Genomic DNA, 109732 nt, shown 5'->3' on the forward strand with positions numbered 1-109732 from the left:
CAGCCGGGCGCGCGCCGCGAGACCGACCGTCGCGCGGTCGTGCTCGCGGCGACAGACCCGGCGAACCCCTACGGCGCCGCGCTGTCGTGGCCGGCCCGGTCCGAGGATCCCGACGGGCCCGGCCACCGGCCCGGTCGCAAGGCGGGGGCGCTGGTGGTGCTGGTCGACGGCGACCTGGTGCTGTACGTGGAGCGGGGAGGGAAGACCTTGCTGTCCTGGCCGGAGCCCGCGCGTGCCCTGCAACCCGCGGTCGACGCGCTGGCGTTGGCGGTGCGCGACGGCTGGCTCGGCCAGCTCGCCGTCGAGCGGGCGGACGGGCGGGCGATCACGGGCAGCGCGCTAGGCGACGCGCTGGTGCGCGCGGGCTTCCACCCGACGCCGCGCGGCGGCCTGCGGTTGCGGGGCTGAGCGCGTGACCGCTCTCGCGGACCGGCCGCGTACCGCGCCCCCGGCCCGGATCTGGGGACCCGAGCTGCGGATCCTCAGCATCGGGCTGGTCTCGACCATCACGCTCGTCGCGTTCGAGTCGTTGGCCGTGCTGACCGTCGCGCCCGCGATGTCGGCCGACCTACGGGGCCTGAACCTCTACGGCTGGGTCACCGGGGCCTTCTTCCTCACCACGGTCGTCGGTGCCGTGCTGGCCGGGGCGGCGACGGACCGGACGGGAGCGGCCCGGCCCCTGCTGGTTGGCCTGCTGGCGTTCGGCGTGGGCCTCGCGGTGGCGGCGACCGCTGTCAGCATGCCCGTGGTGATCGTCGGCCGCGGGTTACAGGGCCTGGGCGCGGGCGCGATGACCGCGATCAACATGGCGACGATCGGCCAGATGTACCCGGCCGAGATCCGGCCGAAGATGTTCGCCGTGATCTCCACGGCCTGGGTGGTACCGAGCCTCGGCGGTCCGGCGGTGGCCGCGTTGGTCACGGAGCAGGCTGGCTGGCGCTGGGTGTTCGGCGGCCTGATCCCGCTGGTCGTGCTCGCCGGCGGCGTCACGCTCTACGCGATGCGCGTCGCCGCCCGCCGGCTGGCCGCCGGGCCCGCCGACCTCGCCGACGGTCCGCCGGCCGACGAGCTGACCGGTTCCGGGCGGCCCGTCGCGATGACGGACATCTGGCCGGCGGAGGAGACGGGAAGAACTCCGCTGCTGCGGGCAGTGCTGGTCGCGGTGGGAGCCGGCCTGGTGCTCGCCGGGCTGACCAGCCGCTCCCTGTTCGGGATTCCGCTGGTCGCAGCCGGCCTGCTGGTCGGTCTGCGGCCGTTGCGCCGGCTGCTGCCCGCCGGGGCGTTGCGCGCGAGGCCGGGGGCGCCCGCGGCGGTGATCTCGCGCGGACTGATCGCGTTCGTCTACTTCGGCGCAGAGGCCTTCCTTCCGCTGACCATCACCTCGCATCGGCACTCGACGACCGGCGTCGCGGGCATCGGCGTCACCGCGGCCGCGATCATCTGGACCTGCGGGTCCTGGACCCAGGCCAGGCTCGCCGTCCGCCATTCCGCGCGGTTCCTGGTCACGGCCGGGATGGGCCTCATGGTCGTCGGTATCGCCGGGGCCGGTGTGACGCTGCTCGACTCGGCGGTCCCGCTGCCGGTCGGCCTCGCGTTCTGGTCGGTGGCCGCGTACGGAATCGGCCTCTCGTACTCGCCGTGCATGAACGTCGCACTGAACGAGGCGCCGCCGGGCCGGCAGGGCGCGGCGAGCAGCTCGGTCTCGCTCGCCGACAATCTGGGCACCGCGTTCGGGACCGGCCTGGGCGGGGTCGCGGTGGCCGCCGGCAGCTCGGCCGGTCAGGGCGGCCACGTCGACTCGGCCGTACAGGCGGCGTCGCCGACCGGCCTGGCCGCGGCCTTCACCATCTCCGTCGCCGTGGGCCTGGTGAGCATCGTCGTGGCACGGCGCCTGCCTGCCACGCGGCTGGCCGCCGGGCAGCCCACCGAACCGCCGGCCACCGTCGCCGGCTAGGTCCGGGGCGGCTTCCAGCCGGTCTGGGCCCCGGAACTCGGCCGTCCCCCGGCCAGCTCGCGCAGCCCGGCGGCATAACCGCGCAGGTTCTCGGCCTGGGCGGCCAGCCCCTCGAGGTCGACGGGCGACATCCCAAGCCCCGCGGCGCCGACCGGTCGCGGGCCGGCGACCCCTGCCAGCGGGAGGCCGCCCGCCGCAGCGCCGGCACCGACGACCTCCGCCGACGCCGCGACGAGCTCGTCGAGCGCGCGCATGGCGGCCTCCATCTCCGCGACGAGCGCCCGCGCCGCGGCGTTGACCTGGGCCCGCCCCGCCGGGTCGGTCACGGCTCTGGCCGCCTCCTCACAGGCGATCACCCGGCTCGCCCGCAGCCGCAGCCCGTCGACGACCTCGGCGGCCGACGCCATCGCGCCACGGACCACGTCCGCGGTCGGGCCCGGTGGCAGCGGCCGGGACAGCGCGAGGAAGGCCGTGATCGCTGCCTCGCCGCGCCGCAACGGACCGGCGGCCGCCGAGCCGGTCAGCGCCCGGACGCCTGGCGCGGGTGCCACCGGCAGCGGCGGCCCCGGGTTGCGCAGCCGATAGCGGGCCGCGTGCGCGACCCAGACGCCGCCGTTGACCAGCGCACCCGCTCCGATGGCCAGCCACAGCCACCCGGCCGACGGGTCGATCGCCTCGCCGATCCCGGCTGTGACGACGCCGAACCCGGCCCACCAGCCGGCCGTCCAGTGCGCCCGGCGGACATACCGGCCGGCCGCGCGGGTCTGCCGCCAGACGGCGCGCCGTTCCAGGTCCGCGCCGACGGCGTCCGGCACCCTGGGCCTGGTCCTGCGCCAGTCCCAGCCCTCCAGCCGCATCCAGGGCCGCCGCTGATCCGCGGCAGGTCCGCCGGGCTGGCCGGTGGGATGGGGAGGCCACTGCGGTCCGGCGGAGTACGGCGCGGACCACTGGGGTGTCGACCACGGCGGGTTGGGACCGGTCTTACCGAGCGGGTCGGGCCCGCTCGGCGGCCTTGGTGGGCCCGCGCCCGGTGTCGTCATCGTCCGTTCCCCCCGCGGCCCAACTCAGTGGCCGTTGGTCGCCGGGCCCGTGGCGCCCTGGTTCTCCGGGGTGCCGTGCGTGGTGGGGGTGCCCGGCGCGGGCTGCTCGCTCTTGCCGAGGGCCACCCGGTCGGCGCCGGCCGCCACCTGCTGCGCCGGGCCGCCGGCCTCGCCGTGGGCCGCGCCCGCCGCGGGAGGGAGGCTGGCCCGCAGCTCGGCGAGCCGGTTGGTGGCCCGCGCGTCGATGCTCGCCCGGCGGACCTCCAGCATCCTCGCCTCGACGCCGGAGGAGGCGAGCTCGTGGCGACCCAGGGCGACCGAGTACCGCTTCTCGACCTTCTCCCTGATCTCCGCCAGCGTCGGCGTGTCGCCGGGCGGAGTGAGCTCCGACATCGACTCCATCGCCTTGCTCATCTGCTCACGCATCGCGGCGTGCTCGATCTGGGTCAGCAGGCGGGCCCGCTCGGCGAGCTGCTGGCGCAGCCGCTCGGTGTTGTCGTCGACCGCCCGGCGGGCCAGTCCACTGGACTGCTCGGCCTGCTGGTGCAGGGTGCGCATGTCCTCCAGCGCCGCCTCGGCGGAGACCAGCTCGCTGGCGAAGGTCTGCGCGGTCTGCTCGTACTGGGCCGAGGTCGGCGCGTCACCGGCCGCCCGCGCGTCATCGGCGAAGGTCAGCGCGGTGCGCGCCGACTCGGTGAGGTTCGCGACGTTCTCGATCTGGCGAGCCATCCGCATCTCCAGCTGGCGCTGGTTACCGAGCACGAGGGCGGCCTGCTGGCGCAGCGCCTCATGCTGGCGACGGCTCTCGTCGATGGCCTGGTCGATCTGCACCCGCGGATCGGCCTTCTCATCGAACTTCCGGTTCGCCGACGCCGACAGATAGCGGAAGGCCCGGCGGACGACATTCGCCATGCTCCGATCGTCGCACGTCCAGGCGCCGGAGAAACCCCCGCGGCCCAGGTCGGCTGTGCGAGATATGTCCGAGATCAGACACGCACGCCGCTGACCAGGCAGAACTCTCGGCCAAAGAGACGGTTACCGCGTCGGGCAATTCGGGCGGAATGGGAACAAAGCGACTCCGCCAGCCGGCGAACAACTCGCCGGCCGGTGAAACGTCGGAGCGGTCAGGCGGCCCGGTCGACCATCGGTGCCGGCGGGCGGGCGGACACCACCATCGGCGCGCCGACCCGTGGCGGGCCGGTCGCGAACTCGGCCAGCTCCACGTCGTCACTGACCTCGCGGAGCAGATCGGCCAGCCGGACGCCGAGCGCGTCGCAGATCGACGCGAGCAGCTCGGAGCTGGCCTCCTTCTGCCCCCGCTCGACCTCGGACAGGTAACCGAGCGAGACCCGCGCCGCGGAAGACACCTCGCGCAGCGTGCGGTGTTGATCCTGGCGGCGGCGGCGGAGCGCCTCGCCGATCATTCGTCGGAGCAGGACCATCGCGCCTCCCCCTTCGTCCACGGGCTGAGCTTCACCGTATACCTACCGACGCGGCCGTCGGGCCGTCGTTAACGGGACCGTAGCCCTTCGTCGACCAACCCAGACCGAAGACCGAGGATTCCCTACACGCCATCCGACCAGCGCCGCGGCCGCCGCGGGCTTCGCCACCGACGGCCGGGACATCCCGCGGTCTTATGCCGATTTGGCGAAGGTTCCGGCCCGAGGGCGGCGGAACCATCTCAGCTCCCGCATTCCGCCCCGCCGCGGTCAGGCGGAAGCGAGAGCTTTCGCCCCCACTCAGCAAGTCCCCACCTTGGTGGGGCGCGGCATACGGGTTCATCTCGCGATCATAGTGGAGATCCATCATGACCGCGCCTCCTCGACCGTTACCTGTCCGGAAGCTCCACGGCTCCCGACGGACCGGTGCCCGCCACCGGCAGTCCCGAGAGCGTACGACGTAACACGTCCAGCGCCTGGACAACCGCGAAGGTCTGGATGCGCGGCCGGTCACCGGGCAGGCGCAGCGAGCGGGTCGTCGTGCCGTCCGGGCCGGCCAGGCCCAGGTGCAGCGTGCCGACGGGCTTGCCCTCCTGCTCGTCGGGCCCCGCGACGCCCGTCGTCGCCAGCCCCCACGTCGCACCGAACAGGTCTCGGACGCCGACCGCGAGGGCCGCCGCGGCGCGCGCCGACACTGCCCCGTCGGTCGCCAGGATCTCCTGGTCGACGCCGAGCACGGAGGCCTTCGAGTCGGTCGCGTAGACGATCGCGCCGCCGCGGAAATAGGCGGAGGCACCGGGCGTCTCGGTGAACGCCGCGGCCAGCCGGCCGCCGGTCAGCGACTCGGCGACGGCGATTGTGGCGGTTCGGGTGGTCAGCTGCCGGCCGACCACGCCGGCGAGCGTCTCGTCGTCGACGCCGTAGACGGCGGGGCCTAGCGCGGCGCGCGCCGCAGCCTCGACCGGCGCGATCAGCCGATCGGCCTCGGCCCGGTCGCCAGCCCGCGCGGTGATCCGCATCCGGGTCTGCCCGCCGCTGGCGAGGAAGGCGATGGTCGGGTTCCCCACGCCGCGCAGGCGCTCGACCTCGCCGGCCACCGCCTCGGCGACGGCCGACTCCCAGATCCCGGCCGTGCGCAGCACGCGGTGCACGACGACCGCGGGCTCGCCGGCTCGACGCAGCAGGTCCGGCAGCACGCTCGCGGTGAACATCGCGTACATCTCGTGTGGCACGCCGGGCAGCGCGTAGACCACGGCCTGGCCGATCTCGACGCGGACGCCCGGCGCGGTGCCTGGGACGTTCGGCAGCGGCTCGGCGCCCTCGGGTAGGTCGGCCTGCCGGTAGTTCATCTCGGGCACCTGGCGGCCCAGCTCGCGGAACCGGCGGCGCAGCTGGGCCTCGAGGAAGTCGTCGCGCCGCAGCCCCACCCCGGCGGCCGCGGCGAGGCCCTCGCGGGTGAGGTCGTCCTGCGTCGGGCCGAGGCCGCCGGTGACGACCACGACGTCCGCCCGGCCGGCGGCGGCCCGCAGCGCCTGCTCGATGACCGCGACGTCGTCGCCGACGACGACCGACCGCTCGACCCGCACACCGACGTCGGCGAGGTGTCGGCCCAGCCAGGCCGCGTTGCCGTTGATGATGTCGCCGTAGAGCAGCTCGTCACCGACCGCGACGACCTCAGCCAGCATCGACGTCCCGTCCAGCCCCATCCGGTGCCTCCTCGGGCCTGGCCTCGGCGGGCTGCCGCGCCGCCCTGGCGGTGTTCCGAAGCTTCAGGGCCCGGGCGACGTAGTCGACGCCGGTGGCGACGGCCACGACCAGCGCGACGGCGAGCACCGCCTTGCTGACGTCCGCCGCCAGCCCGGTGAGCGGCAGCACCGCCAAGCCCAGCGAGATGTTCAGCAGCAACGTCTTGATCTTCCCGCCGCGGCTGGCCGCGATCACCCCGTGCCGGATGACCCACAGCCGCAGCAGGGTGACGCCCAGCTCTCGCATCACGATGACCGCGGTGACCACCCACGGGATCTCGTTCAGGATCGACAGCGACACCAGCGCCGCGCCGGTCAGCGCCTTGTCCGCGACCGGGTCGACGAACGCCCCGAACTCCGTCACCAAGCCGTGCTTGCGGGCCACCGCGCCGTCGATCTGGTCGGTGACGGCGGCGACTGCGTAGGCGGCGAACGCGGCGAGCCGCCAGACGTCCTCATGCGGCCCGACGAACAGGAACACGACGAACACCGGCACCAGCACGAGCCGCATGATCGTCAGGATGTTCGCGATGTTGAGCAGCCGCGCCTCGGACGCGACCGGCTCGGTCTCGGCGGCGGCAGGCACGCGAGCGGCCGGAATGGCCCCGTCGACCGCGACCGGTACTGCGTCGGCGGGCGGGGCAGTGCCGACGGCCTCGTCATCCGGCGCCGCCGCGCCGTCGGCCGTGCCGGCCACCGTCACGGACGGGCCCCGGCCGCTACCGGCACCGACCCGCCGCGGGCCCGGTCCACCACCTCGACGAGCTCGGTCACCAGGTCCACGCCCTCGGTGCCGACGACCCGGGCCGCCACCAGGTCGCCGACGGCCACGGGCACGTCGCCGGCACCCGCCGAGAGCCGCACGGAGCAGGCACCGTCGGCGTCACGCTGCTGATGCGCCGCGCTGCCGTAGGCGAACCTGGCCGTCGCGGCGTCGAGCGTCGCGCCCCGCTCGAGCGTCGCGTCGGGGTCGATCTCCTCGACCAGGACCTCGACGGTCTCGCCGACCCTGCGCTCGGCGCGGGCGGCGGTGAGCTGCTCGACGAGGTCGGCGATCCGGGCACGGCGGTCCTCGATCTCGGCCTCGGGGAGCTTGCCGGGCAGGCCGACGGCCTCGGTGCCGTCCTCGTCCGAGTACCCGAAGATCCCGATCGCGTCCAGCTCGGCCTGTTCGAGGAAGTCGGCGAGAACGTCGAGGTCCTCGGGCGTCTCGCCGGGGAAGCCGACGATGAAGTTCGACCGGGCGCCCAGGGCCGGCGCGAAGGCTCGGCCTCGGCGCAGCAGGTCGAGGAAGTCGGCGGAGCCACCGAACCGGCGCATCCGGCGCAGCACCGTCGGGCTCGCGTGCTGGAACGACAGGTCCAGGTAGGGCGCGACCCCCGGCGTGGTCAGCAGCACCTCGAGCAGCGTCGGGCGCGTCTCCGCGGGCTGCAGGTAGACCGTGCGGACCCGGACGATGCCGGGCGTGGCGGCCAGCTGCGGCAACAGCTTCTCCAGCGCGCGCAGGTCGCCGAGGTCCTTGCCGTAGGAGGTCGAGTTCTCGCTGACGAGCACCAGCTCGCGGGCGCCCTGGCCGGCCAGCCACTCGGCCTCGGCCAGGATGTCCTGCGGTGGCCGGGAGACGTGCGAGCCGCGGAACGACGGGATCGCGCAGAAGCTGCACCGCCGGTCGCAGCCACTGGAGATCTTCAGCGCCGCCACCGGCCCGTCGTCCAGCCGCCGGCGAACCACCGCGGCGCCCACGCTCGTCGGCGCGTGCGTGCCGTGGCCGGGGACGACCACACCCGCGGCGGCCGCGCCACGGTCGACCGGACTGATCGGCAGCAGCGACCGGCGGTCGCGCGGCACGTGCGCGGCCGGCCGGTTGCCGGCCAGCACGGCGGACAGCCGGTCCGCGATGTCCGGGTAGGCGTCGAAGCCGAGGATGGCGTCGGCCTCGGGCAGGCTCTCGGCGAGCTCGGCACCGTACCGCTCGGCGAGGCAGCCGACCGCGACGACGGCCTGCGGACCGGAACCACTGCCGCCACCGCCGCGTAGCCCGTCCGCCGCGAGCAGGGCGTCGATCGAGTCCTTCTTGGCCACATCGACGAAGCCGCAGGTGTTCACGAGCACGGCATCGGCGTCGGCAGCGTCGTCGACCAGCGCGAAACCGCCCGCCGCGAGCCGGGCGGCGAGCTCTTCCGAGTCGACCTCGTTACGCGAACAACCCAGCGTGACCAGAGCGACGCGATGGGCTTGACCGGCGGGCACCAGGTCAGGCTACCGGGCGGGACCGGTCGGGCGCTGCCGCGCCCGTGCGTCGGACACCCGACGGACCATTCCCGGGCGCCGGGCTATCCCCTGGTGAACCCGCCCCTGGTGAACCCCGGCGGGTCAGCGCACCGGGTTCGCCGACGCCGGGTTGCCCTCGACCGTGCACGCACCGGCGTCGCCCAGCCCGACCTGCACCGTGATGACCTGCCCCGGGCCGCCGAGTGAGCCCAGGTCTCGACCGTTGCAGTTCAGGCTCATCGCGCCCGCGTTGCCGATCCGTACCCGCAGGGCCTTGGCCGTCAGGGTCTGGGAAGCACCCTTCGTGAGGATCTGCTGGTAGAGCACCTTGTTCGAGTCGTCGCTGACCTGCAGCCAGCTCGGCGCGTTCACGGCTTCCAGCCGCAGGTTGACCTGGGTCGGCGCCGGCGTCGTCGGGGCGGGCTCGGCCCTGGCCGGTGCCGCGGCGACGGGGGTGCGGGAGCTCGACGTCGCGCCGGGCTGCTGGCTGTGAGACGGGCCCGGCCGCAGCAGCGTGAACACGAGGACAACGCAGAACACGACCGCGGCCACGACCATCGCGGCCCCCCAACGTCGGCTACTCCCGCTGGTCGCGCCATGACGCAGCGGGTCGAACGAGTTGGTCGGGGTGCTGAACGACGGGGTCGGGCCGCCCGGCTGGGCGGCGTCGAAGGCGGCGACGATCGGCTGCGGATCGACGCCGAGCGCGCGGGCGATGCCGCGAAGGTGGCCGCGGGCGTACACGGCACCACCGACCGCAACGAAGTCGTCCTCCTCCATCTGGCGGATCAGCGTGGCCCGGATCCGGGTGCGGGCGCTGACCTCCTCGATCGACATGCCGGCGGCCACCCGGGCGGCGGCCAGGCGCGCGCCGCAGGAACCCGCCGGATCGGCGGACCCGGGGGTCGTAGGAGTCACGGGCTCGGCAGCCGGGCCGTCCGGCGACGGGCCGGGAATTTCGGCGCGTCGCTGGTCGCGCGGCTCGTCGATAGCCACCACGGGCGAACCTCCGCACGCGTCCGGCGCTGGTCCGCGCTGCCGCGACACCGATGACCCGACATCGGCGACCGGCGTGGGGACGACGGCCAGCCAATGACGATCAACGGAGCGCGGGGAGAGAGCGGCCAAGCGGCGATGAACAGACGTTGCCTGAGTTTACGATTCAACGCCGCCGGTCGAAACCCGCCACAGGACCCGAGAGGACCAACTGACTGACGTCAGCCACTCCGCAGCGTAACTAGAAGTCCTTCTAGCTCATCTGGCATCACCAGGACATCACGGGCCTTCGAACCCTCGGTGGGTCCGACGATCCCGCGGCTCTCCATCAGGTCCATCAACCGGCCGGCCTTCGCGAAACCCACCCGCAGCTTGCGCTGCAGCATCGAGGTCGACCCGAACTGGGAGCTCACGACGAGCTCGACGGCCTGCAGGAACAGCTGCATGTCGTCGCCGATCTCCTCGTCGATCTCCTTGCGGGGGCCGGCCTCCCCCTCGAACACGTCCTCGCGGAACGCCGGCACCGCCTGTTCCTTGGTGTGGTCGACGATCGCGGCGATCTCGTCCTCGGAGACGTAGGCGCCCTGGATACGGGCCGGCTTGCTGGCCCCCATCGGCAGGAACAGGGCGTCGCCGAGGCCGACCAGCTTCTCGGCGCCGGCCTGGTCGAGGATGGTCCGGCTGTCCGCCAGGGACGCCATGGCGAACGCCAGCCGGGACGGGACGTTGGCCTTGATCAGGCCGGTGACGACATCCACCGACGGCCGCTGGGTGGCGAGCACCAGGTGGATGCCGACGGCACGCGCCATCGCGGTGATCCGACAGATCGCGTCCTCAACGTCACGGGGAGCGACCATCATCAGGTCGGCGAGCTCGTCGACGATCGTCAGGATGTACGGGTAAGGGGTGTAGACGCGTTCCGAACCGGGCGGCGCGACGATCTCACCGTTTCGCACCTTGCGGTTGAAGTCGTCCACATGGCGAACACCGCAGGCCGCGAGATCCTCGTATCGGTTTTCCATCTCCTTCACGACCCACTGCAGCGCGTCGGCCGCTTTTTTGGGGTTCGTGATGATGGGTGTGATGAGGTGGGGAATTCCTTGGTAGCTCGTCAGTTCTACGCGTTTCGGGTCGACGAGCACCATCCGCACCTGGTCGGGGGTGGCGCGCGCCAACACGCTCGTGATGAGCGTGTTGATGCAGGTCGACTTGCCCGCGCCCGTGGCGCCCGCGATGAGGATGTGCGGCATCTTCGCGAGGTTCGCGAGGACGTAGCCACCCTCGATGTCCTTCCCGAGGCCGACCAGCAGCGGTGCCGGGTTGCCGGTCGCGTCCGAGCTGCGCAGCACGTCGCCGAGCGAGACCAGCTCCCGGTCGGTGTTCGGGATCTCGATGCCGACCGCGCTCTTGCCCGGGATCGGGCTGATGATCCGGACGTCGGGGCTCTTCACCGCGTAGGCGATGTTCTTCCCCAGCTGGGTGATCCGCTCGACCTTCACCGCCGAGCCCAGCTCGACCTCATAGCGGGTCACCGTCGGGCCACGGGTGAAGCCGGTGACCCGGGCGTCCACCTTGAACTGGGTGAGCACGTCGGTCAGCGAGGCGATCACCGCGTCCGTCGCGGCCGACCGCAGCTTCGGCGGCGTGCCGGACTTCAGCAGCGTCGGCGACGGGAGCACGTAGTCGCCCTCGACGGGCACCGGCACCAGGTGCTCGATCTCTTCGTCCGCGTCGGCGGCGGCCGGAGCCGACGCCGCGGCGCGCTGCCGTGGCGGGCGCCGGGTGGCGGCCGGCGGCGCCTCGTCGGCCTCCTCGGCCTCCAGGCCCGGGCCGAGGTCGAGGCCCAGGTCGAGATCGAGGATGTCGCCGGCCTCCACCGCGGGACCGTGGCCGCCCGGCGGTGCGACCCGCCCGCGACCGACGGCGGCGTCGATGTCGTACACGTCGTCGACCGACTTGCCGGCGCGGCCGCCCCGGGACCTGCCGCGGCCCCGACCGGTCGGGGAACCTGTCCCGCCCGTCCCGGAGCCTCTGGAGAGCAGCTCGTCCGCGAGCCCGGCTCCGTCGTCGAGATCGTCCAGGCCGGTACCGGCCCTGGCGCCTGCCGTTCCGCCACGGCCGGCGGCGTCCTCGCGCAGACCGGTGGCCAGCCGGTCGGCGAGACCGCGGAAGACCACCGGCACCTGGCGCAGCGGCGTCCGGGTGACCACGAGGACGCCGAACAGTGCCAGGAGGATCAGCAGCGGCGCGGCGACGTACGGGGTGACGGCGGCGGCCAGCGGCGAGGACGCGACGAAACCCGCGGTGCCCCCGGCGGCGCGCAGCCGACGGGTACCGCCGGAGTAGTCGGGAATGCCGCGCACGATGTGGTAGAAGCCGAGCGTTCCCAGCGTCGTCGCGGCCCAGCCGATGACGACGCGGCCACGGCTTTCCGGGTCCGCCGGGGCCCGCACCAGCCGCCAGGCGGCGACCAGCCCGATCAGCGGCAGCAGCATCGCGCCCGCGCCGAACAGCAGCCGCAGCACGAGGTTGAGCCCGGAGCCAGCCGGTCCGGCCGCGTGGAACCAGACCGCCGCCATCGTCAGGATGGCACCGCCGAGCGACGCGAGCCCCGCGCCGTCGCGCCGGTGCTCCGGCTCGATCCACAGCTCCTTGCCGCCGCGCCGGACGTGCCGCAGCGACGAGCCGAACATCGTCGCGATCGCCTGCCACAGCCGGACGACTCCGCGCAGCAGCCAGAACGTCACCGCTAGCGACCAGGGCGTCTTGGCGGGCTTGCCTCGGCCGCCGCCGGAGCCGCCCGAGGGACGGGTCGCACCCGCGCCGCGGGCCGCCGACCGGCTGCCGCCTCCGGAGGACCGGGACGCGGCTGATCCCTCCCGGGGTCGAGCGCTCGCCCCGGTCGTGCGTGTGGCCACGCCAGCACGTTACAAGGAGGCCCCCGCCACTCCACGCATCCCCGACCTTCCGGGCGCGCCGCAGATCATTGTGGGTCAGTTGAGACATGCGCCCTGTCGGTATATACCGGCCATCTGTATATGTAGAGCGCATGTCAGGGGACGAGATGCGCGAGCCCACCTTCCTGGTCCTGGCCGCGCTCGCCGACGGGCCACGCCACGGCTATGGCGTCATTCGCGAGGTCGAGGCGATCTCCCACGGCCGGGTCCGGCTGCGGGCGGGCACCCTCTACAGCGCGTTGGACCGCCTCGCGGCCGACGGCCTGGTCCGCCGCGGGCGCGAGGAGGCGGTGGACGGCCGCCTGCGCCGGTATTACGAGCTCACCGACCACGGCGCCGCCGCTCTCGGGGATCAGGTCGCGCGCCTGCGCGCCAACGCCGCCGAGGCGGACCGACGGCTGCGGGCCCGCAGGGCCGCTCTGACCGGCGGTCTCGACTCCGCCACCGGGCCGGCCTACCTCGGCGCTCCCGCGTGAGCGCCGAGTCCTCGGGCCCCGGCGGCATCCCGGCCGATGGCCCCGCCGGCGACCCGCACCGCGACGTCACCAGTCCGAGCACCCCGACCTCCCCGGTCCGCGACAACCGGCTGGAAGGCGCGTATGGCCGGCTGTTGCTCGCCTACCCGCGCCACTGGCGCGCCGAGCACGAAGCGGCGCTGCTGGCCACGCTGCTCGACGCCGCCGAGGCGGACGGGCGGGGGCGACCGACACTCGCCGAGGCCGCCGACCTGGTGGGAAACGGCCTCGCCACCCGCGCCCGCCCGGTGATCGGCTGGATTCCGGCCAGGGCGCGCCTCGCTGTCGCGACTGTCGCCCTCGCGGCCGGCGGTGTGCTTTCCGCCGTGATGCTCACCGTCGCCGAGCAGGGACCTGGCCCGGTCTGGCCGTTCGCCCCGCCGGATCAGCCACTGTCGGGCGCTCGGGCACCGGTCGGCCTGGGACCGCTGGAAACCGACGGGCTGGTGGTCTATCTGCCCTGGCTGGTCGCGTTCGGCGCCGCGGCCCTGGGGCTGCGGCGGGTGGCTCGGATCGCGGCCGTGGCGGTCCTACCGGCGACCGCGGCGGTGCTGACGCTCAGCTCGGTCAGTCGGGTACAGCGTCCGCCGCTGGCGCTGCTGGCCACGCTCTGTCTGCTCGCGCTGGTCGTCGCGGTGGTCTGGACGGCGCCCGCGGCCCCGGGCCGCGCCGAGTACCGCCGGCCGCTGGCTGTCACCACACTGCTGATCACCGGGTGGATTCCCGTCGTCGTGCTCTTCTACCGGGTCGCGAGGCTCGCGGGCGACCTGCCCACGCGGCAGATGGTGACAGGCGGCTACTTTCACGTGTACTCGCTGTACTACGACCTGTCCGAATCGTTGCCCTCGGCCTTCCTGGTGGCCGGGCTCGCCATGGTCGTTCTCAGCGTGTTCAGACCCGGCTGGCTGGCGGCGTTCAGCGTCACCGGGGTTGCCGTCTCGCCCCTCGGCTTCTCCCGCATCCGGGCGTATGACGATGCGGCGGCCGACCACGCGCTGATGCTCGGCCTGTTCGTCTTCATCCTCGTCCTGCTCGGCGTGTTTGATCTTCAACGCGCCGCCCGCCGCCAGGCGCACCACACCACGTCGACGGCCGCGGACTAACGGGGCGCCGAACGCGGAACATCGGCTGACACTGATCGCCGTTTCGGCCCTCGGGTGGTCGCAAACCGGGCGCTCTCGCAACCACTGGAGGGCCGAAACGGCGATCAACCCGCCGGACCGGGGCAGGCGCCGCAGGGCTGATGCTCAGGCGGACAGCCGGGACCCGCGAGACGCGGACCCGGCTGGCTCCTGGTCAGACCTCGACGACCACCGGGAGGATCATCGGGCGGCGGCGGTAGTTGTCGCTCACCCAGCGGCCGACGATGCGGCGCACCAGCTGTTGGAGCGCGTTGACGTCGGTCATGCCGTTGCGCATGCCGTCGGCCAGGCCGTCGTTGACCAGCTTGCGCACCTTGTCGAAGGCGACCTTGTCGTCGGAGAAGCCCCGCGCCATCAGCTCCGGACCGGCGACGACCTTCCCCGCGGCGGCGTCCACCACGGCGGTGATCGTGATGAAACCCTCCTCGCCGAGGATGCGCCGGTCCTTCAGGCTCGACTCGCGGACGTCGCCCACGGCGAGACCGTCGACGTAGACGTAGCCGCACGGCACCGCGCCCGTGATCGTCGCCTGCCCCTCGACCAGGTCGACGACCATGCCGTCCTCCGCGAGCACGATCCGCTCCGGCGGGAGGCCGGTCAGCTCGGCGAGCACGCCGTGCGCCCGCAGGTGCCGCCACTCGCCGTGCACCGGCATCATGTTCGACGGCCGGGTCGCGTTCAGCACGTAGAGCAGCTCGCCGGCCGGCGCATGGCCGGAGGTGTGCACCTTCGCGACGCCCTTGTGGACGACCTTGGCGCCCCACCGGGTCAGCCCGTTGATCACCCGGAAGACCGACTCCTCGTTGCCCGGGATCAGGCTGGAGGCGAGCACGACGGTGTCACCGGCCTCGATCCGGATCGCGTGGTCGCGGTTGGCCATCCGGGACAGCGCCGAGAGCGGCTCGCCCTGGGATCCGGTGGAGATCAGGCAGATGTTGCGGTCCGGCAGCGACTCGACGTCGCGGGCGTCGATGATCAGGCCCGGCGGCACGCGGAGCAGGCCGAGATCGCGGGCCACCCCCATGTTGCGGACCATCGAGCGGCCGATGAACGCGACCGAGCGGCCGTGCGCCTCGGCGGCGTCGAGGACCTGCTGGACCCGGTGGACGTGGCTGGCGAAGCAGGCCACGATGATCCGCTTGCCGGCCTCGCGGAAGACGCCGTCGAGCACCGGCGCGATCTCGCGCTCGGAGGTGACGAAGCCGGGAACCTCGGCGTTCGTCGAGTCCGACATGAGCAGGTCGACACCCTCGGCACCGAGCCGAGCGAAGCCACCGAGGTCGGTCAGCCGGCCGTCGAGCGGCAGCTGGTCCATCTTGAAGTCGCCGGTGTGCAGCACCAGGCCCGCGGCGGTGCGGATCGCGACCGCGACCGCGTCCGGGATCGAGTGGTTGACGGCGAAGAACTCGAGGTCGAACGGCCCGAAGCTGTGCCGCTCCTCCTCGGTGATCTGGAGGGTGACCGGCTTGATCCGGTGCTCCTGCAGCTTCGCGACCATCAGCGCCAGGGTCAGCCGGGTCCCGACCAGCGGGATGTCGGCCCGCTCGCGCAGCAGGTAGGGCACCGCGCCGATGTGGTCCTCGTGCGCGTGGGTGAGGATCACGGCCTCGATGTCGTCGAGGCGGTCCCGGATGGCGGTGAAGTCCGGCAGGATCAGGTCGACGCCGGGCTGGTCGGTCTCCGGGAACAGCACGCCACAGTCGACGATGAGCAGCCGGCCCGCGTGTTCGAAGACGGTCATGTTCCGGCCGATCTCACCGAGACCGCCGAGAGCGATGATCCGCAGGCCCTCGACGGGCAGCGGGGGCGGGGCACCGAGCCCCGGATGCGGGTGGCTCATGACGCGGCTGCCCCCCGGCCCGCCAAGGTCGGCTGCGCCGGGCGGGTCGTGACCCCGGCCATCGCGAGGGACAGGTCTGCCGGCGGCGTGAGCGTCGACGCGGCGAGGTCGAGAGTCAGCTGAGCGATCTCGTCCTCCGTGGCGTCGACCAGTGGTGAACGGACCGGCCCGCCGGGCAGGCCGGCGAGGGTCAAAGCGGCCTTCGTTGTGATCACTCCCTGCGTACTGAAAATTCCCTTGAAGATCGGTAGTAGGCCCTGGTGCAGCTCGCGCGCCGTCACCGGGTCGCCCGCGTCGAACGCGGCGATCATGGCGCGCAGGGCCGGCGCCCCGACATGCGCGACCACACTGACCAGGCCGACGGCGCCGATCGCCAGCAGCGGCAGCGTGAGCGCGTCGTCGCCCGAGTAGTAGGCCAGGTCGGTGTTCGCGATGACCCGCGAGGACGCCTCGAGGTCGGCCTTCGCGTCCTTCACGGCGACGATGTTCGGATGCTCGGCGAGGGCCAGCATCGTCTCGGTCGCCACCGGGACGCCGGAGCGGCCCGGAATGTCATAGATCATCACCGGCAGCCCGGTGGCGTCGGCGACCGACCGGAAGTGCCGGGCGAGCCCGGCCTGCGGCGGCTTGCTGTAGTAGGGCGTGACGACGAGCACGCCATGGGCGCCGGCCCGCTCGGCGGCCTTCGCAAGCTCGATCGTGTGGTGGGTGTCGTAGGTGCCCACGCCGGCGATGACGCTCGCCCGGTCGCCGACCGCGCCGAGCACGGTCCGCAGCAGCTGGTCCTTCTCCGCGTCGGAGGTGGTCGGCGACTCACCGGTGGTCCCACTGATCACCAGGCCGTCGCTGCCCGCGTCCACCAGGTGCGTGGCCAGTGCCGCCACGCCATCGAGGTCGAGGCCGCCGTCGGCGTCGAACGGCGTCACCATCGCGGTGAGCAGGCGCCCGAAAGGCGCCGGGGGCAACACTGACATACCGGCCACGCTAGCTGGCACCTCCGACATTCCACTCGGCTTCATTCCAGGCGACGATGCGCCGCCCGCGCGGGCCCGTCGACCCATCGGGCCAGGTCCGCGCACAGCCGCACCCCCGCCCGGGCCGCCGGCCTCCACCCTGGGGCCGCGGCGCAGGCGTCATTCTCCCGCCACCGGCGATGACGCGCCCACGGTCCCGACCGCCGCCGGTCAACGCTGGACGAGGCCGCGGACACATTGACGATACGGCGCCCGATCTCGCCGCACCGGCCGAGCACCGGACCGTTCCCCACAGTTCAGCGCGGCCACCGCCCCTGGACGGCGCCATTGCCCGGCGCCGCCGCGGCGACCGCCCGCACCCGGCCGGTCAGCGAACCTGCTGGTCGCGGCCCGACTCGGCCCGGGCGCCGCGCGCCCTGGAGATCATGCTTCGGTCGAGCCGCTGCCACAGGTCGCGGCGGGCCAGGCGAACCAGCGCGTGACCGCCGGCCCGCGGCGCGCGCACCGTGACGCCGAGGCCAAAGTTTTTGGGCATGATCACCGGTCCATCCGTCGGATGCCGGGGTTCCTGCCCGATCAACGACGTTGAATGCTCAGCAACGTCGATCCGGCAGGTCCGGGATGGGACTTCCGAACAGGCTACCGTGCCGCATCCGCTCCGTCACCGATACCGGCTCGGCGGCACAACGCCGGGGGCGCCGCCACCGCCGCGGGTGCCGGCTTCGCGCCTTACAGAAAGAGATGTCCTAGTCTGCGACGGTGACAACCGGTCGGTGGCGGCGGCTTGACGACGCGGCGGCGGCACCGATCCTCGACCTGACCGACGTCGACGAGGTGACGACGACGCTGCTCGCGCCGCCAGGAGAGTTCTTCGGTGTGCGGCGCCGGGTCGTCGACCAGTTCACCCTGCTGTCGGCGAACCGCGCCCAGCTCGCCCGCTCGGTCAACTGGGGCCCGCTCGACGGCCTGCTGACCTCCGTGGTGCCGCCGACCGGCCGGATCGACACGACGGGCCACCTCCCGCCCGAAGTCTCGGTGCTGCTGCCGATCTCGACGCTGCCCAAGCGCGCCCTGGTCGGCTTCAACCTCTCCGGGCCCGGAGACACCGCGGCCCACCTGATGCCCTACTCGACCTCGGTGGCGATCCAGGGCAACGTGGTGGCGCTGCTGGCCGCCGCGATCGGCCTGCCTCCGTCGGCGCCGGTCCGCCGGGTCATCGACGCGATCTCCCGGTTCCGTCCCGGGAAGTTCTCCGGCAACTACCCGCGGCTGGCGCCCTCGAAGGGCCGCCGCCCGCTGTCGCTGGGGACGCTGCACACCTACCTGGGCCAGGCGGCCGAGCTGTGGGTGCCGGAGGCGGCCTTGCGCCAGTGGTCCGTGCTGGTCAAGCCGGCGCAGGAGATGCTCATGACGGCGCTCGACGAGCCGTTCGACGCGCTGTGCAGCGCGGGCACGCTGCTGCTGGCCACCGGCGAGCTGTGGCGCGACCCCGACGGCCCCGACAACCCGACCGCCGACGAGGTCGAGGGCCACCTGGCGGCGTTCGTCAGCTGGGTGGCCGAGCTGCGGGCGGCGGGCCCGGACGCCGAGCCGGTGCTCTCGACGGTCGCCGAGTACGGACGGCGCTGGGAGGCGCTCGCCGCCGTCCGGCTCGACCCGTACCAGCCGAGCCTGATCAAGATGACCGAGGAGCGCCGGGCGATCCTCTGCCGCCGCCCGCCACCCCCGCCCCGCGCCACCCCCGGCGGGGGGGGGCGCCGGCCCACCCGGGCACTGACGCTGACGAACCCGGTCGCGCTCGTCGACCTCGACCCCGGCGGCCCGGGCAGCTACCACGTCAGCATCGGCACCGACGACTCCAGCATCGAGATCAGCCACCCGGCCGTGCTCGACCTCTACGACCGGGAGATCGAACGGATCTACGTCGAGGACGTCCAGCACAACCGCGAGGTCTACGCCTACTACACCACCGACGTCCGGCGCCCCAGCCGGGCCCGGCTCTCGGTCGGCCTGTCGCTGTCCCCCGACGTCTCCCGCGTGACGGTCGCCCTGCTGGTCCTGATGGCCCTGGCCGTCGGCCTGGCGGCCCTGCCGGTGCGGCTCGGTCCGGACGCGGTCGCCGTCATCACGATCCCGTCCTCGTTCGCGGCGACGATCCTGCTGACCCGCGAACGCAGCAGCCTCGCCGCCTGGGTCCTCGGCCCAGCCAAGACCGCCCTGCTGGCCCTCCTGGTGACCCTGGCCGTCCTGTCCGGCCTACGCGCCGTCGGCTGGCACCGCCCAGTCGACACGACGGTTCCCGCTCCCCCCTCGCCCACCGCTTCACCCACGCCGTAGTCCGACGCCCTTCAGCGGCGCAGGCCCGGGTCCAGACCTGTCGGACCCGACAGGCATCATCGCGACATGCCCACGACGCCTCCGACGGCGGAAACGATGCTGAGTCCCACCGAGACCGCCGAGATACTCGGCTGTTCACGGCTCTTCATCCAACGACTCCTGGACGGAGGAGAGATACCCTCCGAAAGGCTTCCAGGCAGCCGTCACCGCAGGATTCGCTTGTCTGACATCCTCGCTTTCCGGCAGAGGCGCGACCTCAAGCGCGAGGGTCGGCAGGCCATCGTCACGGCGTACGAGGAAGCCGGAATACCTTACTGATCAGAAGGCCACCGCGCCTACGTCCCTGCCTCGGCTGCGATGACCGAGCGGACGCCGCGGGCTATTTCTAGGTCTTCGCGGGCTGCGAGCACGTAGGACCGGACGGGGGCGCCGTTGGCGGTGAGGTCGGTGTCGGGGTCGGTGGTTGGGTCATGGTTGGCGTTGCGGGCCGGGTCCAGGGCTATCCCCAGGAAGGACAGGCCGTCGGCGGTCGCGGCCCGGATCTGGGGTGAGTGCTCGCCGACGCCGCCGGTGAAGACGAGCGCGTCGAGGCCGCCCAACGATGCGGCCATGGCGGCGATGCCGGCGCGCAGCCGGCGCAGGTACACCGCGAGGGCCAGCAGCGCCGTTTCCTCACGTTGGTCGGCGCGCTCCACCAGGGCCCGCATGTCGGCCGTCCCGCCGAGGGCGACCAGGCCGGAGGCGTGGAAGAGCTGGTCGGTGAGCTCGTCGGCAGTCAGCCCGGCCGACGTCTGCAGCCACAGCAGCAGGCCGGGGTCGACGTCGCCGGAACGGGTAGCCATCACGAGCCCTTCCAGCGGGGTGAAGCCCATCGTCGTGTCCACGCTGATCCCGTCCCGCACGGCCGCGAGTGACGCTCCTGAGCCCAGATGGCAGGTGACGATCCGGCGGGCGGGCGACCCGGTCAGGGCTTCGGTCAGCGCGCGGGCCCGGCCGGCGGCGTAGGAGTGCGAGAGGCCGTGGAAGCCATAGCGGCGTAGGCCGTATCGCTCACGCCAGGCCGCCGGCAGCGCGTAGGTCGTCGCGGCGGGCGGCAGCGTGGCGTGGAAGGACGTGTCGAAACAGGCGACCTGGACGGCGTCCGGCAGCAGCGCCCGCGCCTCATCGAGCGCCGCGAGCGCGGCCGGCTGGTGCAGCGGCGCGAGCGCGGTCAGCTCGGCGAGCCGCGCGGCGACCCGCGGGTCGATCAGGACCGGCGCGGTGAAATCCGTGCCGCCGTGCACGATCCGATGCCCGACGGCCACCCGCCCGGAGCTGGCCCGGTCGAGGCCGTCGGCGCCGAGCAGCTCGTCGATCGCGGCTCGGGCCTCGGCGAGGTCGGCGTGCCCGCCAGGCGCGGCGAGCTCCCGCGCCCCGATCAGGTCATCGTCCGGCGCGACGAGGGCCAGCTTCAGCGTCGAGGAACCCGCGTTGACCACCAGCACGTCCACGGCTGACGACGACCGCCCACTCACGTGTGATCAGCTCCAGCCGGTGGTGAGGCCGCGGTCAGTAGGGCCAGACCCAGTCACTGATCTCGGGCGGGTCCTCGCCGTGCTCGCGGGTGTAGGAGCGAACCCGGAGGCGCTCGTCCATCATCAGCTGGCGAACGTGGGCCGCCCGGGCGCCGAGCGACGGAACCCGGTCGATCACGTCGGCGACCAGGTGGAACCGGTCGAGGCCGTTCATCATCACCATGTCGAACGGCGTGGTCGTCGTGCCTTCCTCGATGTAGCCGCGGACGTGGATGTTGTGGTGGTTGGCGCGCCGGTAGGTCAGCCGGTGGATCAGCCAGGGATAGCCGTGGTAGGCGAAGATGACCGGGCGGTCCGCCGTGAACAGCGCGTCGAACCGGGCGTCGGAGATGCCGTGCGGGTGCTCGGACTCGCTCTGCAGCGCCATCAGGTCGACGACGTTCACCACCCGGATCCGCAGCCGCGGGAGGTGCTGGCGCAGCAGGTCGACCGCGGCGAGCGTCTCCAGGGTCGGCACGTCGCCGGCGCAGGCCAGCACGACGTCAGGCAGGCCGTCCGCCCCCGGGGCCGCGTCGTCATGGTCGTTGCTGGCGAAATCCCAGATACCCAGGCCGCGGGTGCAGTGGGCGATCGCCTGGTCCATGGTCAGGTAGTTCAGCGCGGGCTGCTTGCCGGCGACAATCACGTTGATGTAGTCCCGGCTGCGCAGGCAGTGGTCGGCGACCGAGAGCAGCGTGTTGGTGTCCGGCGGCAGGTAGACCCGGACGACCTCGGCCTTCTTGTTCACGACATGGTCGATGAAGCCGGGATCCTGATGGGAGAACCCGTTGTGGTCCTGGCGCCAGACATGGCTGGTCAACAGGTAGTTCAGCGAGGCGATCGGCCGACGCCACGGGATCTCGCGGGTGGTCTTCAGCCATTTCGCGTGCTGGTTGACCATCGAGTCGACGATGTGGATGAACGCCTCGTAGCAGGAGAACAGCCCGTGCCGCCCGGTCAGCAGGTAGCCCTCCAGCCAGCCCTGGCACAGGTGCTCGGACAGCACCTCCATCACCCGGCCGGCGCGAGCGAGGTGCTCGTCGGTCGGCAGCAGCGAGCCTTCCCAGACCCGGTCGGTGACCTCGAAGACCGCGCCCAGCCGGTTCGACGCCGTCTCGTCCGGCCCCACCAGGCGGAAGTTCGCCGGGTTGGCCCGGATCAGGTCGCGCAGCAGGGTGCCGAGCACGGTGGTGGCGGACGTCGCCGTGGTGCCGGGCGCGCTGACGTCGACGGCGTAGTCGCGGAAGTCGGGCAGGGCGAGCTCGCGCAGCAGCTCACCACCGTTGGCGTGCGGGCTGGCACTCATCCGCGACCGGCCAGCCGGAGCGAGCGCGGCCAGCTCGGGACGCAGCCGGCCGGTCGCGTCGAACAGCTCCTCGGGCCGGTAGCTCGCCATCCACGCGGCAAGCTCGGCGATCCGGTCGGGATGCCCGCGCACGTCGGTGATCGGGACCTGGTGCGCACGCCAGGTGCCCTCGACCGGATTGCCGTCGACGGTCCGCGGCCCGGTCCAGCCCTTCGGGGTCCGCATGATGATCATCGGCCACGCGGGGCGGTCGAAGTCCTCGCCGGCCGCGGCGCTCGCCCTGGCCGCCCGCTGGATTCGGGCGATCTCGTCGAGCGCGTGGTCCAGCACGGCGGCGAACTGGCGGTGTACCTCGGCGGGGTCGTCGTCCAGATCGGCGGTGACGTGCAGCGGGTCATAGCCGTAGCCGCGCATGAGCGCGTCCAGCTCGCCCTCGGGAATGCGGGCGAGCAGGGTCGCCTGGGCGATCTTGTAGCCGTTGAGATGCAGGATCGGCAGGACGGCGCCGTCGCGGGCCGGGTCGAGGAACTTGTTCGAGTGCCAGCTGGCGGCCAGCGGCCCGGTCTCGGCCTCGCCGTCACCCACGACGGCCGCGACGACCAGCTCCGGGTTGTCGAAGGCCGCGCCGTAGGCGTGCGCCAGCGCGTAGCCCAGCTCGCCGCCCTCATGGATCGACCCGGGGGTCTCCGGCGCGACATGGCTCGGGATGCCGCCCGGGAACGAGAACTGGCGGAACAGCCGACGCAGCCCGGCCTCGTCCCCACTGATCGTCGGGTAGACCTCGGAGTAGGTGCCCTCCAGGTAGGCGTTGGCGACGATGCCGGGCCCACCGTGCCCCGGCCCGATCACGTACATCATCTCGAGGTCCCGGGCCTTGATGACCCGGTTGAGGTGGGCATAGATCAGGTTGAGGCCCGGGGTCGTCCCCCAGTGGCCGAGCAGGCGTGGCTTGATGTGCTCGGCCGCCAGCGGCTCGCGCAGCAGCGGGTTGTCCAGCAGATAGATCTGCCCGACCGACAGGTAGTTGGCCGCCCGCCAGTAGGCGTCCAGCAGCGCGGCCTCGGCGTCGGTGAGGCTCGCGGCCCCGGGTTCGGCGCGGTCGGTAGCTGCGACGTCGATGGCACCGGGCATCGGTGGGCTCCTCGGTCATCTGGGCCAAACCCGGGCCTGGTCATCTGGGCCAAACCCGGGCCTGGTCATCTGGGCCAAACCCGGGCCCGGTCATCTGGGCCAAACCCGGGCCCGGTCATCTGGGCCAAACCCGGGCCCGGTCATCTAGGTCAGGCGCCAGGCGCGGGCCATTCGACGGTCGAGCGGACATCGCCGCTCCTGCCCCGCGGCTCCATTCGACAACGCCCGCCGGCCCGTTCCGACCTGCCTTGCCGACCCTCGGCCTGTGACTTCCGGCCCGCCCGGCCCAGTACGGTCAGCCGGTGGGCGCCGAGTCGACGACCTCGCTGCTCACCGCCGTGTAGGAGATCGCGGTACCCACCGGGACCCCGGGGATGTAGTCCGCGTTGAGGACGACCTCCCGCTCCCCGATGAACTGGCCAGTGGCCGGGTCGAAAATCATCTCCTGGCGGGTGTCTCCGCCCTCGTCGCGGCCGACGGCGACTCCGGTTCGGCCGGCCAGGTTCGCCGCGTGGTCCGTGACCGTCACGCCCGGGATGCCGGTCGCGGCGCGGAAGAACGCGGCCCGCAGATCCGCGGGCACGAATCCGCACCGCATGACGTCGGCGATGAAGACCAGCGCCTCGCCGTCCTTCGACCGGCCCTCTCCCTCGGAATCGTGGTAGATCCGGGCCAGCAGCTTGTCCGGGTCGCGCGGCAGGCGGGACAGAAAGCCGGGAGTCGGGGCCTGCCAGGCCTGAATGTCCAAGATCGGGCCGTTGAACTCGCCGCCTACGGCACGAGTCAGATACGGCACGGAACTCTGCCCACCCAGTCCGTTGGCCTTCGCCCAGGTCTCGTCCGCTGGGTTGAACCAGTGGATCGCCGTCGGGCCGCCCTGCTGCATGATCCACGGCTTCGTCGGGTCGCCGGGGATCCAGAGCCGGGTCACGGACTCCACCAACCAGGTGACCTCCCTGCCGTCGGTCCCCGTGGTGCTCGAGCCGTAGGAGGCCCGAGTGGTGATCTCCCGGTACTGCGTCGGGCCGACCGGCGGATCCGGCTTCGCCGCCACGACGGACGCGGCCTGCCGCAGCAGGGTCGACGCCTCGGCCGTCGCGTCCGCCCTGCCCCCCACCGTCACCGTGTCGAGGGTGAACAGCCCAGCCGCCACGACGACGGCCGCGACCGCCACCGCGATCACGCGGCGGGTCGTCACCCGCGGCCGTAGCCGCCGCCGGTGCCGGGCCGCACGGCCCGGCCCCGCGTCTGGCCCCGTGGTCGGCGCCGCGACCGCACCGTCGGCCAGCACACCGTCGGCACGAACACGGTCGGCAGGAACACGGTCGGCAGGAACACGGTCAGTGGGCACCGCAGCAGCAGGCGCGCCCGTGGCGCTGACCTGCGCCGCGCGGTTCAGCAGCCTGTCGCGGGCCGCCGCGAGCACGGTGGCCCGCGGCTCGGGAAGACCGAGGCGCAGCCCGGCCAACGGCGCGAGCTCGGCCCGGATCACGGCCTCCTCGACGACCAGCTGGCCGGCGGTGAGCCCGCCGGACGCCTCGTCCAACGGGACCGCCGTCCGCGCGCCGTTGAGGGCGGCAGCCGGGTTCGGCCGGGCGTCTGGTGCGGGGCCGGCCCCGGAAACCGGGAGGTGGTCAGCCATGGTCGCTCTCCTCGGTCACGATCGGGCGCCCGGAGTCGGCGTCGAGGACGGCCCGGACCCGGCGCCGGGCCCGGTGCAGGCGTGAGCGCACGGTGCCGAGCGGGATCGCGAGGGCCTGGGCGATCTCCGCGTAGCTCAGCGAGGCCCAGGCGAACAGCAGCAGCACGTCCCGGTCCTCGGGCGGCAGCTCGGCGACGGCGGCCGCGACGGCCGGCCCCGAGGCCTGGGCGTCGGCCCGTTCCAGGGCTCGCTCCGTCCCGTCCTCGGCCGCGGGGTCGACGCCACTGCGGGCGTACGCCCGCAGCATGCGTGCCTCGTCGCGGTGGTGGCGCCCGACCAGGTTCGACGCGATGCCGTACAGCCAGGGCCGCACGTCGGCACGGTCCAGGTCATAGGCGCCACGCCGCTCGAACGCGACCAGGAACGTGGAGGCGACCAGGTCGTCCGCGGCCTGTGGGCCGACCCGGCGAGCCAGGTACCGGTAGATCGCCACCGCGTGCCGGTCGAACAGCTCCGCGAAGGCCGCCGGCGAGTCGACCGACCGAGCGACGATCCGCGCGTCCGTCCGGTCAGGCGGCTCATCCCGAGCCGGGACGACGGGACTGCCCGCCGCGCGTGACCGATGGTCACGCCTGAGCGGGACGTCCGCCGGCTCCGCGACGGCTGGGACGCTGGTGTCTGCGCTCACACCTGTATTTGCCCGAAACGGCGCATCGGGTTCACGGGGGTTGTCGCCGCCCGGTCAGCCCGCCCCGACGCGAAGGCGGGCGGGCAGGCTGACGTCCGGGATGACCTACCCCTCGCTGACGAGCGGGCTGGAGGCGACCTCGGTGCCGTCGTCGAGGGTGGAGACGCGGAAGTCCGCGAAGACGTTCGGAGCGACGTCCTGGAGCGCGCGCAGGGCCAGGATGGCCAGGCCCCGGATCTCGACGTCGGCGGACTCGGAGGCCCGCATCGCGATGAAGTGCCGCCAGGCGCGGTAGTTGCCGGTGACCACGATGCGCGTCTCGGTGGCGTTCGGCAGCACGGACCGGGCCGCCTGGCGGGCCTGCTTGCGCCGCGACGTCGGCGCGGCCACCTCGGCGAAGTGCTTCTCCAGGCCCTCCAGCAGTTTCGAGTACGCCTCCAGCGACGCGGCGGCGGCCTCCTGGAACAGGGCGTGCAGCTCCGGGTCCGCCGCGACGACCTCGGGCTCGACCATCTCGGCGTCGCGCTCCGGGACGTAGCGCTGCGAGAGCTGGCTGTAGGAGAAGTGCCGGTGGCGGACGAGCTCGTGGGTGAGGCTTCGCGACACCCCGGTGATGTAGACGGTCACGGTGCCGTGCTCCAGCACGGACAGGTGGCCGACGTCGAGGATGTGGCGCAGGTAGCCCGCGTTGGTGGCGGTGGCCGGGTTCGGCTTGCTCCAGCTCTGGTAGCAGGCCCGGCCCGCGAACTCGGCCAGCGCCTGGCCGCCGTCGGCGTCGGTCTCCCACGGCACGTCGGCCGGCGGAAGGAACTCCGTCCGCGCGATCACCTGAACCCGCACTGCCACCTCCGCGATCGAGCCGCCCCGCTGGAGGCGGCCGATCCACCGTACCGGCGGCCTGGATGTCCTGGTTCCCGGTGGCCGGGATCCGGCCGAAGACCACGCCGACGCGACTGGAGTCCTCACCGTCCGAGGGCCCGGTTCGGCCGTCCCCGGAGCGTCGGCGCTGTGGGTGAGCCGAGCCCGACGACCTGGTACGCACCCGGACTCGCCGGGAAGAGGCCCCGAGTGTGGCGGTGTCAGCACCCACATACCCGTCCGGTCACCCGTCCGGAGCAAGGTCTGGGTCGGCGCGCGTGGCCGTGGTACACCGGAACCGGCAACCGCTCACGGGCGGTCGCCACCGCCACGGTGACTGTGTACCCGCCGCCGGCCCAGCCGACGGACAGCCACCACGGCGACGGCCGGGGTCTTCGCCCCCGTCACCCCCGGCTAGCGGCCCACCGAGCAGGCTGACCCCCGGGTCAGCTTCCCGGTGGGCCGTTATGGGCGGACCCCGTCCCCGACGAGCCCGACAACCACCTCGGTGCGAGTGATCGCTGTTTTGGCCCTCGGGTGGTCGTAGAAAGGCCCCAGACACAACCACGCGAGGGCCAAAACGGCGATCAACCGGGCGTCAGGGGCTCAAGGGGGTCCAGGTGTCCGGGTCGGCCTCGGTCTGGTCGCCGGTGGTCAGGTTCTTGACCTCGTGGGGCTTGCCGTCCTCGAAGGGCGGGAACCAGAGGGCGCCGATGCCCTTGCGGTTGGCGTAGCGGAGCTGCTTGGCCAGCTTGTCGGCCTGGTGGTAGGTCTCGACCTTCAGGCCGCGGGCGCGCAGCCTCCCGGCCGTGGCGACCGCGACCCGGCGCCGCTCGTCACTTGGGATCACGACGAGGACGTCGGCCGGGCTCGCCGGTCCCGGCGTGATCATCCCCTCGGCGACCAGCTTGGCGAAGATCCGGGTCAGGCCGATGGAGATGCCGACGCCCGGCAGGTTGCGCCGGATGAACGAGCCGGCCAGGTCGTCGTACCGCCCGCCCGAGCAGATGCTGCCGAAGCCGGGCCAGTCGACGAACTTCGCCTCGTAGACCGTGCCGGTGTAGTAGTCCAGCCCCCGGGCGATCGACAGGTCGGCGACCACGCTGCCGACGGGCAGGTCCGCGAGCTCGTCGAGGACGAACGTCAGCTCGTCGAGCCCGGTGGTGAGCAGGTCGGACTTCACGCCGAGCCGGCCGACGGCCTCGACGACGGCTGCCGAGCCACTCGCCTTGACGGCGGCCAGGTCCAGCACCGACTTCGCCTGCGCGGCCGTGAGCCCGACCTGGTCGACGAGCACCTTCGCGACCCCGTCAGGGCCGATCTTGTCGAGCTTGTCCGCGGCCCGGATGACGGCCACCGGGTCGTCGATGCCGAGGCCCTCGTAGAAGCCCTGCAGCAGCTTCCGGTTGTTGACGTTCAACGTCCAGGCCGGGACGTTCAGCTCGGTGAGCACCTCGTGCACGATCCGCGGGAGTTCCGCGTCGAAGTACAGCGGCACCGAGTCGACGTTGATGACGTCGATGTCGCACTGGGTGAACTCGCGGTACCGGCCCTCCTGCGGCCGCTCACCCCGCCAGACCCGCTGGATCTGATAGCGCCGGAACGGGAAGGCCAGCTCGTTGAAGTGCGCGGCGACGTATCGCGCGAACGGCACCGTCAGGTCGAAGTGCAGCCCGAGTCGGCCGGAGTCGTCGCCCGGCTCGGCCTGCAGCCGGCGCAGCGCGTAGACCTCCTGGGAGGTCTCCCCCTTGGCGGCGAGCACGTCGAGCGACTCCACCGACGGTGTTTCGACGGAGCAGAAGCCATACCGCTCGAAGGTGGCGCGAATCCGGTCGAGCCAGTCCAGCTCGACGGCTCTGACCCCGGGTAGCCATTCGGGGAATCCACTGATCGCGACCGGCTTGACGATCGGGGCATCACTCATCGCGGAAAAACCTGACCTCTCACAGCGGCTTTGGAGAACGGCAACAGCACGGCGCGCGAACGAACGCGGGCCGGCTACCGATGTCGCGCGGAGAGGTCGGTGTGCACGGGCCGTCACTCTACCTGTCCCGTCGGAACGACCGATCGGGCATCCGGAGCCCGCCGAAGTCCGCGACCGGATAGGTTTTTGCCTGTGCGCGCACCACGGGGTGGTTCATCCGGGCTGTCCGGAGACGGGACTGTCTTCGGCATCGACCTCGGCACCACCTTCAGCTGCCTGGCTCGCGTCTCCCCGGCCGGCGAGGCCGAGATCGTGCCCCTGCTGGACGGCTCCGCGACGCTGCCCAGCGTCGTGCTCTTCGTCGGCTCGGACGACTACATCACCGGCGAGACGGCCCGCCAGCTCGCCCGGTCCAGGCCGGACGACGTGTGCGCGCTGGTCAAGCGGCGGATGGGCGACGGCGAGTGGCGGTTCGTGCCGGCCGGGGCGCCGCCGGGCACGGCCTGGTCGGCCCCGGCCGTCAGCGGGCTGATCCTCTCGGCACTGATCTCGGACGCGGAGCTGACCGGCGGCGAGCCGGTCCGCGACGTCGTGATCACCGTGCCGGCCTACTTCGGCGACGAGGAACGCCGGGCGACCGTGCTCGCCGGCGAGTACGCGGGCCTCAACGTCGTCGACGTCATCAACGAGCCGACCGCGGCCGCCCTCTCCTACGGCTTCGCCCGCTTCGAGGTGGGCTCCCGGCGCACTCTCGCCGGGCCGAGCGCCGCGGACGAGGAGGTCGCGCTGGTCTACGACCTGGGCGGCGGCACCTTCGACGTCACCATCGTCGAGCTCGCCGACCGCCGGGTCTCGGTGGTGGCGATCGACGGCGACCACCAGCTCGGCGGGGCCGACTGGGACGAGAAGCTGGTGCTCCACCTGGCGGACGCCTTCACCGCGAAGTTCCCGACGCTGCCCGACCTGCTCGACGACGGCGCCGCCGCGCAGACGCTGTCCCTGGCGGCCGAGCAGGCCCGGCGCGAGCTGACCGACCGGACCGTGACCGTCGTGCGGGTCGAGCACGCGGGCGGCGCACTCGACGTCGAGGTCACCAGGGCCGAGCTGGAACGGCTGACCAGTGGCCTGCTGGACCGCACGATCACGCTGACCAGGGCGGCCGTCACGGCGGCCACCGAGCGCGGCGCCCGCGGCGTCGACCGGGTGCTGCTGGTGGGCGGTGCCTCCCGGATGCCGGCCGTCGCGCGGCGGCTGTCCGAGGAGTTCGGCGTCCCGGTCGAGCTCAGTGACCCGGATCTGGCCGTCGCGAAGGGCGCGGCGATCTACGGCGAGAAGAAGGCGCTGGAGCGGCTCGTCGTCAGCGACCTGGTGACCCGCGGCCAGCTGGCCGACGGCGCTGGCGTCGACGCCGCAGACCCGGCTGACCTGGACGCGGCCTGCCGGCGGCTCGCCGACGCGCTCGGCCTGCCCGCGGCCCGGGTTCGCCGCACCGTCGAGGTGCAGGTGATCAACGTCATCTCCCGAGGCTTCGGGGTGCTCGCGCTCGACCGGTTCGGTGAGCACGGCGCCGTCTTCCTGGTGCACCGCAACGACCGGCTGCCGGTCGTTGTTCGCCGCCCGTTCGGGACGGTGCGCGACGACCAGGACGCCGTGACGGTCTACGTCGTCGAGCAGGCCGGCGGCACCGAGTCCCGCCGTCTCGATGACAACAAGATCATCGCCGAGGCCGAGATCGCCGACATCCCGTCCGGCTACCCGGCCGGCACCGAGATCGAGATCACCTTCCGGATGGGCTTCGACGGCATCCTGGAGGTGACCGCCCGGCACGAGGGGCTGGCGGACCGACCACTGACCGTCCGGGTGGAGACGTCCGCCGCGCTCAGCCAGGCCGACGTGGCCCGGGAGCGCGACCAGGTCGCCCGCGCCCGCCGAGCCAGAGACGCCAGCCGCGCCCGCCGGCCCAACGACGGTCGCCCCGGCGGCGGCCCACCACCTGGCCCCGGCTTCCGCGGCGGCCTCGGCGGGCCGCCGATCGGCTGGACCTGAGCCCCGGTCGCCCTGGGTGACGCAGCGGAAGGATGACGAGGGCAGGATCTGATGGGGCCGTTCGACGCCAACGACTACCGAAGCCGGGTGTTGGGGCCGATCCATGCGCGCGGCGGGGTCGAGCACAGCGACCCCTTCGAGATCTACGACATTCCGCTCGCCGAGGCGACGACGCTCGACGACGCCGCGGTCTCGGCCCAGATCGACGCGGTCTGGGCGTTCTGGCAGCGCAGCCGCGACCATCCCCGCTACCGCGGCGTGATCGACGCGCTGTTGCGCCAGCACCCCGAGCTCGCGGCGGCGCTGCGCGGCCGGCGGGCCCGCGTCGAGCTGGCCCAGGTGGTGGCCCAGGCCCGCGCGGAACGCGAGGACGAGCGGTTCGCGACGGTGGCGGCTGCCGCCGACCGCCTCGTCGAGCGGTTCGGCGGCCTGCCGGAGGACAAGATCCCCGGCCTGCGCCTGATCGCGACGGGAGCCGGTGTCGACGCCGCCGAGTTCGACCGGCGAATCGCCGGCTACCCGCGCGTACCGGCCGGCACGCCGGAACGGACCACGCGCCGCTCGGTGCCCCGCCAGGTGCTGCGCCAGGTCCGCGCCGACCTCGACGAGCTCGGCCGGATCGTCGGCGAGGACGCGCCGCGCAGCCTGTTCGACCTGCTCGGCGTACCACCGGGCAGCGACCTGGCGACGGTCCGCTCGGCCCGCGACGGCGCCGCGACCCGCAACCGGGCCCGCCGGCCGGACCGGCGCCGCGCGCTGATCGACGACCTGCTCGCCGCGGTCACGACGCTGCTCCTAGACGGCGACCCGGAGGCCTACCTGGACGCGCTGGCGGCCGCCGCGGCCGACCTGCTGCGCCCGAGGCTCGCGGCGGTGTTACTGGTGGAGGACCGGCTGCTGCCGGCCGACGCGGCCCTGCTCGTCACGGCGGCGCGCGGCGAGGGCCTCGACCGGGCGCGCGCCGAGGCCGTGGTCCGCGCCCTCGCCCGCGAGGCCGGCGTGGACGAGGCGGTCATCACCCAGGTTCCCGAACAGGAGCAGGCGCAGGGCTCAGCACCGGAGCGGCGGACCAGGCCGACGCCGGCTCGGGGGACCACCCGCGAGCCCGTGGCGACGTCCGGGCACGCGGCGTCGGCCGCCGCCACGGCCGGACGGTCGAGGCACGGCAGCGACCAGGACTGGCGGGAGATCCTCGAACAGGCAAGGGTTCTGCTCGACGCCGGCGCTCCGATAGCGGCCCATGAGCGGCTCGCGCACGCCCTGGAGATCGCCGGCACCGCCACCCAGCCGATCCGCGCTCTCGGGGAGGCGATCGAGTCGGTGATCCGCCGGGCCCACGACGGCTGGGCCAGGCTCACCCAGGCCGTCGCCGCCCACCGGCTGGAGCAGGCCAGGCAGCTGGCCGCCGAGCTGAGCCGGATCGCCAGGGACGTGCCCGGCCCGGACGGCGCAGACCTGGCCACCGTCACCGTCGAGGTGGAGGAACGCCACCAGCGAGCCGGCGAACTGCTGGCCGCCGCGGCCGCCGCCGCGCCGGCCGAACGCGCCGCGCTCGCGATGGCCGCCCTCGAGCTGGCGGCGGACTCGGACGAGGCGCGCGCCCTGCTCCTGGAGAGCCTGCTGCCACCGGGCGCGCTCGCGGTCCGCCGCGCCGCCGGGGCCGTCGAGGTCAGCTGGGTGCCATCCCCCACGCCCGGCGTCCACTACCGGGTGCTGCGGATCGGCACGGACGGCTCCAGCCGGGCGGTCGGCGTCACCGCGACGACCCGGATCGACGACGGCGGCGTACCCGCCGAGGCGACGCTGCCTGGCTACGAGGTGCGGGCCGGCATCGCCGGAGTGTGGTCACAACCCGCCGTCTGGCAGGGGCCGGCGGCGGAGGAGCTGGCCGCGGAGACGATCACCGAGCCGGCTGGCGGCCCGACGGCCCAGGCGGCGGACGCGATCGACCCGGAGGACGAGAGCACCCGGCTGCTCACCCGGACGCCGGCCGACAGCCTGGAGCCGGCCCGTGACCTCGCGGTCGTGGCCGGCCGGCTTCAGTGGACCTGGCCCGACGGCTGCACCGAGGTGATCGTCACCTGGCGGCCGGACATGCCGCCGATCGCCGCCAACGACCCGGTCGCGGGATTCCGAAAGGTCACCAACGCCCGCTACGAGCTCGACGACGGCCTGCCACTCCCGGCCACCCGCCCGCTGTACATCGCGATCTTCGGCTGCGTCCGCGACCGCGCCGGCCAGCTGATCGTCGCCTCGATCGCCGCCCCACCAGCCCGCCGCCTACTACCCACCCGCGACCGCCTCGCATAACCCCCCGCACCGCGGAACGCGAAGATCAACCGGCGGCTCGCCTACAGGTCGAGCAGGGGGTCCAGGCCGACGGTGAGGCCTGGGCGGGAGGCGATCTGCCGGACGGCGAGCAGTACGCCGGGCATGAAGGACGTCCGGTCGAGCGAGTCGTGGCGAATCGTCAGGGTCTCCCCGGAGCCACCGAGCAGGACCTCCTGGTGGGCGACCAGGCCGCCCAGGCGGACCGCGTGCACCGGGACGCCGTCGACGGTCGCGCCGCGGGCGCCGTCCAGGGCGGTGGTGGTCGCGTCCGGGCCGGCCGGGTTCAGGCCGGCCTCGCGGCGGGCGGCGGCGACGAGCTCGGCGGTGCGCCGAGCGGTGCCGCTGGGAGCGTCGACCTTGTTCGGGTGGTGCAGCTCGACGATCTCGACCGACTCGAAGAACGGGGCCGCCTGGGCTGCGAACCGCATCATCAGGACCGCGGCGATGCCGAAGTTGGGCGCGACCAGCACGCCGACCTCGGGAGAAGCCGCGAGCCAGCCGCGTACCTGGGCCAGCCGCGCGTCGTCGAACCCGGTCGTGCCGACGACGGCGTGCAGGCCGTTCTCGACGCACCAGCGCACGTTGTCCATGACGGCGGACGGGCTGGTGAAGTCGACGACCACCTCGGCCTTGCTGAGCGCCGACCGGTCGTCACCCGCGTCGATGGCCGCCACCAGCGCCAGGTCGTCGGCCGCCTCCACGGCCGCGCAGACCGTCGCGCCCATCCGGCCCCTGGACCCGAGCACAGCCACGTTGATCATGAAGAGAACCACCCATCGGCTCGGCGGACACGCCTGCGGACCCGCTACGCCCTGCCAGGTTAGTGCCGCGCGAGGTCAGTGCGGCCCGAGACCGACGCCGCGCCCGGTCAGTGCCGACGACCCGGTCCGCGGCCGAAACCGACCGAGGCCCTCCCCCGTCGGGGAAGGGCCTCGGTCGGCGGACCGGTCAGGAGACCAGGGCCGCGAAGTCGCTGTCGTTCTTGAAGGGCCCGATGACGCCGAGGCCCCAGGGCTGCGCGACGAGCTCGCCGGCGATCGCCTGAACCTCGGCGAGGGTCACGGCGTCGACCCTGGCGAGCACCTCGTCGACAGAGAGCAGCTCGCCGTGGACCAGCTCGCCCTTGCCGAGGCGGCTCATCCGCGAGCCGGTGTCCTCCAGCCCGAGGACGAGCGAGCCACGGGTCTGGCCGCGCGCCCGGTCGAGCTCCTCCTGGGTGATCCCCCGTTCGGCGATCTGGCGGACCTCGGCGCGGCAGATCTCCAGCACCTCACGGGCACGCTTGGGCGCACAGCCGGCGTACAGCCCGAACAGGCCCGCGTCGGCGAAGTGGGTCGCGAACGAGTAGACCGAGTACGCGAGCCCGCGCTTCTCCCGGATTTCCTGGAACAGCCGCGAGCTCATGCCGCCGCCGAGCGCCGTCGAGAGCAGGCCCAGCGCGAACCGGCGCGGGTCACGCCGGGACATCCCTGCGGTGCCGAGCACGACGTTGGCCTGCTCGGTCGGCCGGCGCGAGACCAGCAGCCCGGGCTTGCCCGGGTAGCCGTACGCACCGCCGCGCGGCCCGGCGGAGTCGGCCGGGCCGGCCAGCCGGTCGGCGAAGGCCTCCGCGACCATCGCCAGGGTCCGGTCGTGGTCGATGTTCCCCGCGACCGCGACCACCAGCGCCGGCGCGGTGTAGCGCCCCCGGTAGTACTCGGCGATCGTGTCCCGGTTGAGCGCCTCGATCGAGTCGATCGTGCCGAGGACCGGGCGCCCGAGCGACGACGAGCCGAGGACGGCCTCGGCGAAGACGTCGTGCACGACGTCGCCGGGGTCGTCCTCGTGCATGGCGATCTCCTCGAGGATCACGCCCCGCTCGGCCTCGACGTCGGCCGCGGTGATGATCGAGTTCGCCACCATGTCGCAGACGACGTCGATCGCCATCGGCAGGTCCTCGTCGAGGACCCGCGCGTAGTAGCAGGTGTACTCCTTCGCGGTGAACGCGTTGAGATCACCGCCGACGGCCTCGACGGACGCGCTGATGGTCAGCGCGTCGCGGCTCGGCGTCCCCTTGAACAGCAGGTGTTCCAGGAAGTGCGAGCAGCCCGCCGTCGCCGGGTCCTCGTCCCGCGAGCCGACGCCGACCCAGACGCCGATGGCGGCCGACCGTACGCCGGGCACCTGCTCGGTCAGCACCCGCAGGCCGCCGGGCAGGACCGTGCGCCGCGCGCTCCCGCCCAGCAGTTCCATGGTCGGCCGCCCCGCGAGCAGCGCGGCGGCCCGAGCCGACGGCGTCTGGGTCTCGTCGAGTTGTGTCATGTGCGTGTCAGGCCCCCGCGACGGCGGCGGCTTCCTCCGCCGGCGAGAGACTGATCTTGCCGCGGCTGTCGATCTCGGTGATCTCGACCTGCAGCTTCTGGCCGACGTTGAGCACGTCCTCGACCTTCTCCACCCGCTTGCCGCCCGAGAGCTGCTTGAGCTTGCTGACGTGCAGCAGGCCGTCCTTGCCCGGGGTGAGGGAGACGAAGGCGCCGAAGTTCGTGATCTTCACGATCGTGCCGAGGTAGCGCTCCCCGACCTCCGGCATCTGCGGGTTGGCGATCGCGTTGATCGCCGAGCGCGCCGTCTCGGCGGAGACGCCGTCGGCCGCGCCGATGTAGATCGTGCCGTCGTCCTCGACGGTGATCTCGGCGCCGCTGTCGGCCTGGATCTGGTTGATCATCTTGCCCTTCGGGCCGATGACCTCGCCGATCTTGTCCACCGGGATCTTGACCGAGATGACCCGAGGCGCGTGCTGCGACATCTCGTCCGGGCCCTCGATGGCCTCGGCCATGACGTCGAGGATCGCGAGCCGGGCCGCGCGGGCCTGCTGCAGCGCGCCCGCGAGCACGTTCGCCGGGATGCCGTCGAGCTTGGTGTCCAGCTGCAGCGCGGTGACGAAGTCACGGGTGCCGGCGACCTTGAAGTCCATGTCGCCGTACGCGTCCTCGGCACCCAGGATGTCCGTCAGCGTGACGAACGCGTCGCCCTCACGGATCAGGCCCATCGCGATGCCTGCGACCGGCGCCCGCAGCGGCACACCGGCGTTCAGCAGCGACAGCGTGCTCGCACACACCGAGCCCATCGAGGTCGACCCGTTGGAGCTGAGCGCCTCGGAGACCTGCCGGATCGCGTAGGGGAACTCCTCGCGGCTCGGCAGCACCGGCAGCAGCGCCCGCTCGGCGAGCGCGCCGTGGCCGATCTCGCGGCGCTTCGGCGAGCCGACCCGGCCGGTCTCACCGGTCGAGTAGGGCGGGAAGTTGTAGTTGTGCATGTAGCGCTTGGTGCGGTCCGGGTTGAGCGTGTCGATGGTCTGCTCCAGCCGGAGCATCGCCAGCGTCGTGACACCCAGGATCTGGGTCTCGCCACGCTCGAACAGCGCGGAGCCGTGCACCCGCGGCACGTAGTCCACCTCGGCGGACAGCGCGCGGATCTCGGTGGTGGCGCGGCCGTCGATGCGCAGGCCGTCCTCGACGACCCGCTTGCGGACCAGCTTCTTGGTCAGCGCCCGGTAGGCGGCGCCGATCTCCTTCTCGCGGCCGTCGAACTGCGAACCGACCTTCTCGACCGCCAGGGCCTTGACCCGGTCCAGCTCGCTCTCGCGCTCCTGCTTGCCGGCGATCCGCAGCGCGGCGGCCAGCTCGTCACCGACCGCGTTGGTCAGCACGTCGAGCACGTCGTCGGTGTAGTCCAGGAACACGGGGTACTCGCGGACCGGCTTGGCCGCGGCGGCGGCCAGCTCCCGCTGGGCCCGGCACAGCTCGCGGATCGCGGGCTTCGCGGCCTCCAGGCCGGCGGCGACGACGTCCTCGGTCGGCGCCGGGGCGCCGTCGGCGAGCAGCGCCACGGTGCCCGGGGTCGCCTCGGCCTCGACCATCATGATCGCGACGTCGGAGTCGTCCTCCAGCACTCGGCCGGCGACGACCATGTCGAAGGTCGCGCGGGCGAGCTCGGCGTGGGTCGGGAACGCCACCCACTGGCCGTCGACGTAGCCGACCCGGGTCGCGCCGACCGGGCCGGTGAACGGCAGGCCGGCGAGCAGCGTCGACGCGCTGGCCGCGTTGATCGCGACGACGTCGTAGAGCGTCTCCGGGTCGAGCGCGAGCACGGTCGCGACGACCTGGATCTCGTTGCGCAGGCCCTTGGTGAACGACGGGCGCAGCGGCCGGTCGATCAGCCGGCAGGTCAGGATCGCGTCCTCGCTGGGCCGGCCCTCGCGGCGGAAGAACGAGCCGGGGATGCGCCCGGCCGCGTACATCCGCTCCTCGACGTCGACCGTCAGCGGGAAGAAGTCCAGGTTTTCCTTGGGGTTCTTGCTGGCTGTCGTCGCGGACAGCACCATCGTGTCGCCCAGGTAGGCGACCACGGAGCCGGCGGCCTGCTTGGCCAGCCGACCGGTCTCGAACCGGATCGTCCGGGTGCCGAGCGGGGTGGTGACGACCGCCTCGGTCGCCGTTGTCGAGTCATCCACTTCTTTGGTCCTCCATCCTCTTCGCCTGGCCGGGGCCGTCTGGCGAAGGGGTGCCGGTGCTCAGTCGTGGCTCCCGGCCCGGTCCGCGGACGCGGACTGTCCGGAAGTCACGACCGAGGACCGGCGGCTCACGCCACCACGGACCCGGCCAGGTCCTCCACAACGCCGAGGGCCCCTCCCCCGGCGCTGTTCACTTCTCACATCCGTACGAGCCGGGCTCCGGAGGTCATCCCCCCGGGCCGGCCTGGCGAGCCCCGCAGCCGCCCCGAATGGCGGCGAGCCGGACTTGCCCGCATCGACCCGATATGCGGCAGAGGGAGCGGCCCCATGGGACCGCTCCCTCTGGTCACTATCGGCGGAGGCCGAGTCTTTCGATCAAGGCTCGGTACCGGCTGATGTCGGTGTTCTGCAGGTAGTTCAGCAGCCGACGGCGCCGGCCGACCAGCAGCAGCAGGCCACGGCGGCTGTGGTGGTCGTGCTTGTGCACCTTCAGGTGCTCGGTCAGGTCACTGATCCGCCGGGTCAGCATGGCCACCTGCACCTCGGGGGAGCCGGTGTCACGCTCGACCGTTGCGTAGTCGGACATGATCTTCTGCTTCACGTCGCTGGAAAGCGGCACGATCCACCTCTTCTTCTCGTGCACGGGGGGTGCGCCCGGGGTCTTCGTCACCCAGGCATTCCGACTGTCCACGCCGTGCCCTTGATCAGCACTAGCCTTGATCAAGGCTGGCGGCCTGTGAACACACCTCACCCGTCTTGACTTCGCAGCCTATCAACTCCAGGGAACCGAGCAGCCAACGCACCCATCCGGCGGGCCCGAGGGGCACCTTCTCGGCCAGTTCGCCACCGATGTCCCGTCGCCCAGAACGTCAGGTCGCGGTGGTGGCCGTGCGGGTCGCCTCGACGTCGAGGGTCATCTGACTGACCAGCTCTTCAACTGAGTTGAATTTCAGGGTTGGGCGCAGCAGGGCGACGAACTCGAAGGCCATGTACTCGCCGTACAGGTCGCCGTCGAAATCGAGCAGGAACGCCTCGACTCGGCGCTCCCGACCGGCGAAGGTCGGGTTCGTCCCGATCGAGATCGCGGCCGGCTGACGACGGCCCGACCAGCAGGCGTACCCCGCGTAGACGCCGTCCGCCGGGATCGCCGCCCATGGGGTGACCTGCAGGTTCGCCGTGGGGAAGCCGATCGTGCGGCCACGGGCGTCCCCGTGCACCACGACCCCCTCGACCCGATGCAGCCGGCCCAGACCCTGCGCCGCGCCGACGACGTCACCCTCGGCGACCTGCGCGCGGATGTGGGTCGAGCTGACGACCGGGGTCGCGTCTGGGCCGGCCTGGTGGTCGTCCCGCAGCAGCTGGATGTCGTCGACCTCGAACCCGTGCTGAGCGCCGGAACGGACCAAAGTGTCGATCCTGCCGAGCGCCCGGTGCCCGTAGCTGAAGTTCTGCCCGACGACGACCACCCGGGCCCGCAGCGTCTCGACCAGGATCTTGGCGACGAACTCGTCCGCCGGGACCTCGCTGAACTCCAGCGTGAACGGCTGTACGCAGAGGGCGTCGACGCCGATCGCGGCGAGCAGCTCGGTCTTGAACTGCAGCGTCGTCAGCAGCGCCGGATGGCTGCCCGGGCGCAGCACCTCGCCCGGGTGTGGGTCGAAGGTGAGCACCAGCAACGGCAGGCCGAGCGCGGTCGCCCGCTCGACGGCCCGGCCGATGATCTTCCGATGGCCCACATGGACGCCGTCGAAAAAACCGATCGTGACGACGCCACCACGCCAGTCGACTGGCGTGTTGTCCAGCCCTCGCCACCAACGCACGTGCCGAGCCTAGGGCATGGCGGGCGCGTACCTTCGCGGGTGCGGCCAACTGCATGATCGACTGCCGGATCCGCCACAGGCGTCGGCGACGGTCACGGCGTCGGTACCACCATGAGCCTCGAAGCGATCTTCAACCCGCGGGGGCGAAGACCACCAGATAGCGGGACTCCCGGCCGTGGTCCTCGGCGAGGGCGAGCGCGGTTCCGTCTGCGGCCACGACGCCGTAGGGGCCTTGTAGACCGGCTGCCGGAAGACGGCGGCCGTGGGCGACGGCGTCCGCCTCGTCAGCGTCCACCCGGCGGATTGGGAAGGCACTGGCGACGGCGGCCGCCAACGGCGTGACCGCCTCTGCCGCCCGTTCGGCGAAGGCGTCCAGGTCCAGCGCGTCAACGACCTGGAACGGACCGACGCGGGTGCGGCGCAGGTAGGTCAGATGGCCACCGCAGCCGAGGTCCGCGCCGAGATCGCGGGCGAGGGCCCGGATGTATGTGCCGCTGGAGCAGGCGACCCGAACGGCGAGATCCGCGCCCGCGGTGTCCGGGGCGCCGGTGCCCCGGTCCCGGCGCTCGCCCAGCTCGAAGGCGCTGACCGTGACGCGACGAGGGGCCAGCTTGACCTCCTCGCCGGACCGGACCCGCGCGTAGGCACGCTTACCGTCGATCTTCACCGCGCTGACGCTGGACGGGACCTGGTCGATCTGCCCGGTGAGCCGGCCGATCGCGGCGGCGAGCGCGTCCGCCGCGGCGTCCACCGGCCGCTCCTCGACGACCTCGCCCTCCGCGTCGTCCGTGACCGTCGTGACGCCGAGCCGGATGACCGCCTCGTACTCCTTGTCGGTGAGCGCGAGGTGGCCGAGCAGCTTGGTCGCCCGGCCAACCCCGAGCACCAGCACACCGGTCGCCATCGGGTCGAGGGTGCCGGCGTGGCCGATCTTGCGGGTGCGCAGGATCCGCCGTGCCTTCGCGACGACGTCGTGCGACGTCCAGCCGGCCGGCTTGTCGACGATCACCAGACCATCGGGAGCCGGCGGGGGGCCGGCAGGTGCCGGCGACGGCTCGGTCGGGAACGTCGTTGGCAAGGTCACAAGCTCTCCGTTCAGGGCCGGCGGCGCCCTCAGGACGGGCGCGGCGCGGCGGCCAGGTGGGCGACGCGGATCGTGGTCGTGCCCATCGGGCCGTCGCCACTGGACCCGGAGGCACTGGACCCGGAGGAACTGTGCCCGGAGGCGTGGCGGCGCACCTGGTTCAGGATCGCCGCCACGATCTGCCCGACGCGCGTCTCGTCGTCAGGCCGCCCGCCGCCGGGCCCCGCCTGGCCCGCCTGGCCCGCGGCGGCCTGGTTCACGCCTGGGCTGACCGTGAAGCCGGCCTTCTCCCGATGCCCGCCGCCTCCGAGGCCCATCGCCACGGCGCCGACGTCGATCGGCCCGCGCGAGCGCAGCGAGACGGTCCAGCCCCGGTCGGGCAGCTCCTTGGCGACCGCGGCGAGGTCCGCCTCCAGCACCCCCCACAGCACGTCCACGACGCCTTCGACGTGCTCCAGGCGCAGTCCGTGCCGGGCTAGGTCCGCGTCGGTGATGTAGGTCCAGGCCAGCCGGTGGCCTTCGGCGCCGGAGCATTCGGACAGGCCCGCCCGGCCCAGCACCTCGGCGAGCAGGCCCACGTAGCCGAACCGGTGGATCCCCCAGACCGACCAGCCGATGACGGTCGGGTCGGCGCCGGCGTCGACCAGCCGGGCCGCCGCGCGGTGCGCCGCGGCCGAGGTCGTCGCCTGCCGGAACGAGCCGGTGTCGGTCGCGAGCCCGGCGTAGAGCGCGGTCGCGACGTCGGCGGTCAACGCGAGGCCCATCCGGTCGAGCAGCTGAAGCACCACGGTCGAGGTGGACGGCGCGTCGGGGTCGACCATCCGGACCTGGCCGAAGTCGGCGCCGGAACGGTGGTGGTCCACGACCAGGGTGTGGGGCGCGCCCGCCATCCGGTCGGCGAGGACGCCGAGCATGTGCGGCGCCGCGGCGTCGAGCGTGACCACCAGGTCGAGCCGCGCCGGCAGCCGCGCGGGCGCGACCAGCAGATCGTGGCCCGGCAGGAACGCGAGCCCGTCCGGCACCTGGAACGGCTCGGCGTCGAACGAGACGACCACCGTTGCGCCGGCGTCGCGCAGCGCGAGGCCGAGGGCGAGGGCCGAGCCCAGCGTGTCCGAGTCCGGGTTGACGTGGGCGAACAGCCCGACCGTCCAGTCCTCGGCCAGTGCCGTACGCAGCAGCGTGACCGGGTCCGGCCCGGCCGACGGCCGGCCGGGCGCCGCCACGACCTTCCGGCTCGGCTCCGCCGGGCCGGAAGGAACCCCGGGGCTCATCGCCCGACGCCGCCCACCGACCGGCCTGGGCCGGCCGGGTCCGGCTCGTCGTCGCGCTCGTCATCGCCGAAGGCGTCGTACTCGGAATCGTCGACGTCGTCCAGGTCGTCGAGCTCGTCGTCGATCTCCCTGGGCTTGCGATACGGGTCGGGCTCGCCGGCGTGGCTCGCGCCCTCGCGCCGGGTCTCCAGCTCCGCGTCCCGCGCCCTGGCGACCGCGAGCAGGTCGTTGAGATGCTGCGCGTCGTCGGGCAACCGGTCGTGCACGAACGTCAGCGTCGGCGTCGATTTCACGCCCGTCGCCTTGCCCACCTGGGAACGCAGCAGGCCCTTGGCCGACTCCAGGGCGCGGGCCGAATCGGCCCGGGCCTCGTCGTCGCCGTAGACGGTGTAGAAGACGGTCGCCTCCATCAGATCCGGGGTCACCCGGGCGTCCGTGATCGTCACCATCCCCAGCCGGGGGTCCTTGACTCCGCGTTCGAGCGCGGCCGCGACCACTTCCCGAACACGCACCGCCAACCGGCGCGCGCGGGCGGGATCAGCCACCGTTCACACCTCCATGCACGCCATCCGAAGACCTAACCGGTCCACGTCGGTCATGCCCCTTGTAGGCCGCTCCAGCCACCGGAGAGGTCGGCCTGTTCGTCAATGTCGTCCTCGGCGAGCAGGCGGCGGCGCGTCTCGAGAACCTCAAGCTCCGGCCGCTCCTCGACCAGGCGCTCACAGCCGTCGAGGATGTCGACGCAGAAGCCCCGGTCGGCAGCGACGACCGCGATGCCGAACTTCACCCGCCGGTGCAGCTCGTGATGGTCGACCTCGGCCGCGCTCACCGGAAACCGCTTGCGCAGCTCGGCCACGACCGGCCGCACGAGCGACCGCTTCTCCTTCAGCGAATGAACGTCACCAAGCCGCACGTCCACGCTGAGCAGACCTATCCACATGTATGTAGTTCCCTGCCGGCGGCCCTGTCGGCTTAAACGCGCGGGATCTCGCGCTGCTCGAAGGTTTCGATGACGTCTTCCAGCTTGATGTCGTTGAACGAGCCGAGTCCGATACCGCACTCGTACCCGTCGCGGACCTCGACGGCGTCGTCCTTGAACCGCTTCAGCGACTCGACGGTGAGGTTGTCGGCGACCACCACGCCGTCCCGGATCAGGCGCGCCTTGCTGTTGCGCCGGATGATCCCGGTCCGGACGATGCAGCCGGCGACGTTGCCGATGCGCGGCACCCGGAAGACCTCGCGGACCTCCGCCGTGCCGAGCTGGGCTTCCTCGTAGACCGGCTTGAGCATGCCCTTGAGGGCGTTCTCGATGTCCTCGATCGCCTGGTAGATGACCGAGTAGTACCGGACCTCGACACCCTCGCGGTCGGCCAGCTCGGTCGCCTTGCCCTGCGGGCGGACGTTGAAGCCGATGATGAGCGCGTCCGACGCCGAGGCCAGCATGACGTTGGTCTCGGTGATCGCGCCGACACCGCGGTCGATGATGCGCAGCCCGACCTCGTCGCCGAGGTCGATCTTGAGCAGCGCGTCTTCGAGGGCCTCCACCGAACCGGAGACGTCTCCCTTGAGGATGAGGTTGAGCTGAGTCTTCTCGCCCTCCTTCATCCGCTCGAGGATGGTCTCCAGCGTCGGGCGGCCACGGCTCATCGCCAGCTCGGCGTTGCGCTCGCGGGCCTGACGCCGCTCGGCGATCTGCCGGGCGACCCGGTCCTCGGGCACGACCAGGAGGTTGTCGCCCGCGTCCGGCACGCTGGTGAAGCCCAGCACCTGCACCGGACGGGCCGGACCAGCCTCGGTCACGTTCGCGCCGTGCTCGTCGAGCATCGCGCGGACGCGGCCGAACGCCTCGCCGGCGACGATCGAGTCACCGATCTTCAGCGTGCCGCGCTGGACCAGAACCGTCGCCACGGGGCCACGGCCGCGGTCGAGCCGGCCTTCGATCGCCACACCCTGCGCGTCGACGCCGAACGCCGCCTGCAGGTCGAGCGACGCGTCAGCCGTCAGGATGATCGCCTCGAGCAGCCCGTCGATGTTGGTCCGGCTGCGCGCGGAGACGTCGACGAACATCGTGTCGCCGCCGTACTCCTCGGCGACCAGGCCGTACTCGGTGAGCTGGCCACGGACCTTCGCCGGGTCCGCGCCCTCCTTGTCGATCTTGTTCACCGCGACCACGATCGGCACGTTCGCCGCCTGGGCGTGGTTGAGCGCCTCGATGGTCTGCGGCATGACGCCGTCGTCGGCCGCGACGACCAGAACGACGATGTCGGTCACCTGGGCACCGCGGGCACGCATGGCCGTGAAGGTCTCGTGACCCGGGGTGTCGATGAAGGTGATCGGCCGCTCGTCGCCGTCGACCGTGGCGGTGATCTGGTAGGCGCCGATGTGCTGGGTGATGCCACCCGCCTCGCCGGCGACCACGTCAGCGGACCGGATCGCGTCGAGCAGCTTCGTCTTGCCGTGGTCGACGTGGCCCATGACCGTGACGACCGGCGGACGGGTGCCGAGCACGACGTCCTCGGCGTAGGCGCCACCGAACTCGAGGTCGAAGGTCTCCAGGAGCTCCTTGTCCTCGTCCTCGGGGCTGACGATCTGGACCTCGTAGCCCAGGGTGACGCCGAGCAGCTGCAGCGTCTCGTCGGTGCACGACTGGGTCGCCGTCACCATCTCGCCGAGCTGGGTGAACACCACCTGGACCAGAGCGCCCGGGTTCGCCTCGATCTTGTCGGCGAAGTCGGCGAGCGACGCGCCACGTGGGAGCCGGATGGCCTGCCCGTTACCGCGCGGGACCATCGCCCCCATGCGCGGCGCCTCGAGGCCGCTCTCCCATTCCTGCCGCTTCGCGCGCTTGGACTTGCGCTGACGACCCGGACGGCCACGGCCACCGGGGCCGAAGGCGCCCGCCGTCGTACCGCCACGGCCACGACCGCCGGCGGCCGGACGGCCACCGCCGCCCGCGCCACCGCCACCGGGACCACCGGGACGACCGGCGCCACCGGCACCACCCGGACCGCCGGGACGGCCAGGAGCGCCACCCGCGCGGCCGGCGAAGCCGCCACCGCCGCCGGGCCGCGGACCACCAGCGCCGCCGCCACCACCCGGACGCGCCCCAGGACCGCCGCCGGGGCGGCCAGGAGCGCCACCCGCCGGGCGAGGCTGGAACATGCCGGGGCCGGGACGCGGGCCGCCGGAGCCACCGGGCCGAGGCGGCATGCCGCCTGAGCCACCCGGCCTCGGGCCACCGCTGCCACCGGGCCGAGGCGGCATGCTGCCGGGGCTCGGCCGCGGGCCACCGGGACCGCTCGGGGCACCCGAGCGCGGCGCGCCGGGCGCGCCACCGGGACGCGGAGCACCAGTCCGGGGACCGCCGGGAGCGCCGCCGCCACCACTGGGGCGGGGCGCGGCGGAACTGGGCGTGGTGTACGGGTTGTTACCAGGTCCCTGCGGCCGTGGGCCGGGACGCGGACCAGGCCGCGGGCCACCGGTGCGAGGCGGCGCGGCCGCCGGACCACCGGCGGACGCCTGCGCGGCACCGGGAGCCGGACCACCGGCGGCGGCAGGCGGGGAGGCCTGACCACCAGGAGCGGCCGAGCCGCCGGGAGCAGCCTGATCGCCGGCAGGTGCCGGGCTGTCAGGAGCCGCTGCCGGGGCGCCGGGACGCGTCCGCGACCCGGGCGGCCCAGGCATCCCAGGCCGGGGGCCGGGACGAGGACCTGACTGCGTGGGGGACTGCGAGGCGGCCGCGGCGGGCGCAGCCGGCCGGTCCACCTGCGGGACCGGCTCGGGGCGCACGGGCTCGACCGGAGCGTTCACCGACGGACGGGTGGACACCGGTGCCGGAGCGGCGCCGCCACCGGGAGCCGCGGCGGGCCGAGGACCGGTCGCGGGACCGGGACGGCCGGGAGCCGGGGCTGGGCCGGGACGGGGACCCGGCCGGCCGGGCACACCAGCGCCGGGGCCGGGACGGGGACCCGCGCCATTGGCGGGACGACCGCCATTGCCGGCGGGACCGGGACGGCCCGGCTTGGAGCCGGCCTCCGCGGGACCGCCGAGCCGCTCCTTGAGCTTGCGGACGACGGGTGCTTCAACGGTGGAAGAGGCGGACTTGACGAACTCGCCCATGTCTTTCAGCGTGCCAAGGACGGTCTTGCTGTCGACGCCGAGCTCCTTGGCGAGCTCGTGTACGCGGGCCTTACCTGCCACGGTGCTCCTTCGTTCGGCCCGCGGTTCGGCGCCCGCGTGACCTCGTTACCTGCTGGTCGCGATCATGGCTGCGTGCTCATTGCGCGGTCATCGCTCTCGACCTGCTTCCGTGTCGGCGTCGGCCGGTTACCTCCGGCGAACGCCACCGTCCAGTGGGGCACTCCCCCACCCTGGCTCCTTGCCCGGTCAGCGCGCGTCACGCGCCACCCGGTCTTGCCCGGGCCTCACCAGCCCCAGTGGGGCCGCTGATTCCCGTCGGACCTCTCAACAACGTCCCGGCTCGTCCTCGTCCCGGTTGGGACGAGGAATCTGCTGGACGTGCGCCCGGACCCGCTCGGAACCGAGCGGCCCAGGCACCCGCAACGCACGGGGAAACGCCCTCCGGCGCTCCGCGAGGTCGAGGCATGTCAGGTCGGGGTGCAGATGCGCCCCCCGGCCGGGCAAGCGGCGGCGAACATCGGGCAGGAGTTCACCGTCCACCACGACGATACGCAGCAGGTCGGACCGCGCCGCCCGGGATCGACAACCAACACAGGTGCGAACAGCCGACTTTCCGACTGAAGTACCTTCACCTGTCGCAGTACGCCCACCTGAAGTACCGGCGAGTTCCTGCTCCCCACGGCGCGCCACGGCGAGTCTATCCCGTTGCGCCCCTAGGCTGCCCGCCCGCTGCCGGCGAGCGTCGGGCGCCCGGTCCGCCGGCGCCTGGTCCGGTGACGGCCGGGGCTGCGTCCGGGCGGCGGAGATCCGCCGGCCCGGCGCCGGCGCGGCGCGGCGAGTCGGCGGGGCGTCGCCCGGCGCCACCATTGTCACCTTCCGTGTCCGAATGGATGTCGATCCGCCAGCTGGTCAGCCGGGCGGCGAGCCGAGCGTTCTGGCCCTCCCGCCCGATCGCCAGTGAGAGCTGGTAGTCAGGCACCGTGACCCGGGCCGCCCGGCCGGCGAGGTCGGTGACCTCGACGCGGGACACCCGAGCGGGCGAGAGCGCGTTGCCGACGAACGTCGCCGGGTCGGCCGACCAGTCGACGATGTCGATCTTCTCGCCGTGCAGCTCGGCCATCACCGCGCGCACCCGGCTGCCCATCGGGCCGATGCACGCACCCTTCGGGTTCACCCCGGCGACCTTGGACCGGACCGCGATCTTGCTGCGGTGCCCGGCCTCCCGGGCGATCGCGGCGATCTCGACAGTACCGTCCGCGACCTCCGGGACCTCCAGCCGGAACAGGCCCTTCACCAGCTCGGGGTGGGTCCGCGACAGGGTCACGGCCGCGCCGTGCGGGCTGCGGGCGACGTGCACCACATAGCACTTGATCCGGTCGCCGTGCTCCAGCGTCTCGCCGGGCACCTGCTCGGCCGGCGGCAGCACGCCCTCGATCGCCCCCAGGTCGACGAGGACCACCCGGGAGCCGGCCCGCTGCTCGTGGTGCTGGACCACGCCGGAGACGATCTCGTGCTCGCGGTCCGCGTACTGGCCGTAGGTGACCTCCTGCTTGGCCTCCCGCAGCCGCTGCATGATGACCTGCTTGGCGGTCGCCTGGGCGATGCGGCCGAAGTCCGCCGGCGTGTCGTCCCATTCCCGGGCCGAGCCGTCCGGCTGGATCTCCTGGGCCAGGACGGTCACCTCACCGCTCTTGCGGTCGACGACCACCCGGGCGTCGGCGACCCGGGGCTCCTCCTCGTCGCCCGCGTCCTGCTGGACGCGGGTGTGCTGGTAGGCCTTGAGCAGCGCGGTCTCGATCGCCTCGACCAGCGTCTCGAACGCAAGATCATATTCACGCTCGATGCCGCGCAGCTCGGCGACGCTAATTTTCACCGGTCTGTCTCCTCACCCGGGCTCCCGCCGACATCCTTGCGGCGCCCGGCGGTCGGCGCGCGCCGGGCATCGCCCGGGTCGTCGGCGCCGTGCTGGTCATCGGCGACGTCCAGCTCGTCAAGGTCAGCGGCCCCGTCGTCATCGGCCCAGCCGTCATCCAGCTCGTCGCCGACCTCGGCCGCGTCCTCGAAGCCCGCGCCGTCGTCCTCGGCCAGGTCCACGTCGGCATCCGTCGCGGCCGGGCCGGCGTCCGCGGCGCCGGCGTCGGCCGACTCGCCGCCGGCCGGGCCGAACTCGATCTGGACCACGGCCCTGGCCACGTCGGCGAACCGTAGCCGTTCAAGCTTCGTCTTCACCGGGCGGCCCCGCCGCGCCGATCCGGCGGCGACCGCGAGGTCGACGCCCTCGTCATCCGCGCCGAGCACCCGGCCGAGGACGACGGCGCCGTCCACCCGCCGGGCCTCGACCAGCCGGCCGCGGGCCCGCCGCCAGTGCCGAGGCTCCGTCAGCGGCCGGTCGACACCGGGCGACGTCACCTCCAGCACGTACGCGCCGGCCAGACCGCGCTCGTCGACCTGATCGAGCAGCTCGGAGATCAGCCGGCTGGCGTCGGCGACCGCGTCCAGGTCGATGCCGTCGTCGCGGTCGACGGCCACCCGCAGCACGCTGCGGGAGCCGGCGCGCGACAGGCTCAGGTCGTCCAGGTCGAACCCGGCCTGCGCGAGCGCCTCGGCGAGCCGGTCGCGGATCTCGGCCGGCGGCGCCGAGCCGCTCGTCTGCGGCCGGTGGCCCGTGCGGCCACTCGCGTCCCGTGCCACGTCGCCCGATCCCTTCGTTCCTTCTGGTCCCGAGGCTCGTGCCTCGGTGGGTGTGTGCTGGTCTGGGGCGGACCCCCGGGAAGTGTTCCCCCGGTCTGTTCTCGCCCCGCGCCATGAACGCCGACCGCCTGGCGCCGCGTCACCGGGTGTTGTCGCCGGCCGGGGACGATCAGGACGCCCGACCGCCAGGACACCTGCCCGCGGTCTGGGTGGTCTTCGAGATCCATAGCCTACGTCCGTCGCGGTACGGCTCCAATCCAGCCTCCCGCCGGGCTGCCACCTCTGGCCGGCGGAGTCGAAAGCGGAGTCGAACTATGGCCGGGCTGTCCGGTCGGAACCGAGCGGGCCGGCACCTCGGCGGCGCACCCGGGCGGGGAGCCCAGACCACGTGGAGCGCACAGGAGTGTGATTGGCTGCGCAGCGTGCGAAGGGTCGCGGCCCCGTCCCGGCGGGCAGTGCTGGCGTTGCCGGCGACAGGCCTGGCCGCGACCGGCCTGGCCACGCTCGCCGCAGGCTGCTCCACGAAGCTGCCGACCAGCTCGGTGGAACCACCGGTCGATCTCGCGGCCGCCCAGGCCGCGGCCGGCACCGAGCGCGCCCTGCTGGCCCGCTACGACGCCGCCATCGCCAGCCACCCGGCGCTCACCGGCCTGCTGGCCGGCCTGCGCGCGCACCACGCCCAGCACCTCTCGGCGTTGGCCACGCTGGTGCCCGGGGTGTCGACCGCCGATCCGACCACGACGCCGTCGGCGGGCGGCTCCGGCACTCCTGCCGCCAGTCCGGCCGGCGCCGCCGCGACGCCCACCGGGCCCGCCACCGCGCCGGTGGACGACTCCACGGCGGCCCGGGCGAGCGCCCTGGCGGCGCTGGCGGCCGCCGAGCGCACCGCGGCCGGCGCCCACCGGGCCGGCTGCCTGTCGACGACCACCCGGCTCGCGCCGCTGCTCGCTAGCCTGTACGCGGCCGAGTCCTGCCACGCCGACCTGCTCGCGCTCGGCGCCACCGGCTGACCCGGCCCCGTCCCGCCCGGACGACCCGCGGCCGACCACCCGAACAACGCAAGGATGAAAGGCACGATGGTGGGGACCAGCCGGCCGACGACCACGCCGTCCTCGACCACGCCGTCCTCGATCGGGGCGCTGAGCCAGGCCGGAGTCACGGCGCTGTCGGCGCTGCTCGCCGTCGAGCATGGCGCGGTGTACGGGACGTCGGCGGCCGGCGGAGCACTCGCGCCGCTCGGCGCGCCGGCCGGAGACGCCCGGACGCTGGCGTTCGCGGCCTACGCCGCGCACCGCGAGCTCCGGGACCAGCTGACCGGGCTGCTGTTGGCCGCCGGCGCCCAACCGTCGGCCGCGCTGCCGGCCTACGCCCTGCCCGTCAGCCCCACGACCGTCCTGGCGGCGCTGACCCTGCTCGCGCAGCTCGACGACCGCACGGCCGCCGCCGCCTACGACGCGGTCGCGACGGTGGGCGGCCCCACCCGCGAGCTGGTCGTGGACGCGCTGACCCAGGCGGCCGTCCGCGCCCAGCGGGCCAGGCTTACCGCCGGCAAGAACCCCGCGAGCGCCATCCAGGCGTTCCCCGGCGGCTCCTGACCCGGGTACCGGGGCGGTCCGGGGTCAGCGGCGCGACCAGGCGCCCGGGGCCTGGCTGTGCTCGCGGATCAGCTCGGGCAGCTCCCCCGAGGCGATGTCGGCGAGGGTCACGGACTCCAGCACCTGGCGCAGGCTCACCCGGACCGCGATCCAGACGTCCTGGAGGTTCTTCGCCGCACCCTCGTAGGTGACCTCCTCCGGCCGCCGGCCGCGCACGCCGGCGAGCGGGCCGTCGGTCGCCCGGATGACGGTGGCCACGTCGATCTCGGCGGCCGGGCGGGCCAGCTGGTAGCCGCCCTCGGCGCCGCGCCTGCTGGCCACCAGGCCGCTGCGGCGCAGGTCGGTCAGGATGTTCTCGAGGAACCGCAACGGCAGGTCCTGCGCCGACGCGAGCGTCTCACCCTTGACCAGCCCGCCGTCGCTGGCGGCGAGGGTCAGCAGTGCGCGCAGGGCGTAGTCGGCACGCGCGGAGATCTGCATGCTTCCATCTTGCCGCGCCTGCCATGATCACGCCCACGGCGGGTACCGTGCCGCGCGTCCACGGCGCTGGCCACGCCCCGGTCATGGGTTCGCCGGTGGCCAGCCCGTGACGATCAGCGGGGAGCGCGGATCCACACGCGGTCGCCGGTGGCGAGACCGAGGGCCTCGGACTGCCCGCGGGTGAGCTGGGCCCAGGGCTGCTCCGCGCCGGCGTCCAGCGTGACCCGGACCTCGAAGCCGATCCGCTGCAGGCTGGCAACCGCCGCCGGCACGGCCTCGGGCGTCTCGGCCGTGAAGATCTCCAGGTCGTGCGGGCGGACCAGCCGGCCGGCGAGATGGGTGACCGGGCCGAGGAAGCTCATCACGAAGTCGTTCGCCGGCTTGTCGTAGACCTCGGCTGGGCTGCCGACCTGCTCGATCCGGCCGTGGTTGATGACCACCAGCTCGTCGGCGACCTCAAGGGCCTCCTCCTGGTCGTGCGTCACGAAGATGGTCGTCACGTGCACCTCGTCGTGCAGCCGGCGCAGCCAGTCGCGCAGCTCCTTGCGGACCTGGGCGTCCAGCGCCCCGAACGGCTCGTCGAGCAGGAGCACCGACGGCTTGACCGCCAGGGCGCGCGCGAGCGCCATCCGTTGGCGCTGGCCACCGGAGAGCTGCTCCGGCAGCCGGTCGGCGAACTGCTCCAGGTGGACGAGGGCCAGCAGCTCGTGCACCCGCTCGCGGATCTCGGCCTTCGGCCGCTTGCGGACCTCCAGGCCGAACGCGACGTTCCGGTACACCGACAGGTGCTTGAAGGCGGCGTAGTGCTGGAACACGAAGCCGACGTTGCGCCGCTGAGGCGGGACACCCGTGGCGTCCGTCCCGTTGATGTGGATGGTTCCGGTGTCCGGCTGCTCCAGCCCGCCGATGATCCGCAGCAGGGTGGACTTGCCGCCACCGCTGGGTCCCAGCAGTGCGGTCAGGCCGCCGTCCGCCACGGTCAGGTTGACGTCGTCCAGCGCGACGAAGCTGCCGAACCGCTTCCCGACCGACTTGACCTCGATGCTCACCTAGAGCCCACCCTCGTCCAGTACCGCGGCGTGCGGTTCGACATTGTTGGATCCGCTGTTGGATCCGCTGTTCGATTCGCTCCTGATCCGCCGGAGGTTGACGACGACGATCGTGAGAACGGTGACCACGATCAGCAGGAACGCGAGCTGGTAGGCGCCCGGCTCCAGCTGCTGGATTCGTTCGGAGACCAGCAGCGGCACGGTCTGGGTCTGGTTGACGCCGCTGACGTTCCCGGACACCACGAGTACCGCGCCGAACTCTCCGATCGAGCGGGCCAGGCTGAGCACGATGCCGTACAGCAGCGCGGGCCGGATGATCGGAATCGTGATCCGGACGAACCGCTGCCAGGCGTTGGCCCCGAGCACCCGGGCGGCCTGCTCCTGGTCGATCCCTGCCTCGTCGAGGACGGGAACCAGCTCGCGAAGGATCAACGGCATCGACACGAACGTGGTCGCGAGGATCATGCCGGGCACCGCAAAGATGATGTTGAATCCCGCGTCGTGCAGGCCGCGCCCGAACCAGCCGTCGACCGGGCCGTAGACCAGCACCAGCGCGAGGCCGACGACGATCGGCGACACCGAGATCGGCAGGTCCGCCAGCGAGTTGAGCAGCCGGCGTCCCGGGAAGCGATACCGGGTGATCAGCAGTGCCAGCCCGACCCCGAACACCGTGTTGAGCGCGACCGAGGCCAGCGAGATCTCCGCGGTCAGCCGGAAGGCGGTCACCGCCTGGTGGGAGCTGATCGCCGACCAGAACGCCGACGCGCCCGGGCTCACGGTCTTCCAGACGACGACCACCAGCGGAACCAGCACGAGGACCGCGACGTAGGCCAGCGCGACGAACCGCCGGACCAGCCGGCCGGCGCTGCGGCTACCCACGGCGGGCCGCCGCGCGCTGGAGCAGATCCAGGCCGATGATCACCAACAGGCTGACCGCCAGCAGGACGGTGGCGGTCGCCGCGGCGGCGGCGAAGTCGAAGTTCTCGATCTTCTGATACGCGAACATCGACGAGACCCGGGTCCGGCTCAGCCCGCCGGAGATCAACAGCACCGACCCGTACTCGCCCATCGCCCGGGCGAAGGCAAGGGCGGCGCCGGAGGCGATGGCCGGCAGGAGCAGCGGGAGCACCACCCGCCGGAAGGTCGTCCAGGGCGATGCACCCAGGCAGGCCGCGGCCTGCTCTGCGTCGGTGTCGAGCGCCATCAGCACCGGCTGGACCGACCGGACCACGAACGGGAGCGTCACGAAGAGCAGCCCGAGCACGATGGCCCGCTGCGTCCCGAGCAGGTGGATCCCGACCGGGCTGTTGGTGCCGTACACGGCCAGCAGCACCAGCCCGGCCACGATGGTCGGCAGCGCGAACGGAATATCGATGATCAGGTTCACCAGCCGCCGGCCCGGGAAGGGGTCGCGCACCAGCACCCAGGCCAGCAACGTCCCCATCACCGCGTTGATGACAGCCACCAGCAGGGAACTGGTCACCGTCAGCCGCAACGCCCGTACGGCGCTCGGATCGGTGATGTTGTTCCAGAAGCCGCTCCACCCGCCGGTGAACCCGCGCGCGACGACGGCCGCCAGCGGGATCAGCACCAGCAGGCTCAGCCACAGCACCACCAGCCCCAGCCCCAGCCCAGACCCGCGGCCGAGCCGGTGAAGCCGTTGGAGCTGGCTCCACCAGGGTGCTCATCCGGTGGCGTTCTCGATCTTCGTCACGATGCCGGTGTCGGCGCCGAAGAAGTCCTTGTTGACCTTGGTCCAGCCGCCGAGGTCCTTGATGGTCGTCAGCTTGGCGACGGTCGGGAACGGCTTGCTCGGGTCGTTCGCGCCCTGCACGGTGCCGACGGTGACGTTCTTGTCGACCGGCCGGAAGCCCTTGCTGGCGAAGATCGCCTGACCCGCGTCACTCCGGGCGAAGTCCAGGAACGCCTTGGCCGCCGAGTTGGCGGTGAGGGTCACCGCGACCGGGTTCTCGATCAGGAAGCTTTCCTTCGGGACGACGTAGTCGAGGCTCGTGCCCTTCTGCCGGGCGCCGATGGCCTCGTTCTCGTACGAGATCAGCACGTCGCCGGTGCCCGCGGTGAAGGTCGTGGTCGCCTCGGCGCCGCTGGACGGCTTGCTCACGACGTTCTTGAAGAAGGACGTCAGGTACGCCTGGGCATCCGCGTCCGTGCCACCCTCAGCGATGATGTGCTCGTAGGCCGCGAGGATGTTCCACTTGGCCGAGCCGGAGGACGCCGGGTCGGGCGTGACGATCTTCACGCCGGGCTTGATCAGGTCGTCCCAGCCGGTGATGTGCAGCGGGTTGCCCTTGCGGACCGCGATCACGACGACAGAGTCGGAGATCTGGCCCTTGTTGGCGTCCGAGTTCCAGCTCGCGTCCACGAACTTCGGCACCAGGCGCGTCACGTCCGGGTCGAGCGAGAAAGCGACGAAGTCGGCCTTCTGGCCAGCCGCCACGGCCTTGCTCTCGGTGCCACTCGCCCCGAAGGTCTCCGAGAACTTGACGCCCTTACCGGCGTCGGTCTTGAGGAACGCCACCTCCAGCGCGTCGTACGCGGGCTTGGGAACCGAATACCCGACGATCGCGACTGTCTGGCCCGCGTTCGGGCCCGGGGTGCTGCTCGCCGCCGCGCTGCCGCCGCCGCCCGAGCTGCCGCCGCACGCGGCCACCGCCAGCGCGACAGCCGCACCAGCAGCGATCAGGGGTACCCCGCGGCGCATGCGGCCCGCTGTTGGCCCCCATGTCCACGGACCCGCTCCCCGCCCAGATGACCCCAGCCTCGTGGGCTTCATATCTGTTCCTCCCAGGACACGCACACAGCGACGGTACACGCAAGTCAATCGGACTTGTCGGGAACGACAGCATGCCAGAGGGATCACGGGAGAACCAGTCGCTCGTTGCACCAATGACACGATCTTGTAACAATCGGCCATCAGCGTAGAACGAGCGGAATGACCAAGCTCAAAAACCCTGCCCGGCCGAGAGAATCGCTTTCTCTAGTTATCTCATCGGAATTATGAAGAATAGGCCGAGCAAGAGCACCGGGGTATCCCGACGATCTAGAACAAAACGGACGCGAACGTGCCAGCTCGCCGGAAGCCCACCCGTTCATAGGCGCGGCGGGCCGGGGTGTTGAAGTCGTTGACGTACAGGCTGACCACCGGCGCGTACATCGCCTGGGCCAGCGCGACGACGCTCGCCGTGCCCGCGGCGCCGTACCCGCGGCCACGCAGGGCCGGGTCCACCCAGACGCCCTGCACCTGGCTGACCCCACCGGCGATCGCGCCGATCTCGGCCTTGAACAGCACCCGGCCGTCCTCGATGTGCGCGAAGGAACGGCGCTGCCCGACGAACTCCGCCACCCGGGCCCGGTAGAGCGCCCCGCCGTCGGCCAGGATCGGCGAGACGCCGATCTCCTCGGTGAACATCGCGATGCTCGCCGGCATCAGGATGTCCAGCTCATCGGGCCGGACCAGGCGTACCGCTGGGTTCGGCCGGATCAACGGCGGGCCGTCGATGACCAGCAGCGGCTGCTCGCCGCGTACCTCCCGCGCCGGCCCCCAGGCCGGCTCCAGGTGGCGCCACAGCTCGGCGACAGAGCGCGCCTCACCGACGATCGACGAGCAGCGCCGGCCGGCGCGTCTGGCCCGCTCGGCGAACAGCTTCACCGACGCGGGCCCGGCACCGACCGGCCACAGGTTCGCGCCCGAATAGCACAGCGCGGCTATCCGGCCGTCGACGACGTGTCCCCAGACCTCGGCGCCGAGCCGCCACGGGTCCAGCCCACACGCCTCGACCCGGGACGCGACGAAGACGTCGGTCACCGGGTCGCGCGCGAGCAGCTGGCGTACCGAGGGCAGGTCACGGTCGTCCAGCAGTCTCACCGGGGCTGACCGAAGCGGCAGTCCCATCCGCTGCCGTGCCCGCCGCCGCTAGCCGACGGAGACGGACGGATCGCCGGAGGCGACGCCCTCGGCCTCCATCTCCTCGGCCAGTCGCATGGCCTCCTCGATCAGGGTCTCGACGATCTGCGCCTCGGGCACGGTCTTGATGACCTCGCCACGCACGAAGATCTGACCCTTGCCGTTGCCGGACGCGACGCCCAGGTCGGCCTCGCGGGCCTCACCGGGGCCGTTGACGACGCAGCCCATGACCGCGACCCGCAGCGGGATCGTCATGCCCTCCAGGCCGGCGGAGACCTGCTCGGCCAGCGTGTACACATCGACCTGGGCCCGGCCGCAGGACGGGCAGGAGACGATCTCGAGGCGCCGGTCGCGCAGGCCGAGCGATTCCAGGATCGCCATGCCGACCTTGACCTCCTCGACCGGAGGGGCGGACAGCGACACCCGCAGGGTGTCACCGATCCCCTCGGCGAGCAGGGCGCCGAACGCGACGGCGGACTTGATGGTGCCCTGGAACTGCGGGCCGGCCTCGGTGACACCAAGGTGCAACGGGTAGTCGCAGCGCTCGGCGAGCATCCGGTAGGCCTGGATCATCACGACCGGGTCGTGGTGCTTGACCGAGATCTTGATGTCGCGGAAGTCGTGCTCCTCGAACAGCGAGCACTCCCACAGCGCCGACTCGGTCAGCGCCTCCGGCGTGGCCTTGCCGTACTTGGCCAGCAGCCGCTTGTCCAGCGAGCCGGCGTTGACGCCGATCCGGATCGGGACGCCGGCGGCCTTGGCCCGCTTGGCGATCTCGCCGATCTTGTCGTCGAAGGTCTTGATGTTGCCGGGGTTCACCCGGACGGCGGCGCAGCCGGCGTCGATCGCGGCGAACACGTACTTCGGCTGGAAGTGAATGTCGGCGATCACCGGGATCGGGGACTTGCGGGCGATCTCGGCGAGCGCGTCGGCGTCGTCCTGGCTCGGCACGGCCACCCGGACGATCTGACAACCGGACGCGGTCAGCTGAGCGATCTGCTGCAGCGTCGCGTTGACGTCCGCGGTCAGCGTGGTGCACATCGACTGCACCGAGACGGGGGCGTCGCCACCGACCAGGACGCTGCCGACCTTGATCTGCCGGCTCACCCGGCGCTTGCCGAGCGGACGAGCCGGAGCCTGTGGCATGCCCAGAGTTACGGTCACTTTGTCCTCACTGGAATGTGATTACGGTGTGCGCGTGGCCCTGTGTTCGTCTCGACAGGACCGGCTGTACCCGCCTTGAACAGGATCGGGTGTGTCACCTGAACCAGGATCGGCTGTGTCACCTGGACCAGATTCGGCTGTGTCACCTGGACCAGGATCGGGTCAGCGATCACTGCAGGCGAATCGGGTTGACGATGTCGGCGGACAGGACGAGCAGACTGAACCCGAGCAGGATGACCACCGTCGCGTACGTGGCTGGTAACAGCTTCGCGAAGTCCACCCGCTTCACGGGACCACGGTAGCCACGCAGCCGGCGAAGCCCGTGCCTGGTCTGTTCGAAGCCCAGGACGGCGATGTGACCGCCGTCCAAGGGCAGCAGCGGCAGCAGGTTGAAGATCCCGACTGCCAGGTTGATGCCGGCCACCAGGACCAGGAAGCCGCGGATCCGGTCGGTCCACGACGTGTCCGGCGCCGCGACCACGTCGCCGCCGATCCGGGCGGCCCCCACCACGCTGACGAACCCGTTCGCGTCCCGGTGGTTGCTGAACAGGTCGCCCAGGCTGGAGAGCCGGTGCGTCAGCGTCTCGTACATCCCCTTGGCGCCGGTCCACATGAAGTCGCCGGTGCTGGAGATGGCGGAGATCGGCCCGTAGTGCTTGGTGTCGGTGCCCTGCCGCACCCCGAGGGCGCCGACCGGGTCGGTGCCGGCGAGGCCGGTCGTCCGGTTCCGCAGCACCTGCACCAGGTCCGGGGTCAGGGTGACCCGCTTGCCGTCCCGGTCGACGACGATCGTCGCCACGCCCTGGCCGTGGTTGCGCACGAGCTGGGTGAACTGCTTCCAGGTGGTGATCGGGGTGCCGTCGAAGCTGACCACCCGGTCGCCCACCCGTATGCCGGCGGCCGCGGCCGGCCCGGGGCCGGTGCACGCGCTGCTGGTCGAGACGCAGCTGGTGACACCGATCTTGTTCTGACTGTCGGTCGGCGTGCCCAGGGCCAGCAGCACGCCGTAGATCATGATGATCGCGATGATGAAGTGGACGACCGAGCCGGCCGACATCACGACCAGCCGGGCCTTCGCGGACTTGTTGTAGAACGCCCGCGGCTCGTCCGCCGGGTCGATCTCCTCGAGCGGGGTCATCCCCTCGATCTTGACGAACCCACCGGCCGGGATGAGCTTGACGCCGTACTCGGTCTCGCCGCGGACTCGTGACCACAGCGTCGGGCCGAAGCCGACGAAGAAGCGGGACGCCTTCATCCCGTAGTGCCGAGCCGTGATGAAGTGCCCGGCCTCGTGCAGGCAGACCGAAATCAGCAGCGCCGCCGCGAAGGCGACGATGCCGAGCGCCATCACCGTTACACCACCGCGCCTTCGACGGCCACCGCGCGTTCGATCAGGCGGCCCGCGGCGGCCCGCGCGTCCTTCTCGGTGGCGAACACCTCGTCGAGCGTCGGCTTGGCGATCACCTCGTGGGCGGCGAGCACCTCGGCGACGATGTCGACGATGCGGACGAACGGCAGCTTCCCGGCCAGGAACGCGCCGACGACCTCCTCGTTGGCCGCGTTGAACACCGCGGGCGCCGTCCCGCCGCGCTTGCCCGACTCGCGGGCGAGCGCGACCGACGGGAACGCCGTCGTGTCCAGCGGTTCGAAGGTGAGGTTCTGGGCGCGAGTCCAGTCCATCGGCGCCTGGGCCTCGGGAACCCGGTCCGGCCAGCCGAGCGCGAGGGCGATCGGCAGCCGCATGTCCGGCGGCGAGACCTGGGCGATCGTCGAGCCGTCATAGAACTCGACCATCGAGTGCACCAGCGACTGTGGGTGCACGACCACGGCGATGTCGTCGTACGGAACGCCGAAGAACAGATGGGCCTCGATGAGCTCGAGTCCCTTGTTCATCAGCGTCGCCGAGTTGATCGTGACGAACGGCCCCATGTCCCAGGTCGGGTGGGCCAGCGCCTGCTCCCGGGTGACCTCGGTCAGCTCCGCGCGGGTCCGGCCACGGAACGGGCCGCCGGACGCCGTCAGCACCAGCTTGCGGACCTCGTCGCGCCGGCCGCCCCGGAGGCACTGCGCGAGCGCCGAGTGCTCCGAGTCGACCGGGATCAGCCGGTCCGGGTCACCACCGAGCGCGTCGAGCACCAGCGGGCCACCGGCGACCAGCGACTCCTTGTTCGCCAGGGCCACGGTCCGGCCCGCGGCGAGCGCCGACAGCGTCGGCGCGAGGCCGACCGATCCGGTGATGCCGTTGAGCACGACATCCGACTGCCAGGCGGCGATCTCGATGGCCGCCTCCGGCCCGGCGAGGATCTTCGGGACCGCGAACTCGCCCTTGCGGTAGCCACGCTTGGCGGCCTCCGCGTAGAACGCGAGCTGCAGATCCTGCGCGGCCGAGGCGGCGGCGACGCCGACCACCTCGACGCCCAGGTCGAGCGCCTGCTGAGCCAGCAGGTCCACCCGGGAACCCCCGCCGAGCAGCCCGACCACCCGGAACTTGTCCGGATTGCGCTGGACTACGTCGATTGCCTGGGTTCCGATCGATCCCGTCGACCCGAGCAGAACGACCTCACGAACGGCGCGCGGTTTCGACACCAGACCATTGTCGCAGGCCCATCGGTCGACCGACGACGGCCTGTTCAGTTCATCCTGTTCTCTGCACGACACGTCCGGGCCCCAGCCCTAGTTGCCGGCGGCGCCCAGCGCGCCGCCGAGGGACTGGGCGAGGCTTGGGGAGGTCGGGGAGACGACCGAGCCGAGGACCGGGTGTGACTGGAAGTACAGCAGGCTGACGACGGTCGCGGAGAAGGTCGCCGCCGTCGGGCCCAGCTCGGGATGGGCCGGCGCCTGCGGCCAGGTGTGACCGCCCCCGCTGACCGACAGCGCGCCGACGTCGGGCTTGCCGTTGCAGGTCCACGACGTCAGGGCACCGAGCCCGGGCAGCTGCTCGGTCGCCGCCGCCGCGGCGCACCCGGTGGCCTGCGCGTACCGGCCGAGCCGTTCGGCCACCGGCTGCGTGGTGACGCCGGCGAACGGCGCCGTGCGCGCCGGGCCGCCGCCGTCCCAGGGGGCGATCGGGTCCGCCGCGCCGTGGATCTCGAAGAGGTTCGTGACCGGGCTCGGGCAGCTGGCGGGGACGAGGCTGCCGGCGACCGAGACGATCGCGGCGATCCGGCCCGGCATCGCGCAGCTCGCCGTGACGGCCATGTCGGCGCCGTCGCCGAGGCCGGCGGCGAAGACCTTGTTGTCCGCCATGCAGCCGCGGGTGCGCAGGTCGCCGACCAGCGCGGCGATGAAGGCCACGTCGTCGGGCCCGGCCGCCGTCGACCTGGTGACGTTCCACCGGTTGCTCACCCCGGCCGGGTACGCCACGACGTAGCCGCGCTTGGTGGCCGTGCCGGCGAGCCCGGTGTCCGCCTCGGCCTGCAGCGGGCTCTGGCCGGCGGCGTGGAAGTTCAGGATCAGCGGCAGCGGGCCGGTGTTCGGCAGGGGCTGCGGAACCGCGAGCAGGTAGGTCCGCTTCACCGAGCCGACCGTGACCGTCTGGCTCGTCACCCCTCCCGGCAGGGTCCTGCCCGTCTGGCAGCCACTCGGGCCGGTGGGCACCGCCACCACCGCGGGGGCGCTGGAGCCGCCGGCCTCGGACGATCCGCTCGCGGCCGCGTCGGGGAAACCCGCCTTCGCTGCGGCGGCGCCCAGGCTGCCGCCGCCAGCCGCCGGGTGGGACGGCTGATGGGCCAGGATGTACCAGAGCAGCAGGACGAGCACGCCCAGCGCGGCGACGATCGGTAGCCAGAAGGTGCTGCTTCGAGAGCCGGCTGCCAGGCCGGCGCGGCGGCGCGCGGCGGACGTCCGAGCGCCGGCGCGCGTCGACAGGCCGCGGCCCGCGTTACGCCGGCCGGCCGGGTCGTCCCGGCGGCCGCGCGACGCGGGGTTACCGACGGCCATGGTCCACCGCGGCGTTGTCGGCGGCGAGCTGGCCACACGCCGCGGCGATCTCCCGGCCGCGGGTGTCCCGGACCGTCGTGGTGATCCCGCGGGCGCGCAGCCGCGCGACGAACTCGCGCTCGTTGGCTGCCACGCTGGCGTGCCAGCTGGAGCCCCTGGTCGGGTTGAGCGGGATCAGGTTGACGTGCACCGGGCGGTCGCGCAGCAGCCGGCCGAGCAGGTCGGCCCGCTCGGGCTGGTCGTTGACGCCGTCGATGAGGGCGTACTCGATGCTGATCCGGCGGCCGGTCCGGGCCGCGTAGTCCCACGCGGCGTCGAGCACCTCGGCGACCTTCCACCGGGTGTTGATCGGCACCAACGTGTCGCGCAGCTCGTCGTCCGGGGCATGCAGCGAGACCGCCAGGCGCACCGGCAGCCCCTCCCCCGCCAGCCGGCCGATCGCCGGGACCAGCCCGACGGTGGAGACGGTGAGCGTCCTGGCCGAGATCCCCAGCCCGTCCGGAGCCGGGTCGCTGATCCGATGCAGCGCGGTGACCAGCGCCTTGTAGTTCGCCAGCGGCTCGCCCATGCCCATGAAGACGACGTTGGACAGCCGGGTGTCGCCGGCCTGCCCGGCCGGCAGCCCGCCGTTGGCTGGCAACCCACCGTGCCTCAGCACGCGGGCGGCATCCACGACCTGTTCGACGATCTCCGCGACGGTCAGGTTGCGGGTGAGGCCGCCCTGTCCGGTGGCGCAGAACGGGCAGCCCATGCCGCAGCCGGCCTGGCTGGAGACACACACGGTGGCCCGGTCCGGGTAGCGCATCAGCACCGACTCGATGGTCGCGCCGTCGACGGTGCGCCAGGCGGTCTTGCGGGTCGCGCCGTCGTCACAGGTCAGTGTCGTGGTCGCCGTGAGCAGCTGGGGCAGCAAAGCGTCGGCCAGCGGTGCGCGAACGGCCGCGGGCACGTCGGTCATCCCGGCGGTGTCACCGGGCGCGGCCAGCCGGGTGAAGTAGTGGCGGGCGAGCTGGTCGGCCCGGAACGCCGGCTGGCCCAGCTCGACGGCGACCGCGCGCCGTTCGTCGCGGGACAGGTCGGCCAGGTGACGCGGCGGCTTGGGCCGGGAGGCCCGGGGCGTGAGGGTGAGCGCCAGCGCCCGACCCGCGCCCGGTGCGTCGCCGGCGGGGTGGTCGTTGTGGGCGCTGGTGGCTGTCATGGCTCGTCCAGTGTGCCAAACCCGGCAGAGGCGGCACGCGGGCGCCGTGTCAGGACGGGGGCAGGAAGGCGGTGATCAGCAGCCAGGCCACGGGCGCCGTGCACAGCAGAGAGTCCAGCCGGTCCATGATCCCGCCGTGGCCGGGCAGCAGGTTGCCCATGTCCTTGATGCCGATGTCCCGCTTGAGCAGGGACTCGCCGAGGTCGCCGACGGTCGCGGTGCAGACGACCGCGAGCCCGAGCAGCACCCCCTGCCAGATGCTGCCCCCCAAGGCGAACCGCATGACGACGCTGGCGACCACCACGCAGGCGAGCGCCGAGCCGGCGAAACCCTCCCAGGACTTGCCCGGCGAGACCGTCGGCGCCAGCTTGTGCCGGCCGCCGGAGAGCACGCCGGCCGTGTAGCCGCCGATGTCGCTGGCGACGACGGTGCCGAGGAAGGCCACGAGCCGCCAGTCGCCGTCGTCCGGGGCCGTGAGCAGCGCCGCGAAGCCCGCGGTGAAGCCGACGTAGACCGCCGCGAAGATCGTCCCCGCGAGGTCCGCCAGGAGCCCGGCCGGGTCCCCGACGGCGCGGACCGCCAGCGCGACGAGCAGCGTGACGGCGAGCGTTCCGATCAGCGCGCCAGGCCCGTAGAAGTAGGCCACGACCGGCATCGCGACGGCTCCGGCCACCAGGGGGACCAACGGCGTCCGCAGCCCCGCGAGCCGCAGCGCCCGGACCACCTCGAAGGTGCCGATCGCCACGGCGACGCTGACGACGCCGACGAAGCCCGGCTTCAGGGTGAACAGCGGAACCAGGATGAGCGCGCCGAGGATGGCGCCTACCGCGATCGCGGCCGGCAGGTTGCGCCCGGCCCTGATCCGCCGTCGAGGCGGCCGGGGGGCGGCGGGTTCGTCCCCGTCTCCTGGCGCGCTCATGGTGCCGTCGACCGGTTGGGCCGCGAGGGCCGCAACCCCGGGCGCGGTGGCGCGCAGACCTTCGCTCACCTCGTCCCTTCGCTCACGTCGGATCGCCGGCCGTGGCTCCGGCCAGCCGTACGTCTCGCCACGTCGGGGGGATCCTCCCCCGGCGGCAGAGAGCGGGCCACCGGAGCCGCCACCGGGCAGGTCGAGGGGTCAGACCGAGAGGAGGTCGGACTCCTTGGCCTTCAGCAGCTCGTCGATCTGGGCGACGTAGCGGTGGGTGGACTCTTCCAGGTCCTTCTCCGCGCGGCGGCCCTCGTCCTCGCCGGCGTCGCCATCCTTGACGATCTTGTCCAGCGCCTCCTTGGCGTGCCGGCGCACGTTACGGATGCTGATCTTCGCGTCCTCGGCCTTGCCGCGGGCCACCTTCACCAGGTCGCGTCGACGCTGCTCGGAGAGCTCCGGGAAGACGACCCGGATGATCGTGCCGTCGTTGCTGGGGTTCACGCCGAGGTCCGAGTCACGGACGGCCTTCTCGATGGCGCCCAGTGAGGACTTGTCGAACGGCGTGATGATGACCATGCGCGGCTCGGGGATGTGGAACGACGCGAGCTGCTGCACGGGGGTCGGAGCGCCGTAGTAGTCGACGAGGATCTTCGAGAACACCGACGGCGTGATGCGGCCCGTCCGGATGTTGGCGAAGTCGTCCTTGGCGACCGTGACGGCCTTGTCCATCTTCTCCTCGGCCTCGAGGAGTGTGTCGTCGATCACCGCTGTCCTTCCGTTCCGTAGGCGTCGACACTGACCAGAGTCCCGATCTTCTCACCTCGGACGGCTCGCGAGATGTTTCCTTCGGTGAGCAGGTCAAAGACGACGATCGGCATCGCGTTGTCCATGCAGAGGCTGATCGCCGTGGCGTCCATGACCTTCAGCCCACGGGCGAGGACCTCGCCGTAGGTGAGGGTGTCGAACTTCACCGCTGTGGGGTTCGTGTTCGGGTCGGAGTCGTAGACGCCGTCCACCTTGGTCGCCTTCAGCACGGCCTGGGCCTTGACCTCGAGGGCGCGCTGCGCGGCGGTCGTGTCGGTGGAGAAGAACGGGGCACCGAGGCCGGCGCCGAAGATGACGACCCGGCCCTTCTCCAGATGCCGGATGGCCCGCAGCGGCAGGTAGGGCTCGGCGACCTGGCCCATCGCGATCGCGGTCTGGACCCGGGTGACGGCACCCTCGCGCTCCAGGAAGTCGGCCAGCGCCAGGCAGTTGATGACGGTCCCGAGCATGCCCATGTAGTCGGCCCTCGCCCGGTCCATGCCGCGCTCGGCGAGCGCGGGGCCGCGGAACATGTTGCCCCCGCCGACCACCACCGCGACCTCGATGCCGGACCGGGCGACCGCCGCGACCTGGCGCGCGATGGTCGCGACGGTGGTCGGGTCGATGCCCAGCGGATCCCCACCGGCGAACGCCTCGCCGGAAAGCTTGAGCAGGACGCGCGGCCACCTGGGCTCGATGTTCTCCAGCCCGGTGGCCACCTCGGCTTGATCGATCACGGGTGGCCCTCTCCCCACGGAGGCTTCCGGAAGCCCGCTCGGAGATGAGCGCGCCCCCATTGGCATCGCTGCGGCCGCCGGACTCGTCGGCCGGAGACATCGCTGTGTGCAGTCTGCCCCATCGCGGGTCACCTCCGGCGGCCCGTCCCCCGGCGGACCCGAGACCAGCTCCGACAAATGCCACGGGCCGGCGCCTGGCACGTCACCAGTGGCGACGCGCCGGCCCCGGCCCGCGGGTTCCGCTCAGGCCTGGCGGATGTTGAACCGGGCGAAGCGGCCGATCTCGATCTTCTCGCCGAGGGAGACGCCCGCGTCTTCGACGAGCGCCTTGATGGTGACCTTGTTGTCCTTCACCCAAGGCTGCTCGAGCAGGACCGAGCTCTTCTTGTAGCCGTTGAGCTTCCCCTCGATGATCTTGGAGAGCGCGGCTTCCGGCTTGCCCTCTTCGCGGGCCGCGGCCTCGTAGATCCGCTTCTCCTGCTCGAGGACCTCGTTCGGGATCGCGTCCGCGGTCACGTACAGCGGGTCAGCCGCCGCGACGTGCTGCGCGATGTCCCGGGCGAGCTGCTTGAACTGGTCGGTCTTGGCCACGAAGTCGGTCTCGCAGCGCAGCTCGACCAGAACGCCGATGGTCGGCGGCAGCTGCGGGTCGGTCCGGTGCAGGTAGGAGTCGACCAGGCCGTTCGCGGTGGACCGGCCAGCGCGCTTCTGGGCGCCGGCGAGGCCCTTCTCCCGCAGCCAGGCCTTGGCCTTCTCGAAGTCGCCGTCGTGGTCGACGAGCGCCTTCTTGACGTCGCTCATTCCGGCACCGGTCACCTCGCGGAGCTTGCGGATCTCCGCGGCAGAAATGTTTGCCATCGTTTCTTCGTCCCGTTCTGGGTGGCCTTGGCCGGCTGACCCACTTTGGTCTCGCGCCGCGACGCGCTAACCGGCCGATGATGTGACAGGTCGGTCCCACGTGGGCTGGCTGGATCTGGGGCGCGGAGCCCGTCCCGGCCCGCTCGCGCGGTCCACTCCGAGTCGCGCGGCGGCACGCCAGCCGGCAGATGATCGTCAAGGTGAGCCCACAACGAGCGGGCTCGGTTCGGGTCGACGGCCCGCCGTCACCCAGCAGGGTCGCGGCAGGCCGTCAGGGCATTGCTGGGCGTCGCCTCCGCGGCCGCGATGCGGCGGCCGAGGCGACGCCCAGGCCGAATCAGGCGGAGGTGCCGGCGGAGACCGTCTCGGCCGGGGCCTCGACCTCGACGGCCTCGGTGACCGCGGGGGTCTCGACGGCGGCCTCGGCGGGAGCAGCCTCGGCGTCGCGGCGCAGGACCTCCTGCTCCCACTCGGCCAGCGGCTCGGCGGCGGCGATCTGGTCGGGCTTGACGTCGGCGGCGCTGGCGCCCGCCCGGCTCATCAGGCCGGCGGCGACGGCGTCCGCGACCACCCGGGTGAGCAGCGCGGCGCTGCGGATCGCGTCGTCGTTGCCGGGAATCGGGTAGTCGACCTCATCTGGGTCGCAGTTGGTGTCGAGAATCGCGACGACCGGGATGTTCAGCTTGCGAGCCTCGCCGACGGCGATGTGCTCCTTCTTGGTGTCGACGACCCAGACCGCGCTGGGAACACGCGACATGTCCCGGATACCGCCGAGAGTGCGCTCCAGCTTCGTCTTCTCCCGGGAGAGGACGAGCTGCTCCTTCTTGGTGCGGACCTCGGTGCCACCGGTCAGCTCGATCTCCTCGAGCTCCTTGAGGCGCTGCAGACGCTTGTAGACCGTGGAGAAGTTGGTCAGCATGCCGCCGAGCCAACGCTCCTTGACGTAGGGCATCCCGACGCGCCGGGCCTGCTCCTCGACCGCCTCCTGCGCCTGCTTCTTGGTGCCGATGAACAGCACCGTGCCGCCGTGCCCGACGGTCTCCTTGACGAAGTCGTAGGCGCGGTCGATGTACGACAGCGTCTGCTGGAGGTCGATGATGTAGATGCCATTGCGCTCAGTGAGGATGTAGCGCTTCATCTTCGGGTTCCAGCGCTTGGTCTGGTGCCCGAAGTGCACGCCGCTCTCGAGCAGCTGCCTCATCGTGACGACGGCCATAACCGCCCTTCCTGTCCGGCGCGCGGCCGGAACGTCTCGGTTGTCGGCCGCGGCTGGCGCCGGCGGCCCCTGACGCCCGGGCGGCCCCAAAACCACCGCGAGGCGGTGGACCGAGGGAGCCTTCCTGGCTCCGCGCCGACTACGAGCCGGGCGGACGGGACGCGCGGGCAGTTGATGACCGATGGACGGCCGACCGGCAAACGCCTGACCGACAGACACATCGACGGGCACCGAGCCCTGCGCGCCCACCAGGAGCGGGCGTGCGAAGTGAGCTCCTCGCGAAGCTCCGAGTGTGATGATACTCGGCCTCATCGGGAGTCCGCCTGACCGGGCGCGGGGCGAACGGACGTTCTCCCAAACACCGGTTCGAGGACTTCTCCACAGGAGCCGGCCGATCCACAGATCGAGCCACCCACTTGGCCCGGCCGGCCGGGAGCCCGATCGTGAGCGGCGCCGGCCAACCGCCCCCGGGCCGGCACCCGGCGACGGGGGGCGGCCCGGTCCTCCACCCGTGCCAGCCGCCCCCGGTCGCTCTCATGTCTCCCAGAGCCCAGCCAGCGCCACAGCCGCAGGAGCCCCCGATGGCCTTGTCCCCGCGTCCTGACCCGCGCGTCCAGGCACTCGTCGTGACCACACTGCTGGCCGCCCTCCTGGTCGTGGGCTGGCCGCGCTCCGTCAGCGCCCTGGCCGCCTCGGTTGCTTCAGTGGCCTCAGTGGCCTCAGTGGCCTCGGAGGCACCGCAGCCGGCTCCCTCCGCGGCCGTGCGGGCCGCGGGTGACAGTCCCGTCTTGGCCGGCAGCGCCGTCCGCCCAGGCAGCGCCGTTCGCCCTGGCAGTACCGCCCGTCCCGGCAGCACCGCCGAGACCGGCAGCACCGCCGAGACCGGGACGGCGGCCGGTACGGCCGACGGCGCGGCCCGCGGCGGCGTGAGGCCCGCGCCGATCGCCGGGGCGGGCGGGTGGCGGGCGCCGCTGGACGGGCCCGTGACGGTGCTGCGGCCGTTCGAGCCGCCGGCCACGCCGTACGGTCCGGGCCATCGCGGCGTGGACCTCGCGGCGCCGGCGGGAACGACGGTGCGTGCCGCGGGACCAGGCGTCGTGAGCTTCGCCGGGGTACTTGCCGGGCGAGGCGTCGTGGCCGTCACCCACGGGGAGCTCCGCACGACGTATGAGCCGCTGACCGTGCTGGTCCAGGTCGGCCAGCCAGTCGCCGCGGGGACACCACTCGGCCTTCTCGACGCGGGTCATGCGGGCTGCCAGCCAGCGATCTGCCTGCACTGGGGCCTCATCCGTGGCCAGACCTACCTGAGCCCGCTCACGCTCCTGCTGCCCACCCCGCCCCGCCTGCTCCCGCTCCTCCGGGTTTCGCCCCAGGCGATCCCGGCAACGGCGACGCCGCGGGCGACGTCGAGCTGATCGCCGTTTCAGCCCTGAATCGGTCGTGAGCGAGACCCCATCGCGGCCTATTGGACTGCTGGCCAATTCGGACGCCGGATCCGTGAGAAGCCCACGTGGCTCGGCCCTCTCGCGTGAGCTTGATCGCGGTTTTAGCCCTGGGGTGGTCGTGACGAAGGCGCTTCTACGACCACCGCAGGGCCAAGACAGCGATCATGACCGGCGCGGCGTCCGTCAAACGGGACTGAACGCCGCGAGCCGACCTCCCGATCATCGAGTCGAGCCCCTCGGGCTGTAGCTGCATGCAATTCGCCAGCAGGGTCCCCATCGAGGGTGCAAACGGTGATCAAGCCGCCGCGGTGGCGCGGCCCGCCACGGAATCTGTGCCAGGAAATGGCCAGCCAAGGAGCCAGCCGCCAGGCCCCACCGTCTCGCCGGCAAGGCCTGGAGGCTGCGCCCTTTCGCCGCAGCTCAGGTCCCGTTGGCCCTCGCCCAGGTCCCGCTGGCCATAACACAGGTGGCCCTCGCCCCAGGTACCGCTGGCCGTAGCTCAGGGCTGGCTGGCCATAACTCAGGGCTCGCTGGCCGTGGCTCAGGGCTCGCTGGCCGTGGCTCAGGTCCCGCTCGGGGCGGCGAGCGGGCTCGACCCGGACTGCGCGAGCCGTCCGATCGGGGCTACGTGGTGGCCGGCGTCGTCGTCGCAACACCAGACGGCGTCGTCAGCACAGTCCTCGGGGCGCAACGCGGCGTCGTGGTCGGGGCAACGGGGCCAGCTGTGCCAGAGGATCTCGGCGAGGCATTCCTGCACCCGGATGGCGACGGCGACCACGGTGGCGGCGCCCTGCGTGCCACCGGGAAGTGGCCCGGCGCCGGCTGGCCAGAACTGCCCGTCGGGGAGGGCGACGAAGACCCCCTGCTCCGTGCCGACCAGCTGAAGTCGCGCCGCGCCCGGCACTCCGGCCGGCAGCTGCGCGTCATCTCCGTCCTCGGCAGGCTGGTCGCGGGTCTCGACGCGCGGATAGGCGTCCAGGTCGCGTTGGACCAGCCGGAGCGCCGCCCGCAGGCCGGATAGCTCGGAACTCGAAATCATGGACGAACCTCCCGGATTGAGAACAAACCGTCGTCTTCGCCGTCATCACGGCCAGGACGGGCCTGAATCGGACCGCGGCCGAGCGCGGTCAGCCGGTAGCCGTCCGGACGGGCCTCGACCAGGCCCTCGACGGCGAGCGGCCCGAGCATCGCCAGCACGTCGCGTGGCCGCTGACCGATCCGCGCGGCCAGCACGGCGACCCCGATGCAGCCGCGGGCCGGCATGGCCTCCAACAGCGCCCGCACGACGGCGGGCAGGCCGTCGCGCGACCCCGACGGCCCTCCGTCGCCCGCACTGGGGCCGTCGTCGGTTCGCAGACCGATCGGGCCGATCTCCTCCTCGACATCACGCGCGTCGGTCACCAGCGCGCACACCTCCCGGTGCTCGCGTAGCAGCCGGTGGCAGCCGACCGACATCGCGCTGGTGACCGGGCCGGGCACGACCATCAGCCCGCGGCCGAGCCGGCGAGCGTGCCGGGCCGTGCTCAGGGCTCCGCTGCGCGGACCGGCCTCGACGAGGACGGTGCCCCTGGCCAGCCCGGCGATCAGCCGGTTGCGGATCAGGAAGCGCCGCCGCAGCGGTGGGCTGCCCGGCGGCACCTCACTGACCAGCAGCCCGCGTTCCCGGATCTCGTCCAGCAGCCGCAGGTGCGCCGCCGGATAGGGGATGTCGACGCCGCAGGCGAGGACGGCGACCGTCACCCCGTCGCCGGCCAGCGCCCCACGGTGCGCGGCGGCGTCGATGCCGAACGCCGCGCCGGACACGACCGTCCAGCCTCGCTCGGCCAGCGAGCAGGCGAGCTCACCGGCGACGTGCTGGCCGTAGCCGGTCGCCGCCCGGCTCCCGACGACCGCGACGCCGTGCCGGTCGCAGTCGGTGAGTCCGGTCGGTTCGGTGGGTCCCGGCGGGGACAGGTCGGCGGCGCCGCGGCACCAGAGGGCCAACGGTGTCCCGTACTCCGGTTCAGCCCGGTCGGCCGCCCGGTCCAGACCCGCGAGCCCATCGGGCCAGCCGGGGTCGCCGGGGCACAGGAGCCAGCCGCCGACCTCGCGCAGCCGGTCCAGGTCCCGGCGCGGCTCGATGTCCGGATGCCGCGGACGTGCCTGCTCCCAGGCCTCGGCCGGCCCGAGCGCCCTGATCGCGGCCGTCAGTCCCGCGTTGCCGTAGCCGACGAGGTGCGACAGTGCGGCCCGCGCGAGCCGCTCCGGCGACTCATCGTCGACGGCCGGTCCGCCGCTCATCCGGGACGCCCGGGGATGCGCAGGTCGAGGGCGAGGCCCAGCTCGGCCGGACCTGGGCGGGCCAGACCCTCCAGGTCCGCGAGCGTCCAGGCGACCCGCAGCACCCGGTCGAGGCCTCGGGCCGTCAGGGCGCCCGTCTCGAAGGCGCGGTCGGCGGCGAAGGTGACCGACGCGGGCAGCGGCCAGCGGCGCCGCAGCACCGCGCCCGGCACCTCCGCGTTCGTGCGCCACTGGGTGCCACGCAGCCGGGTCGCCATCGCCGCCCGCGCGACGGCGACCCGCGCGGCCACGACGGCGCTCGACTCGGTGGCACCGACGTCGGCGCGCAGCTCGGCCCGGGTGGGTGCGCCGATCTCGACCTGCAGGTCGATCCGGTCCAGCAGCGGGCCGGACAGGCGCGCCTGATAGCGGCGGCGCACGGCGCTGGGGCATTCGCAGGCGTTCGGGCCGGCCGTGCCGGCGCGGGCGCAGGGGCACGGGTTCGCCGCCAGGACAAGCAGGAACCTGGCCGGAAACCGGGTCGTCGTACGCGCTCTGGCGATCTCGATCACGCCGCTCTCCAGCGGCTGGCGCAGCGCGTCCAGCGCGGTGCGCCCAAATTCGGGAGCCTCGTCCAGGAAGAGGATCCCTCGGTGGGCCTGGCAGGCGAGCCCGGGGCGGATCACGGTAGAGCCCGCGCCGACCAGGGCGGCCGGGGTCGCGGTGTGGTGCGGGCTGCGGTAGGGCGGGCGGCTGATCAGCGGCGTCTCGGACGGCAGGACGCCGGCGACCGAGTGCACGGCGGTCACCTCGATGGCCGCGGCCAGGTCCAGGTCGGGCAGCAGGCCGGGCAGCCGCTCGGCGAGCATCGTCTTCCCGCCGCCCGGTGGTCCCTGCAGGTACAGGTGGTGGCCGCCGGCTCCGGCGACCTCGACGGCGAGCCGGCCGCGGCTCTGGCCCGCCACGTCGGCGAGATCCAGCTCGGCCTCGGCGCCCCGTGCCGCGGGACCGGCGGGCGGCGCGGCGACCGCCTCCGGTTCGTACTCACCGCGCAGCAGGCCGATGGCACTGCGCAGATCCGGGACCGGCTCGACCTCGGCACCGGGGACGAGCGCGGCCTCGGCCGCGTTGCGGGCCGGGACGACGACCCGGGTCACCCCGGCATCGACGGCGGCCAACACGGCCGGCAGCACGCCCCGCACCGGGCGGACCCGCCCGTCGAGCGCCAGCTCGCCGACCAACACCCGGTGGCCGGGCGTGGGCTGCGGCACGACGCCGGCCGCCGCCATGATCGCCAACGCCATCGCCAGGTCGAATCCGCTGCCGGACTTGGGCAGCGTCGCTGGGAAGAGCCCGACAGTGATCCGCTCGTCCGGCCACTTCTGCCCGGAGTTCAGCACCGCCGCCCGGATCCGGTCGCGGGACTCGGCAAGCGCGGCGTCGGGCAGACCGATCAGCGCCAGCGCGGGCAGACCGCCGGCGAGATGTGCCTCCACCTCGATGAGATGACCCTCGACGCCGATCACCGCGACGGCGAGCGTGCGCGCCAGCGCCATCAGAACGCCCCGCGCCGGTGGTCGACCCGGACCGAGCCGGGCTGCCCCGGGGTCACCTCACGGGACACCGCGACCAGGTCGAACCGCACCGGGCCGGACACCCGGGGGTGCTCCGCCAGCCAGCGGGCGGCCAGCCGGCGGACCCGGGCCACCTTCCGGTCGTCCACGGCCTCGGCCGGCGTGCCGTGCCGGGTGCCGGTACGGGTCTTCACCTCGCAGAACACCACCGTGCCCGCGTCGAGCGCCACGATGTCGAGCTCGCCGTCGCGGCAGCGCCAGTTGCGGTCGAGAATCTGTGCCCCGCCCGCGACCAGCTGCCGGGCGGCGAGGTCCTCGCCGAACCGACCGAGCACGTCCTTGGCCCGCTGTCCCGCTCTCGGACTCGATGCCCGCTGTTTCGCTCCTGGACTCGATGCCCGCTGGCCCGCCCTTGGCCTGGATGTCACAGCCGGACCTCCGCCGCCCGCCGGTTCCCTGGAACCAGCTTCCTGACGGCTCGCGGACCTGGCTCAGTGGTCAGCGCGCCGCCCACGGCGGCTGCTGCCGCCGGCGGAGATCACAATGAAAGAGCCGAGGCCCAACGTCGAGGCCGAGAACCCCAGCTGTGGACGACCCCCAGCCATCCACAGAGGTACCAACCAGCCAACCAACCCCAGCCCGGCCACACCGCCGCACACGTCAGGCAGGCAGCAAGGCAGCCCGAAACTCGGCCGGCCTCACCAGGAGCCGGCCCATCAAGGGTCAGCGCCTTAGAGCTCGGCCTTCGTGAGTTCCTCGACGTTGACGTCCTTGAAGGTCACAACCCGGACGTTCTTCACGAAACGGGCGGGGCGGAACATGTCCCACACCCAGGCGTCCCGCAGCGACAGCTCGAAGAAGACCTCGCCGTCGGCGGTGTTACGCACCTCGATCTTGTACTCGTTCGCGAGGTAGAAGCGACGTTCGGTCTCGATGACGTACGAGAAGAGCCCGACGACGTCCCGGTACTCGCGATAGAGCTGCAGCTCCATCTCGGTCTCGTACTTCTCAAGGTCCTCGGCGCTCATGCGATCCCCGTCGCGCCCTGCCGGCCGGCCATTGTCACGGTCTCCTCCAGCCGCGCCGTTCGTTCGTCCCCGTCCCGGACTATCAGGGACTGGACGTTGGCATACGAGAGGCGGTGCTCCTCGCACGGCCCGTGTCTCGCCAGTGCCGCGGCATGCGCCGCGGTGACGTATCCCTTGTGCTGCGCGAAATCGTACTCGCCGTAGCGGGCGTCCAGTTGGCACATGATCCGGTCGCGGGTCACCTTGGCGACAACGGAGGCCGCGGCGACGCAGGCCGCGACCCGGTCCCCCTTGCGCACAGCCAGTGATGGCGTGTCGATCCCGGGCACCGGAAAGCCGTCGACAAGCACGTACCCCGGATGAATCGCGAGCCGGGCGACCGCGCGCCGCATGCCGGTGATGTTCATGACGTGCAGGCCGTGCCGGTCGATCTCGGCCGCCGGGATCACGACCACGGACCACGCCGAGGCCACGGCCAGCACGTCCTCGTACACCCGCTCCCGGATGCGTTCGGTCAGCAGCTTCGAGTCGGCCAGCTCGACCAGCCGGCCGGTGCGGCGTGGGTCCAGGATGACGGCGGCGACGACCAGCGGCCCGGCGCAGGCTCCACGCCCGGCCTCGTCGACGCCGGCCACCGGGCCGAGGCCGCGCCGCGCCAGCGCGCGCTCATAACCGAACAGGCCGCTGTCACGCCGGATGACAACGCCCGGAGGCCTCATCTGGAACGTTTCGACCACACCCGTCGACGGCCTGCCCGCGGCATGACGAGCCGACCGCGCCGGCCACGGGTGCCGACGGCGAGCGCCAGCGCGCCGACCAGCGGTACCGAGGCAGGCGTCCCCGCTGAGAGCGGATCCCCGCCATACCCGCCGACGCCCGGGGCGGGCCCGCTCGCGGACGGGATGCCGTGGAAGGTGCCCGGCGTGGTCAGGAAGCCGAACCGACTGAGGGGCCAGACCCGTACGAACGCCCGGCCGACGACCGCGCTCGTCGGGATGGTGCCGTTGGCACGGGAGTCGGAGGAGGCGCTGCGATGGTCGCCCATCACCCATAGCTGGCCCTTGGGGATTTTGACCGGGCCGAACGGCTGGGCGTCGTTCTCGAACAGGTAGCCCTCGTCGAGCGCCTTGCCGTTGACCATCACCCGGCCCTGGGCGTCACAGCAGGCGACCGTGTCACCGCCGACGCCGATCACCCGCTTGATGAAGTCCTTGTCGCTGGGCGCGCCGAGGCCGAGCAGGTCCTGGACGCCGCGGACGAACTTGCTGAAGCCGTTGGAGGGCGGGGCGATCACCGTCTCGTGGCTCTGGAACCCGGTGCCGTCGCCGTTGAACACGACGATGTCGCCGCGATGGACCGACCGGAAGTGATAGACGACCTTGTTCACCAGCACCCGGTCGTTGATCAGCAGCGTTCGTTCCATCGACTCGGACGGAATCCAGAACGCCTGGACCAACAGAGCCTTGATGAGCAGCGCGAGGACGAAGGCGATCAACACGAGCACGGGGAGCTCGCGAAGGAAGGACCCGCGCTGCTCACGGCCGTCGCCCCCGCCGGAGCGGCCGCGCCAGCCCCGCAGGCGCCGGCCGCCGGCGGGCGGGGTGTCATCGGAGGCGGGCTCGTCGGCGTCGACCTCATCCGCGGGACCGTCGCCCTCCCAGGCGCCACGGCCGGCCGATGGCGGGGCCACGTGCCGGGGCCCGGTGGCCGGTGACCAGCCACCGCCCCGGCCGGAGCCCGCGGGCAGCACGCCGCCGACGTCGGCCGGGTCTGGGGTGCCCTGCTCGGACGAGCTCACTACGCCACCTCACGTTGTGGTCCCCGCCGGTTCGCGAGGCTTCGGCGCCGCGCTAGCCGGCTCGACACCCACCGACGCACCCGTTGTGAGCGGCAGCCGTAGCCAGACCCGTCCCGGCGACGCTGGATCACAACCCGTCTATCTTCGCCCATCGACCCGACGCACGCAGGCAGGCACCCGCCCTCGCCGCGCCGCCAGTGTGCGGACGTTGTGCTCTCGCGTAGATCAGCAAAAGGCGCGGACACCACCTTGCGGTGATGCCCACGCCTCATGCGCCAGGCAGTGGGTCGGGGTGACCCGGTCGCCTACCGCTTTTCCTTGATCTTGGCGGCCTTGCCGCGCAGGTCACGCAGGTAGTACAGCTTGGCCCGGCGGACGTCGCCTCGGGTGACAACCTCGATCTTCTGAACGATCGGGCTGTGCACCGGGAACGTGCGCTCCACGCCGACGCCGAAGCTGACCTTGCGGACGGTGAACGTCTCCCGCAGGCCGTCGCCCTGGCGACGGATCACAGCGCCCTGAAAGACCTGGATGCGCTGGCGGTTGCCCTCGACCACGCGGACGTGGACCTTGAGGTTGTCGCCCGGACGGAACTCGGGCACGTCGGTCCTCAGCGACTCGGCGTCGAGGCTGTCCAGGGTTTGCATGGCAGTCGCTTCCTCAGTGTTGACAGGCACTCAGTGGTGACAGTTGGGGGGCCTTCGCGGCGGGCCGCGCCTACGGCGGCGAACCCGTCGGCGATCATGCAGGCCAAGGGGCTCAGCTGCGCGAGGCAACCCAGCCGCCTACCGGCCGGCGATCGTACTTAGATCGTCGAACACGGACCGCCGGTCACGGACCGACGGACACTGCATCCTACTGTGCCACACGACCGAGCGGTGCCACACGAACGGGCCGACGCATCGCGCCGGCCCATCCGGGTCAGGCCGAGGGCTCGGCCAGCGCCGCCGCGACGACCGTCTCGTCACGGCGGTCGAGGTCCATCGCCGCCAGCAGGTCGGGACGGCGCCGAGCGGTCCGCCGCAACGCCTCGTCCCGCCGCCAGCGGGCGATCGCGCCGTGGTCGCCGGACAGCAGCACCTCCGGGACGCGCCGCCCCGCCCAGTCCGGCGGCCGGGTGTACACCGGCCCCTCGAGCAGGCCGTGGGCGAACGAGTCGTCGGTGATCGACTCCGCGTTGCCGACGGCGCCCGGCAGCAGCCGCGCGATCGCCTCCAGCATGACGAGGGTCGCGACCTCGCCGCCAGAAAGCACGTAGTCGCCGATCGAGATCTCGTCGTCGGCCCAGGCGTCGATCACCCGGGCGTCGATTCCCTCGTACCGGCCACAGCAGAAGACGAGCCACGGCGCCGCCGCGAGCTCGGCCGCGTAGGCCTGCGTGAAGGGCCGCCCGGTGGGCGTCGGGACGATCACCCGTGGCCGGGGTGCCGGGCCGCCGGAGTCCGCGATCGCGCGCAGCGCCGCGTCCCACGGGTCCGGGCGCATCACCATGCCGGGCCCACCGCCGTAGGGGGTGTCGTCCACGGTGCGGTGCCGGTCGGTCGTCCAGTCCCGCAGGTCGTGGCCGTTGATCTCCAGCATGCCGCGGTCGCGGGCCTTGCCCAGCAGGGAAAGCCGAAGCGGCTCCAGGTAGGCCGGGAAGATCGTCACCACGTCGACCCGCATGCCGGAGCCAGTCCTTCCCGTGTCTGATCCGCTAGTCGAGGTCGAGCAGGCCGGGCGGAGCGTCGACGACGAGCAGGCCACCGGCCCGGTCGACCGTCGGGACGATGTCACGGACGAACGGCACCAGATGCTCGCCGCCGTCGGGAGTGCCGATCGCGAGCAGCTCACCTGCTGCGGTGTGCACCACGTCGGTCACCTCGCCGAGCGGGCTCCCGTCCGGGGTGACGGCCCGCAGGCCGACGAGGTCGCGGTCCCACCAGAACTCGCCGCCCTCGCCGGCTTCGTCCGGGTCGACAGCGTCGCCGGCCTGGTCCGCGTCGATGGTCAGCACGACACCGCGCAACGACTCGGCGCCGGTCCGGTCCGCCACGCCCTCGAAGCGGACGAGCAACCGGCCGGAATGCCAGCGAGAGTCCTCGATGACGAGGTCGGGACCGCCGCCGGAACGATCCAGCTTCGATCCCGGGGCGAACCGCCGGTCGGGCAGATCGGTCCGGACGTCGACGGTCACGTCGCCGCGCACGCCGTGCGGTTTCCCGATCCGGCCGACGACGATGGCGTCACCCATGGTCGGACCCAGGCTCCCCGGCCAGCGGTGCCACCGGGGAGCCGGCCGACGGGCGACGAGCCAAGGCTGCCGCCCGGGTCACCGATCGACGTCGACGACGTCGACGCGCAGGCCGCGGCCGCCCACTCCGGCCATGACGGTGCGCAGGGCGCGAGCAGTCCGGCCGCGACGGCCGATCACCTTACCGAGGTCCTCGGGGTGTACCCGGACCTCCAGGGTGCGGCCGCGGCGGTTGGACTGCAGGTCCACCCGGACATCGTCCGGGTGGTCCACGATGCCTCGAACGAGGTGTTCGAGCGCGGCCTCCAGCACCTACTACTCCGCGGCCGGGGTCTCGTCGGACTCGGCGGCAGCCTTGGCGCCCTTCTTCTTGGGCGTGGTCGCCGACTTGTCCTCAAGCCCGGCGGCCTCGCGCGCGGCGGCCTGGAAGAGCGCCTTGCGGTCGACCTTCGGGGCCGCGACCTTCATCGGCTCCGGAGCCGGCAGGCCCTTGAACTTCTGCCAGTCACCGGTGACCTTGAGGATCGCGAGCACCGGGTCGGTCGGCTGGGCGCCGACGGACAGCCAGTGGGCCGCCCGGTCCCCGTCCACGATGATCGTGCTCGGCTCGTCCTTGGGGTGGTACTGGCCAATGGCCTCGATGACCCGACCGTCCCGCTTGGTACGGGCGTCGGCGATGACGATGCGGTAGTGCGGCTCACGCATCTTGCCGAGGCGCTGCAGCTTGATCTTGGTAGCCACGGTTGTTCAAAAGCTCCATTGCTTGGGGGGCCACGGGACTCGCGGCGCCGGAACTCCGGGGGTCGTCCCCCGGCCAGACCTCACGACCTCCGGGAGCTGACCCAAGGTCAGCGGCAGGCCTCGTACGGAACTAGCTCGTAGGAGCTTAGTACGTGAGGCTTGCCGTTACAGTCTGCCAGATCGCTGGCGGGATCGGTCGAGGGCCGCCCCGCCAACGGAGATTCAGCGGCCGCCGGGGCCGCGCGGGTTGAAGGCACCGGGCTTGAGCAGGGCGCCCAGGTCGACGTCGCCCAGACCGCCAGGGGGCGGGCCACCGGGCAGGCCACCGAGGCCGGGACCCCCGCCGCCGGGCTGCTTGTTCTTGGCCTGGGCCGCCTGAGCGGCGCGCGCCGCCGGGTTGCCCTTCTTGCTGGCGCCCTTGCCCTTCTTCGGCTGTTTACGCGCTTGTGGGCCTTTGCCGCGGCCTAGGCCAGGGAAACCGGCACCCCCTGCCATCTGGCGCATCATCTTGCGCGCTTCGGTGAACCGGTCGAGCAGCTGGTTGACCTCGGTCACAGTCACGCCGGAACCGCGGGCAACCCGCTCCTTGCGAGTCTTCTGCAGGATGCCCGGGTCACGCCGCTCGCCCGGCGTCATCGACCGGATGATGGCGACCACCCGGTTGACGTCCCGGTCGTCGACCTGCGCCAGCTGCTCCTTCATCTGGCCCATGCCGGGCAGCATCCCGAGCAGGTTGCCGATCGGCCCGAGCTTCTGGACCTGCAGCATCTGGTTGAGGAAGTCCTCGAGGGTGAACTCCGACGCGGCCATCTTCCGCGCCATCTCTTCGGCTTCCGACTGATCGAAGGCCTGCTCGGCCTGCTCGATCAGGGTCAGCACGTCACCCATGCCGAGGATGCGCGACGCCATCCGCTCGGGGTGGAAGACGTCGAAGTCGCCGAGCCCCTCGCCGGTCGACGCATACATGATCGGTCGCCCGGTGACATGCGCGACCGACAGCGCGGCGCCACCGCGGGCGTCACCGTCGAGCTTGGTCAGCACCACGCCGCTGAAGCCGACGCCGTCGAGGAAGGCCAGCGCCGTGGAGACGGCATCCTGGCCGACCATCGCGTCGACGACGAAGAGGATCTCGTCCGGCTTGACGGCGTCCCGGATGTCGGCCGCCTGCTCCATCAGCTCCTGGTCGACACCGAGGCGCCCGGCGGTGTCGACGACCACCACGTCGAACACGTTGCGACGGGCGTGCGCGATCGCGTCGCGGGCGACGGCGACCGGGTCACCGATCCCGTTGCCCGGCTCCGGGGCGAACACCTCGACGCCGGCGCGCGCACCGACGACCTGCAGCTGGTTGACGGCGTTCGGGCGCTGAAGGTCGGCGGCGACCAGCATCGGGGTGTGGCCCTGCTTCTTCAGCCACATGCCGAGCTTGCCGGCGAGCGTCGTCTTGCCGGTGCCCTGGAGGCCCGCGAGCAGGATGACGGTCGGCGGGGTCTTGGCCAGCCTCAGGTTCGCCGTCTCGCCGCCGAGGATGCCGATGAGCTCCTCGTTGACGATCTTGATGACCTGCTGGGCCGGGTTCAGCGCCTGGCTGACCTCGACACCGCGGGCGCGTTCCTTGATCGCCGCGACGAACGCCCTGACGACCGGGAGCGCGACGTCGGCCTCAAGCAGCGCGACCCGGATCTCGCGGGCGGTCGCGTCGATGTCGGCCTCGGACAGCCGTCCCCGGCCGCGCAGCGACTTGAAGACCGTCTCGAGTCGGCTGGACAGGGTGTCGAACACGCGCACACTCCGGAATCACGGGCCCGCGCTGGAATGCGTCGGGTTGCCGAGGGTCGGCCTACCGAGGTTGGGATTGCCGCCGTCCACCCGTCGACCCCCGGCACCGCCGTACTCGCGCCCCGCGGGCAAGGCCCGGCCGGAACCTCGGGCAACATCGGAACGGACAGTCCTAGGGTACGCACCCAGACCGACGGCCGCGCCGACAGTCGACGCAACCAGCCACGCCAGCCACGCCAGCCACGCCAGCGAAACCCAACCACCACCCTGACCCTGGACCGGTCTCACGAAGATTTGAGCGTCCACCTCGGTCAAGGCTTGGCCGGGCGCGCAAGCGCCTGGCCGGCGAGGTATGCCGCACGGACCCGAGCCTGGCGGGTGATCGCCAGCCGGGTCCGCCCTCTTCGTTGAGGAGGGCGGGACACCTCGCCGGACGCTGGTGTCCCGTCGCGGGCAACGCCACGGGACGGGATCCTGGCGGCAGGGCGTGGCGCGGTCAGCGGGCCAAAGAAGACCGCCGGAAAATGCTAGATCGCACTCCCGGTCGATGGAAAGGGCTGCGGGCACGTCGGCGTGTCCCAGGACACATCCGCCGAATCGTCCGCACACCACCAGCGGCAGCCCGCAGGGAGCACCGTCCGGGCTAGCGGACGGGGTCGCCCAGCAACGCGTCGACGAAGCCCTCCGGCTCGAACGGCGCGAGGTCGTCCGGGCCCTCGCCGAGCCCGACCAGCTTGACCGGAACCCCCAGCTCACGCTGCACCGCGATCACGATGCCGCCCTTCGCGGTGCCGTCGAGCTTGGTGAGCGCGACACCGGTGATCTCGACGGCCTCGGTGAAGACCCGCGCCTGGACCAGAGCGTTCTGCCCGGTGGTCGCGTCGAGGACGAGGATCACCTCGTCAACCGGGCTCTGCTTGGTGACAACCCGCTTGATCTTCGACAGCTCGTCCATCAGGCCCACTTTGGTGTGCAGCCGGCCAGCGGTGTCGATGACGACGGCGTCGGCGCCGTCCGCGATCCCACGCTTGACCGCGTCGAAGGCGACCGACGCCGGGTCGCCGCCCTCGGGCCCGCGTACGGTCACCGCGCCGACCCGGCCGCCCCAGGTCTCCAGCTGGTCGGCCGCGGCGGCGCGGAACGTGTCGGCCGCGCCGAGCACGACTGACTTCCCGTCGGCGACCAGCAACCGGGCGATCTTGCCACAGGTGGTCGTCTTGCCGGTGCCGTTGACGCCGACAACCAGCAGGACGCCCGGCCGGCCGTCGGCGGCCGTGCGCAGCGACCGGTCGGCCGTCGTGCCGATCTGGGCGAGCAGCTCGTCGCGGAGCATGTCGCGCACGTCGGACCAGCTGCGCGCTCCCAGGACCGCGGTGCGTTCCTTGAGGGCGGCGACCAGCTCGCTCGTCGCGGCCACGCCGACGTCGGCGAGCAGCAGCGTCGACTCGACGTCCTCCCAGTCCTCGTCGGTCAGGTCGTCGCCCGACAGCAGCGCGAGCAGGCCACGGCCGAACGACGACTGCGAGCGGGCGAGCCGGGCCCGCAGCCGCACGAGCCGACCCGCGGCCGGAGCCGGCACCTCGTGTGCCGGCGGCGCGGCCACGACCTCCGCCTCGTCGGCCGCGGTGCGCGCCGCCGGAGCGGTCGGCCGTTCCAGCAGACCGACACCGCCCGCCGGCTCGCCGTCCGACTGTTCGACGGCGCTCTTCTCGCCGGCCGGCAGCGTCTCGGCACCGGTTCGGGCGCTCGGCAGCCGGCGGCGCCGACGCACGGTGTTCCCGACCAGCGCACCGGTCGTGGCGAACAGGACGACGGCGATCGCAATGATCAGGTAGACGTACTCCACAACCCGATCCTTCCAGTCCCGAGGAGCTGGAGCCCACCAGGGCACGCCCCAGTCCCTCGCCCGCCCCAACCAGCCAGCGCAACCAGTGCACGATCCCGACCACCACGCCCGCTCGACCACCGGTCTCCAGGCCAACCCCGAACCAGGTTGGGAGGGCGCTCAGCGCCCGACAGGCGGAGCGGCCGAAGGGCGCTCAGCGCCCGGTTCCGGCCGCTCGCCTCAGGCTGAGGCGCGCTCGCGGAGGCGCTGGCTGATCACCGTGGTCACGCCGTCGCCGCGCATCGACACGCCGTACAGCGCGTCCGCGATCTCCATGGTGCGCTTCTGGTGGGTGATGATGATCAGCTGGGACTTCGACCGCAGGCCCTCGACGGCGTTCAGCAGCCGGCCCAGGTTGCGGTCGTCGAGCGCCGCCTCGACCTCGTCGAGCACGTAGAAGGGCGACGGGCGGGCCCGGAAGATCGCCAGCAGCAGCGCGAGCGCCGTCAGCGAGCGCTCCCCGCCGGACAGCAGCGACAGCCGCTTGACCTTCTTGCCAGGCGGCCGGGCCTCGACCTCGATGCCCGTGGCCAGCATGTCGTCGGGATCGGTGAGTACCAGCTTGCCCTCGCCGCCGGGGAACAGCGTGTCGAAGACGATCTCGAACTCACGCGCGGTGTCGTGGAACGCGGCGGCGAACACCTCACGAACCCGCGAGTCCACCTCGTCGACGACGAGCAGCAGGTCACGCCGGGTGTTCTTGATGTCGTCCAGCTGGGCCGAGAGGAACGCGGCCCGCTCCTGGAGCGCCTCGAACTCCTCCAGCGCCAGCGGGTTGATCTTCCCGAGCCGGGTCAGCTGCTTCTCGGCCGTCGCGAGCCGCGCCGCCTGCTCGGTCCGGTCGAAGGGCCGCGTCGCGCCGCCCTCCTCGTCCGGCGGAACCGGCAGTTCGGGGCCGTACTCGGCGACCAGGTCGTCGGCGGCGATGCCGTGCTCCTCCAGCGACTTGGCCTCCAGCGCCTCGGAGCGCAGCCGCTTGGCCTCGCGGGCCAGCTCGTCGCGGTGCGCCTCGTCCCGCAGCGCCGCGAGCGCCGCCGCGTAGGCCCGGACCCGGTCGCGAACCCCGGAGAGCTCGGTGTCGGTGGACCGCCGGGCCGCGTCGGTCTGCTCGCGCTCGGCCGCGGCGGCGGCGAGCGAGGTCTCGCAGGCGGCAAGCGCGTCCTGGACGACGGCGGCGACCGCGGCGGCGATCTTCGCCTGCTGCTCGCGCAGCGCCCGGGTGCGGGCGGCGGCCGCGCGGGCGGTTCGTTCCTGCGTGGCCTGGCGGACCAGCGCGTCGGCCCGGCCTGCGAGGCCACGGGCCCGCTCCTCGGCGGTGCGCACGGCGAGCCGGGCCTCGACCTCCTCGCCGCGCACTGCGGAGGTGGCGGCGACCAGCCGGTCCCGCTCGTCCGCGGGAAGGTCCTCCTCGTCCGGCTCGTCGTCGCTCGCGGACAGCTGGGCCTCGAGCTCCCCCAGCGCGCCGTAGGCCTGGTCGCGGGTGGCCTCCGCGGCAAGCCGGTTGCGCTCCAACCGGCTGATCTCACCGGCGACGGAGCCCCGGCCCCGGTCGAGCTGGGCGAGCTGCTCGGTCAGCGCCCGGTGGCGCCCGTTCGCGGCCGAGCGCCCGGAGCTGGCCGCGTCGATCGCGGCGCGCGTCCTGGCGACCTCCTCGCGGGCCGGCTCCATCGCGACGCGGGCGGCGTCGGCCTTCGCCGCCGCCGTGTCCATCGCGCCGGCTGCCTCGTCGGCGGCGGCGGCGAGCTCCAGCAGCGACGGCGCGTGCGCGCTGCCGCCTATGGCGGCGGGCGGGCCCAGCACGTCACCGTCGCGGGTGACCATCGCGAGATCGGGACGCAGCCCGGCAAGCTTCGCGGCGTCGGACAGGTCGTCGACGACGACGACCGCGCCGAGGATCGCGGCGACGGCCGGGGCGAACCGCTCATCCACCACCCGGACCAGGTCGAGCGCGGCGACCGCGCCGGACGGCAGCTCCGTCGGCCTGGCCGGGGCGGGCGGCGCCGGGGACGCGGGGACGAAGGCGGCCCGGCCGGCCTCGGCGGACCGCAGCCACCGCAGCGCGGTGACGACGTCGTCGACGGAGCCGACGGCGAGCGCGTCGGCCGCCTGGCCCAGTGCGGCGGCGATCGCCACCTCCGCGCCGGGGGTGACCGCGAGGATGGTCGCGAGCCGGCCGACGACCTGGATCGGGGTGTCCGGCGGGTCCGGGAGCGGTGCCGGGGCCTTTCCCTTGGCCGACTTGCCACCGCCCGGCTTGCCGGACGTGGCCCGGTCGGACCCGGTCTGGTCGGCCGCGCCAGGCTCTCGCGGGCCGGCCGTGGCGGTGAGCAGCGCCGCCGCGCCGTCGGCCGGTGAGAGCGACAACGACAGGGCTTCCCGGCGGGCCGCGGCCGAGGCGCGGTCCCGGTCGGCGGCCCGCTCGGCCGAGCGCAGCGCCTCCAGCCGCTCGTTCGCGGCGGTGTGCAGGGCCACGGCGGACTCGTGCCGGTCGGCCAGCTCCTCCCGCTCGGCCTCGATCCGGGCGAGCTCGGTGTCCAGGGCGGAGCGGGAGCCGCTGGCCTCGGCGTCGCGGGCCTGGGCCGCGTCCAGGGCCTCGGTCAGCCGGACGATGTCCGCCTCGGCGGAGCCGGCCCTGGAACGGGCGGCCTCGACCTTGCCGGCGAGCCGCGCCAGGCCTTCGCGCCGGGCCGCGGCAGCGCGGGTGGCGGCCAGCAGCGCCTGCTCCTCGGCGGCGAGCGACCGTTCCAGGTCGGCCCGGCGGTCGACGACCTCGGCCAGCGTGTCCCGGTCGCGGTCGAGCCGGACGAGCAGCGCGGCCTCCCGTTCCCGGACGGCCGCGGCCTCCTGCTCCAACTCCTCCGGGTCACGCCCACCGCGGGCGGTCTGGGCGCCGGCGCGCAGCAGCCGGGCTCGCTCGGACGCGAGCTGGCCGGTGCCGCGCAGCCGTTCGCGGACCCCCGACAGCGCGTACCAGGTCTCCTGGGCGGCGGCGGCCCGCGGCACCAGCCGGGTCAGCTCCTGCTCCAGGGCGCCCTCCCGCTCGACGGCGGCGGCGTGGGCCCCCTCGGTCTCGGTGAGCTTGGCCCGGACGGTCTCCTCGTCGGCGATGTCGGCGGCCAGCTCCACCCGGGCGGTGACGAGATCGTCGGCGAGCAGCCGCAGGCGGGCGTCGCGCAGGGTGGCCTGGATGACGCCGGCCTTGCGCGCGATCTCGGCCTGCCGGCCGAGCGGGCCGAGCTGGCGGCGCAGCTCGGCCGACAGGTCGGTCAGCCGGGTCAGGTTGGCCGCCATCGCCTCCAGCTTGCGCAGCGCCTTCTCTTTGCGCTTGCGGTGCTTCAGGACGCCGGCGGCCTCCTCGATGAACGCCCGGCGCTCCTCGGGACTCGCGTGCAGCACCGCGTCGAGCTGGCCCTGGCCGACGATGACGTGCAGCTCGCGCCCGATACCGGAGTCGCTCATCAGCTCCTGGATGTCCAGCAGCCGGCACGACGTGCCGTTGATCGTGTATTCGCTCTGGCCGCTGCGGAACATCAGCCGGCCGACGGTGACCTCGCTGTACTCGATGGGCAGCGCGCCGTCGGAGTTATCGATCGTGAGCAGCACCTCAGCCCGTCCGAGGGCCGGGCGCGACGGGGTACCGGCGAAGATGACGTCCGACATGGTGCCGCCGCGCAGCGCCTTCGCGCCCTGCTCACCGAGCACCCACGCCATCGCGTCGACGACGTTGCTCTTGCCCGAGCCGTTCGGGCCCACCACACAGGTGATCCCAGGCTCGAGGCGCAGCGTGGTCGAACTCGCGAAGGACTTGAAGCCCCGCAATGTCAGGCTTTTGAGGTACACGGGTCTCCGCGGCGATGGCGACGGTCGTGACGGGCGGCGCGACCGGCGCGGAGCGCGACGTGGATCGCTTCCCCGCGGCGAACCCGGCAAGCCGGGCGGCGAGGCGACCGGTCAGGGATCAACCGGGCCAACGCCGCCGGTGGCGGATTTCGAGCCGCGGGCCCACGATAGCCGCGAACTCACTGTCACGAACGGGACACGCCGCTGCGCGTGAAGTGGTGACAGAACGCGATAGTGTGCGCGAGACCACCACTCGGACCTCGACGACCCAATGTTCACCGGGCCCGGCGCGGCGGTCCCCAACACGCCGGCGAAAAAAACGTGCCAAGGCCAACGGAACCCGGCATTATCAGCGAACGACCGGCGACCTGGCGTTGAACACGATCTGACCAGGCAGGGAAGAGTTGTGGGAGCCGTGGGCGTTGGCGGTCAGCGACAAAGGTATGACCCAGCAGAGGCGGGTACGCCGGGACGGACCACCGCTGGCGACGGGAGGCCAACGAGGAGACCACTCCCCAACCCGCTCCGGGCAGGCCAAGCTGAACGTCTGCGACCGGCCGCCCCGATCGACCTGATCAGTGGGCATGGCAAAGCGGCTCAACCGCCCGGCCGCCGGCCAAGGGTGGGGGACGCCGAGCGACACCTTCCACGCCGAAACCAGGCTCTCGCCGGGAGTCGGAGTGGAAGGCGCAGGCCGACGGCCATGGTCGTCCAAGGGCCCGTCGGCCGTCATGACCTGACGGTGCAGGCGGCTCGCCGCCTGATCGAGGATTTTCAGCCTCGGAACGCAGGGCCCTCGCGAGACAACTGAGTCGATGGTCCGCGAACCGGCCAAAGCCGGCGAGCGGGATCCGCCGCCCAGGTCAGGTCAGAACGGGCTCTGCTTCCAGTTCGCGGACGTCCTCCGGGACGTCGACGCCAACGAGCGCGTCGTTGACGGCACGCGTGCGGGCGAGCTCAGTCTCGAGCTCGGCTACGCGGGCACGCAGCCGACGTACCTCGTACGAGAGCCGGAGGTCGGAGCCGGAGCCGACGTGGCCGAAAAGGGCCTTCGCCATGGTGATGGTCCTCCACGATGAGTGACCTTGCGGGGTGTTGGGCGCGACAAAACCGGGACGAATCCCGGTGAGGCCGTCCCATCCAACCAACGATGCAACTCCACCGTTGGTCTGCTCCTCCGATGTGCGTCAACTCGCGCCGCACACGTGGGCGGAGTACGCCCCAAAGAATGACCTAAGCCTCTCACACCCCGTCACCGAAAGTCAAGAGCATGCCACAGCTCACGCCGACCGTCCCTGGAACACAGGAAACTTCGGCCTCGATCCGGGGTTGCCGTCAGGCCTATCTGTCCAGGTCATCGAGGTTCTAGGGGCTCAGCGGCGGACAAAGCCGGCCAGCCCGCCCACGGCGGGACCGACCGCGTGTTCCACCCGATCGGTCCGCCCCGGGGTGTGCCCGGTTACTAGGAGTTCCAGCAGCGCGTCGCAGGCCTCGGCCGGACCCTCGGCGATCACGTCGACGCCCCCGTCCGGGCGGTTGGTCGCGGAGCCGACGAGCCCGAGCCGCCGGCCCTTCGTGCGCACGTAGTCCCGGAAACCGACGCCCTGCACCAGGCCGAACACGGACGCGGTCAGCCGAACCGGTTCGACTGGACCGGCCGAGCTGCCGCCGACTGTGTCCGACGTCGCGCTTTGGCTCGGCGGCGTCGGCATCTGAGGAAGGTCATTCATCGGCACGGTAGGGTACTGAGCCATCGTGAACACGACATCCTTCCTCCCCAGCAGCCTGGTCCGGCGTGCCACGCGGCCCGCCCGGCTCGGCCGACGAGCCGCCGCCGCGGCCGTCACCGTCGGTGCCCTCAGCTCGGCGCTGTTGCTTGCCGGCTGCGGGCAGAACTTCTCCCAGGACGGCGGCGCCGTTCCGGTCCCGAAGGCGACCATCCAGAACGGGCCAGCGGCCACGCCGTACGGCAACCCGAACGCCGTACCCGCGCCGACCGATGGTTACGCGCCCCCGCACACCGCCGGCCCGACCCAGACCGGCGCCCCGAACCTTCCCGGCGGCAAGATCGACTAAGGCGGCCCCGCCTCGCGGGGTCAGCCGAGGGCTCGGGAGGCTGGGGTGGCGCTGACGCGGGACTGGGTGCCCAGGTCGGCCCGCTGGCCGGCGTCGAAACCGGCCCGGCCACCGGAGCCGGAGAGTTGGCGACCCCGGGCCGAACGCAGCCGCGGGTAGACGCTCGCCAGGTGCTCGTCGACCCGGGCTGACCGGTCCGCGAGCACCAGCGCGACCGACGTCCCCGTGTTCGCCGCCGGCTCGGCCGCCGACCGCGCCGCCTGCTCGGCCGCGGACAGCCGCTGACGCACGGCGACCGCGAACCCGGCCATCCAGGACCGCCGGAACGCCCGTGGGTCCTCCCACGGCGGCGGCACCGCCACGGCCAGCCCATGGGCCTGCTGGACCAGCAGCGAGGTGAACAGCAGCTGCGCCCTGGTCAGGTCGGCGTCCATGCCGAACAGGTGCGCGCAGTGCGCGGTGGCACCCGCGCGCCGCTCGGTGCGGTGCACCAGCCGGCAGCCGAGCGGCGCCACGATGCTGGCCAGCAGACTGATCTTGTCCCTGGCGTAGGGCGGGTGGACCTCCAGCACGAGATCCGCCGCAGCGACCCGGGTCGGCCCGGCCTCCTCGACCAGGGCCCGGTCGATCCCGTACTGGGCGATCAGCTCGGCGGCCTTCGCGTTGTATGTCTCGCGGGCCGCGTCGGTCAGCCCTTCCGCCTCGGCCATCGCGAGAAGCTTGCGCACCCGCCCGAGCAGGGCATCCGAGTTCATGGGGTGTCTCCTTCGTCGCCCGGGATGGCCCTCAGGCCAGCCGTGCCCCCAGTGTCAGCCTGCACGGGACTTGGGCGCGGTCGGGGGGTACACCCCCCGATTCGCGTGTCGCCGCCGCGCCCGCGCGTCAGTAGCGGGCGTTGCGGGGCGAGGGCTGGCAGGTCGGGCAGCTGAAGCTCGAACGGTTCATGAAGGAGTCGCGGCGGATCGGGCTGCCGCAGCGCGAGCACGGCAGGCCGGCCCGGCCGTAGGCGGTGAGCTCCCGCTCGAACAGCCCGCTCACGCCCTCGGTCGAGACGTAGAGCCGGTCGAAGGACGTGCCACCGGCCGCGAGCGCCGCCGTCAGCACGGTCCGCGCCTCGGCGAGCAGGCGACGGGCGTCGGCCCCGCGCAGGGTCTCGGTCGGCCGGGCGTAGTGCAGCCTCGCCGCCCACAGCGCCTCGTCGGCGTAGATGTTGCCGATCCCGCTGACGAGGCCCTGGTCCAGCAACGCCCGCTTGAGCCCGGTGCGCCGGGCGGCCAGGCCCGCGACGAAGGCCGTGTCGTCGAAGAGCGGATCCAGCGGGTCCCGGGCGATGTGGGCCATCGGAGCTGGCAGCGCCGCTCCCCCCTCGTCGACCAGCATGTGCCCGAACGTCCGCTGGTCGACGAAGCGCAGCTCGCGGCCGCCGTCGGTGAAGGTGAGCCGAATCCGCAGGTGCGTCTGATCCGGGGCGCTGGGTGGCACGACGAGCAGTTGCCCGCTCATGCCGAGGTGCCCGAGCAGCGCGTCCCCGTCACGCGGCCCAGCGGACAACGGTGCGGTAGGGGGCAGCGGCGCGGTGGCCGGGGCGGGACCGGCGGGTTCGAGAAGCGACGCCGGACCTCGGTCCGGGTCGGCGGACAGCGCCAGCCACAGGTACTTGCCGCGGCGGCGGGCGGCGTTGACGGTCTGGCCGACCAGCACACCCGCGAAGTCGGCCGCGCCGCCGGTGTGGCGGCGCACGGCACGTGGGTGCAGCACGGTGACGGTGGCGATGGTCCGGCCGACCACGCCGCGTTCCAGGCCGCGCCGGACGACCTCCACCTCGGGGAGCTCGGGCATGTCCTAGCCCGGATCGAGCGCGGGCGCGCCCTCTGGCTCCAGCGTGGCGGCCTCGGCCGACCGGGCGCTCGCGTCGGCGGGGCCTGGTCCGGCCTGGTCAGGCGTCTGGCCGTCCGGCACCTGGCCGTCACCCAGCTCGCCGGCCGCGGCGCTCAGGTGGTCAGCGCCGCCGTCGGCGGGCTCACCAGCGCCCGCCGCCGAACGGCCTTCGAGCGCGAGGAACGCGCGCTCGGCCGCCCGCTGCTCGGCCTCCTTCTTGCTCCCGCCCTCGCCCTCGCCGTAGATCCGGTCGGAGATCCGGGCACGGGCGGTGAACCGCTTGGCGTGGTCCGGGCCGGAGTCCGTCACGACGTAGTCCGGCGGGCCCATCCCCAGCTCGGCGGTGCGCTCCTGCAGCGAGGTCTTCCAGTCGAGCCCGGCACCGCGGCCGGCCGCCTCGTCGAGCAGCGGGTCGAAGTAGCGGTGGACCAGCTGGGCGGCGACCTCGAGCCCGAGCTCCAGGTAGACGGCGCCGATCAGCGCCTCGAGCGTGTCGGCCAGGATGCTCGCCTTGTCGCGCCCGCCGGTCGTCTCCTCGCCCTTGCCCAGCAGCAGGTAGGGCCCGATTCCCTTGGGCCCGATGACCCGCGCGACGTCGGCGAGCGCACGGCTGTTCACCACCGAGGCGCGCTGCTTGGCCAGCGCTCCCTCGGGGAGGTCTGGGTGGCGGTTGTACAACGCGTCGGTGACCACCAGCTGCAGGACGGCGTCGCCGAGGAACTCCAGCCGCTCGTTGGTCGGCAGCCCGCCGTTCTCGTAGGCGTACGAACGATGGGTGAGCGCCCGGTCGAGCAGGTCCGGGCCGAGGCTCAGCCCCAGGGCGGCGAGCAGACCGGCCCGCAGCTCGATCACCGCGGCGCTGCGGCTGGCGGAGTCCCTGGACCGCTCCGGCCCGGCGCCGCGGCGCTCGGCCGCTCCCGCGCTCACAGCGACAACCCGGCGAGTGCCCGGCGCCGCGCGATCAGCCGCGCGAGCTCGGCGCGGATCTGGCCGACCAGCCCGTCACGAAACACGGTCGCCGCCGTCGCCAGCGCCGCGGGAAGACCTGTGGAGAGGTCGTCCGGACCGCCGACCGGATCGCCCGCGCGCACCGCGACGCCGTCCACCCCCAGCACGATCGTCCCCCCCTGCAGATCAGGGCCGGCCGGACTGCGCCAGGCCGGGTCCAGTCCCCCCGAAGCGTCCGGACCGACCGTCGCGGCCGCTGCCCGCACCGCGCGCAGGCACGACAGGACGACATCACCGGTGAAGCCGTCGGTCACCACCACGTCAGGGCGCGGCAGGTCCGATCCGTTCATGGCGACCAGGGACCCCGCGTCCACCTGGCCGAGGTAGTCGATGCCCAGCGAGCCGAGCAGCTCGTGGGCGGCCCGGCGCACCGTGTCCGGCAGCGCCGGACGGGCGGCGAGCAGGCCGACCCGTGGCTCACCCGCGCCAGCCCGGACCCGCGCGTAGGCGGCCCCGGCCAGCGCGAACTGGGCCAGGTCGTCCGAGGTCACGTCAACGGAGCCACCGGCGTCGCACAGCACGACGCCGGCCGGCTCACCCGGGCGACTGACGTCGACGACGGCAGCGAGTGACGCCCTGGTCGCTCCCGGGAGCAGTCCGAAGGTGAACTGGGCGGCGGCCGCGATCGCTTCCAGCGGCGCCACCGAGACCATCGCGTCCGCCTTGCCGTCCCGGACCAGCCGAGCGGCGACACGCACGCCACTGTCCCGGCGGGCCCGCACGTCGCGAACCGCGCCAGCGCCGGCGGGAATGCCCCGGGCGGCGGTGACAACGTGCACCCGGTCACCGGTCACGATGCCTCGTCCGGCCAGGTCGTCGGTCGTCGAGCCCGGTCGGACGACAAGCGTCACGACCAGCTCGGGGTCGGCGTCCAGCGCGGCGGGAAGGGAGTCCAGCACCGATTCGGGCTGGGCCCCTTCTCCGAGGAGATCTACGGCGACGCGGGTCACGTCGAGATCAGACGTCGAGCACCTGTCGGTCGCCGTACCGGCCACAGGTCGGGCAGGCGTTGTGCTGCCGGATCACGTGGCCACGCGGGCACTTCGACAGGGCGGGAAGGACAGCCTTCCACTGCGAGCGCCGAGAACGCGTGTTGCTGCGCGACATCCGCCGCTTCGGGACGGCCACTAGGACTTCTCCTTCGTCTCCCGCGCGGCGGCGTCGCCGGCGGTTCCAGCTTCGGTCAGTGCTGACAGTGCCGCCCACCGGGGGTCGGCGCTGTCGTGGGAGTGGTCAGGCTCGACGTCGGCCAGCCGGACGCCGCAGTCGACGCACAGGCCCTCGCAGTCCGGGTCGCACAGTGGCGACAGCGGTAGGTCCAGGACCAGCGCGTCACGCACCACCGGCGCCAGGTCGACGTGGTCATCGACGACGACGAGCACGTCCTCTTCCTCGTCGTCGATCTCCTCGGCCCGGTCCGGGTAGTAGAACAGCTCGCGCACCTCGACGGTGACCTCGTCGTGGACCTCGTCGAGGCAGCGCGCGCACTCCCCCAGCAGGTCGGCGGACGCGGTGCCGCTGACCAGGACGCCCTCGTGCACCGACTCCAGCCGCAGGTCGAGGCTGACCAGCCCGCCGGCCGGTACCCGCAGCATCGGAGTCCCCATGTCGTAGGCCGCAGGCACCTGCACGCGGACAGGCCGCATCGACCCGGGCCGACGGCCGAGCTCGCGGATGTCGAGCACGAAGGGGCCACGCGGGGTCTGGCGGCGGGGACGATGTCCGGTCATAGCTGCGGGGGTCACGAGATCTCGTCAGGTTGAGCAGGTGAGTGGGCGGAACGCGCACCGACGCCAACGGCCCCGGGCACGGGTTACGAGCCTATCTGATCGCAAGCCCGCAACCACCATGCACCCTCGCTACCAAGATCCCCGGGTTTAAAGGCGCTCTCGCAGGTGCTTGAGCACGACGTCGGGGACGAGGCCGGCCACGTCGCCGCCGTACCGGGCGACTTCCTTGACCAGGCTGGACGACAGGAACGCGTACTGCGGGTTGGTGCTCATGAAGAGCGTCTCGACCCCGGCGAGCCGGTGGTTCATCTGGGCCATCTGCAGCTCGTAGTCGAAGTCGCTCACGGCCCGCAGGCCCTTCACGATCGACTGGATGCCGTGGGCTCGACAGAAGTCGACCAACAGCCCGTGGGAGGACTCGACGACGACGTTGCCGGCGGCCTGCGGATGATCTCGAACCGCCTGCCGGATGAGGTCCATGCGCTCATCCACCGTGAACAGGGTGGACTTGCCTTTGTTGATCAGGACGGCGACGACGACCTCATCGAACTGGGTGCTGGCCCGCATGATGATGTCGAGATGGCCGTTCGTGATCGGGTCGAAGGAACCAGGACAGACAGCCCTCCTCATGATCGAGAACCGTACCAGAGGACGGCTTCTCCGTACCCGCGCGAACGGACCTCGACCAGGCCGTCCGGCCACCTCGGGGCCTCCGAGCGGCGGGCCCGCTCGACCACACAGACACCACCCCTATCCAGCCAGCGGCGATCAACCAGCCGGGCAAGGACCTCGCCCAGCCGACCGTCATCAAGCGCATACGGAGGGTCCAGGAAGACCACGTCGTAAGCCTGCCCGGGAGTGGTGTCCACCACACGTTCGACGGCACCGACGACGATCTCGGCGCCGGCCAGTCCGAGCTCGGCGGCGTTGCGGCGCACGACCTGGGCAGCCTTCGGGTCCCGCTCGACCAACAGGGCGTGCGCCGCGCCCCGGGACAGCGCCTCCAGGCCGACGGCGCCACTGCCCGCGTACAGGTCGGCGACCCGCGCCCCGTCGAGGTCGACCAGGCTCGCCAGCGAGTTGAACAGCCCCTCACAGGCCCGGTCGGAGGTCGGCCTGGTCCCCTGTCCCGGCGGCACCGCCAGCCGCCGGCCGCCGGCTACTCCGCCGACGACCCGGGTCATCCCTTCTCCAGGAACTCGACCGGCCGGTCGTCGAGGGCGAGGGTGACCCTCCGGCCCAGCCCGGGATGCGCGGTGAGCTCCGGATCTGCGGCGACCAGCCGGGCCGCCTCCTCGCGGGCGTCGAGGATGAGCCGCTCGTCCTTGAGCAGCTCCAGCAGCCGCACGCCGCGGGCCCGGCCGGACTGGCTCGCGCCCAGCACGTCGCCCTCCTTGCGCTGGCCCAGGTCGAGCCGGGCGAGCTCGGCACCGTCGGTGGTCGCGGCCACGTTCGTGAGGCGCTGCGTCGCCGGGGTGTCGCCGTCGACCTCCGTGTGCAGCAGGCAGACCCCGGCGGCCTGCCCACGCCCGACCCGGCCGCGCAGCTGGTGGAGCTGGGAGACGCCGAACCGGTCGGCATCCATGATCGCGATCACGGTGGCGTTCGGCACGTCCACCCCGACCTCGATCACCGTGGTCGCGACCAGCACGTCCAGCTCGCCGGCGGCGAACCTGGTCATCACCGAGTCCTTGACGTCGGCCGGCAGCCGACCGTGCAGCGCGGCGAGCTTCAGCCCGGCGAGCGGCCCGTCGGCCAGCCACGGCAGCAGCTCCTCGACCCCGGCGCCGGCGAGCGAGCCGTCCTCGGCCGGGATGGTCACCGGCCGGTCGGTGGCCTTGCCGGCGCGGCGTGGGGCGTCGGAGGCCTCGTCGTCGCCGGCCGCGGCCAGGTCCTCGTCGTCCCGCCCGACCGCGACCGAGCTGATCCGCGGGCACACGACGTAGGCCTGGTGCCCGGCGGCGACCTCGTCCCGAATTCGGCCCCAGATCCGGTCCCGCCAGGCCGGGTGCGCCGCGGCGTCGACGACGAACGTCGAGATCGGCTGCCGGCCGGCCGGCAGCTGGGTGAGCGTCGACACCTCAAGATCACCGAAGACGGTCATGGCGACCGTCCGCGGGATCGGCGTCGCCGTCATCACCAGCACGTGCGGCGGCTGGGCGGCCCTGGCGCGCAGCGCGTCCCGTTGTTCCACGCCGAACCGGTGCTGCTCGTCGACCACGACCAGGCCGAGGTCGTGGAAGGCGACTCCCTCGTGCAGCAGTGCGTGCGTCCCGATCACCAGGCCGGCGCTGCCGTCGGCCGCCGCGGCGAGCGCCTCACGCTTGGCGCGGGCTCCGACCGAGCCGGTGACCAGGGCGATCCGGGTCGCCGGCGGGGTCTCGTCGAGCTCGCCGGCCCGGCCGAAGCCGCCGAGCAGGGCGCGGATGCCGCGGTAGTGCTGGGTCGCGAGCGTCTCGGTCGGCGCGAGCAGCGCCGCCTGGCCGCCGGCGTCGACGACGGCGAGCATGGCCCGGACCGCGACCACCGTCTTGCCGGACCCGACCTCGCCCTGGAGCAGCCGGTGCATCGGGACCGGCTCGGCGAGCTCCTCCTGGATCGTCGCGCCCACCTCCCGCTGGCCCTCCGTGAGCGCGAACGGCAGCTGGTCGTCGAAGGCCGCGAGGATGCCGCCAGGGCGCGCGGGCCGGGCCACCGTCGCCATGGCCGAGATCGCGCGGCGACGCTGGGCGAGGATCACCTGGAGCGTCAGCGCCTCGTCCCACTTCAGCCGCCGGTGGGCGCGCTCAACGTCGCCGCGCGACTCCGGTCGGTGCGCCAGCTCGTACGCGGTCCGCAGGTCGACGAGCCGGTAACGGGCCAGCAGGTCCGCGGGCAGCGGGTCGGGCAGCTCCGCGACGGTGTCCAGCAGCACCCGGACACTGCGGCTGATCACCGGTGACGCGACGTGCTCCGAGGCCGGGTAGATCGGCACCAGCGCCCGGGCCCACCGGTCCGGGTCGTCGCCCTCGTCATCCTCGTCGAGGCGGTTGGTCTCCGGGTTGACCATCTGCAGCTGCTTGCGGAACCGGTCGACCTTCCCGGAGAACGCGGCCACCGAGCCGGCGGGCAGCCGACGGGCCGGCGACCGGCTGGGGTTGAAGTAGGTGACGGTCATCTGGGCGGTGCCGTCGGTCACGGTCAGTACGTCGAACCGCCGGCCGGTGCGGGCCTGCCTGCTCTCGTGCTTGACGACCTTCGCGTGCACGGTCGAGACCTCTCCCTCGACGAGGTCGCGCAGGTTCGTCAGCTCGCCGCGCTGGTGGTAGCGGCGGGGCAGGTGGTCAAGCAGGTCGGCGACGGTGACCAGGCCGAGCGGGCGCTCAGCCAGTCGCTTGGCCATCCGTGCCTCGACCACGCGGGTCAGCGGAGTGTCGAGCTCGATCACGAACCCGATACTGCACCCGACCAGTGACAGTCCCGCCGCGAGACGCCGTCCGAAGCCGAGTCGGGGCCGGAACCCAACTCGGTCATCGCTGGGGTAGCCTTCTGTGAGCACCACCGCGTCCGGCATCGCAGGATTCCGGTGTCGCAGGATGATCATGACTCCTGCCGACCACCCAGGCCAACAGGCCCCGGGCGCGAGGTGCAAGCCGCAACAGCGGCGGGTCAGTGCGGCCGGAGCCCCGGCCGTCGATCAATCAGCTACTTCTTGGCGGAGAGTTCCTCGTGTCTTCGGTGTGCGACGTCTGCGGCAAGGGGCCGGGCTTCGGTATGTCGGTCTCCCACTCCCACCGGCGCACGCGGCGGCGCTGGAACCCCAATATCCAGACGGTGCATGCCCTCATCGGCCGCACCCCGAAGCGCCTCAACGTGTGCACCTCGTGCATCAAGGCGGGCAAGGTGACGCGGGCGTAGGTCCCGCCCCCCGGCGCGCCGCACGCGCCGGGACGCTCCAGGCTTTCCCGACAAGGCGTCGTCACGACTGTGACGGCGCCTTGTCGGCGTGTCCGGGGCCGTCGAGCGCCCGCCGACGGAATCGCAGGCCCGGCGGCTTCCGGTACGACCGCCGGTCCGCTGTGGGGTGCCCCGTGCGGGACGCCGCCCTGGGCGTGTTGATATGTGAGGGATCGGTTTCCACACGTAGCACGGGAGTGCCGCCATGCCCCAGACCTTGCCGGATCTCGCCGCGTTCAGCCTCGAGGAGCTGGTCGCCTACACCGGCGGGCTCTCCGATGCCGCGCTGACCGAGGTGATGAGCGGACCGGAGCGGACCACGCTGCTGGACGAGTACTTCGGCCGGATCGCCCGCCAGGCCATCCCGGAGAAGATCAAGGGCCAGGACGCGGTGGTGCACTTCCACATCACCGAGCGGCCCGACGGCGGCGTCGACTACTACGAGATGGTGGTCCGGGACGGCGCCTGCACGATCAGCAAGCAGGTCGTCGAGTCCGCCAAGGTGACCGTGACCCTCGACGGCGTCCGCTTCGTCAAGCTGATCAGCGGCAAGGCCGACCCGACCAAGTGGTTCCTCACCCGCAAGCTGAAGATCAGCGGTGACATGATCTTCGGCGGCAAGGTGATGAGCTGGTTCGACATCCCCACCCCGTGACGCCTGCCGACCTCGGCTGACGGGGTCGGCATCACCCGGGCCAGCCCGCGCCGGGCTGGCCCGGTGGACGACGCGGGCCGTCAGCCGACCGCCCCGACCGTCCCGGTGGCCGTCGCCGTGGCCTTAGCCGCCGTGGCCGTGGCGGCCGCCCGCCAGCGCCAGCCGTGGTCGACCGGCCCGATCCCCGCGCCGAGGGCGAACCCGGTGCGCAGGGCACCGGTCACGTAGTCCTTGCCGGCCCGGGTCGCCGCCGGCACGTCGAGACCCATCGCGAGACCGGCCGCGATCGCCGACGCGAGCGTGCACCCCGTCCCGTGCGTGTGCCGGTTGTCCGCCCGCGCGGCCCGCAGGACGACCTCGGTCGTGCCGTCGGTGAGCAGGTCGACGGCCTCCCCCGGCAGATGGCCGCCCTTGACCACCACCCACCGCGGTCCGAGGTCGAGCATCGCCCTGGCCGCCCGCCACAGGCCCGCCTCGTCGCGGACCTCGACGCCGGTCAGCAGCGCGACCTCGTCGAGGTTCGGAGTGGTCACCGTCGCCAGCGGCAGCAGCTCGTCGCGCAGCACCGCCACCGCCTCGGGCGCCAGCAGCCGGTGGCCGTGCTTCGAGACCCCGACCGGGTCCACGACGAGCGGCGCCGAGAGGCCGCGCAGCTCCGTGGCCACGGCCCGGACCAGCTCCGGGCTGGCCAGCATCCCCGTCTTGACAGCGTCCACGCCGATGTCACCGACGACCGAGGCGATCTGGGCCCGGACGGCCTCGACTGGCAGCTCCCAGACCCCCTGGACGCCGACCGAGTTCTGCGCGGTCACCGCCGTCACCGCGGTCATCCCGTGGACGCCGAAAGCGGCGGCCGTCTTCAGGTCGGCCTGAATTCCCGCGCCGCCACCCGAATCGGAACCGGCGATCGCCAGCACCCGCGGTGGCGCGGCGCCTGGCGCGGGAATGGCCATGAAATCCGAGGTCAGCGCCACCGTGCCGCCTTCGCGGCCAGCGCGGAACACCGTTTGCGCGCCATCGGGCCCGCCGGCCCGGATACCACCCGGAATGTCATCCTGGTCACATTTCCTCCACCCCGGAACCGGTCTGCGCACACGGCCGGACCCCGCGCCCGCACGCCGCCGGACCGCCGGTCACCTTGTCAGTTTGCCCACAACAACCCGCATGCGCGCTTGGCCTGACAATCGTTGGGTGGTATCAATCACAGACCGGGGCTCTTATCGCGCCCCGGTGGTGGCGCACCCGCCGCGACCGGAGCCCATCGGGGCCGTACGGCGTCACGGAGACTCGCGCGTTCACAGCAGTTCCTTCGGCTGGGAGCCTCTCACGGCGGCCGATTGCCTGTTACCGTCTGTCGGCCCGTACTTCTGCTCGACGGGCGGTGGGCGTTCGACAGGCGCACACCTGGCCGGATGTCACTGGCCCGCACCTGGCCGGATGTCACCGGCCCGCACCTGGCCGGATGTCACCGGCCGCGCCTCGCCGGATGTCCTGGCCGCACCTGGCCGAAAGTCACTGGCCCGCACCTGGCCGGACGTCATTGCTTGAACTTGGCCGAATGGCACTGGCCCGCAGCTGGCCGGCAAAAGCCGGCCGGCACTCGGCCGGAGGGAACTGGGAGCTTCTGTGGTCCACGCGTACATCCTCATCCAGACCGAGGTCGGCAAGTCCGCGTCGGTGGCCAAGGAGATCGAGCAGATCCCCGGCGTCACGCAGGCGGAGGACGTCACCGGGCCATATGACGTGATCGTGCGGGCCGAGGCGAGCTCCGTCGACGACCTGGGCAAGCAGATCATGTCCCGCGTGCAGGCGGTCGAGGGAATCACCCGCACGCTGACCTGCCCCGTCGTGCATTTCTGATCCGATGGGATTCGCTCGGCGGGCGGTCGCGCCCGCGGCGCTGGTGATCGCCCTCGCCGGGTGCGGGGGCGGTTCCGGCCCGGTCCAGGTGACGGGGGCACCGGCGCCGACGGGGGCGGCCGCCGCGTCCTGCCGGGCCCTGCTGGCGGCGCTCCCCGCCTCGCTCGGCAAGGGCCTCGACCGGCGGGACGTCAGCCCGCCCGGCGTGTTCGCCGCCGCCTACGGCAAGTCGCCCGTCGTGCTCACCTGCGGGGCGGACGGCCTGCCCGCCAGCTACCAGAAGACCTCGGACGTCGCCGAGGTCAACCGGGTGAGCTGGTTCTCCGAGCAGACTGCCGGCAAGACGCTCCTGTCGACGCCGACCCGGCGGCCCCAGGTGACGATGCTGGTACGGGACGACGCCCAGACCTGGGACCTGTTGGTGGCAGTCGCCTCGACGATCCGGGCCCACACCACCTCGACCGTCCCGGAGACGCCGACCCCCTAAGCCCCTCGGCAGGGCCCCGGCACCGACCGACCCCTAACGCAGGCCGCTGCCTCGACGCAGCGCCAGCTGGATGAGGCGCTCGACCAGGGCCGGGTAGTCCAGCCCGCTGGCCGCCCACATCCGGGGGAACAACGACGACGGGGTGAAGCCGGGCATCGTGTTCACCTCGTTGAGGACCACCTCGCCGGCCGAGGTGAGGAACACGTCCACCCGCGCGAGGCCGGCGCAGTCCAGCGCCAGGAACGCGGCACCGGCCGCGGCCCGCACCCGGTCGGCGATCCCGGCCGGCAGGTCGGCTGGGACGTCGAGCCGGGTCGCGTCCGAGGAGTACTTGGCCTCGAAGTCGTAGAACCCGGCGGCCGAGTCGACGACGATCTCCGCCGGCAGGCTGGTCTCGGGCGCCCCGCCGTCGAGGGCGTCGAGCACCCCGCACTCGATCTCCCGCCCGATGATGGCCGCCTCGACGAGCACCTTCGGGTCCGACTCGCGGGCCGTCTTGATCGCGGTGTCCAGGTCCGCCCAGGCGTCCACCCGGCTGATCCCGATGCTCGACCCGCCGCGGGCCGGCTTGACGAAGACCGGCAGCCCGAGACGCTTCTTCTCGGCCTCCGAGAGCGTCTCCCCCGCGCGCAGCACCGCGTACGGGCCGACCGGGAGGCCGGCCGCCGCCAGCAGGGTCTTCATGTGCTGCTTGTCCATCGCCGCGGCACTCGCGAACACCCCGGACCCGACGTAGGGCAGCCCGGCCATCTCCAGCAGGCCCTGAATGGTCCCGTCCTCGCCATACGGGCCGTGCAGCAGCGGGAAGACGACGTCAACGTCCAGGTCGCCAATGCCACCAGCGACGGCCGGCACGGCCTCCACGGCGACGAGCGAGGCTCCGTTCGGGTCGGGTGGCAGCACGACGCCGCGCCCGGACTCCGGCCGGACCTGGGGCAGCTCCTGGCCGACGCCCGCGAGCACCGCCGGGTCGTCGGGAAGCACCAGCCACCGGCCGTCGGGCGCGATGCCGACCGGGATGACCTCGTACTTCTCGCGGTCGACGGCGGCCAGCACTCCACGCGCGGACACGCAGGAGATCGCGTGTTCGGTGCTGCGCCCGCCGAACACGATCGCCAACCGGTGCCTGCCCGCGAAGCCAGCCATGCCGGGGACAGTAGCCGACCGCCGATTGCGTCCGAGTGAACACGGGCGCTTGCTCCGGATTGCCGGTGGTCGCACCCGAGGCGTCGAGTGACCGGCCGACGACCAGGCGGTCGCGGGCCATTGACGCTCCATAGCTACCGTGTGGCGCGGACGTGGGCGCGACGTGGTGTCGCTCCCGCGCCGCGCGGCGCCGGACCTCCCGGCCGGGGCCGTCTGATTGAATTCCAGAGGCCGATCGTCCCCACGGGCCACCGGGCGCGGCCGGAGAGCTCGCGCCCCGGCCCGAGAGATGACCTCGATCGACCAAGCCGAGGCGGGCTGTCGCGCTCGCCGCCGTCGAGAGGTCTCGCGGGACCCAGCCACGTCCGCACGGCGGACCGCCGGAGCCCGAGAACCGATCTGTAGGAGGCCGACCCGTGCCCCATACCTCCCCGATCGACGACCTCCCAGCAGACATCCCCGATCGACGGCCCGCCCCGGCGCCCGCCGCCGGCAGCTCCCTCAGCTTCGCGACGGCCGGCGACCGGCACCGGTACCGGATCGTCGGCGGTCAGCCGCTGTTCGGCTCGGTCGAGGTGTCCGGGGCGAAGAACTCGGTGACGAAGCTGCTGGTCGCCACCCTGCTGACAGACGAGCCCTGCACCCTGGCCCGGGTGCCGCGGATCGTCGAGGTCGACGTCGTGCTCGGCATGCTGGCGGAGCTCGGCGCCGAGGTGGAGTGGCTGGACGACCACCGGGTCCGGATCCAGACCGCGCGGATCACCGACCCGTCGCTGTCCGAGATGTACTCCGGGGTGAACCGGATCCCGATCCTGATGATGGGACCGCTGCTGCACCGGGTCGGCGAGGCCGTGGTACCGCTGCCCGGCGGCTGCCGGATCGGCAAGCGCCCGGTCGACTTCCACCTGGCCGGCCTGCGGGCGATGGGCGCCGAGATCGTCGAGCAGCTTCGCTCGGTCCAGGTCAAGACGCTCGGTCTGCACGGCGCCCACGTCGAGCTGCCGTTCCCGAGCGTCGGCGCCACCGAGAACCTGCTGCTCGCCGCCGTCCGGGCCAAGGGCACCACGGTGATCTCCAACGCGGCGGTCGAGCCGGAGATCATCGACCTCATCCTGTTCCTGCAGCAGATGGGCGCGCTCGTCGACGTCGAGGTCGACCGCACGATCGTCGTGCAGGGCGTCGAGCGGCTGCACGGCGCGGACCACACCGCGATCCCGGACCGCATCGAGGTCGCCTCGTTCGCCGCCGCCGCTGTCGCGACGAACGGCCGGGTCGACGTCAGGGGCGCGCGCCAGGAGCACGTCGCCACGTTCCTGAACCACCTGCGCCGGATCGGCGGGGAGTTCCGGGTCACCGACAGCGGGATCACCTTCTACAAGGACCGCGAGCTGACCGCCACGCACGTCCAGACCGACGTGCACCCCGGGTACATGACCGACTGGCAGCAGCCCCTGGTGGTGCTGCTGACGCAGGCCCAGGGCGCCTCGGTGGTCCACGAGACCATCTACGAGGACCGGTTCGGCTACACCCGCCAGCTCAACGCCATGGGCGCGAGCATCGCGCTGTCGACGAACTGCCTGGGCGGCAAGGCCTGCCGGTTCGCCGCCCGGGACTTCGAGCACTCCGCGGTCGTGTCAGGGCCGACGCCGCTGGTCGGCGGCGACCTGGAGATCCCCGACCTGCGGGCCGGCTTCGCCTACGTGCTGGCCGCGCTCGTCGCGGGCGGCGCGAGCGCCATCTCGGGGACCCGCTTCCTCGAGCGCGGCTACGAGGACCCGGTCGGCAAGCTGCGCTCGATCGGCGCCATGATCGAGACGATTCCGATCGCCGTGCCGCCCACCCAGGCCGCCGGCGTTTAGGAGGGCGGAACGGGCGCGACCGCGTGGAACTCGGGGCCAGGCTCGCGGCTCATGAGTTCCTTGACCGCCTCCAGCGGAGGCAGGCCCTCGTACAGCACCCGTTCCACCTGCCGGCTGATCGGCATGTGCACGCCCAGGCCGTCCGCCAGCGCGAGCAGCGGCCGGCAGGACCGGACGCCCTCGGCGACCTGGCGCTGCTCGGCCAGCACCGCGTCGAGGGTCATCCCCCGGCCGAGCTTCTCGCCGAAGGTCCGGTTGCGCGACCGCGGCGAGGCACAGGTGGCGACCAGGTCGCCGAGCCCGGCGAGGCCGGCCAGCGTGCGCGGGTCCGCGCCCATCGCCACGGCGAACCGGGTCGTCTCGGCCAGGCCGCGGGTGATCAGTGAGGCGAGGCTGTTCAGCCCGAACCCCAGGCCCTCCAGCATCCCGGCGGCGAGCGCGATGACGTTCTTCACCGCGCCGCCCAGCTCACAGCCGACGACGTCGGCGTTCGTGTACGGCCGAAGGTAGGGCGTCCAGCACGCGGCCTGCACCTGCGCCGCGGTCGCGGACGAGGCGCTCGCCACCACGGTCGCCGCCGGGTCCTCGGCGGCGATCTCGCCGGCCAGGTTCGGCCCGCTGACCACGGCGATCCGGTCCGCGCCGACGCCGGCCACCTCGCCGATCACCTCGCTCATCCGCCGGCAGGTGCCGTCCTCGACGCCCTTCATGAGGCTGACGTAGACGGCCGACGGCTCGACGAGGGGTGCCCACGCGGCCAGGGCGGCGCGCAGCCTCTGTGAGGGCACGGCGAGAACCACCAGGCCGGCGCCGGCGAGCGCCTCGGCGGGGTGGTGGGTCGCCCGGACGAGATCTGGTAACCGGATGCCGGGCAGGTACCGCGGGTTGCGGTGCTCGGCGTTGATGGCCGTCGCGAGCGCCTCGTCCCGGGTGACCAGGGTCACCCGACGGCCCGCGTCCGCGAGAATCTTCGCGAACACGGTGCCCCACGACCCGGCGGTGAGCACGGCGGCCGTCAGCACCGGACCGTCCGTGAGCCCGCGCTGTCTCACGGGGAATTCGGCGCTCCCGGCGTCGGGGTGCGGCCACGACGGGAAAGGCGCACTGTCATTGCCGTTCGTCGTCATGCCGCCGCAGTCTCACCCACTCGTCACCCGGCCGTCGACCATCCCTGCTGGTGGCCGTGGCGCCGACGCTATGTCAACGAGGCGGCCCGGACGTCGGTGCCACCACCGGCGTCACTGTGGCACGTTCGGCCGGTCGCCCGCCGGCCTGGCCGGCGTCGAGCGTCGCCGCCGCGACCGGCCCACCGGACAAGCCCGCGCCGCCCATCTGGACCAGCGGTTGCCCTATCGTCGGGACGTGGCGGCCGGGCGACCCGAGGGATGGATCGTGGTGCTGCCGTTGAAGCGGCTCGGCGCGGCCAAGAGCCGCCTCGAGCATCCGGACCGGGCGGCGCTCGCGCTCGCGATGGCGACCGACACTGCCGCGGCGGCCGCCGCGGCCGGGCCCGCCCTGGTCGCCGGCGTCCTGCTCGTCACCAACGACCCCGTGGCGAGCGCTGCCATCACCGGTGACGGCCGCGCGCACCCGGACGACCGCCCGACGCCGGTCGTCGCCATCCCCGACCTGCCCGACCGCGGGCTGAACCCGGCGCTGCGGCATGGCGCCCGGGTCGTCGCCCGCCGCTGGCCCGAGCACGGCGTCGCCGCGCTGTCCGCCGACCTGGCCGCGCTGCGCCCCGGCGAGCTTCGGGCCGCGCTGCTGGCCGCGCCGGCGGCGGGCCGGGCCGTGCTCGCCGACGCGGCCGGCACGGGCACCGTCCTGCTGTGCGCGGCGCCCGGCGGCCCGCTGCTGCCCTATTTCGGCGTCGGCAGCCACGCACGCCACGTCCGGTCCGGCGCGTTCGACCTGACCGGACCACTCGCGGCCGCGGTCCCGGGCCTGCGCCGCGACGTCGACACGGTGGCCGACCTGGCCGCGGCCCGGCTGCTCGGCGTCGGCCCCGCCACCCGGGCGGTCCTCGCCAGCACCGCCGCGAACGCCGGCTGACGGGCGCCGTGTCCGAGGCCTCCCGACGGCCGTGGCCGGTGGCGCCGGTGCGGCCCGTACTGCTGTCCCACGTCCACGACCCCGCGACCACGCCGGTCTTTCCTGGCGACCCGCCGTTCACGATGACGCGGGCGGCCACGATCGAGGCGGACGGCTACTACCTGCTGCGGGTGAGCTCCGGTGAGCACACAGGAACGCACTGGGGCGCGCCGGCGCACTTCGACCCGGCCGGCCTGCGGGCGGACCAGCTGGACGCCGACGACCTGTTCCGGCCCGCCGTCCGGCTCGACGTCCGGGCCGCGGTGGCGCACGACCCGGACTACCAGGTCCGGGTCGCCGACCTGGCCGCGTTCGAGGCAGCGCACGGGCCGATCCCGGCCGAGGCCGCTGTGCTGGCCTGGACCGGCTGGTCGGACCGCTGGGGCACGCCGGCCTACCCGAACCTCGACACGCGGGGCCGCATCCACCAGCCGGGATTCGCCCTGGCCGCCGTGGAGTGGCTGGTCGAGAACGGCCGGCTGGGCCGGCGCGGCGCGCTGGGCACCGACACCTTCGGCCCGGACCCGGGGCTGGACACCGGCTACGCCGTCTCGCGCCTGCTCTACCGGGAGCGCCGGATCTCGCTGGAGAACCTGACCAACCTCGGGGCGCTGCCGCCGACGGGCGCCTGGGTGCTCGCCGGAGGCACCCGCAACCGCGCGGGCTCCGGCTCCCCGGCGACCGTCTACGGCCTCCTGCCGGCCTCCGACGTCTCCGGGCCACCGACGACCGTCGCCGGAGCACCGACGACCGCCGTGGAGCGCAGCAGCGGGCCGAGCGCGGCCAGCGGGGCGGGACGGGCGAACAGGTAGCCCTGCCCGAGCTCGCAGCCCAGCAGCGCGAGGTCGGCTCGCTGGGCCCGCCGTTCGATCCCCTCGGCGACCACCACCGCGCCGAGCGACCGGGCCACGGTGATCACCGACCGGCCGAGCCGAGCCTCCCGGCCCGGCCCGAGCGGGTTCTCGATCAGGCCACGGTCCAGCTTGACGATGTTGACCGGTAGCTGGTGCAGGGCCGCCAGCGTGGTGTGACCGGCGCCGACGTCGTCCATCGCGACCGACGCCCCCAGGGCGCGGACCGCCTCCAGCACCCGGGCGGCCGCGCCGAGGTCGTGGATCCGGGCCGTCTCGGTGATCTCGATGACCAGCCGGGCCGGGTCCAGCCCGCTGACCTCGAGCGCCTGGCGGAACGTGTCCGCGAGCGTCGGGTCGGACAGCCGGCTGGCCGAGATGTTGACGTGCAGCCGCGGCGCCCCCTCGCCGGCCCCGCCGGGCATCCCGGCGGCCACCTCGGCGCAGGCCCGGCCGAGCACGAACCCGTCGAGCGCCGCGACCAGCCCGCCGTCCTCGGCGGCGGCGACGAAGGTCAGCGGCGGCACCGGGCCGTGGCCAGGCTCGGTCCAGCGAGCGAGCGCCTCCAGCGCCACGACCACACCGTCGCTCAGGCGCACGATCGGCTGGTAGTGCACGTCGAAGCCGGCGACGTCCCAGCCCTGGCGACTGGCGGTCACGAGCGAGGCCGCGAGCCGTGCCTCCAGGCTGCGGCCCTCGCCCACCCCTAGCGGCGCCCCGGCCGCCACCGCGGCCCTGGCGGCCGGGCCCGAGATGGTCTGGGTGAGGACGGACGCCCTGCTCCGCTCACGCGGGCCGTGGACGCCGTGGCGACGCCGGACCAGGCCCACGCCGGTCTCACCGCCCAGGGCGGCCCGCGCGGGGCCGTTGAGGCCGCTCAGGTCCACCACGAGCGGAACCGACCGCGGGAGCGTGGCCAGCGCCAGGGCGGCCAGCAGCGGTGCGGCCAGCGCCCCGGCCGCCACCGCCGCGCGGGCCGACGCGACCGTCGGCGTCGGGCCGAGGCCGACGCGGGCCAGCTGGGTGAGGGTCCAGGCGGCCAGCACCACGGTCAGCCGGCCGAGCCGGACCCGTTCGCTCGCGGACGCCTGCCACAGCGACCAGCCGGCCACCCCGGTCGCGGCCACCCCGGCGCCGGTCGCGCCGGCCTCGACGACCGTCACCCCGCCGTCGTCGGTGAGCAGCTGGGCCATCCCGGCGACGAGCGCGGCGACCAGCGGCACCAGCGCGGCCGATCGGGCCGGCGTCGACGGCACCGGCAGCCGCACCGTCGAGGGCAGCCCGACCGCCGCCGGCAGCGCGGACGGAGCGGCCGGGCGCAGCGCCCGGGCTCGGAACAACGGCGCCGCCGGAGGGCCCAGGGGCAGGTCGGCGCCGAGCGCCCCGGTCATCCTCGCCCCCAGCGACACTGCGGCCGTCGACCCGGACGGCAGCACCGAGCCCAGCGGGACCCCCGCCATCGCAGCAGGGTCCAAGGCATCAGGGTCCAGGGCATCGATGTGTGTCACGGCCTGAGCCGCCCCTCTCATCCCGCACCCGTCGACCGGGCGGCCACCGCCGGCCGGCGGTGACAGCCCCGCCTGCGCGCCGCCCCCCGCGGCTGTGCCGGCGGCCACCGGCTGGGTGCCCTGCCCCGCCTACCAGGGCAGGGGTGCGTGGCGACGGCGATGCCGATCGTGCATTCGCGCCATCAACCTTCGACACGCACCGTATCTGTGTCGTCACTGCGCACCGTATCGGGTAACGAATGAATCGCAACCAGTCGCCGAAGTGACGATCAGCCAGACGATCCCGCCCCGCCTTGCCAGGCCGGCATGACCCAGATCGTCGGGACGGCGTGTCGCGGGCCGCCCCGGCGTGTCGCGCGGACCGGGGAAGTGCCCTAGCCCTCGAGGCCGACGATCTCGACGCGCTGGCTCGCGGCGAGCAGGCCGCGACCGCTGCCCCGGTAGACGCCCGAGGTGGGCATGACGTCGTGGTAGTCCCGGCCGGTGGCGATCGTCACGTACCGCCGGTCGGCGAGCCGGTTGTGGCACGGGTCGAGCGCGACGGCCGCGGCCCCCGCGCCGCCGGCCGTGCCGGGCCCGCTCGGCCCGCGGGACCGGCCGGGCGCGGGTGGCGCCCAGCCGTCGGGCAGGACCACCTCGACCCAGGCATGCGACGCCCCGTCGCCGACGAGGTGGCCCAGCACGTACCGCGCCGGCAGCCCGGCCGCCCGGCACAGCGCGATCATCACGTGCGCCTGGTCCTGGCAGACTCCGGCGCCGCCGGCCACCGCCTGCGCCGCGGTCGTCCCGACCGTGGTCGAGCCCGGCAGGTAGGCGATGTTCTCGAACACCCAGGCACAGCACCGGCGCGCGGTCGTCAGCGGGTCCGGGCCGGTGAGCCGGCTGGCGACGGCGAGCAACGTCTCGTCCGGGGCCGTGAGCGCCGTCGCCGCCAGCATCCGCCGGCCGGTCAGGGCACTCGCTGTCAGCGCGGGCCAGGTGACGGCCGGCCCCCGTTCGACGATCGCGGCCGCCTCGAAGTCGAGCACGCCGGGTACCTCGTCGAGCGTCACGGTCGCGGCCCGCAGTCCGTCGGGCCCGCGTTCCCAGCTGACCCGGGCCGCCGGCGCCGAGACGGTCAGCTCGCCGTGCCGGGAGGTCTGGTCGCCATGCCGGTTCGGTGGCAGCACCACCAGCCGGTGCACGAGGTCATGGGCCGGCCCGTCGTAGGTGTAGCGCAGCCGCTGGCGGATTCGGTAGGTCACCAGGCTCGCGGCCGAGAGCCGCGCCTCGTCGACGGCCAGCGGCTCGGCGTCCCAGAGCGCGGCCGTGGCCGCGACGGCCGACGCGGTGGCCGTGGGCGGGGCGGCGGTCGCCAGGGCTGGGCGCGGCCGGGGCAGCAGGTCCTGCACGGCTGACGCACCAGTCCCTTCGGTCGACGCCGGGCCCGGGATCGCGGCGGACGGCCCGCTCGCCCCGAGACACGGCCAGGCGACGCCGACCAGCCGAGAAAGAGACCCCCACCGCGCGGGTAACCCGCCAGCAGACGATCGTCCGCCAGTGGTGTTTCCCGGGCGTTAACGGACCTTATCGCCACCGTCCAACACCCGGCCCCCGCCTGGCCCACCCGTCCAGCCGCGTGCCCGGCCGGGCCGGCCGCCGACGTGGGCGACATAGGCGGATTGGCGCCGAAAAGCGTGACGACCGCTACCGGTCATCGGGATAGGCTGCCGCGTTCACCTCAGGCTGGCACCATCGCTGCATGGCCGAGCTGGTGGTGACAAGATCCGAGCAGCAGCCCCAACGTAAGCCCCGCAGCGCCCTCCTTGAGCCGCTGGAGGCGCCGCGGCCGCCGCTTCCGTCCGATCTGCCGGCCGACCGGTTCATCAACCGCGAGACGTCCTGGCTGGACTTCAACGCGCGGGTGCTGGCGCTCGCCGAGGATGTGAGCACGCCGCTGCTGGAGCGGGCCAAGTTCCTCGCGATCTTCGCCAGCAACCTCGACGAGTTCTACATGGTCCGGGTCGCCGGCCTGATGCGTCGAGAGGCGACCGGGCTCGCGGTCCGGTCCGTCGACGGCCTGACCCCGCGGGCCCAGCTGGAGCTGATCAGCCAGAACACCGCCCAGCTCACCGACCGGGCCGCCCGGTGCTTCACCGACGAGGTGGTGCCGTCGCTGGAGCACGCCGGCATCAGCATCCGGTACTGGCACCAGCTGACCACCGACCAGCAGCACCGCCTGCACCAGTACTTCCACGAGCAGATCTTCCCGGTCCTGACCCCGCTCGCCGTCGACCCGGCGCACCCGTTCCCGTACATCAGCGGGCTGTCGCTGAACCTCGCCGTGACCGTGCGCGACCCGGGCGACGACATCGAGCGGTTCGCCCGGGTCAAGGTGCCGCAGAACGTGCCGCGCCTGATCCGGGTCGACCTGCCCGGCGAACATCCGATCGGCCAGGAACCGGCCGGCGAGGGCGCCGAGGCGGACCGGTACGCGTGCTTCGTGCCGCTGGAGGAGGTGATCGCCGCCCATCTCTCCCAGCTGTTCCCGGGCATGGAGGTGGTCGACTCACACCTGTTCCGGGTGACCCGCAACGCCGACCTCGAGGTCGAGGAGGACGAGGCCGAGGACCTGCTGCAGGCACTGGAGCGGGAGCTCGCCCGCCGCCGGTTCGGCCCGGCCGTCCGCCTGGAGGTGGACGCGGACATCGACGAGGGCCTGCTGCGGATGCTCTGCCGCGAGCTCGAGGTCTCCACCCGCGACGTGCACCGGCTGCGCGGGCTGCTCGACCTCTCGGTGCTGTGGGCGCTGTTCGACCTGGACCGGCCGGAGTTCAAGTACCCGCCGCGGGTCCCGGTGACCCACCGCAGCCTGGTGACCGAATCGGGCGAGCCGGCGGACTTCTTCGCGGTGCTGCGCGAGCGGGACGTGCTTGTGCACCACCCCTACGACTCGTTCACCACGTCCGTGCAGCGCTTCATCGAGCAGGCGGCGGCCGACCCGCACGTGCTCGCGATCAAGCAGACGCTGTACCGGACGTCCGGTGACTCGCCGATCGTGGACGCGCTGATCGCGGCGGCCGAGGCCGGCAAGCAGGTCGTGGTGCTGGTCGAGATCAAGGCCAGGTTCGACGAAAGCGCCAACATCCGCTGGGCGCGCGAGCTGGAGCGGGCCGGCTGCCACGTCGTCTACGGCCTGATCGGGCTGAAGACGCACACGAAGACCGCGCTCGTGGTGCGTCAGGACGACGACGGGCTGCGCCGCTACTGCCACGTCGGCACCGGCAACTACAACCCGAAGACCGCCCGGCTCTACGAGGACGTCGGCCTGCTGACCGCCGAGCCGAGCGTCGGCGCGGACCTGACCGACCTGTTCAACGTGCTCACCGGCTACAGCAGGCAGACCGTCTACCGGTCCCTGCTGGTCGCCCCGCAGCACATGCGCGACGGCCTGATCGAGCGGATCGAGAAGGAGGCCGCCGCCGCCCGGTCCGGCGAGCCGGCCGGGATCCGGATCAAGGTGAACAGCCTGGTCGACGAGGAGCTCATCGACGCGCTGTACCACGCGTCCCGGGACGGGGTGGCGATCCGCTGCCTGGTGCGGGGCATCTGCGCGCTGCGCCCCGGGGTCCCGGACCTGTCCGAGACGGTGTGGGTCCGCTCGGTGCTCGGTCGCTACCTGGAGCACAGCCGGGTGTTCGAGTTCTCGGCTCTGGACGAGATGTGGATCGGCAGCGCCGACATGATGCACCGCAACCTCGACCGCCGGGTCGAGGCGCTGGTCCGGGTGACCCAGGACGACAACCGGGCCGCCCTGCGCCGGCTCCTGGACCACGCGTTCTCGGCCGAGGTGTCGGCCTGGGACCTGCAGCCCAGCGGCCACTGGGAGCGGCGCGTCACCGGCCCCGACGACACCCGCCTGTCGGACTACCAGGGCGACCTGTCCGCCTGGGCCCAGAACCGCGCCTAGCGATCCGGCAGGAACCCGGGGACGGAGCGCCCCGCGGGGGGGCCCGGGCGCAGT

The 109732-nt window shown here is 72.9% G+C and carries 95 protein-coding genes and 2 pseudogenes; 20 read left to right on the forward strand and 77 right to left on the reverse strand.

The window, feature by feature from the left end:
* Positions 1-408: pseudogene (locus I6A60_RS02855) on the forward strand (DEAD/DEAH box helicase); the annotation flags it as partial.
* A 4-nt stretch (positions 409-412) separates the two neighbouring features.
* Positions 413-1954 carry an MFS transporter gene (locus tag I6A60_RS02860; RefSeq protein WP_203042644.1) on the forward strand — a complete coding sequence of 514 codons (1542 nt, stop codon included), beginning with the start codon at positions 413-415 and terminating at the stop codon, positions 1952-1954.
* On the opposite strand, the gene I6A60_RS02865 is transcribed toward I6A60_RS02860, so the two are convergent.
* The 8 genes from I6A60_RS02865 to I6A60_RS02900 all read right to left on the reverse strand — a co-directional run bounded on the left by I6A60_RS02865 (position 1951) and on the right by I6A60_RS02900 (position 12363).
* The gene (locus tag I6A60_RS02865; protein ID WP_203016919.1) at positions 1951-2811 is read right to left on the reverse strand and encodes a hypothetical protein; all 861 of its coding nucleotides are present in this window, start codon (positions 2809-2811) and stop codon (positions 1951-1953) included. The two genes, I6A60_RS02860 and I6A60_RS02865, sit on opposite strands and share 4 nt — an antisense overlap.
* Before the next feature lie 207 nt (positions 2812-3018).
* Complete coding sequence (locus I6A60_RS02870; RefSeq protein WP_203016917.1) at positions 3019-3906, reverse strand: PspA/IM30 family protein; 888 nt, start codon at positions 3904-3906, stop codon at positions 3019-3021.
* A gap of 212 nt (positions 3907-4118) precedes the next feature.
* On the reverse strand, positions 4119-4436 hold the full coding sequence (locus I6A60_RS02875) for a helix-turn-helix domain-containing protein (protein ID WP_203016950.1): 318 nt from the start codon (positions 4434-4436) through the stop codon (positions 4119-4121).
* Positions 4437-4822: 386 nt separating this feature from the next.
* Positions 4823-6118 (reverse strand): competence/damage-inducible protein A, encoded by a 1296-nt coding sequence (locus I6A60_RS02880; RefSeq protein ID WP_203016948.1) that lies wholly within the window; start codon positions 6116-6118, stop codon positions 4823-4825.
* A complete protein-coding gene (locus I6A60_RS02885; protein WP_203016915.1) occupies positions 6108-6881 on the reverse strand; it encodes a CDP-alcohol phosphatidyltransferase family protein in 774 nt (257 codons plus the stop codon). The genes I6A60_RS02880 and I6A60_RS02885 overlap by 11 nt, the downstream gene beginning before the upstream one ends.
* On the reverse strand, positions 6878-8428 hold the full coding sequence (locus tag I6A60_RS02890) for a MiaB/RimO family radical SAM methylthiotransferase (protein WP_203016913.1): 1551 nt from the start codon (positions 8426-8428) through the stop codon (positions 6878-6880). Before I6A60_RS02890 ends, I6A60_RS02885 begins: the two co-directional genes overlap by 4 nt.
* A gap of 123 nt (positions 8429-8551) precedes the next feature.
* Entirely contained in the window at positions 8552-9445 is an 894-nt protein-coding gene (locus I6A60_RS02895; RefSeq protein ID WP_203016905.1) for a helix-turn-helix domain-containing protein, read from the reverse strand.
* 221 nt (positions 9446-9666) lie between these two features.
* Positions 9667-12363: a DNA translocase FtsK gene (locus I6A60_RS02900; protein ID WP_203016902.1), complete on the reverse strand. Its 2697-nt coding sequence runs from the start codon at positions 12361-12363 to the stop codon at positions 9667-9669.
* A 146-nt stretch (positions 12364-12509) separates the two neighbouring features.
* Here I6A60_RS02900 and I6A60_RS02905 point away from each other — a divergent pair, with 146 nt between their 5' ends.
* Both I6A60_RS02905 and I6A60_RS02910 read left to right on the forward strand, forming a co-directional pair.
* Positions 12510-12878 carry a PadR family transcriptional regulator gene (locus I6A60_RS02905; protein WP_374113472.1) on the forward strand — a complete coding sequence of 123 codons (369 nt, stop codon included), beginning with the start codon at positions 12510-12512 and terminating at the stop codon, positions 12876-12878.
* Entirely contained in the window at positions 12875-14020 is a 1146-nt protein-coding gene (locus tag I6A60_RS02910; RefSeq protein ID WP_203016891.1) for a hypothetical protein, read from the forward strand. Before I6A60_RS02905 ends, I6A60_RS02910 begins: the two co-directional genes overlap by 4 nt.
* 193 nt (positions 14021-14213) lie before the next feature.
* On the opposite strand, the gene I6A60_RS02915 is transcribed toward I6A60_RS02910, so the two are convergent.
* From I6A60_RS02915 to I6A60_RS02925, 3 genes are all read right to left on the reverse strand, one after another.
* A complete protein-coding gene (locus I6A60_RS02915; RefSeq protein WP_203016889.1) occupies positions 14214-15899 on the reverse strand; it encodes a ribonuclease J in 1686 nt (561 codons plus the stop codon).
* On the reverse strand, positions 15896-16873 hold the full coding sequence (gene dapA / locus I6A60_RS02920) for a 4-hydroxy-tetrahydrodipicolinate synthase (RefSeq protein ID WP_374113470.1): 978 nt from the start codon (positions 16871-16873) through the stop codon (positions 15896-15898). The genes I6A60_RS02915 and dapA overlap by 4 nt, the downstream gene beginning before the upstream one ends.
* A gap of 367 nt (positions 16874-17240) precedes the next feature.
* A complete protein-coding gene (locus I6A60_RS02925; protein WP_013422315.1) occupies positions 17241-17408 on the reverse strand; it encodes a hypothetical protein in 168 nt (55 codons plus the stop codon).
* Between the two features lie 224 nt (positions 17409-17632).
* On the opposite strand from I6A60_RS02925, the gene I6A60_RS02930 reads away from it, so the two are divergent.
* Positions 17633-19210 carry a hypothetical protein gene (locus tag I6A60_RS02930; protein WP_203055550.1) on the forward strand — a complete coding sequence of 526 codons (1578 nt, stop codon included), beginning with the start codon at positions 17633-17635 and terminating at the stop codon, positions 19208-19210.
* 66 nt (positions 19211-19276) lie between these two features.
* Positions 19277-19528 (forward strand): helix-turn-helix domain-containing protein, encoded by a 252-nt coding sequence (locus I6A60_RS02935; protein WP_203016887.1) that lies wholly within the window; start codon positions 19277-19279, stop codon positions 19526-19528.
* A 17-nt stretch (positions 19529-19545) separates the two neighbouring features.
* On the opposite strand, the gene I6A60_RS02940 is transcribed toward I6A60_RS02935, so the two are convergent.
* The 6 genes from I6A60_RS02940 to hisS all read right to left on the reverse strand — a co-directional run bounded on the left by I6A60_RS02940 (position 19546) and on the right by hisS (position 28312).
* On the reverse strand, positions 19546-20724 hold the full coding sequence (locus tag I6A60_RS02940) for an acetate/propionate family kinase (RefSeq protein WP_203016885.1): 1179 nt from the start codon (positions 20722-20724) through the stop codon (positions 19546-19548).
* Positions 20725-20758: 34 nt separating this feature from the next.
* Positions 20759-23200: a phosphoketolase gene (locus I6A60_RS02945; protein ID WP_203016883.1), complete on the reverse strand. Its 2442-nt coding sequence runs from the start codon at positions 23198-23200 to the stop codon at positions 20759-20761.
* A gap of 295 nt (positions 23201-23495) precedes the next feature.
* On the reverse strand, positions 23496-24842 hold the full coding sequence (locus I6A60_RS02950; RefSeq protein WP_203016881.1) for a CU044_5270 family protein: 1347 nt from the start codon (positions 24840-24842) through the stop codon (positions 23496-23498).
* Positions 24835-25530 carry an RNA polymerase sigma factor gene (locus I6A60_RS02955; RefSeq protein ID WP_203016880.1) on the reverse strand — a complete coding sequence of 232 codons (696 nt, stop codon included), beginning with the start codon at positions 25528-25530 and terminating at the stop codon, positions 24835-24837. The genes I6A60_RS02950 and I6A60_RS02955 overlap by 8 nt, the downstream gene beginning before the upstream one ends.
* A gap of 105 nt (positions 25531-25635) precedes the next feature.
* Positions 25636-26370 carry an FAD-dependent thymidylate synthase gene (gene thyX / locus I6A60_RS02960; protein WP_203016878.1) on the reverse strand — a complete coding sequence of 245 codons (735 nt, stop codon included), beginning with the start codon at positions 26368-26370 and terminating at the stop codon, positions 25636-25638.
* A gap of 616 nt (positions 26371-26986) precedes the next feature.
* A complete protein-coding gene (gene hisS / locus I6A60_RS02965) occupies positions 26987-28312 on the reverse strand; it encodes a histidine--tRNA ligase (RefSeq protein WP_203016875.1) in 1326 nt (441 codons plus the stop codon).
* 192 nt (positions 28313-28504) lie between these two features.
* Here hisS and I6A60_RS02970 point away from each other — a divergent pair, with 192 nt between their 5' ends.
* A complete protein-coding gene (locus I6A60_RS02970) occupies positions 28505-30358 on the forward strand; it encodes an Hsp70 family protein (protein WP_203016873.1) in 1854 nt (617 codons plus the stop codon).
* Between the two features lie 51 nt (positions 30359-30409).
* Positions 30410-32668 (forward strand): hypothetical protein, encoded by a 2259-nt coding sequence (locus I6A60_RS02975; protein WP_203042527.1) that lies wholly within the window; start codon positions 30410-30412, stop codon positions 32666-32668.
* A gap of 41 nt (positions 32669-32709) precedes the next feature.
* On the opposite strand, the gene dapB is transcribed toward I6A60_RS02975, so the two are convergent.
* The 13 genes from dapB to rimP form a co-directional block, all read right to left on the reverse strand.
* Positions 32710-33450: a 4-hydroxy-tetrahydrodipicolinate reductase gene (gene dapB, locus I6A60_RS02980; protein ID WP_203016869.1), complete on the reverse strand. Its 741-nt coding sequence runs from the start codon at positions 33448-33450 to the stop codon at positions 32710-32712.
* Positions 33451-33637: 187 nt separating this feature from the next.
* Positions 33638-34990: a pitrilysin family protein gene (locus tag I6A60_RS02985; RefSeq protein ID WP_203016867.1), complete on the reverse strand. Its 1353-nt coding sequence runs from the start codon at positions 34988-34990 to the stop codon at positions 33638-33640.
* A 7-nt stretch (positions 34991-34997) separates the two neighbouring features.
* The gene (locus I6A60_RS02990; protein WP_203016866.1) at positions 34998-37181 is read right to left on the reverse strand and encodes a polyribonucleotide nucleotidyltransferase; all 2184 of its coding nucleotides are present in this window, start codon (positions 37179-37181) and stop codon (positions 34998-35000) included.
* A 349-nt stretch (positions 37182-37530) separates the two neighbouring features.
* Entirely contained in the window at positions 37531-37800 is a 270-nt protein-coding gene (gene rpsO / locus I6A60_RS02995) for a 30S ribosomal protein S15 (RefSeq protein ID WP_203016941.1), read from the reverse strand.
* Between the two features lie 250 nt (positions 37801-38050).
* Positions 38051-39001 carry a bifunctional riboflavin kinase/FAD synthetase gene (locus I6A60_RS03000; RefSeq protein WP_203016864.1) on the reverse strand — a complete coding sequence of 317 codons (951 nt, stop codon included), beginning with the start codon at positions 38999-39001 and terminating at the stop codon, positions 38051-38053.
* Positions 39002-39131: 130 nt separating this feature from the next.
* On the reverse strand, positions 39132-40079 hold the full coding sequence (truB, locus tag I6A60_RS03005; protein WP_203016925.1) for a tRNA pseudouridine(55) synthase TruB: 948 nt from the start codon (positions 40077-40079) through the stop codon (positions 39132-39134).
* A gap of 35 nt (positions 40080-40114) precedes the next feature.
* Entirely contained in the window at positions 40115-41356 is a 1242-nt protein-coding gene (locus I6A60_RS03010; protein WP_203016862.1) for a bifunctional oligoribonuclease/PAP phosphatase NrnA, read from the reverse strand.
* Complete coding sequence (rbfA, locus tag I6A60_RS03015; RefSeq protein WP_203016860.1) at positions 41353-41901, reverse strand: 30S ribosome-binding factor RbfA; 549 nt, start codon at positions 41899-41901, stop codon at positions 41353-41355. Before rbfA ends, I6A60_RS03010 begins: the two co-directional genes overlap by 4 nt.
* 50 nt (positions 41902-41951) lie before the next feature.
* Positions 41952-42296, reverse strand: a complete 345-nt coding sequence (locus tag I6A60_RS03020) for a DUF503 domain-containing protein (protein ID WP_013422297.1) — start codon at positions 42294-42296, stop codon at positions 41952-41954.
* Positions 42297-42328: 32 nt separating this feature from the next.
* Complete coding sequence (gene infB / locus I6A60_RS03025; RefSeq protein ID WP_203016858.1) at positions 42329-45556, reverse strand: translation initiation factor IF-2; 3228 nt, start codon at positions 45554-45556, stop codon at positions 42329-42331.
* A gap of 264 nt (positions 45557-45820) precedes the next feature.
* Positions 45821-46186, reverse strand: a complete 366-nt coding sequence (locus I6A60_RS41195) for a YlxR family protein (protein WP_203016856.1) — start codon at positions 46184-46186, stop codon at positions 45821-45823.
* Between the two features lie 7 nt (positions 46187-46193).
* Entirely contained in the window at positions 46194-47369 is a 1176-nt protein-coding gene (nusA, locus tag I6A60_RS03035) for a transcription termination factor NusA (protein ID WP_203016854.1), read from the reverse strand.
* Entirely contained in the window at positions 47366-48187 is an 822-nt protein-coding gene (gene rimP, locus I6A60_RS03040; protein ID WP_203016852.1) for a ribosome maturation factor RimP, read from the reverse strand. Before rimP ends, nusA begins: the two co-directional genes overlap by 4 nt.
* Positions 48188-48609: 422 nt before the next feature.
* On the opposite strand from rimP, the gene I6A60_RS03045 reads away from it, so the two are divergent.
* Both I6A60_RS03045 and I6A60_RS03050 read left to right on the forward strand, forming a co-directional pair.
* A complete protein-coding gene (locus I6A60_RS03045; protein ID WP_307838673.1) occupies positions 48610-49197 on the forward strand; it encodes a hypothetical protein in 588 nt (195 codons plus the stop codon).
* A 66-nt stretch (positions 49198-49263) separates the two neighbouring features.
* Positions 49264-49782 (forward strand): DUF4439 domain-containing protein, encoded by a 519-nt coding sequence (locus I6A60_RS03050; protein WP_203016849.1) that lies wholly within the window; start codon positions 49264-49266, stop codon positions 49780-49782.
* Positions 49783-49806: 24 nt separating this feature from the next.
* On the opposite strand, the gene I6A60_RS03055 is transcribed toward I6A60_RS03050, so the two are convergent.
* From I6A60_RS03055 to rpsB, 16 genes are all read right to left on the reverse strand, one after another.
* A complete protein-coding gene (locus I6A60_RS03055) occupies positions 49807-50262 on the reverse strand; it encodes an Rrf2 family transcriptional regulator (protein ID WP_013422290.1) in 456 nt (151 codons plus the stop codon).
* A gap of 113 nt (positions 50263-50375) precedes the next feature.
* Positions 50376-51311, reverse strand: coding sequence for a sulfate/molybdate ABC transporter ATP-binding protein (locus I6A60_RS03060; RefSeq protein ID WP_203016847.1), 936 nt, complete (start codon positions 51309-51311; stop codon positions 50376-50378).
* Positions 51312-52190, reverse strand: a complete 879-nt coding sequence (locus I6A60_RS03065) for a sulfate ABC transporter permease subunit (RefSeq protein ID WP_203016845.1) — start codon at positions 52188-52190, stop codon at positions 51312-51314.
* A complete protein-coding gene (gene cysT / locus I6A60_RS03070) occupies positions 52183-52923 on the reverse strand; it encodes a sulfate ABC transporter permease subunit CysT (RefSeq protein ID WP_307838674.1) in 741 nt (246 codons plus the stop codon). The genes I6A60_RS03065 and cysT overlap by 8 nt, the downstream gene beginning before the upstream one ends.
* Positions 52924-52995: 72 nt before the next feature.
* On the reverse strand, positions 52996-54033 hold the full coding sequence (locus tag I6A60_RS03075) for a sulfate ABC transporter substrate-binding protein (RefSeq protein WP_238434645.1): 1038 nt from the start codon (positions 54031-54033) through the stop codon (positions 52996-52998).
* A 339-nt stretch (positions 54034-54372) separates the two neighbouring features.
* Positions 54373-55224 (reverse strand): GNAT family N-acetyltransferase, encoded by an 852-nt coding sequence (locus tag I6A60_RS03080; protein ID WP_203016839.1) that lies wholly within the window; start codon positions 55222-55224, stop codon positions 54373-54375.
* Positions 55225-55245: 21 nt separating this feature from the next.
* The gene (ispG, locus tag I6A60_RS03085) at positions 55246-56400 is read right to left on the reverse strand and encodes a flavodoxin-dependent (E)-4-hydroxy-3-methylbut-2-enyl-diphosphate synthase (RefSeq protein WP_203016837.1); all 1155 of its coding nucleotides are present in this window, start codon (positions 56398-56400) and stop codon (positions 55246-55248) included.
* Between the two features lie 169 nt (positions 56401-56569).
* A complete protein-coding gene (locus I6A60_RS03090) occupies positions 56570-57748 on the reverse strand; it encodes an RIP metalloprotease (RefSeq protein ID WP_203016835.1) in 1179 nt (392 codons plus the stop codon).
* A gap of 5 nt (positions 57749-57753) precedes the next feature.
* Positions 57754-58986, reverse strand: a complete 1233-nt coding sequence (gene dxr, locus I6A60_RS03095) for a 1-deoxy-D-xylulose-5-phosphate reductoisomerase (protein ID WP_203016833.1) — start codon at positions 58984-58986, stop codon at positions 57754-57756.
* 87 nt (positions 58987-59073) lie between these two features.
* Complete coding sequence (locus I6A60_RS03100; protein ID WP_203016831.1) at positions 59074-60339, reverse strand: PHB depolymerase family esterase; 1266 nt, start codon at positions 60337-60339, stop codon at positions 59074-59076.
* The gene (gene rlmN / locus I6A60_RS03105; RefSeq protein WP_238434646.1) at positions 60326-61537 is read right to left on the reverse strand and encodes a 23S rRNA (adenine(2503)-C(2))-methyltransferase RlmN; all 1212 of its coding nucleotides are present in this window, start codon (positions 61535-61537) and stop codon (positions 60326-60328) included. The genes I6A60_RS03100 and rlmN overlap by 14 nt, the downstream gene beginning before the upstream one ends.
* 49 nt (positions 61538-61586) lie before the next feature.
* Entirely contained in the window at positions 61587-62525 is a 939-nt protein-coding gene (locus I6A60_RS03110; RefSeq protein WP_203016829.1) for a phosphatidate cytidylyltransferase, read from the reverse strand.
* A gap of 129 nt (positions 62526-62654) precedes the next feature.
* The gene (gene frr, locus I6A60_RS03115) at positions 62655-63212 is read right to left on the reverse strand and encodes a ribosome recycling factor (RefSeq protein ID WP_203016827.1); all 558 of its coding nucleotides are present in this window, start codon (positions 63210-63212) and stop codon (positions 62655-62657) included.
* A complete protein-coding gene (gene pyrH, locus I6A60_RS03120) occupies positions 63209-63988 on the reverse strand; it encodes a UMP kinase (RefSeq protein ID WP_203016824.1) in 780 nt (259 codons plus the stop codon). The genes frr and pyrH overlap by 4 nt, the downstream gene beginning before the upstream one ends.
* A gap of 243 nt (positions 63989-64231) precedes the next feature.
* Positions 64232-64846, reverse strand: coding sequence for a translation elongation factor Ts (locus I6A60_RS03125; RefSeq protein ID WP_203016822.1), 615 nt, complete (start codon positions 64844-64846; stop codon positions 64232-64234).
* 337 nt (positions 64847-65183) lie between these two features.
* Complete coding sequence (gene rpsB / locus I6A60_RS03130) at positions 65184-66062, reverse strand: 30S ribosomal protein S2 (RefSeq protein WP_013422274.1); 879 nt, start codon at positions 66060-66062, stop codon at positions 65184-65186.
* A gap of 581 nt (positions 66063-66643) precedes the next feature.
* On the opposite strand from rpsB, the gene I6A60_RS41200 reads away from it, so the two are divergent.
* A complete protein-coding gene (locus tag I6A60_RS41200; protein WP_238434647.1) occupies positions 66644-67477 on the forward strand; it encodes a murein hydrolase activator EnvC in 834 nt (277 codons plus the stop codon).
* A gap of 592 nt (positions 67478-68069) precedes the next feature.
* Here I6A60_RS41200 and I6A60_RS03140 read toward each other — a convergent pair.
* The 17 genes from I6A60_RS03140 to I6A60_RS03220 all read right to left on the reverse strand — a co-directional run bounded on the left by I6A60_RS03140 (position 68070) and on the right by I6A60_RS03220 (position 86356).
* Positions 68070-68546: a hypothetical protein gene (locus I6A60_RS03140; protein ID WP_203021683.1), complete on the reverse strand. Its 477-nt coding sequence runs from the start codon at positions 68544-68546 to the stop codon at positions 68070-68072.
* Positions 68543-69787, reverse strand: a complete 1245-nt coding sequence (dprA, locus tag I6A60_RS03145) for a DNA-processing protein DprA (protein WP_203021682.1) — start codon at positions 69785-69787, stop codon at positions 68543-68545. The genes I6A60_RS03140 and dprA overlap by 4 nt, the downstream gene beginning before the upstream one ends.
* On the reverse strand, positions 69784-71322 hold the full coding sequence (locus I6A60_RS03150; RefSeq protein WP_203021681.1) for a YifB family Mg chelatase-like AAA ATPase: 1539 nt from the start codon (positions 71320-71322) through the stop codon (positions 69784-69786). Before I6A60_RS03150 ends, dprA begins: the two co-directional genes overlap by 4 nt.
* Complete coding sequence (locus I6A60_RS03155) at positions 71322-71768, reverse strand: YraN family protein (protein ID WP_203021680.1); 447 nt, start codon at positions 71766-71768, stop codon at positions 71322-71324. The genes I6A60_RS03150 and I6A60_RS03155 overlap by 1 nt, the downstream gene beginning before the upstream one ends.
* 303 nt (positions 71769-72071) lie before the next feature.
* Positions 72072-72368 carry a DUF2469 domain-containing protein gene (locus tag I6A60_RS03160; protein WP_013422268.1) on the reverse strand — a complete coding sequence of 99 codons (297 nt, stop codon included), beginning with the start codon at positions 72366-72368 and terminating at the stop codon, positions 72072-72074.
* Positions 72365-73087 (reverse strand): ribonuclease HII, encoded by a 723-nt coding sequence (locus I6A60_RS03165; RefSeq protein WP_203021679.1) that lies wholly within the window; start codon positions 73085-73087, stop codon positions 72365-72367. The genes I6A60_RS03160 and I6A60_RS03165 overlap by 4 nt, the downstream gene beginning before the upstream one ends.
* On the reverse strand, positions 73084-74166 hold the full coding sequence (gene lepB / locus I6A60_RS03170) for a signal peptidase I (protein WP_203055552.1): 1083 nt from the start codon (positions 74164-74166) through the stop codon (positions 73084-73086). Before lepB ends, I6A60_RS03165 begins: the two co-directional genes overlap by 4 nt.
* 305 nt (positions 74167-74471) lie before the next feature.
* Positions 74472-74813: a 50S ribosomal protein L19 gene (gene rplS / locus I6A60_RS03175; protein WP_013422265.1), complete on the reverse strand. Its 342-nt coding sequence runs from the start codon at positions 74811-74813 to the stop codon at positions 74472-74474.
* Positions 74814-75087: 274 nt separating this feature from the next.
* Positions 75088-75831 (reverse strand): tRNA (guanosine(37)-N1)-methyltransferase TrmD, encoded by a 744-nt coding sequence (trmD, locus tag I6A60_RS03180; protein ID WP_203021677.1) that lies wholly within the window; start codon positions 75829-75831, stop codon positions 75088-75090.
* Between the two features lie 31 nt (positions 75832-75862).
* Positions 75863-76399: a ribosome maturation factor RimM gene (gene rimM / locus I6A60_RS03185; RefSeq protein WP_203021676.1), complete on the reverse strand. Its 537-nt coding sequence runs from the start codon at positions 76397-76399 to the stop codon at positions 75863-75865.
* Positions 76400-76477: 78 nt separating this feature from the next.
* Positions 76478-76711, reverse strand: coding sequence for an RNA-binding protein (locus I6A60_RS03190; protein ID WP_013422262.1), 234 nt, complete (start codon positions 76709-76711; stop codon positions 76478-76480).
* A gap of 3 nt (positions 76712-76714) precedes the next feature.
* Positions 76715-77140: a 30S ribosomal protein S16 gene (rpsP, locus tag I6A60_RS03195; protein WP_203021675.1), complete on the reverse strand. Its 426-nt coding sequence runs from the start codon at positions 77138-77140 to the stop codon at positions 76715-76717.
* A 222-nt stretch (positions 77141-77362) separates the two neighbouring features.
* Positions 77363-78922 (reverse strand): signal recognition particle protein, encoded by a 1560-nt coding sequence (ffh, locus tag I6A60_RS03200; RefSeq protein WP_203021674.1) that lies wholly within the window; start codon positions 78920-78922, stop codon positions 77363-77365.
* 640 nt (positions 78923-79562) lie between these two features.
* Complete coding sequence (gene ftsY, locus I6A60_RS03205; protein ID WP_203024603.1) at positions 79563-80765, reverse strand: signal recognition particle-docking protein FtsY; 1203 nt, start codon at positions 80763-80765, stop codon at positions 79563-79565.
* Between the two features lie 219 nt (positions 80766-80984).
* Positions 80985-84644: an AAA family ATPase gene (locus I6A60_RS03210; RefSeq protein ID WP_203024604.1), complete on the reverse strand. Its 3660-nt coding sequence runs from the start codon at positions 84642-84644 to the stop codon at positions 80985-80987.
* An 863-nt stretch (positions 84645-85507) separates the two neighbouring features.
* Positions 85508-85702, reverse strand: coding sequence for a hypothetical protein (locus I6A60_RS03215; protein WP_203024605.1), 195 nt, complete (start codon positions 85700-85702; stop codon positions 85508-85510).
* A 315-nt stretch (positions 85703-86017) separates the two neighbouring features.
* On the reverse strand, positions 86018-86356 hold the full coding sequence (locus I6A60_RS03220) for an acylphosphatase (protein ID WP_238434679.1): 339 nt from the start codon (positions 86354-86356) through the stop codon (positions 86018-86020).
* A gap of 43 nt (positions 86357-86399) precedes the next feature.
* Here I6A60_RS03220 and I6A60_RS03225 point away from each other — a divergent pair, with 43 nt between their 5' ends.
* A complete protein-coding gene (locus tag I6A60_RS03225) occupies positions 86400-86720 on the forward strand; it encodes a hypothetical protein (RefSeq protein WP_203024606.1) in 321 nt (106 codons plus the stop codon).
* A 20-nt stretch (positions 86721-86740) separates the two neighbouring features.
* Here I6A60_RS03225 and I6A60_RS03230 read toward each other — a convergent pair whose 3' ends face one another.
* The 9 genes from I6A60_RS03230 to I6A60_RS03270 all read right to left on the reverse strand — a co-directional run bounded on the left by I6A60_RS03230 (position 86741) and on the right by I6A60_RS03270 (position 94763).
* A complete protein-coding gene (locus tag I6A60_RS03230; protein ID WP_203024607.1) occupies positions 86741-87475 on the reverse strand; it encodes a DUF2786 domain-containing protein in 735 nt (244 codons plus the stop codon).
* A gap of 127 nt (positions 87476-87602) precedes the next feature.
* Positions 87603-88559, reverse strand: a complete 957-nt coding sequence (mutM, locus tag I6A60_RS03235) for a bifunctional DNA-formamidopyrimidine glycosylase/DNA-(apurinic or apyrimidinic site) lyase (protein WP_203024608.1) — start codon at positions 88557-88559, stop codon at positions 87603-87605.
* Between the two features lie 3 nt (positions 88560-88562).
* Complete coding sequence (gene rnc, locus I6A60_RS03240) at positions 88563-89525, reverse strand: ribonuclease III (protein WP_374113411.1); 963 nt, start codon at positions 89523-89525, stop codon at positions 88563-88565.
* Positions 89522-90556: a phosphate starvation-inducible protein PhoH gene (locus I6A60_RS03245; RefSeq protein WP_203024609.1), complete on the reverse strand. Its 1035-nt coding sequence runs from the start codon at positions 90554-90556 to the stop codon at positions 89522-89524. Before I6A60_RS03245 ends, rnc begins: the two co-directional genes overlap by 4 nt.
* 7 nt (positions 90557-90563) lie before the next feature.
* Entirely contained in the window at positions 90564-90734 is a 171-nt protein-coding gene (gene rpmF, locus I6A60_RS03250; protein ID WP_013422250.1) for a 50S ribosomal protein L32, read from the reverse strand.
* Positions 90734-91336, reverse strand: coding sequence for a DUF177 domain-containing protein (locus I6A60_RS03255; RefSeq protein WP_203024619.1), 603 nt, complete (start codon positions 91334-91336; stop codon positions 90734-90736). The genes rpmF and I6A60_RS03255 overlap by 1 nt, the downstream gene beginning before the upstream one ends.
* Positions 91337-91483: 147 nt before the next feature.
* Entirely contained in the window at positions 91484-91966 is a 483-nt protein-coding gene (gene coaD / locus I6A60_RS03260; RefSeq protein WP_203024610.1) for a pantetheine-phosphate adenylyltransferase, read from the reverse strand.
* Complete coding sequence (gene rsmD / locus I6A60_RS03265; RefSeq protein WP_203042462.1) at positions 91963-92520, reverse strand: 16S rRNA (guanine(966)-N(2))-methyltransferase RsmD; 558 nt, start codon at positions 92518-92520, stop codon at positions 91963-91965. Before rsmD ends, coaD begins: the two co-directional genes overlap by 4 nt.
* On the reverse strand, positions 92517-94763 hold the full coding sequence (locus tag I6A60_RS03270; RefSeq protein ID WP_203024612.1) for an ATP-dependent DNA helicase RecG: 2247 nt from the start codon (positions 94761-94763) through the stop codon (positions 92517-92519). Before I6A60_RS03270 ends, rsmD begins: the two co-directional genes overlap by 4 nt.
* 281 nt (positions 94764-95044) lie before the next feature.
* Here I6A60_RS03270 and rpmB point away from each other — a divergent pair, with 281 nt between their 5' ends.
* Both rpmB and I6A60_RS03280 read left to right on the forward strand, forming a co-directional pair.
* A complete protein-coding gene (gene rpmB / locus I6A60_RS03275) occupies positions 95045-95233 on the forward strand; it encodes a 50S ribosomal protein L28 (RefSeq protein ID WP_013422245.1) in 189 nt (62 codons plus the stop codon).
* 244 nt (positions 95234-95477) lie between these two features.
* Positions 95478-95927, forward strand: coding sequence for an SCP2 sterol-binding domain-containing protein (locus I6A60_RS03280; RefSeq protein WP_203024613.1), 450 nt, complete (start codon positions 95478-95480; stop codon positions 95925-95927).
* An 80-nt stretch (positions 95928-96007) separates the two neighbouring features.
* Here I6A60_RS03280 and thiD read toward each other — a convergent pair whose 3' ends face one another.
* A complete protein-coding gene (gene thiD / locus I6A60_RS03285) occupies positions 96008-96880 on the reverse strand; it encodes a bifunctional hydroxymethylpyrimidine kinase/phosphomethylpyrimidine kinase (protein WP_203024620.1) in 873 nt (290 codons plus the stop codon).
* A gap of 673 nt (positions 96881-97553) precedes the next feature.
* Between thiD and I6A60_RS03290 the strand changes: the two genes are divergently transcribed.
* Both I6A60_RS03290 and I6A60_RS03295 read left to right on the forward strand, forming a co-directional pair.
* A complete protein-coding gene (locus I6A60_RS03290) occupies positions 97554-97787 on the forward strand; it encodes an Lrp/AsnC family transcriptional regulator (protein WP_013422242.1) in 234 nt (77 codons plus the stop codon).
* Between the two features lie 4 nt (positions 97788-97791).
* Entirely contained in the window at positions 97792-98274 is a 483-nt protein-coding gene (locus I6A60_RS03295) for a DUF3515 family protein (RefSeq protein ID WP_203024614.1), read from the forward strand.
* 33 nt (positions 98275-98307) lie between these two features.
* Here I6A60_RS03295 and I6A60_RS03300 read toward each other — a convergent pair whose 3' ends face one another.
* On the reverse strand, positions 98308-99420 hold the full coding sequence (locus I6A60_RS03300; protein ID WP_203024615.1) for a D-alanine--D-alanine ligase family protein: 1113 nt from the start codon (positions 99418-99420) through the stop codon (positions 98308-98310).
* Between the two features lie 416 nt (positions 99421-99836).
* On the opposite strand from I6A60_RS03300, the gene murA reads away from it, so the two are divergent.
* Entirely contained in the window at positions 99837-101279 is a 1443-nt protein-coding gene (murA, locus tag I6A60_RS03305; RefSeq protein WP_374113410.1) for a UDP-N-acetylglucosamine 1-carboxyvinyltransferase, read from the forward strand.
* On the opposite strand, the gene I6A60_RS03310 is transcribed toward murA, so the two are convergent.
* Positions 101276-102301, reverse strand: a complete 1026-nt coding sequence (locus I6A60_RS03310; RefSeq protein WP_203024616.1) for an NAD(P)H-dependent glycerol-3-phosphate dehydrogenase — start codon at positions 102299-102301, stop codon at positions 101276-101278. The two genes, murA and I6A60_RS03310, sit on opposite strands and share 4 nt — an antisense overlap.
* 340 nt (positions 102302-102641) lie before the next feature.
* Here I6A60_RS03310 and cofC point away from each other — a divergent pair, with 340 nt between their 5' ends.
* A complete protein-coding gene (gene cofC / locus I6A60_RS03315; protein WP_307838675.1) occupies positions 102642-103331 on the forward strand; it encodes a 2-phospho-L-lactate guanylyltransferase in 690 nt (229 codons plus the stop codon).
* A gap of 47 nt (positions 103332-103378) precedes the next feature.
* Positions 103379-104182: a cyclase family protein gene (locus I6A60_RS43885; protein ID WP_374113333.1), complete on the forward strand. Its 804-nt coding sequence runs from the start codon at positions 103379-103381 to the stop codon at positions 104180-104182.
* A 41-nt stretch (positions 104183-104223) separates the two neighbouring features.
* Here I6A60_RS43885 and I6A60_RS03325 read toward each other — a convergent pair.
* Both I6A60_RS03325 and I6A60_RS03330 read right to left on the reverse strand, forming a co-directional pair.
* Positions 104224-105750: pseudogene (locus I6A60_RS03325) on the reverse strand (EAL domain-containing protein); the annotation flags it as partial.
* Between the two features lie 353 nt (positions 105751-106103).
* On the reverse strand, positions 106104-107120 hold the full coding sequence (locus I6A60_RS03330) for a transglutaminase domain-containing protein (RefSeq protein WP_374113334.1): 1017 nt from the start codon (positions 107118-107120) through the stop codon (positions 106104-106106).
* 350 nt (positions 107121-107470) lie between these two features.
* Here I6A60_RS03330 and I6A60_RS03335 point away from each other — a divergent pair, with 350 nt between their 5' ends.
* Positions 107471-109678: an RNA degradosome polyphosphate kinase gene (locus I6A60_RS03335; RefSeq protein ID WP_203023952.1), complete on the forward strand. Its 2208-nt coding sequence runs from the start codon at positions 107471-107473 to the stop codon at positions 109676-109678.
* The last annotated feature ends 54 nt before the right edge of the window (positions 109679-109732 follow it).

Origin of the sequence: Frankia sp. AgB1.9, assembly GCF_016786355.1 — a bacterium.
In the GTDB taxonomy this organism is placed as follows: Bacteria; Actinomycetota; Actinomycetes; order Frankiales; family Frankiaceae; genus Pseudofrankia.

Coding starts and splice junctions, on each gene's coding strand:
- I6A60_RS03010 (WP_203016862.1), bottom strand. CDS start 41,356: ATGAGCCCCGGGGTTCCTTCCGGCCCGGCGGAGCCGAGCCGGAAGGTC.
- I6A60_RS03020 (WP_013422297.1), bottom strand. CDS start 42,296: ATGTGGATAGGTCTGCTCAGCGTGGACGTGCGGCTTGGTGACGTTCAT.
- dapB (WP_203016869.1), bottom strand. CDS start 33,450: ATGATCAACGTGGCTGTGCTCGGGTCCAGGGGCCGGATGGGCGCGACG.
- I6A60_RS03075 (WP_238434645.1), bottom strand. CDS start 54,033: ATGCGCCGCGGGGTACCCCTGATCGCTGCTGGTGCGGCTGTCGCGCTG.
- dapA (WP_374113470.1), bottom strand. CDS start 16,873: ATGTCAGTGTTGCCCCCGGCGCCTTTCGGGCGCCTGCTCACCGCGATG.
- I6A60_RS03335 (WP_203023952.1), top strand. CDS start 107,471: ATGGCCGAGCTGGTGGTGACAAGATCCGAGCAGCAGCCCCAACGTAAG.
- I6A60_RS02870 (WP_203016917.1), bottom strand. CDS start 3,906: ATGGCGAATGTCGTCCGCCGGGCCTTCCGCTATCTGTCGGCGTCGGCG.
- I6A60_RS03160 (WP_013422268.1), bottom strand. CDS start 72,368: ATGAGCGCCGAGGACCTTGAGAAGTACGAGACCGAGATGGAGCTGCAG.
- I6A60_RS03055 (WP_013422290.1), bottom strand. CDS start 50,262: ATGCAGATCTCCGCGCGTGCCGACTACGCCCTGCGCGCACTGCTGACC.
- I6A60_RS02985 (WP_203016867.1), bottom strand. CDS start 34,990: ATGACACAACTCGACGAGACCCAGACGCCGTCGGCTCGGGCCGCCGCG.
- I6A60_RS02875 (WP_203016950.1), bottom strand. CDS start 4,436: ATGGTCCTGCTCCGACGAATGATCGGCGAGGCGCTCCGCCGCCGCCGC.
- I6A60_RS03255 (WP_203024619.1), bottom strand. CDS start 91,336: ATGACCGGACATCGTCCCCGCCGCCAGACCCCGCGTGGCCCCTTCGTG.
- I6A60_RS03215 (WP_203024605.1), bottom strand. CDS start 85,702: ATGGCGAAGGCCCTTTTCGGCCACGTCGGCTCCGGCTCCGACCTCCGG.
- rpsB (WP_013422274.1), bottom strand. CDS start 66,062: ATGGCCGTCGTCACGATGAGGCAGCTGCTCGAGAGCGGCGTGCACTTC.
- rsmD (WP_203042462.1), bottom strand. CDS start 92,520: ATGACCCGGGTCGTCGGCGGAGTAGCCGGCGGCCGGCGGCTGGCGGTG.
- coaD (WP_203024610.1), bottom strand. CDS start 91,966: ATGAGGAGGGCTGTCTGTCCTGGTTCCTTCGACCCGATCACGAACGGC.
- I6A60_RS03100 (WP_203016831.1), bottom strand. CDS start 60,339: ATGGCCGTCGGTAACCCCGCGTCGCGCGGCCGCCGGGACGACCCGGCC.
- I6A60_RS02905 (WP_374113472.1), top strand. CDS start 12,510: ATGCGCGAGCCCACCTTCCTGGTCCTGGCCGCGCTCGCCGACGGGCCA.
- I6A60_RS03050 (WP_203016849.1), top strand. CDS start 49,264: ATGGTGGGGACCAGCCGGCCGACGACCACGCCGTCCTCGACCACGCCG.
- I6A60_RS02880 (WP_203016948.1), bottom strand. CDS start 6,118: ATGCTGGCTGAGGTCGTCGCGGTCGGTGACGAGCTGCTCTACGGCGAC.
- I6A60_RS02915 (WP_203016889.1), bottom strand. CDS start 15,899: ATGAGCCACCCGCATCCGGGGCTCGGTGCCCCGCCCCCGCTGCCCGTC.
- thiD (WP_203024620.1), bottom strand. CDS start 96,880: ATGGCCATTCCCGCGCCAGGCGCCGCGCCACCGCGGGTGCTGGCGATC.
- rlmN (WP_238434646.1), bottom strand. CDS start 61,537: ATGACAGCCACCAGCGCCCACAACGACCACCCCGCCGGCGACGCACCG.
- I6A60_RS03080 (WP_203016839.1), bottom strand. CDS start 55,224: ATGGGACTGCCGCTTCGGTCAGCCCCGGTGAGACTGCTGGACGACCGT.
- I6A60_RS03125 (WP_203016822.1), bottom strand. CDS start 64,846: ATGGCAAACATTTCTGCCGCGGAGATCCGCAAGCTCCGCGAGGTGACC.
- I6A60_RS03090 (WP_203016835.1), bottom strand. CDS start 57,748: ATGGCGCTCGGCATCGTCGCCTTCGCGGCGGCGCTGCTGATTTCGGTC.
- I6A60_RS02945 (WP_203016883.1), bottom strand. CDS start 23,200: ATGCCCGGTGCCATCGACGTCGCAGCTACCGACCGCGCCGAACCCGGG.
- I6A60_RS03140 (WP_203021683.1), bottom strand. CDS start 68,546: ATGATTTCGAGTTCCGAGCTATCCGGCCTGCGGGCGGCGCTCCGGCTG.
- trmD (WP_203021677.1), bottom strand. CDS start 75,831: ATGCGGGTCGACGTGGTGACGATCTTCCCGGCCTACCTGGAGCCGCTT.
- dprA (WP_203021682.1), bottom strand. CDS start 69,787: ATGAGCGGCGGACCGGCCGTCGACGATGAGTCGCCGGAGCGGCTCGCG.
- rplS (WP_013422265.1), bottom strand. CDS start 74,813: ATGCAAACCCTGGACAGCCTCGACGCCGAGTCGCTGAGGACCGACGTG.
- I6A60_RS03280 (WP_203024613.1), top strand. CDS start 95,478: ATGCCCCAGACCTTGCCGGATCTCGCCGCGTTCAGCCTCGAGGAGCTG.
- hisS (WP_203016875.1), bottom strand. CDS start 28,312: ATGAGTGATGCCCCGATCGTCAAGCCGGTCGCGATCAGTGGATTCCCC.
- I6A60_RS03230 (WP_203024607.1), bottom strand. CDS start 87,475: ATGAACTCGGATGCCCTGCTCGGGCGGGTGCGCAAGCTTCTCGCGATG.
- I6A60_RS03300 (WP_203024615.1), bottom strand. CDS start 99,420: ATGGCTGGCTTCGCGGGCAGGCACCGGTTGGCGATCGTGTTCGGCGGG.
- I6A60_RS41200 (WP_238434647.1), top strand. CDS start 66,644: ATGGCCTTGTCCCCGCGTCCTGACCCGCGCGTCCAGGCACTCGTCGTG.
- I6A60_RS02865 (WP_203016919.1), bottom strand. CDS start 2,811: ATGCGGCTGGAGGGCTGGGACTGGCGCAGGACCAGGCCCAGGGTGCCG.
- rimM (WP_203021676.1), bottom strand. CDS start 76,399: ATGGGTGACGCCATCGTCGTCGGCCGGATCGGGAAACCGCACGGCGTG.
- I6A60_RS03165 (WP_203021679.1), bottom strand. CDS start 73,087: ATGAGGCCTCCGGGCGTTGTCATCCGGCGTGACAGCGGCCTGTTCGGT.
- I6A60_RS02925 (WP_013422315.1), bottom strand. CDS start 17,408: ATGCCCAAAAACTTTGGCCTCGGCGTCACGGTGCGCGCGCCGCGGGCC.
- mutM (WP_203024608.1), bottom strand. CDS start 88,559: ATGCCCGAGCTCCCCGAGGTGGAGGTCGTCCGGCGCGGCCTGGAACGC.
- I6A60_RS03220 (WP_238434679.1), bottom strand. CDS start 86,356: ATGCCGACGCCGCCGAGCCAAAGCGCGACGTCGGACACAGTCGGCGGC.
- I6A60_RS03150 (WP_203021681.1), bottom strand. CDS start 71,322: ATGGCGCTGGCGCGCACGCTCGCCGTCGCGGTGATCGGCGTCGAGGGT.
- I6A60_RS03295 (WP_203024614.1), top strand. CDS start 97,792: ATGGGATTCGCTCGGCGGGCGGTCGCGCCCGCGGCGCTGGTGATCGCC.
- I6A60_RS02935 (WP_203016887.1), top strand. CDS start 19,277: ATGCCCACGACGCCTCCGACGGCGGAAACGATGCTGAGTCCCACCGAG.
- I6A60_RS02950 (WP_203016881.1), bottom strand. CDS start 24,842: ATGGCTGACCACCTCCCGGTTTCCGGGGCCGGCCCCGCACCAGACGCC.
- I6A60_RS02975 (WP_203042527.1), top strand. CDS start 30,410: ATGGGGCCGTTCGACGCCAACGACTACCGAAGCCGGGTGTTGGGGCCG.